The 115343-nt window shown below is 60.1% G+C and carries 101 protein-coding genes (2 of these 101 running past the window's edge); 35 read left to right on the top strand and 66 right to left on the bottom strand.

All coding sequences use genetic code 11. From position 1 onward, the window contains the following. The 4 genes from K328_RS0102085 to K328_RS0102070 form a co-directional block, all read right to left on the bottom strand. Positions 1 to 1554: the 5' portion of a patatin-like phospholipase family protein gene (locus tag K328_RS0102085; protein ID WP_028464543.1), read on the bottom strand. Its footprint begins 906 nt before the window's first position; 1554 of the gene's 2460 nt are visible here — the first part of the coding sequence; it begins with the start codon at positions 1552 to 1554; its stop codon lies off the left edge, out of view. Positions 1555 to 1644: 90 nt separating this feature from the next. Then, positions 1645 to 2649 carry a zinc-dependent alcohol dehydrogenase family protein gene (locus tag K328_RS0102080; RefSeq protein WP_028464542.1) on the bottom strand — a complete coding sequence of 335 codons (1005 nt, stop codon included), beginning with the start codon at positions 2647 to 2649 and terminating at the stop codon, positions 1645 to 1647. A 33-nt stretch (positions 2650 to 2682) separates the two neighbouring features. Beyond that, positions 2683 to 3444, bottom strand: coding sequence for an SDR family NAD(P)-dependent oxidoreductase (locus K328_RS0102075; protein ID WP_028464541.1), 762 nt, complete (start codon positions 3442 to 3444; stop codon positions 2683 to 2685). Between the two features lie 16 nt (positions 3445 to 3460). Continuing rightward, complete coding sequence (locus K328_RS0102070; RefSeq protein WP_028464540.1) at positions 3461 to 4348, bottom strand: beta-keto acid cleavage family enzyme; 888 nt, start codon at positions 4346 to 4348, stop codon at positions 3461 to 3463. Positions 4349 to 4537: 189 nt separating this feature from the next. Between K328_RS0102070 and ggt the strand changes: the two genes are divergently transcribed. Both ggt and K328_RS0102060 read left to right on the top strand, forming a co-directional pair. Beyond that, complete coding sequence (ggt, locus tag K328_RS0102065) at positions 4538 to 6121, top strand: gamma-glutamyltransferase (RefSeq protein WP_028464539.1); 1584 nt, start codon at positions 4538 to 4540, stop codon at positions 6119 to 6121. 36 nt (positions 6122 to 6157) lie between these two features. Next, on the top strand, positions 6158 to 7123 hold the full coding sequence (locus tag K328_RS0102060; protein WP_028464538.1) for a Gfo/Idh/MocA family protein: 966 nt from the start codon (positions 6158 to 6160) through the stop codon (positions 7121 to 7123). Positions 7124 to 7252: 129 nt separating this feature from the next. On the opposite strand, the gene K328_RS0102055 is transcribed toward K328_RS0102060, so the two are convergent. Further along, positions 7253 to 8194, bottom strand: coding sequence for a C45 family autoproteolytic acyltransferase/hydrolase (locus tag K328_RS0102055; RefSeq protein ID WP_028464537.1), 942 nt, complete (start codon positions 8192 to 8194; stop codon positions 7253 to 7255). Positions 8195 to 8198: 4 nt separating this feature from the next. Further along, positions 8199 to 9110 (bottom strand): AraC family transcriptional regulator, encoded by a 912-nt coding sequence (locus tag K328_RS0102050; protein ID WP_028464536.1) that lies wholly within the window; start codon positions 9108 to 9110, stop codon positions 8199 to 8201. Between the two features lie 113 nt (positions 9111 to 9223). Between K328_RS0102050 and K328_RS0102045 the strand changes: the two genes are divergently transcribed. Beyond that, positions 9224 to 10675 (top strand): L-lactate permease, encoded by a 1452-nt coding sequence (locus tag K328_RS0102045; protein ID WP_028464535.1) that lies wholly within the window; start codon positions 9224 to 9226, stop codon positions 10673 to 10675. Here the strand turns inward: K328_RS0102045 and K328_RS0102040 are convergent. From K328_RS0102040 to K328_RS0101995, 10 genes are all read right to left on the bottom strand, one after another. After that, the gene (locus K328_RS0102040; RefSeq protein ID WP_028464534.1) at positions 10670 to 11107 is read right to left on the bottom strand and encodes a DUF1810 domain-containing protein; all 438 of its coding nucleotides are present in this window, start codon (positions 11105 to 11107) and stop codon (positions 10670 to 10672) included. The genes K328_RS0102045 and K328_RS0102040 overlap by 6 nt on opposite strands. A 12-nt stretch (positions 11108 to 11119) precedes the next feature. Next, a complete protein-coding gene (locus K328_RS0102035; protein WP_028464533.1) occupies positions 11120 to 12130 on the bottom strand; it encodes an NAD(P)H-quinone oxidoreductase in 1011 nt (336 codons plus the stop codon). 17 nt (positions 12131 to 12147) lie between these two features. Then, entirely contained in the window at positions 12148 to 13173 is a 1026-nt protein-coding gene (locus K328_RS0102030; RefSeq protein ID WP_028464532.1) for a 2-dehydropantoate 2-reductase, read from the bottom strand. A gap of 90 nt (positions 13174 to 13263) precedes the next feature. Continuing rightward, positions 13264 to 14505, bottom strand: a complete 1242-nt coding sequence (gene frc, locus K328_RS0102025; RefSeq protein ID WP_028464531.1) for a formyl-CoA transferase — start codon at positions 14503 to 14505, stop codon at positions 13264 to 13266. Between the two features lie 70 nt (positions 14506 to 14575). Further along, positions 14576 to 16300, bottom strand: coding sequence for a thiamine pyrophosphate-binding protein (locus tag K328_RS0102020; RefSeq protein WP_036553055.1), 1725 nt, complete (start codon positions 16298 to 16300; stop codon positions 14576 to 14578). 58 nt (positions 16301 to 16358) lie between these two features. Continuing rightward, positions 16359 to 17045 (bottom strand): GntR family transcriptional regulator, encoded by a 687-nt coding sequence (locus K328_RS0102015; protein WP_028464529.1) that lies wholly within the window; start codon positions 17043 to 17045, stop codon positions 16359 to 16361. Positions 17046 to 17257: 212 nt separating this feature from the next. Next, complete coding sequence (locus tag K328_RS0102010) at positions 17258 to 18493, bottom strand: NAD(P)/FAD-dependent oxidoreductase (protein ID WP_028464528.1); 1236 nt, start codon at positions 18491 to 18493, stop codon at positions 17258 to 17260. Positions 18494 to 18536: 43 nt separating this feature from the next. Further along, a complete protein-coding gene (gene choV, locus K328_RS0102005) occupies positions 18537 to 19613 on the bottom strand; it encodes a choline ABC transporter ATP-binding protein (RefSeq protein WP_028464527.1) in 1077 nt (358 codons plus the stop codon). After that, positions 19610 to 20452 carry a choline ABC transporter permease subunit gene (choW, locus tag K328_RS0102000; protein ID WP_028464526.1) on the bottom strand — a complete coding sequence of 281 codons (843 nt, stop codon included), beginning with the start codon at positions 20450 to 20452 and terminating at the stop codon, positions 19610 to 19612. Before choW ends, choV begins: the two co-directional genes overlap by 4 nt. Before the next feature lie 84 nt (positions 20453 to 20536). Further along, positions 20537 to 21478: a choline ABC transporter substrate-binding protein gene (locus K328_RS0101995; protein WP_084608051.1), complete on the bottom strand. Its 942-nt coding sequence runs from the start codon at positions 21476 to 21478 to the stop codon at positions 20537 to 20539. 134 nt (positions 21479 to 21612) lie between these two features. Between K328_RS0101995 and betI the strand changes: the two genes are divergently transcribed. The 6 genes from betI to K328_RS0101965 all read left to right on the top strand — a co-directional run bounded on the left by betI (position 21613) and on the right by K328_RS0101965 (position 29698). Continuing rightward, complete coding sequence (betI, locus tag K328_RS26895; RefSeq protein WP_028464524.1) at positions 21613 to 22203, top strand: choline-binding transcriptional repressor BetI; 591 nt, start codon at positions 21613 to 21615, stop codon at positions 22201 to 22203. Then, positions 22200 to 23717, top strand: coding sequence for a choline-sulfatase (gene betC, locus K328_RS0101985; RefSeq protein WP_028464523.1), 1518 nt, complete (start codon positions 22200 to 22202; stop codon positions 23715 to 23717). Before betI ends, betC begins: the two co-directional genes overlap by 4 nt. 5 nt (positions 23718 to 23722) lie before the next feature. Beyond that, a complete protein-coding gene (gene betA, locus K328_RS0101980) occupies positions 23723 to 25372 on the top strand; it encodes a choline dehydrogenase (protein WP_028464522.1) in 1650 nt (549 codons plus the stop codon). Positions 25373 to 25410: 38 nt separating this feature from the next. Beyond that, on the top strand, positions 25411 to 26874 hold the full coding sequence (gene betB, locus K328_RS0101975; protein WP_028464521.1) for a betaine-aldehyde dehydrogenase: 1464 nt from the start codon (positions 25411 to 25413) through the stop codon (positions 26872 to 26874). Positions 26875 to 26942: 68 nt separating this feature from the next. Further along, positions 26943 to 28091, top strand: coding sequence for an FAD-dependent monooxygenase (locus K328_RS0101970; RefSeq protein WP_028464520.1), 1149 nt, complete (start codon positions 26943 to 26945; stop codon positions 28089 to 28091). Continuing rightward, entirely contained in the window at positions 28088 to 29698 is a 1611-nt protein-coding gene (locus tag K328_RS0101965; RefSeq protein ID WP_036553054.1) for a benzoate-CoA ligase family protein, read from the top strand. Before K328_RS0101970 ends, K328_RS0101965 begins: the two co-directional genes overlap by 4 nt. On the opposite strand, the gene K328_RS0101960 is transcribed toward K328_RS0101965, so the two are convergent. From K328_RS0101960 to K328_RS0101930, 7 genes are all read right to left on the bottom strand, one after another. Continuing rightward, positions 29688 to 30497 (bottom strand): ABC transporter permease subunit, encoded by an 810-nt coding sequence (locus K328_RS0101960; RefSeq protein ID WP_028464518.1) that lies wholly within the window; start codon positions 30495 to 30497, stop codon positions 29688 to 29690. The genes K328_RS0101965 and K328_RS0101960 overlap by 11 nt on opposite strands. Beyond that, positions 30494 to 31420, bottom strand: a complete 927-nt coding sequence (locus tag K328_RS22195) for an ABC transporter permease subunit (protein WP_084608050.1) — start codon at positions 31418 to 31420, stop codon at positions 30494 to 30496. The genes K328_RS0101960 and K328_RS22195 overlap by 4 nt, the downstream gene beginning before the upstream one ends. Next, complete coding sequence (locus tag K328_RS0101950) at positions 31421 to 32575, bottom strand: ABC transporter ATP-binding protein (protein WP_028464517.1); 1155 nt, start codon at positions 32573 to 32575, stop codon at positions 31421 to 31423. A 153-nt stretch (positions 32576 to 32728) separates the two neighbouring features. Further along, positions 32729 to 33766, bottom strand: a complete 1038-nt coding sequence (locus K328_RS0101945) for an NADP-dependent oxidoreductase (protein ID WP_028464516.1) — start codon at positions 33764 to 33766, stop codon at positions 32729 to 32731. 109 nt (positions 33767 to 33875) lie between these two features. Next, positions 33876 to 34511 carry an ATP-binding cassette domain-containing protein gene (locus K328_RS0101940; protein WP_028464515.1) on the bottom strand — a complete coding sequence of 212 codons (636 nt, stop codon included), beginning with the start codon at positions 34509 to 34511 and terminating at the stop codon, positions 33876 to 33878. Further along, positions 34508 to 36193 carry an ABC transporter permease gene (locus K328_RS0101935; RefSeq protein WP_028464514.1) on the bottom strand — a complete coding sequence of 562 codons (1686 nt, stop codon included), beginning with the start codon at positions 36191 to 36193 and terminating at the stop codon, positions 34508 to 34510. The genes K328_RS0101940 and K328_RS0101935 overlap by 4 nt, the downstream gene beginning before the upstream one ends. A gap of 25 nt (positions 36194 to 36218) precedes the next feature. Continuing rightward, positions 36219 to 37439, bottom strand: coding sequence for an ABC transporter substrate-binding protein (locus K328_RS0101930; protein WP_084608049.1), 1221 nt, complete (start codon positions 37437 to 37439; stop codon positions 36219 to 36221). Between the two features lie 276 nt (positions 37440 to 37715). On the opposite strand from K328_RS0101930, the gene K328_RS0101925 reads away from it, so the two are divergent. The 4 genes from K328_RS0101925 (at position 37716) to K328_RS0101905 (ending at position 42079) form a co-directional block, all read left to right on the top strand. After that, positions 37716 to 38531 carry an IclR family transcriptional regulator gene (locus K328_RS0101925; protein ID WP_028464512.1) on the top strand — a complete coding sequence of 272 codons (816 nt, stop codon included), beginning with the start codon at positions 37716 to 37718 and terminating at the stop codon, positions 38529 to 38531. A 47-nt stretch (positions 38532 to 38578) separates the two neighbouring features. Next, positions 38579 to 40132 (top strand): class I adenylate-forming enzyme family protein, encoded by a 1554-nt coding sequence (locus tag K328_RS22190; RefSeq protein ID WP_051284322.1) that lies wholly within the window; start codon positions 38579 to 38581, stop codon positions 40130 to 40132. 253 nt (positions 40133 to 40385) lie between these two features. Continuing rightward, positions 40386 to 41792 carry a DEAD/DEAH box helicase gene (locus K328_RS0101910; RefSeq protein WP_028464511.1) on the top strand — a complete coding sequence of 469 codons (1407 nt, stop codon included), beginning with the start codon at positions 40386 to 40388 and terminating at the stop codon, positions 41790 to 41792. 77 nt (positions 41793 to 41869) lie between these two features. Next, a complete protein-coding gene (locus K328_RS0101905; protein WP_028464510.1) occupies positions 41870 to 42079 on the top strand; it encodes a cold-shock protein in 210 nt (69 codons plus the stop codon). A 61-nt stretch (positions 42080 to 42140) separates the two neighbouring features. Here the strand turns inward: K328_RS0101905 and K328_RS0101900 are convergent, their stop codons facing one another. The 3 genes from K328_RS0101900 to K328_RS0101890 form a co-directional block, all read right to left on the bottom strand. Next, positions 42141 to 43196: a dipeptidase gene (locus K328_RS0101900; RefSeq protein WP_028464509.1), complete on the bottom strand. Its 1056-nt coding sequence runs from the start codon at positions 43194 to 43196 to the stop codon at positions 42141 to 42143. Between the two features lie 393 nt (positions 43197 to 43589). Then, positions 43590 to 45593, bottom strand: coding sequence for a TRAP transporter permease (locus tag K328_RS0101895; protein WP_028464508.1), 2004 nt, complete (start codon positions 45591 to 45593; stop codon positions 43590 to 43592). 94 nt (positions 45594 to 45687) lie between these two features. Next, positions 45688 to 46848, bottom strand: coding sequence for a TAXI family TRAP transporter solute-binding subunit (locus tag K328_RS0101890; protein WP_028464507.1), 1161 nt, complete (start codon positions 46846 to 46848; stop codon positions 45688 to 45690). A gap of 284 nt (positions 46849 to 47132) precedes the next feature. Here K328_RS0101890 and K328_RS0101885 point away from each other — a divergent pair, with 284 nt between their 5' ends. Continuing rightward, a complete protein-coding gene (locus K328_RS0101885; protein WP_028464506.1) occupies positions 47133 to 47915 on the top strand; it encodes a DUF2189 domain-containing protein in 783 nt (260 codons plus the stop codon). Here the strand turns inward: K328_RS0101885 and K328_RS25500 are convergent. Then, positions 47912 to 51124 (bottom strand): response regulator, encoded by a 3213-nt coding sequence (locus K328_RS25500; RefSeq protein WP_051284320.1) that lies wholly within the window; start codon positions 51122 to 51124, stop codon positions 47912 to 47914. The two genes, K328_RS0101885 and K328_RS25500, sit on opposite strands and share 4 nt — an antisense overlap. Positions 51125 to 51392: 268 nt before the next feature. Between K328_RS25500 and K328_RS0101875 the strand changes: the two genes are divergently transcribed. Beyond that, positions 51393 to 51869 (top strand): VOC family protein, encoded by a 477-nt coding sequence (locus K328_RS0101875; RefSeq protein ID WP_028464505.1) that lies wholly within the window; start codon positions 51393 to 51395, stop codon positions 51867 to 51869. A gap of 14 nt (positions 51870 to 51883) precedes the next feature. On the opposite strand, the gene K328_RS0101870 is transcribed toward K328_RS0101875, so the two are convergent. The 6 genes from K328_RS0101870 to K328_RS22180 form a co-directional block, all read right to left on the bottom strand. After that, positions 51884 to 52423 carry a cysteine hydrolase family protein gene (locus K328_RS0101870; protein WP_028464504.1) on the bottom strand — a complete coding sequence of 180 codons (540 nt, stop codon included), beginning with the start codon at positions 52421 to 52423 and terminating at the stop codon, positions 51884 to 51886. A gap of 30 nt (positions 52424 to 52453) precedes the next feature. Further along, on the bottom strand, positions 52454 to 53659 hold the full coding sequence (locus K328_RS0101865; RefSeq protein ID WP_028464503.1) for a CaiB/BaiF CoA transferase family protein: 1206 nt from the start codon (positions 53657 to 53659) through the stop codon (positions 52454 to 52456). Between the two features lie 28 nt (positions 53660 to 53687). After that, positions 53688 to 54323 (bottom strand): uracil phosphoribosyltransferase, encoded by a 636-nt coding sequence (gene upp, locus K328_RS0101860; RefSeq protein ID WP_193170177.1) that lies wholly within the window; start codon positions 54321 to 54323, stop codon positions 53688 to 53690. A 99-nt stretch (positions 54324 to 54422) separates the two neighbouring features. Beyond that, positions 54423 to 55337 (bottom strand): DMT family transporter, encoded by a 915-nt coding sequence (locus K328_RS0101855; protein WP_051284318.1) that lies wholly within the window; start codon positions 55335 to 55337, stop codon positions 54423 to 54425. 99 nt (positions 55338 to 55436) lie between these two features. Continuing rightward, positions 55437 to 56936, bottom strand: coding sequence for a glycerol-3-phosphate dehydrogenase (glpD, locus tag K328_RS0101850; RefSeq protein WP_084608048.1), 1500 nt, complete (start codon positions 56934 to 56936; stop codon positions 55437 to 55439). A 13-nt stretch (positions 56937 to 56949) separates the two neighbouring features. Next, positions 56950 to 57741 (bottom strand): DeoR/GlpR family DNA-binding transcription regulator, encoded by a 792-nt coding sequence (locus K328_RS22180; protein ID WP_051284316.1) that lies wholly within the window; start codon positions 57739 to 57741, stop codon positions 56950 to 56952. Positions 57742 to 58105: 364 nt separating this feature from the next. On the opposite strand from K328_RS22180, the gene K328_RS0101840 reads away from it, so the two are divergent. The 6 genes from K328_RS0101840 (at position 58106) to K328_RS0101815 (ending at position 64132) form a co-directional block, all read left to right on the top strand. Continuing rightward, positions 58106 to 59845 (top strand): ABC transporter substrate-binding protein, encoded by a 1740-nt coding sequence (locus K328_RS0101840; RefSeq protein ID WP_342665262.1) that lies wholly within the window; start codon positions 58106 to 58108, stop codon positions 59843 to 59845. A 138-nt stretch (positions 59846 to 59983) separates the two neighbouring features. After that, on the top strand, positions 59984 to 61066 hold the full coding sequence (locus tag K328_RS0101835) for an ABC transporter ATP-binding protein (protein ID WP_028464498.1): 1083 nt from the start codon (positions 59984 to 59986) through the stop codon (positions 61064 to 61066). Between the two features lie 10 nt (positions 61067 to 61076). After that, a complete protein-coding gene (locus K328_RS0101830; protein ID WP_028464497.1) occupies positions 61077 to 62165 on the top strand; it encodes an ABC transporter ATP-binding protein in 1089 nt (362 codons plus the stop codon). After that, positions 62162 to 63025 (top strand): carbohydrate ABC transporter permease, encoded by an 864-nt coding sequence (locus tag K328_RS0101825; RefSeq protein ID WP_028464496.1) that lies wholly within the window; start codon positions 62162 to 62164, stop codon positions 63023 to 63025. The genes K328_RS0101830 and K328_RS0101825 overlap by 4 nt, the downstream gene beginning before the upstream one ends. 1 nt (position 63026) lies before the next feature. Beyond that, complete coding sequence (locus tag K328_RS0101820; RefSeq protein WP_028464495.1) at positions 63027 to 63836, top strand: carbohydrate ABC transporter permease; 810 nt, start codon at positions 63027 to 63029, stop codon at positions 63834 to 63836. A 14-nt stretch (positions 63837 to 63850) separates the two neighbouring features. Continuing rightward, positions 63851 to 64132 carry a DUF2160 domain-containing protein gene (locus K328_RS0101815; protein WP_028464494.1) on the top strand — a complete coding sequence of 94 codons (282 nt, stop codon included), beginning with the start codon at positions 63851 to 63853 and terminating at the stop codon, positions 64130 to 64132. A 78-nt stretch (positions 64133 to 64210) separates the two neighbouring features. On the opposite strand, the gene K328_RS22175 is transcribed toward K328_RS0101815, so the two are convergent. Further along, complete coding sequence (locus K328_RS22175; RefSeq protein WP_051284314.1) at positions 64211 to 64918, bottom strand: alpha/beta fold hydrolase; 708 nt, start codon at positions 64916 to 64918, stop codon at positions 64211 to 64213. Between the two features lie 144 nt (positions 64919 to 65062). On the opposite strand from K328_RS22175, the gene K328_RS22170 reads away from it, so the two are divergent. After that, entirely contained in the window at positions 65063 to 65650 is a 588-nt protein-coding gene (locus K328_RS22170; RefSeq protein WP_036553051.1) for a carboxymuconolactone decarboxylase family protein, read from the top strand. Positions 65651 to 65763: 113 nt separating this feature from the next. On the opposite strand, the gene K328_RS0101800 is transcribed toward K328_RS22170, so the two are convergent. Continuing rightward, the gene (locus K328_RS0101800) at positions 65764 to 66099 is read right to left on the bottom strand and encodes an HU family DNA-binding protein (RefSeq protein ID WP_169721159.1); all 336 of its coding nucleotides are present in this window, start codon (positions 66097 to 66099) and stop codon (positions 65764 to 65766) included. A 453-nt stretch (positions 66100 to 66552) separates the two neighbouring features. Here K328_RS0101800 and K328_RS0101795 point away from each other — a divergent pair, with 453 nt between their 5' ends. Next, positions 66553 to 66981: a PaaI family thioesterase gene (locus K328_RS0101795; protein WP_028464492.1), complete on the top strand. Its 429-nt coding sequence runs from the start codon at positions 66553 to 66555 to the stop codon at positions 66979 to 66981. Between the two features lie 10 nt (positions 66982 to 66991). Here K328_RS0101795 and K328_RS0101790 read toward each other — a convergent pair whose 3' ends face one another. From K328_RS0101790 to K328_RS22165, 3 genes are all read right to left on the bottom strand, one after another. Next, positions 66992 to 67534: a PAS domain-containing protein gene (locus K328_RS0101790; RefSeq protein WP_169721158.1), complete on the bottom strand. Its 543-nt coding sequence runs from the start codon at positions 67532 to 67534 to the stop codon at positions 66992 to 66994. A 102-nt stretch (positions 67535 to 67636) separates the two neighbouring features. Beyond that, positions 67637 to 68533: an alpha/beta fold hydrolase gene (locus tag K328_RS0101785; protein ID WP_028464490.1), complete on the bottom strand. Its 897-nt coding sequence runs from the start codon at positions 68531 to 68533 to the stop codon at positions 67637 to 67639. After that, positions 68526 to 69359 (bottom strand): alpha/beta fold hydrolase, encoded by an 834-nt coding sequence (locus K328_RS22165; protein WP_051284312.1) that lies wholly within the window; start codon positions 69357 to 69359, stop codon positions 68526 to 68528. The genes K328_RS0101785 and K328_RS22165 overlap by 8 nt, the downstream gene beginning before the upstream one ends. Positions 69360 to 69581: 222 nt before the next feature. On the opposite strand from K328_RS22165, the gene K328_RS0101775 reads away from it, so the two are divergent. The 3 genes from K328_RS0101775 to K328_RS22160 are packed head-to-tail and all read left to right on the top strand — an operon-like array spanning position 69582 to position 72402. Then, on the top strand, positions 69582 to 70676 hold the full coding sequence (locus K328_RS0101775) for an isocitrate/isopropylmalate dehydrogenase family protein (protein ID WP_028464489.1): 1095 nt from the start codon (positions 69582 to 69584) through the stop codon (positions 70674 to 70676). 14 nt (positions 70677 to 70690) lie between these two features. Next, positions 70691 to 71695 (top strand): Gfo/Idh/MocA family protein, encoded by a 1005-nt coding sequence (locus tag K328_RS0101770; RefSeq protein ID WP_205620564.1) that lies wholly within the window; start codon positions 70691 to 70693, stop codon positions 71693 to 71695. Between the two features lie 14 nt (positions 71696 to 71709). Continuing rightward, entirely contained in the window at positions 71710 to 72402 is a 693-nt protein-coding gene (locus K328_RS22160; RefSeq protein ID WP_036553050.1) for a GntR family transcriptional regulator, read from the top strand. 26 nt (positions 72403 to 72428) lie between these two features. Here the strand turns inward: K328_RS22160 and K328_RS25495 are convergent, their stop codons facing one another. The 10 genes from K328_RS25495 to K328_RS22140 form a co-directional block, all read right to left on the bottom strand. Continuing rightward, positions 72429 to 74357 (bottom strand): PAS domain-containing sensor histidine kinase, encoded by a 1929-nt coding sequence (locus K328_RS25495; RefSeq protein ID WP_245577439.1) that lies wholly within the window; start codon positions 74355 to 74357, stop codon positions 72429 to 72431. A gap of 265 nt (positions 74358 to 74622) precedes the next feature. After that, the gene (locus K328_RS22150; RefSeq protein WP_051284308.1) at positions 74623 to 75606 is read right to left on the bottom strand and encodes a glucosaminidase domain-containing protein; all 984 of its coding nucleotides are present in this window, start codon (positions 75604 to 75606) and stop codon (positions 74623 to 74625) included. A 145-nt stretch (positions 75607 to 75751) separates the two neighbouring features. Further along, positions 75752 to 76378 carry an urease accessory protein UreG gene (gene ureG / locus K328_RS0101750; protein ID WP_036553049.1) on the bottom strand — a complete coding sequence of 209 codons (627 nt, stop codon included), beginning with the start codon at positions 76376 to 76378 and terminating at the stop codon, positions 75752 to 75754. Positions 76379 to 76389: 11 nt separating this feature from the next. After that, a complete protein-coding gene (locus K328_RS0101745; RefSeq protein ID WP_169721157.1) occupies positions 76390 to 77115 on the bottom strand; it encodes an urease accessory protein UreF in 726 nt (241 codons plus the stop codon). Continuing rightward, a complete protein-coding gene (gene ureE / locus K328_RS0101740) occupies positions 77063 to 77599 on the bottom strand; it encodes an urease accessory protein UreE (protein WP_051284304.1) in 537 nt (178 codons plus the stop codon). Before ureE ends, K328_RS0101745 begins: the two co-directional genes overlap by 53 nt. Positions 77600 to 77606: 7 nt before the next feature. Next, positions 77607 to 79319, bottom strand: a complete 1713-nt coding sequence (gene ureC, locus K328_RS0101735) for an urease subunit alpha (RefSeq protein WP_028464484.1) — start codon at positions 79317 to 79319, stop codon at positions 77607 to 77609. A 1-nt stretch (position 79320) separates the two neighbouring features. Beyond that, positions 79321 to 79641 carry an urease subunit beta gene (locus K328_RS0101730; protein WP_028464483.1) on the bottom strand — a complete coding sequence of 107 codons (321 nt, stop codon included), beginning with the start codon at positions 79639 to 79641 and terminating at the stop codon, positions 79321 to 79323. 9 nt (positions 79642 to 79650) lie between these two features. After that, the gene (locus K328_RS0101725; protein ID WP_028464482.1) at positions 79651 to 79953 is read right to left on the bottom strand and encodes an urease subunit gamma; all 303 of its coding nucleotides are present in this window, start codon (positions 79951 to 79953) and stop codon (positions 79651 to 79653) included. Between the two features lie 39 nt (positions 79954 to 79992). After that, complete coding sequence (locus tag K328_RS22145; RefSeq protein WP_051284302.1) at positions 79993 to 80856, bottom strand: urease accessory protein UreD; 864 nt, start codon at positions 80854 to 80856, stop codon at positions 79993 to 79995. A 193-nt stretch (positions 80857 to 81049) separates the two neighbouring features. Continuing rightward, on the bottom strand, positions 81050 to 81694 hold the full coding sequence (locus tag K328_RS22140; protein ID WP_036553047.1) for a glutathione S-transferase family protein: 645 nt from the start codon (positions 81692 to 81694) through the stop codon (positions 81050 to 81052). Positions 81695 to 81857: 163 nt separating this feature from the next. Here K328_RS22140 and fabI point away from each other — a divergent pair, with 163 nt between their 5' ends. Then, positions 81858 to 82622 carry an enoyl-ACP reductase FabI gene (fabI, locus tag K328_RS0101710; protein WP_028464481.1) on the top strand — a complete coding sequence of 255 codons (765 nt, stop codon included), beginning with the start codon at positions 81858 to 81860 and terminating at the stop codon, positions 82620 to 82622. A gap of 289 nt (positions 82623 to 82911) precedes the next feature. Beyond that, positions 82912 to 84807, top strand: coding sequence for a sensor histidine kinase (locus K328_RS25490; RefSeq protein WP_084608045.1), 1896 nt, complete (start codon positions 82912 to 82914; stop codon positions 84805 to 84807). An 18-nt stretch (positions 84808 to 84825) separates the two neighbouring features. On the opposite strand, the gene urtE is transcribed toward K328_RS25490, so the two are convergent. The 5 genes from urtE to urtA all read right to left on the bottom strand — a co-directional run bounded on the left by urtE (position 84826) and on the right by urtA (position 90421). Continuing rightward, positions 84826 to 85521, bottom strand: coding sequence for an urea ABC transporter ATP-binding subunit UrtE (urtE, locus tag K328_RS0101700; RefSeq protein WP_028464479.1), 696 nt, complete (start codon positions 85519 to 85521; stop codon positions 84826 to 84828). Position 85522: 1 nt separating this feature from the next. Beyond that, positions 85523 to 86287, bottom strand: coding sequence for an urea ABC transporter ATP-binding protein UrtD (gene urtD / locus K328_RS0101695; RefSeq protein WP_051284300.1), 765 nt, complete (start codon positions 86285 to 86287; stop codon positions 85523 to 85525). Next, a complete protein-coding gene (gene urtC / locus K328_RS22130; protein WP_084608044.1) occupies positions 86284 to 87462 on the bottom strand; it encodes an urea ABC transporter permease subunit UrtC in 1179 nt (392 codons plus the stop codon). Before urtC ends, urtD begins: the two co-directional genes overlap by 4 nt. Positions 87463 to 87465: 3 nt before the next feature. Continuing rightward, positions 87466 to 89127, bottom strand: a complete 1662-nt coding sequence (gene urtB / locus K328_RS0101685; protein ID WP_245577371.1) for an urea ABC transporter permease subunit UrtB — start codon at positions 89125 to 89127, stop codon at positions 87466 to 87468. Between the two features lie 79 nt (positions 89128 to 89206). Further along, a complete protein-coding gene (gene urtA / locus K328_RS0101680) occupies positions 89207 to 90421 on the bottom strand; it encodes an urea ABC transporter substrate-binding protein (protein ID WP_156901227.1) in 1215 nt (404 codons plus the stop codon). A 631-nt stretch (positions 90422 to 91052) separates the two neighbouring features. Between urtA and K328_RS25485 the strand changes: the two genes are divergently transcribed. From K328_RS25485 to K328_RS22120, 3 genes are read left to right on the top strand one after another with little or no spacing between them, the layout of a single operon-like run. After that, a complete protein-coding gene (locus K328_RS25485; RefSeq protein ID WP_084608043.1) occupies positions 91053 to 92744 on the top strand; it encodes a methyl-accepting chemotaxis protein in 1692 nt (563 codons plus the stop codon). Next, entirely contained in the window at positions 92725 to 93567 is an 843-nt protein-coding gene (locus K328_RS0101670) for a CheR family methyltransferase (protein WP_169721156.1), read from the top strand. Before K328_RS25485 ends, K328_RS0101670 begins: the two co-directional genes overlap by 20 nt. Further along, positions 93564 to 94649, top strand: coding sequence for a CheB methylesterase domain-containing protein (locus K328_RS22120; protein WP_051284296.1), 1086 nt, complete (start codon positions 93564 to 93566; stop codon positions 94647 to 94649). The genes K328_RS0101670 and K328_RS22120 overlap by 4 nt, the downstream gene beginning before the upstream one ends. Positions 94650 to 94676: 27 nt before the next feature. Here the strand turns inward: K328_RS22120 and K328_RS0101660 are convergent, their stop codons facing one another. From K328_RS0101660 to K328_RS22115, 3 genes are read right to left on the bottom strand one after another with little or no spacing between them, the layout of a single operon-like run. Beyond that, on the bottom strand, positions 94677 to 97883 hold the full coding sequence (locus K328_RS0101660; RefSeq protein ID WP_028464474.1) for a chemotaxis protein CheA: 3207 nt from the start codon (positions 97881 to 97883) through the stop codon (positions 94677 to 94679). Positions 97884 to 97887: 4 nt separating this feature from the next. Continuing rightward, positions 97888 to 98808: a chemotaxis protein CheW gene (locus K328_RS0101655; RefSeq protein ID WP_028464473.1), complete on the bottom strand. Its 921-nt coding sequence runs from the start codon at positions 98806 to 98808 to the stop codon at positions 97888 to 97890. Continuing rightward, positions 98805 to 99230 (bottom strand): response regulator, encoded by a 426-nt coding sequence (locus K328_RS22115; protein WP_036553042.1) that lies wholly within the window; start codon positions 99228 to 99230, stop codon positions 98805 to 98807. Before K328_RS22115 ends, K328_RS0101655 begins: the two co-directional genes overlap by 4 nt. A 295-nt stretch (positions 99231 to 99525) precedes the next feature. Here K328_RS22115 and K328_RS0101645 point away from each other — a divergent pair, with 295 nt between their 5' ends. Continuing rightward, positions 99526 to 100230: a DUF7666 domain-containing protein gene (locus tag K328_RS0101645; protein WP_028464472.1), complete on the top strand. Its 705-nt coding sequence runs from the start codon at positions 99526 to 99528 to the stop codon at positions 100228 to 100230. A 14-nt stretch (positions 100231 to 100244) separates the two neighbouring features. Here the strand turns inward: K328_RS0101645 and K328_RS0101640 are convergent, their stop codons facing one another. The 9 genes from K328_RS0101640 to K328_RS0101600 form a co-directional block, all read right to left on the bottom strand. Continuing rightward, positions 100245 to 101915: a hypothetical protein gene (locus tag K328_RS0101640; protein WP_028464471.1), complete on the bottom strand. Its 1671-nt coding sequence runs from the start codon at positions 101913 to 101915 to the stop codon at positions 100245 to 100247. 341 nt (positions 101916 to 102256) lie between these two features. Continuing rightward, positions 102257 to 103243, bottom strand: a complete 987-nt coding sequence (locus K328_RS0101635; protein ID WP_036553040.1) for an ABC transporter ATP-binding protein — start codon at positions 103241 to 103243, stop codon at positions 102257 to 102259. Continuing rightward, complete coding sequence (locus K328_RS0101630) at positions 103240 to 104250, bottom strand: ABC transporter ATP-binding protein (RefSeq protein WP_028464469.1); 1011 nt, start codon at positions 104248 to 104250, stop codon at positions 103240 to 103242. The genes K328_RS0101635 and K328_RS0101630 overlap by 4 nt, the downstream gene beginning before the upstream one ends. After that, positions 104247 to 105443: an ABC transporter permease gene (locus K328_RS0101625; protein ID WP_036553036.1), complete on the bottom strand. Its 1197-nt coding sequence runs from the start codon at positions 105441 to 105443 to the stop codon at positions 104247 to 104249. Before K328_RS0101625 ends, K328_RS0101630 begins: the two co-directional genes overlap by 4 nt. A 4-nt stretch (positions 105444 to 105447) precedes the next feature. After that, positions 105448 to 106458 carry an ABC transporter permease gene (locus K328_RS0101620; RefSeq protein ID WP_028464467.1) on the bottom strand — a complete coding sequence of 337 codons (1011 nt, stop codon included), beginning with the start codon at positions 106456 to 106458 and terminating at the stop codon, positions 105448 to 105450. Positions 106459 to 106564: 106 nt separating this feature from the next. Continuing rightward, entirely contained in the window at positions 106565 to 108613 is a 2049-nt protein-coding gene (locus K328_RS0101615) for an ABC transporter substrate-binding protein (RefSeq protein WP_028464466.1), read from the bottom strand. Between the two features lie 448 nt (positions 108614 to 109061). Beyond that, entirely contained in the window at positions 109062 to 111653 is a 2592-nt protein-coding gene (locus K328_RS25480; RefSeq protein ID WP_051284294.1) for a response regulator, read from the bottom strand. Between the two features lie 171 nt (positions 111654 to 111824). After that, a complete protein-coding gene (locus tag K328_RS0101605) occupies positions 111825 to 112310 on the bottom strand; it encodes a bacterioferritin (RefSeq protein WP_028464465.1) in 486 nt (161 codons plus the stop codon). A gap of 123 nt (positions 112311 to 112433) precedes the next feature. Beyond that, positions 112434 to 113045: an HD domain-containing protein gene (locus tag K328_RS0101600; protein WP_028464464.1), complete on the bottom strand. Its 612-nt coding sequence runs from the start codon at positions 113043 to 113045 to the stop codon at positions 112434 to 112436. Between the two features lie 188 nt (positions 113046 to 113233). Here K328_RS0101600 and K328_RS0101595 point away from each other — a divergent pair, with 188 nt between their 5' ends. Then, on the top strand, positions 113234 to 114100 hold the full coding sequence (locus tag K328_RS0101595) for a 5'-nucleotidase, lipoprotein e(P4) family (RefSeq protein WP_028464463.1): 867 nt from the start codon (positions 113234 to 113236) through the stop codon (positions 114098 to 114100). A 22-nt stretch (positions 114101 to 114122) separates the two neighbouring features. On the opposite strand, the gene K328_RS26550 is transcribed toward K328_RS0101595, so the two are convergent. Next, positions 114123 to 114266 carry a hypothetical protein gene (locus K328_RS26550; protein ID WP_156901144.1) on the bottom strand — a complete coding sequence of 48 codons (144 nt, stop codon included), beginning with the start codon at positions 114264 to 114266 and terminating at the stop codon, positions 114123 to 114125. On the opposite strand from K328_RS26550, the gene K328_RS0101585 reads away from it, so the two are divergent. After that, on the top strand, positions 114265 to 114936 hold the full coding sequence (locus tag K328_RS0101585) for a haloacid dehalogenase type II (RefSeq protein WP_028464462.1): 672 nt from the start codon (positions 114265 to 114267) through the stop codon (positions 114934 to 114936). The genes K328_RS26550 and K328_RS0101585 overlap by 2 nt on opposite strands. Before the next feature lie 12 nt (positions 114937 to 114948). Next, a protein-coding gene (locus tag K328_RS22105) for a GntR family transcriptional regulator (protein ID WP_036553033.1) crosses the window boundary here: on the top strand, positions 114949 to 115343 show its 5' portion. Its footprint extends 277 nt past the window's final position; 395 of the gene's 672 nt are visible here — the first part of the coding sequence; it begins with the start codon at positions 114949 to 114951; its stop codon lies off the right edge, out of view.

Genomic DNA, 115343 nt, shown 5'->3' with positions numbered 1-115343 from the left:
CCCACCCGCGTCCCCGCCGCAGTAAATCCGGGACATCACGAAATTGTCCCCACCACGACGACGGAAGAGCGCGTCATCCGAATCCACCAGAATTAGATTTGTATTCACGAGATGGTAATTGGCAAAACTGCCCGGATCGCAGAGATCACACAGTTGCGCCTCGTTCGCTCCGGGTGCGGGCCTGACCTGATTGCCAGAGATCGCCGCCTGCATCGGCATGAAAGCCTCCATCAATCGGTCCCGGTAAAAACGATGAACGGATATGTAGTTCGTGTTGACCACATACCCCGTCAGCAAAGCCAGAACGACAAAGCAGGCAAAGACGAAATCGCCAGGCTGCTCCAAATCTCCTCCCTCACGGACAACGATGGCAATGCCGCACGTCAATATCAGGCCGCCTACGAGAAGCAGAACGGCAATGGCTGGCAGGAGTATGTCCTGAACAATCGGGTTCTCGGATTTCCGGGCCGCTGCAAGCCCCGATGCAATGCCGGTCAGCATCGTCCCGGCCCCCGCACTGCCAAAACTACCGATTGAGCCGAAAAAGAACGCAGCTGCATAAGGCAACACACCAACACCGATGAACAGCAAGCCGCACGGGAGGAAATACTTGCCTTTGACCTCGAACCAGCGTCGGCTCCGGTAGGAAAGGCGCACGAAGGCACCTTCGCCGCCAACGGCCGAAGCAAGCGAAAAGGCAATCGAAAGCACAGCGAAAACAAGCAGCAGCAGAATTCCGCCCATAGTCAGAACTTCATGCAGATTGAGGTATCCCGGATTAAGCAACTCCCGGATACGCGGAGGCCCGCTGTCGCTCGCGTCCAGATTCGTCACCAGGAAGAGAAGGTCCGTCCACCCATCCACATACCAGCCAAGCTGCAAGATAACGAACAGAAGCGTGAAGAGAGGAACCCAGACCAGCAGGTTGAGCAAGATACCCCGAACAACAACCGCAAGACCGGAAAGAATGGAAATATCCTTGTTCGGCGCCAGATATTCGGCGTGCTCCCGGAGATAGCGGAGCATACCTTTCCAGTGCCTTGAATCGGAACGGTCCTTTGGTTTCGCGGTACCGAAGGGAAAATCGTCACGGTCCAGTCCGTAGTGCTCTCCTCCCTTTTCTCTGAATTTGTCACTCAGTAGCCAGGTCAGGGACGAGCCGATGTAGCCGCCTCCGGATACCGTGGAGAGGTAATCGAAATGTTTCAGGAGATTTTTCCGCGCCAGTGCCTGCAGCAGGCCGAGAGCAAAAGTTGCGGAACGCACACCGCCTCCGGAAATACCGAGCCCCGTCCGGCTGCCTTCCAGGCCTGGAATTAAGTCGGCTGCATCATATTCCGGGGGCGTGGGCTCGCCAGGGCCGTCCGGCTGCCCATCGTTCCAGAAGTCTTGCCTGGAAAACTCCTCTGCCCCCGAAACGCCGCCGACCTCTTTGCGCCGCGTGTCGAGGTGATCATTCTCCAGACCGTAGATCTGGCTGTTGCGAAAGTCTTCGCCACGCATCTCGTCCTTCGTGCGCGACAGGATCGGATCGAAGCTTTTCCCTGAACTCATGGCACCCTCCATCAAGCATCGTCATGATGGAGGAGAATAAGTTAATATGCAACTTTTACGAGATTAACAACATACCCCGCCGAACGGTATTTATGTTTTTACGACGAGCTTTCCGAAATGCCCTGCGGCCCGCATGGCGTGGAAGGCATCCCGCGCATCCTCGAACGCAAACGTATCGCTGATCACCGGTTTCAGATCATGCTGTGAAATGGCGGCGTTCATATCCTCAAACACCCGCCGGGAACCAACATAAATGCCCTGCAGGCGGATCGATTTGCGCATGATGTTGACCGGATTGATCTCACCGCCCGTCAGAACACCGATCAGGCCGATGCTGCCGGCAACCCGCGTCGCTGCAATTGACCGCTCCAAAGTGCCCGCACCGCCAACCTCGACCGTATGATCGACACCGCGACCGTCCGTCAGTTCCAGAACCTTCTCCTGCCATTCTGGATGTGTCCGGTAGTTGATCACCTCGTCAGCACCCATCGCTTTCAGGCGTTGGATTTTCTCGTCACTGGAGGAGGTGCATATGGTTTTGACACCCATCAGCTTGCAGAACTGCAAGGCGAAGACCGAAACCCCGCCGGTACCAAGCAACAAAACCGTGTCACCCGCCTTGACGCCGCCGCGATGGACGAGGCTGACCCAGGCCGTCAGCGCAGCACAAGGCAGTGTCGATGCTTCCTCGTAGGAGAGATGTTCCGGCATGGCGACCAGACCGCCCTCGCCCAGCACGCGATACTCGGCCAGCATGCCATCAATGGTGCCGCCAAGTGCCCGCCCCATAATCTCCGGGGTGATGTCGCCATCGATCCAGCCCTGAAAGAAACAGCCGCAGACCTTGTCGCCAGCCTTCCAGCGGGTCACACCCGGGCCGACCTCGACCACGTCGCCAGCCCCGTCCGAGTTTGGAATGCGCGGGTAGGGAATGCCCCGGGGCACCGGTGCCTCGACGGTCGAGAGATCCCGGTAATTGATGGAGGAGGCCCGCACCCGGACCAGAACCTCGCCCGGTCCCGGCTTCGGGTCCGGACGATCATTCAGGGCAAGAGCGTCAACGCCGCCATCAGAGACGATTTCATAGGCTTTCATGGCAACAACCTCCGCTCGATATCAGAATCAGGATCAGGCGCCGAACCGGCCGCAATCGACCAGCAGGGTCTGACCGGTGACAGCACCGTTGGCACAGAAGAACAGCATGGTCTCGGCAACGTCCTCCGGCTCGACCATACGCCCAAGTAGGGAATTGGCGACCGATGTGTTCTTACGCTCTTCAGGCCAGCCATCCGTCCAGGGCGTCCGCACAAGGCCAGGCGCGACCGCGTTCACCCGTACTTCGGGAGACATTGCTTTCGCAAGGTTCTTCGTCAGGTTCATCAACCCGGCCTTCGATGCCGCATAGGCAATAGAGCTGCCAATGCCCCCGAAGGCCGCGATGGAGGCCGTGTTGACGATGCAGCCCCGGCTCTCAGTCAGCGCCGTGCGGGCGGCACGGGCACAACGGAACGGGCCGATCAGGTTGGTGTTGATGATGGTGGACCAGAACTCCTCCGTCATCGCATCCATATCCTCGAACGGGATCGGATCGAGCGAGACCGGCGTTCCGGCATTGTTGATCAGGATATCGAGGCCGCCGAGCGCCTCGATGGCATCCGCCACCATCCGGTCCGCGTCCTTCGGGTCCGCGACATTGCCCGGAATGGCATGCGCCTTGTTCCCGGCCTGATGAAACGCGGCGACGGTTTCCTTGCCGCGCGGATCGTCGGCCAGATGGTTCACGGCAACTTCCGCACCGCATTCCGCCAGCAGTCGGGCAGTGGCCCGCCCGATGCCGGACGCACCGCCGGTGACCAGCGCCTTCTTGCCGCTGAGATCAGCTTTCAACATGTCTTAATTCCAATTCTCAGTCGTTGCGCCGGACAAGGCCAAAGGCCGTGCGGGCCTCGCTCGGGTCCGCAACCTCGCCACCGATGCTTTCGATGATCTGCACCGCGCGCTCGACCAGCTGCGCATTGCTTTTCGCCATCTCGCCCCGCGCCATGTAGAGATTGTCCTCAAGTCCGACACGGGTGTGACCACCGAGCATGGTCGCCTGCGCCACCATCGGGAATTCGCCGCGGGAAATGCCGAATGCGGACCACATCGCATCCTCCGGCAGCAGGCTCTTCATGAAGGCCATGCCTTCCGGCGTTGCCGGCGCGCCCCAGGGAATGCCGAGGCACAGCTGGAACAGGGCGGGCGATTTCAGATGGCCTTCCTTGATCAGCTGCTTCGCCAGCAAAACATGGCCGCTGTCGAACACTTCCAGCTCCGGCGTGACTCCAAGCTCCTTCGCCCGGTCGGCCATGGCGCGTAGATGCTTCGGCACATTGACCATCGCATGCTCGCCGAAGTTCAGCGTCGCTACATCAAGCGTGCAGATATCCGGAAGCAGGTCCGCGATATGCTGCATCCGGACTTCCGGCGTTTTCAGGCTGGTGCCGGCGGCGAAGTCGATCGGCTCGATATCTCCCGGAATGAAGCGGCCACCCGGACCGGTCGTCAGGTTGATGACGATGTCGGAGCCTGTCTCGCGAATCCGGCCCACCGTCTCTCGATACAGTTCCAGATCCATGCTCGCCTTGCCGGTCTCCGGATCGCGGACATGGATATGCACGACGGCGGCGCCCGCCTTGCCCGCATCAAGCGCGGCATCGGCAATCTGTTTCGGCGTCACCGGCACGGCCGGGCTTTTGCCTGTGGTGTCCGCACTGCCGGTCACGGCACAGGTAATTACGGTCTTCTGATTCATTTCACTCCCCAGTATCCTGCACCGTCTGGTTACTCGTTCCGAATTGTGGAAAGATGTTCCACGGCGCTTGTCTCAATTCGCGCCGCATCTTAGGGAAGCCCTCTTTCCGGTGTCCACGCCGGTTCCTGCACAGATTACCGCCTGCCCGCGCATGAATGCGCTTTTTCAGACCTGATAGAGCCAAAAGCCATGAGAAATCTGCAACTCCCCGGACGTTCCCCCGTTTTTGCCCGCCGGGCAGCCATTGCGACCAGCCATCCGCTGGCCAGCCAGGCAGGCCTCACGATCCTGAAATCCGGCGGTAACGCAGTCGACGCTGCCATCGCGGCCTGCGCCGTGATGTGTGTGGTCGAACCCGCCATGACCGGCATCGGCGGCGACTGCTTCGCCCTGTACGCTCCGAAAGGTGCCACCAAGCCAATCGCCATGAACGGCTCCGGCAAGGCCCCGGCCGCCGCCACACTGGCAAAGCTGAACGAGCTGGGCGTCAAGGACGAGATCCCGCTGCACAGCCCTCACGCGGTGACGGTACCGGGCGCGATTGCCGCCTGGGCAAAGCTGATCGAGGATCATGGCTCGTTGAGTTTCGCCGAAATCCTGCAGCCGGCCATCGAGTTCGCCGAACAGGGTTATGTCGTGCATTCACGCGTCGCCTTTGACTGGGTCAGCGAGGAAGAAGCACTGGCCGCTGACCCGGACTCTGCCAAGGTCATGCTGGTCGACGGCAAGGCACCAAAGGCCGGCACCGTGCACAAACAGCCGCAGTTGGCCGAAACCCTGAAGAAGATCGCAGCCGGCGGCCGCGATGCCTTCTATACGGGCGCCGTTGCCGAAGACATGGTCGCCAAGCTGAATTCCCTCGGCGGTCTGCACACCATGGACGATTTCGCCGCGGCCGACGCCGAATATGTTGAGCCGATCCGGACCGACTACAAAGGCTACGATATCTATGAATGCCCGCCGAACGGCCAAGGCATCTGCGCACTGATGATCATGAACATCCTTGCCGGCTTCGACATGAAGTCACTCAGCGAGGCGGACCGGGTACATGTAATCGCCGAAGCCACAAAGATCGGCTACCACCAGCGCAACTGCTATGTCGCCGACCCGAAATTCGCGGACGTACCGGTCGAGTGGATGCTCGGCGAAGAGCACACCGCCCAGATGCGTTCCATGGTCGACATGGACAAGGCCGGTAATTTCGAGGACAGCGACTTCCCGCTGCATCGCGACACGATCTACCTCTCCTGCATCGACGAGCAGGGTAACGCGATCTCCTTCATCAACTCGCTGTTTTCCGGCTTCGGCAGCACCATCATGGCGCCGAAATCCGGTGTCATGCTGCACAGCCGCGGCAACAGCTTCCACCTGAAGGAAGGCCACCCGAACTGCATCGCGCCGCGCAAGCGCCCGATGCACACGATCATCCCGGGTTACGTCTTCAAGAACGGCACTGCCGTCGCTCCGTTCGGCGTCATGGGCGGCCAGTACCAGTCCACCGGTCAGGCCAATTTCATCTCCAACGTGGTAGATCTCGGGTACGACATCCAGGAAGCGATGGACGCCCCGCGCAGCTTCGCCACCGAAGGCATCCTGCAGGTCGAGAGCGAGTTCGCTCCGGAGACCTACACCGCTCTGGAAGCCAAGGGCCACAAGCTCGAAAGGCAGGACAAGCCGATCGGCGGCAGCCAGTGCGTCTGGCGCGATCCGGAAACCGGTGTCCTGCAGGCGGGCTCCGACCCGCGCAAGGACGGCCACGCCACCGGCTACTAAAAGCGCTTACCGAAGAACAGAAAGCCTAGAAGACTAATGAGCAAGAGCCACAATATCGTCGTCATAGGCCTCGGCATCATGGGCCGGCGCATGATCCAATACATGATCCCGCATGACCGCTTCACGGTTATCGGGGCCTGGGACCCGAGCACCGAGTCCGTCGCCACCGCCAAGGCCGAATTCCCGGACATGAAAATCTGGGATAGCGCCGAAGCCATGATCGCGGCACCGGAAGCCGATCTCGTCTACATCGCCAGCCCGCCCGCTTTCCACAAACACTATGCCGATCTCGCCATGGATGCCGGCAAACCGGTCTATTGCGAGAAGCCGCTCGGCATCTCTGTGCCGGAGAGCGAGGAGATGGTTCGCCGCCTGGCGGAGACCAAGACACCGAACGTGGTGAACTTCTCCCAAGCCTCTCTCGAGGGCGTCGAGATGATCGAAGCCGCGATGAAAGACGGCTCAATGGGGGACATCGTCAGCGCCGAGCTGGTGATGCATTTCGCCCAGTGGCCGCGCGACTGGCAGGCGGACGCCGACTGGCTGCGCTTCCGTGATCAGGGCGGCTACACGCGGGAAGTCACTTCGCACTATCTCTATGTGACGGAGCGTTTCCTCGGCCGGGCCAATCTGCTCTGGAGCAAGCCCACCTATCAGGCCGACCCGAAGCTCTGTGAAACCCATGTCCATGCCATGCTGGATTGCAGCGGCGTTCCGGTGAGCTATAGCGCAGCCGTCGGCGGCGTCGGTCCCGACCGGATCGAGGGCACCTTCTACGGCACGAAGAAAAGCATGCGCCTCAGCGGGTTCTACATTCTGGAGCAGACCAGTGGCGGTCCGTGGGAGCTGGCTATGGAATTGCCGGAAGACCCGCGTTCGGTCTCCGTGCCCCGGCAGATCGACAATGTTGCGCGCTGGATGGACGGCGACAAACACACCATGCCGTCCGCCGCCGATGCACTCTCCGTGCAAAAGCTGGTTGAAGGCATTCTGGCTGACTGAGCCGAACACCAATCTAAGACCGTCATCCCGGCCGGAGAGCCGGGACCCAGATGATCGTAAGGTTCAACCCTTCGTTCCCAGGGTCCCGCATCAAGTGCGGGATGACGGTGTGTTTATGAGATCAGTTGTTCAGGCTGGATAAACCACCCAACGCTCGCCCGGTTCGAAATGCGCGAGAGACTGTCTCCAACTTCCGTCCCTCCAACGGAACGTCGCCGCACCCTCGCCCGGCAGGTATTCCGCCGTGTAGAGCGTCCCCAGCCAATCGTCGAAATCCTCCTTGCGAAGATCTCCCTCAACGAAAACCGCCCGTGCTGCTTCGGCGTCGTCCGCCAGCGCACAGGCCGTATCGAACCGCCGGGCGGAATCCGGGAACGGCTCCACATCCGCCTGATGATTTGTCACGGCATTCCCTTCGGTAACGAGCGGCCCCCGATCCGGCGCGAGCTCAGCCCGGACTGACGTCCCAGACCTGTCCTGCACCAGCACATTATGAGCCCATGCACAGGGCATCCGGCGCAACACGTCTGCCGCCTCTTTCACATCGGAGGCCACCTGAAGCAAATACCGAATGATCTGGACGATACTGAACCCCGTCCCGTAAACATGCCGTCCGCCGAAGGTCAGAGCGGCGGCAACACCGGCATCGTTAACTCCGTCCAGCAGGCCGCTGACACCTTCGGACATGCCGAGTACATGACGCCCTGACCATTCCGTCCGCAAGATGACCGCCGAAGTCGCATCCGGATGAAAATCGTAATTGCGGAGCATGCTCGGCCGGGGCCGGGTGAAAGCGCGGACTGTACAACCGGCGGGGATCAACGGCGGAGGATCGATCCCCGCAAGGGCGGCGATCATGGCCGGATCGTCCCCGGCGAACCTCGTCATGCTGTCAAACAGGTCAAGCATTTCCGGCATGTGTTTGCCGACACGGCGGCGGCATTCCTCCGGGTCAGGAATACGGTCCGCTTTCGCGTACCAGTCCGTTACGAAGGCGCGCCCCTCCATGACAGATTGCTGGATGAACCCACCCGGCTGCGGCTCGTTCACGGCGCGGAATAGTTTCTCCATCGCCTCAGCCTTTCAGCGGAATGCAGATCAAGGTACGCAGCTCGGCCTCCGCCACCTCGGATGGGTCATTCAAATACCATTCGAGACATGGACGCTCATCGAGGCTCTCCCCGCTTTCCGGCAGCCAGAGGCCGAGCAGCCGGTGGAAGCAATCCTCCATGCCCATGTAGGAGCCTTCGAGCAACGTGCAGGCATAACGGCCCGCGGGAAGCGCATCGACACGGACATTCGCGGGGAAAGACTTGGTGGGTATCTGTGTATCGGGACGGATCGAGGCACAGGCATCGTAGCGCAGCTCGGCTTCCGGAACGCTTCCCGGATCGTCGTAAGACAGGCCGAAAACGCCGGTAATGCGCTCATGGAGCCCGTGTTTGCTGAGCCAGTCACTCAGCGCTCCAAAGCTCGCCCCGACCTCGTAATATGGCCCGACATGACGCCAGGCGATGATCGGGTCCGGTTTCACGTCCTTGATTTCAACCTGCATGCCATGCTCCTTTCTGTCCACGATCAGGCGAATACTTCCGGTTTCAGGCCGGTAATGAACACGCGTGTTCAGCGGCCTGTATGGTGGTGGGGCTTTTGCTGTCCGATAGGCGCTCGGAGACAGTCCGAAACACTGCCTGAATGCCCGGGCAAAGCCTTCCGGGCTGCCATATCCGGCAGCCAACGCCGTCTCCGTCACGGTTGCCCGCTCAATGCGCAAGGCATGGGCCGCGCGGGACATCCGCACCCGGCGCACCACCTCCTGCACTGTCTCCCCCGTTACGGCACGGAACACCCTATGGAAGTGATAGGCAGAGAAGGCGGCTGTATCCGCCAGCTCACCAAGCTGTAGCGGTGTGTCCGCATCCTTTGCAATCCGGTCCAGGACCCGGCCGATGCGTTCGACATAAGAAGTTTCGGTCTGCTTTCTCATGAGGCAAGCATGCCATCGCTTCGGCCTCGCTGCCCGACCGATCTTGCGGTTATGATCCCGAACCGCCCGCACCAGAACGGGCCGCCGCCAAATGAAACACCGGAAACGTCCGCATGCTCACCGTGACAGCCGCCGCGCCGCTCATCCTTGCGACCCTTGCCATCCTTGTCGCCCGCCAGTCCGCCATGCGGGCGGGCGGTCTCGGGCTCGCCGTCTCGATCCTGATCGCTGCCACTGTTTCCGCATTCCACCTGCAATCCGATGCCATCGCGCACGCCGTCATCGACGGGCTGCTGACCACGGCGACAGTTGCCTATGTGCTGCTCGGCGGGGTCACGCTTTACTGGGTGCTGCGCGCGGGCGGCGCGCTGGAACGACTTGGCAAGGCCGCCGCCGATGCAATCCCGAACCCGGCCCAGCGTGTGCTCGTCCTGGTTCTCGGCGTTTCCGTCTTCTTCGAATCCGCAACCGGTTTCGGCGTCGGCATCATCGTCACCGTGCCGTTGCTGATTGCGCTGGGCTACCCGCCTGCTCGCGCGGCCCTGATCGCCTTGCTCGGGCAATGCGCCGTGCCGTGGGGCGCGCTTGCCATCGGCACCGTGCTCGGCGCCGATCTTTCAGGCCTTCCGGCCGACGAAACGGCAATGACAGCGGTCTGGCTCAGCCTGCCCTTCATCCTGCTCTGTGCCTTCGCCACGCTCCAATTTGCCGGAGAAAGCCTCACCAATATCTCCAACGTCATCTCTGCCCTGGCTTACAGTGCCCTGCTCGCTGCCACACTCTGGGCTTCAAGCGCCTGGATCAGCGTCGAGCTTGGTGGCTGCATCGCCGGTCTTGCTGTGACGATCGCTGGATTGGCGCTGGCCCGGATTCGCGCGAAAGCCCGAACAGATGGGAACGGCCTCCTCGCTGCCGCACTGCCGCTCTTCATGCTGATGGGCACACTCAGCCTCACGCGCCTTGCCCCCGAGGTCGGCGCAATGACTGCGCCCCTGCTCCGCATCGATGCTCCGGCCTATGAATTCACGCTGTCTCCGATCCACCATCCGGGCTTCTGGATGCTGCTGGCCGCCCTTGTCGGGATCGTCAGCCTGCGCATTCCCGCCGCCGAGGTCCGCCTGCTTGTCCCGCAGGCGCTGAAGCAGTGGGGCATCGCCAGCCTCTCGGTTGCCGGGTTTATCTGTTTCGGACATGTCATGCTGCATGCGGGCATGACCGACCGGCTGGCGGAAACCGTCGCCGCCGGGGCGGGTGCCGCCTATCTGTTCGCCGTTCCCGCCGTGGGCGGCATGGGAGGTTTTCTGACAGCCAGCAACGCAGGCTCGAATGCGCTGTTCATGGCGTTCCAGAGCACAGTCGCGGGTCGGCTGGCGCTCGATCCCGTCGTGGTCGCCGCGGCCCAGAATGCCGCAGGCTCGAATATCACAATGGCCTCGCCCGGCCGGATCGTGCTCGCCGCGTCCGTCTCCGGGCTGGCGGGACAAGAGAACCAGCTGATGCGCCCGGCACTGGCCATCGGGATCATTGGATTACTCCTGATGTTGCCGGTGCTGGCGGTCTTATAGATCCGTGTTGAGAAGCGACAGCGTTCGGTCATCCCGCATGCCGTCATAAAAAAGATCGAGCGCCCGACCAAAGAGCGCACTGTCTTCCTCGTTCTCCGCCGCCGCTTCAAACAGCGTCAGGCAGGACCGGAATTTCATGTCGTCGGGCGAGCCGAAAATCTCGAATGCTGTTTTGTCGCTATGCGGCAGAACAGCCTCAACGCAGGCCCGCAACCGTGGCCCAAGCATCGGGTCGCGAAGATAGCGCCGGGCCTGATCCAGATCCGTGATGCCGTACTGGATCGCCCGCTGGGAGCGGCCGAGTTCGACACGCTGGGGCAAGACATACCAGATCCAGTGAGAGGTTTTCCGGCCCGCTGTCAACTCGGCAAGGGCCTGCATATAGACAGGCCCTTGTGCCTCTACGAACTTTTTCAGATCGGCGTCGGTCATTACGCCAAATCCCTATAGGTCCCCGCAGGCCTCCAGCATGATCTTGCCGCTGTGTCCGGCGTTTTCCATCAAGACATGCGCGGCGGCGGCCTCAGCCAGCGGAAAGGTCTTGCTCACAACCGGCTTCAGCTTGCCTTCCTCGAACATCGGCCAGACATTGATCGCGAGGCTATCGCGGATCTCCGCCTTGTTCTCCGGTGTCCGGGACCGCAGCGTGGAGCCGGTATAGGTCAGCCGCTTCAGCATCACCGGCATCAGGTCGACCTCGACCTTGGAGCCTTTGTTGAAGGCGAGCTGCACGATCCGGCCGTCCGGCTTGGAAGCCTTGATGTTCTTGGCGATATTCTCGCCGCCGATGATATCGAGAATGACGTCCGCACCCTTGTATTCGCCACGGATGATCTCGACGAAATCCTGCTCCCGGAAATCCACGGTGAGGTCTGCGCCAAGATCCCGGCAGACCTGGCAGCGCTCCGCCGGGCTGTCGACGGCGACGACCGTCGCACCGATTGCTTTCGCCAACTGGATAGACGTGGTCCCGAGCCCGCCGGCTCCGCCATGCACCAGGAACACCTCGCCCCGAGACAGTTTCGCCCCCATGAAGATGTTCGACCAGATGGTGAAGTAGGTCTCCGGCACAGAGGCCGCTTCAAGCAGATTGAAACCGTGCGGCAGCGGCAGACAGTGCCGTGCATCGACGGCACAGTAATCGGCATAACCGCCGCCGTTGGTCAGGGCACAGACCATATCGCCAACGGCCCAGTTACCCACACTGCCGCCAACCGCGACAACCTTGCCGGAAATCTCCAGGCCGAGCAGGTCCGACGCGCCTTTCGGCGGCGGATAATGCCCCCGGCGTTGCACGAGATCCGGCCCGTTCACCCCGGCATAGGCGACCTTTATCAGCACCTCACCCGGCGCGGCTTCCGGAACCGGACGCCTGCCCGGCACCAGAACCTCAGGAGCACCGGGCTCACTGATTTCGACCACGTTCATGTCGGCCGGAAGCGTCGCGTCCGTCATCAGAAAATTACTCCGGTTCAATCAACAACAAGCGATTCTGGGCTGCCGGAATCTTCCGGGAAAACCGGATAGAGACCTTGCGTCCGCCCCAGCTGTTGTATCAGAGCCAGCACGGAGTCGATATGCGGCGTCTGCAAATCAACCAGCCGTCCCATTTCCTGTACCGCCGTCAGCAGTGCGTCCACTTCAAGCTGCCGGCCTTTTTCAAGATCCTGCAGCATCGAGGTGCGGTGCGCGCCGACTTTGGCCGCTCCATTGATCCGGCGTTCGACGTCGACCCGGAAATGCACGCCGAGACGAGCACCGATACGCTGTGCCTCTTCCATCATTGCCCGCGACAGAGCGCGGGTACCGGGATCGGTTGCCACCACGTCGAGCGTCGCACGGGTCAGCGCGCTGATCGGATTGAAGCAGAGATTGCCCCAGAGCTTCAGCCAGATCTCGTCCCGGATATTTGGCAGAACAGGAGCCTTGAAGCCCGCCTCTTGCAACGCCTGGCTGAGGCGTGTTGCGCGTTCGGACATGCTGCCGTCCGGCTCGCCGAGAGCAAACTTGTTGCCATAGGTGTGCTTGACGACGCCGGGAGCTGCAATCTCGGTTGCCGGGTAGACGACGCAACCGATTGCGCGCTGCGGGCCAATCAAATCCCATTGCCGGTCATCCGGATCGACAGAATTCAGCCGCAGGTTCTGATAGGCACTGTTGACGCCAAAGAAGTACCACCACGGCACACCATTCTGGCAGGTCACAACAGCGGTGTCAGGGCCGAGCAGCGGAACCATCTGGTCGGCCACGTCCCAGGCCTGATGCGTCTTCAGCGCGACGATCACGTAATCCTGCGGGCCGAGCTCCGCCGGATTGTCCGTCGCAGTGACTTTTGCGACGCGCTCCTCCTCACCGATCAGGAGTTTAAGGCCGTTCTCCTTGATCGCCGCCAGATGCGCGCCACGCGCGATCAGCGAAACCTCGACGCCATCCACCTGGGCGAGTTCCGCCCCGAGATAACCCCCGATCGCGCCTGCGCCGTAAATACAAACCTTCATGCCCCTACCCTCATTCCTGTCTTTCTTATGAAAACGGCGCCGGCTTCAACAAGCCGGCGCCGTCCCCGATATCGTTGCGGCCGGATCGGCCTAGACGGCACCTTCTGCCTTGGCTGCTGCCACGTCTTCGGACGACATGCCGAGCACCGCCGTCAGAATTTCGTCGGTATGCTCGCCCAAGAGCGGCGAACGTTCCACCTTTGCCGGCGATGCGGAAAGCTTAATCGGATTGCCGACGGTAAGGTAGGTGCCGCGATGGGGGTGCGGCACTTCGACCACCGTACCGGTCGCACGCAGCGACTGATCTTCGGCCAACTCCTTCATGGAGAGGATCGGGCCGCACGGCACATTGAGCGCGTTCAGCGTTTCCATGACCTCGAACTTGTTCTTGGTCTTGGTCCATTCCTCGATCATTGCGAAGCACTTGTCGAGCTTCGGCAGACGGACTTCCGGCGTAGCCCATTCCGGGTCCTCGATCAGCTCCTCACGGCCGATGGTCTTCATCAGCGGCGCCCAGCCCGGAGGCTGGATGATGACGTAGATATAATCGTTCGGACCGCCGCCCTTGGTCTGCACGGCCCAGCCCGGCTGGCCGCCGCCCGACGCGTTACCGGCCCGCGGCACGGCCTCGCCAAACTCGCCATTCGGATATTGCGGATATTCCTTCAGCGGACCGTGTTCCAGACGCTGCTGGTCGCGCAGCTTGACGCGGCAGAGATTGAGCACGCCGTCCTGCATCGCGCATTCGACCCGCTGGCCCTTGCCGGAATTGGTCCGATGATAGAGCGCGGTCACGATACCCAGCGCCAGATGCAGGCCGGTGCCGCTGTCACCGATCTGGGAGCCGGTAACTGTCGGCGGACCATCCTCGAAACCGGTGGTGGAAGCGGAGCCGCCAGTACACTGGGCAACATTCTCGTAGACCTTGCAGTCTTCGAACGCGCCCGGGCCAAAGCCTTTGATGCTGGCATAGACGATGCGCGGGTTGATCTCCTGGATGCGCTCCCAGGTGAAGCCCATACGGTCGAGCGCGCCGGGCGCAAAGTTCTCCACCATTACATCGCATTCTTCGATGAGGCGGGTCAGGATTTCCTTACCCTTGTCAGTCTTGGTGTTGAGCGTGACGCTGCGCTTGTTGCTGTTCAGCATGGTAAAATACAGGCTGTCGGCATCCGGCAGGTCGCGGAGCTGGCCACGGGTGATGTCACCGACACCCGGGCGCTCGACCTTGATCACATCGGCACCGAACCATGCCAGCAACTGGGTGCAAGTCGGGCCCGACTGCACATGCGTCATGTCCAGAATACGGACACCTTTCAACGCTTCGCTCATTGTCTTTCTCTTCCCTCTTACCGGATTTAACGGAAAAAGGGCGCGCCGGAGACCCGGCACGCCCTTCCGCTTATTTGTACATGGTCTGGTTTTTGGTACCCGGCGCGTACTCGTTCGGATCGACCCAGATGTTGACGACTGCGGACTTGCCGCTGGTTTTCACCGCTTCGCGGGCGCGCAGCAGAGCCGGCTGGATCTGGTTCGCCTCATGCACCTCTTCGCCGTGACCACCCAGCATTTCGGCAAACTTGGAGAACGGCACATCACCGAGCTTGTTGCCGACATTGCCACGCTGATCGCCGTATTTCGCGATCTGGCCGTAGCGGATCTGGTTCATCGAGGAGTTGTTACCGATGACTGCGATATAGGGCACACCGAACCGGTTCGCAGTCTCCATGTCGAAGGCGGTCATGCCGAAGGAGCCGTCGCCGTAATAGCAGAGGATTTCCTTCTCCGGATTGGCCAGGCCCGCCGCGATGGCGAAGCCGGTACCGACACCGAGTGAGCCAAGCGCACCCGGATCCATCCAGTTACCCGGTCCTTTCGGTGCCACGGCCTGCGCGGAGATCGTCACCACGTCGCCACCGTCACCGATATAAACCGTTTTTTCGGTCAGGAACTCGTTCAGCTCCCACGCCACCCGGTAGGGATGGATCGGAGACTGGTCGGACAGGAACAGCGGCATCAGCTTTTCGGTCGCCGCTTCTTCCGCCGCGCGCAGTTCCTTCAGCCAGCTGTCACGGCCCTTGGAGCCATTGTCGACCCGGCCCTTGATGGCCGCATGCACGGCGCTGAGGATCGCGCCCGGATCGCCGGCGATACCGAGATCCACGTCCCGGTTCTTGCCGACAGTGCTGTAAGACTGATCGATCTGCACCAGCGTCAGATCTTCACGGATCCGCTTGCCGTAACCCATGCGGAAATCGAACGGCGTGCCGACGATCAGCAACAGGTCCGCCTTCTGGAAGGCGAGACGACGGGTCCGGTTGTAATAATGGCTGTCCGTCTGCGGGAGCATGCCGCGGGCGCCACCATTCATGTAGCAAGCGATGTTCAGGTCCTTGACCAGATCGATCGCCGCCTGATGGCCGCGGCTCATCCAGACCTGGGAGCCGACGAGAATGGCCGGCCGCTCCGCCTTGACGATCAGGTCGGCCAGACGCTCGATATCAGCCGGGTCGCCAATGGACTTGACCGAGGCGCGGTACTTGCCCGGCTCCGGGATAACAGCGCTCGACAGCGGCACTTCGCGGTCAAGCACGTCGCGCGGGATTTCAAGATATGAGGGGCCATAGGCACCGGCGAAACATTCACGAGCCGCCATCGAGACCATATCGCCCGCCCGTTCCGTGGAGCGGACACCGGCGGAGAACTTGGTGATCGGCGCCATGATGTCGACATGGGGAAGATCCTGCAACGAGCCCATCTTGTGCTGGGTCAGCGCGCCTTGCCCACCAATATGCAGCATCGGGCTTTCGGAGCGGAATGCCGTGGCCACACCTGTCATTGCATTGGTGCAACCGGGACCGGCCGTGGTGACGAGGCAGCCGAGCTTGCCAGTCTGACGGGCGTAACCGTCGGCGGCATGAGCCGCGACCTGCTCGTGCCGGAAGTCGACAATACGGATTCCTTCATCGACGCAGCCGTCATAGATATCGATGATGTGCCCGCCGCAGAGCGTGAAAATGGTGTCCACGCCCTCGTTCTTCAGGGCTTTCGCGACCAAATGGCCACCGGATACGACTTCGCCGGAGCGGTCTTTTTCCTTCAGGGTATCGGTAGCGGTATCGCTCATAGTCAGGCTCCCTTTTTATTGGCGGTCGTTTAAACGCGCACCGCCGCTTGATCTTTGGTTATCCGAGATAGTTCACGTTGTTAGCGACATGCTTGGCGAGCGCGAGCGCATGGTCCTTGACCAGACGCTCCGCCAACTCCCCGTCACGGGCCTCGATTGCCTCGACGATATGCATGTGGTCCTGCATCGACCGGGCAATCCGGTCCTGCTCCCCTATGGTCCGGACGCGGATGGCGCGGACATGCAGGAAGATCTTGTCTGTCATATCCAGAATCAGCGGCGAATGGCCGAGCTTCAGGATTGCCTGATGGAATTCGATATTGCGGCTCGAATACTCGTCGATTTCCAGCCGGCCTTTTTCGGTTTCCTGGAAGATACGGCGCAACTGCTGGATTTCCGCATCGGAAGCCATCTCGGCAGCCTGCCGTGCCGCCATGCCTTCGAGCGCGGCCCAAACCTTGATCATCTCGATGATCTCGGCCTTGGTCTTGCGCACGATGAACACACCGCGCCGGGGCTGGATATCGACCAGCCCTTCCTGCGCCAACCGAGCCAATGCTTCACGCAGAGGCGTCCTGCTGATCCCGAGCTGCTCCGACAATTGCCGCTCGTCGAGCCGCAGATTGGCGTCCGGATCGTAGATGTTCATCGAGACGATGCCGTCTTTCAGGGCCGCGTAGGTCTTGTCCTTGAGACTGACCTCGGCCGCAATCGGCGTCACCATCAACGCTGAAGACTCATTCATGCAGATTTCCCCGGCATGCAGATTTCCCTGCCGTTCGACCAATAGAGAATAACCCCGAAACAGGGTGCGTGGGTTCTGGTATACCACACACTTTATGCCATGGAATACCTAAATTGCTTTCCGGAGGCCCACTATTGCCAAGGGCTGCGTGGTTTCGCGCCGCGGGAAAAGCGCGTTAAGGGTCGGTTTGCCCCCAGGAACGAGCCGGAGCGTCAGGAACGAGCGCGCTTCATCAACCCGCGCAGGTCAAAATCCGGGTCTGCCGCCTGCTCCGGCGTCAGGCCCGCATCCAGCGCCAGGAGCCGACGTCCGAGTGCGTGATCGCCAGCCTTGTTGACCGACTCGACACACCGCAGCTTGCCGTCGGCAAACAGGAAGGCGGAAAAAGAGCCGCTTTCCGGATCGCCGCGCAGCACTGCCGTCTCGGTCCCGTCCGAAAGCCCCGCAATCTGCAACTTCGCCTCGGCTTGATCGGACCAGAACCACGGCACCTCATGATAAGGTTCCGCTTCACCCAGCAAAGCCGCTGCCGCCGTCTTCGCTTGATCGACCGCGTTCTGCACGGATTCGAGGCGGACCCGGCGCCCGACCTGCCAATGCACATAGCTGGCGCAGTCTCCGATGGACGCGACTTCCAGCACTGAGGAAAGCATGGTTGGCCCGACGGCAATGCCGTTCTCGATGGCAAGACCCGCCGCTTCGGCAAGCTCGGTGCAAGGCAGCACGCCGGTTCCGGAAATCACGCAATCGGCGTCAATGGCAATGCCGTCCGCAAGATCGGCACCAGCCGCGGTCCCATTGCCGGACAGCCGAATGCCTGAAACCCGAGCGTTCAGACGGATATCAGCACCAAGAGCAGTCAGGTAGCCGAAGAAATAGGCGGAGACCGCAGGCGAAACCGCACGGGCCATCAGCCGTTCTTCGGCTTCCAGCACGGTCACCCGCTTGCCGAGGACAGCCGCCGTTGCCGCGATTTCAAGACCGATGAAACCGCCGCCAATAACCAGTACGGACTCGGCCGCATTGAACCCGGCCTTGATCGCTTGGCTGTCCTGATAGGTCCGGAGTTCCAGCACGCCCGGCGCATCGATGTTCGGCACCGGGATTCTCCGGGGCCGGGAGCCCACCGCCAGTGCAATCTTGGAACAGGCAATGGCGGAGCCGTCCGCCAGCCGGACTTCGCCACCACTCAGGTCAAGCGCGGTCGCCGTCGTCCCAAGGCGCAGATCGATAGAGCGGTCGGTATAGAACTTCTCCGGCCGCAGCGGCGTCGGCTTTGGATCGGGCTCCTTGATGTAACCCTTGGAGAGCGGCGGCTTCTGATAAGGAAGATCCGGCTCGGAGGTGAGCATGGTCAAAGGGCCATCATAGCCCTTTTCCCTCAGGCTGGCTGCCAACTGAACGCCGCCGTGGCTGGCCCCGACAATCACGATGCCCTTATCCGACACGCGCTTCCTCCTGCACTTTAGTTCATGTTTTGTGAGTCGTACCCTATTCCTTGAGGAGAGAGGAATAGATTTCGGCGTCCCCGATCCTGCCGACAGGTTTTCCCTCAGCCACGACGATGATGGTTTCTCCGGTTTGCAGCCGGCAGCGCAACAGGTCCGCCATTGGCGTGTCCGGCGCTGCAACCGGCACGGTGCCACTCGCAAGCACGCCAGAACCGATATCCACTGCGCCCTCGGGCAATGTTGTGCCGTCCGGAACCGGCACCATCACTGAATCCGCACGCAACACGTTCAGCGGATTCATGTGAGAGACGAATTCGGCCACATAGGCGTTCGCCGGGTTCATCACGATCTCATGCGGCGTTCCGCACTGGACAATGCGCCCGCCCTCCATGATCGCGACCTTCGATCCGAGCTTCAGGGCCTCGTCCAGATCGTGGCTGACGAAGATGATGGTGCGCTGGAGTTGTGATTGCAGTTCCAGCAACTCGTCCTGCAGCTTTGCCCGGATCAATGGATCGAGCGCGGAAAACGGCTCGTCCATCAGAAGCACCGGCGCCTCGGTCGCGAAGGCCCGGGCGAGGCCGACACGCTGCTGCATGCCGCCTGAAAGCTCATGCACCTTGCGGTCCGCCCACTCGGTGAGACCGACCAGGGCAAGCTGCTTTGCCACACGCTCGGCGCGTTCCGTCTTGCCGACACCGGACAGCTCCAACCCAAGTCCAACGTTCTCCGCCACCGTGCGCCAGGGCAGCAGGGCGAAATTCTGGAACACCATAGTGACGTGCTCTGTGCGGAGCCGGCGCAAGGTTGCCTCGTCCGCACTGGCCGCGTCGATTTCCTGCTCACCGTCATTCACCCAAACGGCACCGCGCACCACGGGGTTGAGCCCATTGACAGCCCGCAGCAGGGTCGATTTGCCGGAGCCGGACAGCCCCATGATGACGACGATCTCGCCCGGATCGACCGTCAGGCTGCAATCATGCACACCGAGGATCTGGCCGGTCTCTGTCTCGATCTCGGCACGGTCCATGCCCCGGTCCATCAGAGGCAGCGCCTCCTCGGGCCGCTTGCCAAAGACGATATTGACCTTGTCGAAACGTACTGCGGGCGTGGTCATTTGCCATCCTCCCCCCGTCCGCGGAACATCCGGTCAAGAATGATGGCGATCACCACAATGGCGAGGCCAACCTCGAAACCCTTGGCGATATTCACCTGATTGAGGGCGCGCAATGTCGGCACGCCAAGCCCGTCGGCCCCGACCAGCGCCGCGATCACGACCATGGAGAGCGACAGCATGATGGTCTGCGTCAAACCCGCCATGATCTGCGGCAGGGCATAGGGCAGCTCCACCTTCCAGAGCAACTGCGTGCGCGTCGCCCCGAAGGCCTGCCCAGCCTCGATCAGCATTTTCGGCGTTGAGGAAATGCCGAGATGGGTCAGCCGGATCGGTGCCGGGATGGCGAAGATCACCGTGGCGATCAGCCCCGGCACCATGCCGAGTCCGAACAGGATCAGCGCCGGGATCAGATAAACGAATGTCGGGATGGTCTGCATCAGGTCGAGAACGGGCCGCATGGCGGAGAACAACCAGGGGCGCCGGGCAGCAGCAATACCAAGCGGCACGCCGGCTCCCATACAGACAACAGAAGACGCAAGCACCAAGGCCACCGTCTCCGTGGTTTCTTCCCAATAGCCCTGATTGATGATCAGCAGCAGGCCGACAGCGACGAGCAGCGGAAAGGTGACCGTACGGCGCACCGCATAAGCGATGCCGGCAACGATGACGACGGCCAGCAACGGGTGCGGCGCCTGCAGCACCCAGAGGATCCCGTCGATCATGAATTCAAGACCGGCGGCAAGTCCGTCGAAGAACCAGGCACCATGATCGGTCAGCCAGTCGACGAAGACTCTCGCCGCCTTCCCGACCGGAAGTTTGTTATCGGTCAGCCAATCCACGGAAAGCTCCCCCGCCCTGCCGTCGCTCTATGACGCATGTAAGAAGAGGCGGCACGAATGCCGCCTCTTTCGGAAGATTAAGCCTTAAAGGCCGAGAGACTTGCGCACGGCCGGCAGCGCGGCCTTGCCGTCCACCGTCGTCACGCCGGAAAGCCATGCGTCGAGAATACCGGCATTGGCCTTCAACCAAGCTTTCGCGGCATCCTGCGGCTCTTCGCCATCGTTCAGGATCGCGCCCATGATCTCGTTCTCCATACGGAGCGAGAACATCAGGTTGTCGAGCAGCCGTCCAACATTCGGGCATTCCTTGCCATAGCCGGCACGGATGTTGGTCAGGACCGACGCGCCGCCGAGATCCGGGCCGAAGTAATCGTCGCCACCGGCGAGATAGGCCATCTCGAAATTGGCATTCATCGGGTGCGGCTCCCAGCCCAGGAACACCACCGGCTCCTCTTTTTTCACCGCGCGAGCGACCTGGGCCAGCATGCCCTGCTCGGAAGATTCGACCACGTCGAAGCCTTTCAGGCCGAAGGCATCCTTCTCGATCATGTCCAGGATCAGGCGGTTGCCGTCATTGCCCGGCTCGATACCGTAGATCTTACCGTCCAGCTTGTCCTTGAACTTGGCAATGTCGGCGAAGCTCTTCAGGCCAGCGTCATAAGCATATTGCGGCACGGCGAGGGTGTATTTCGCGCCATAAAGATTAACGCCAACAGTCTCCACAGAGCCCTCGTCGCGGTACTTCGCAATATCGCCTTCCATGGTCGGCATCCAGTTGCCGAGGAAGACATCGATGTCCTTGTTCTTCAGTGACGCATAGGTCACCGGAACGGAAAGTACCTTTACGTCAGTCTCGTAGCCCATCGCTTCGAGTACCGTCGTGGTCGCAGCAGTCGTCGCGGTGATATCGGTCCAGCCGACATCGGAGAAGCGCACGGTCGAGCAGTGATTGTCGGCCATCGCGGCGCCGGATGACATGATTCCGGCCGCCAAGGCGACGGCGAATGCAGTTTTGGATTTCAGCATGATTTATGCTCCCTGTTTGGATTGCCCCCGTTACTTATCAGAGCAGGCAAACATTATAGCAAATCCTGTGCAAGATTTTTATTGATTGAGCAGTCAATCAAAAATACGGTCGGGCCCGAAAGGACCTGCCGCCCATGCCCAAAATCGGAATGGAACCGATCCGCCGCAAAGCCCTGATCAATGCCGCGATCGAGGCTATTCACGCACGCGGATCCTTCGAGGTAACGATGAGCGAGATCGCCCGTCAGGCGGGCGTCTCGGCCGCACTCGCACATCATTATTTCGGCAGCAAGGATCAGCTGATCGTCGCCACCATGCGGCATCTTCTGAGTGAGCTTTCGGTTGAGATCGTCGCGGCACTGCGCGCCTCTAAAACGCCACGGGAACGCCTCTCCGGCATCATCCAGGCGAACTTTGCTTCCGACCAGTTCCGGCCGGCAACCATCTCCGCCTGGCTCAGCTTCTATGTGAAAGCCCAGAGCATGGACGAGGCATGCCGCGTCCTCTCCGTCTATGCAAGGCGTCTGCGCAGCAATCTGCAGCACGCGCTGACACAACTGACGGACCGGGAGCATGCGCAGCATATTGCCGAAGGCACCGCAGCCCTGATCGACGGCCTCTATCTCCGGCACGCGCTGCTGGACAGCGATCCGGACCGCGCCGCCGCGATCCGGCTGACCGAGGATTATATCGACGCGCAACTCATTGCCGGGGCAAATACGTGACGAAGCAGCCAAATATCCTGATTCTGATGGTCGACCAGTTGAACGGAACCCTGTTCCCGGACGGCCCGGCGGATTTCCTGCATGCGCCTGCTTTGAAGGCACTTGCGGCACGATCCGTCCGGTTCAGGAATTCCTATACGGGCAGCCCGCTTTGCGCGCCCGGCCGGGCCGCCTTCATGTCCGGCCGTCTGCCGTCCCGTACAGGCGTCTACGACAATGCGGCCGAGTTCACGTCCGGGATCCCGACCTACGCGCATCACCTGCGCCGGGCCGGGTATTACACCTGCCTGTCCGGCAAGATGCACTTTGTCGGGCCGGACCAGTTGCACGGCTTCGAGGAGAGGCTGACGACGGACATTTATCCCGCCGATTTCGGCTGGACGCCGGACTACCGCAAGCCGGGCGAGCGGATCGACTGGTGGTATCACAATCTCGGCTCGGTCACCGGCGCGGGCGTCGCCGAGATCTCGAACCAGATGGAATATGACGACGAGGTCGCCTTTAACGCGGAACTGAAGCTCTATCAGCTTTCCCGTGGCGGCGACGAACGCCCCTGGTGCCTGACGGTCAGCTTCACCCATCCGCACGACCCCTATGTCGCCCGCCGGAAATTCTGGGATCTCTATGAAGGCTGCCCGGAGCTGGAGCCGCGCGTCGCATCCGTGCCGTTCGAGGATCAGGACGCCCACAGCCAGCGGCTCTATCTTGCCAACGACTACAAGAACTTCGACATCACCACCGAGAATATCCGTCGCTCCCGCCAGGCCTATTTCGCGAATATCTCCTATCTGGACGACAAGATCGCGACGCTGCTGGACACCCTGAAGCGCTGCCGGATGGACGAGGACACGGTGGTGGTATTCTGCTCCGACCACGGCGACATGCTGGGAGAACGCGGGCTCTGGTTCAAGATGAGCTTCTTCGAAGGCTCCGCCCGCGTGCCGATGATGATCGCGGGCCCCGGCATCGAGGGCCGTACTGTTACCGCTCCGGTCTCGACCATCGACATCACACCGACCCTTGCCGATATCGCCGACGTCGACCTGTCCGAGGTCGCGCCCTGGACGGACGGAGAGTCCCTGAAGCCTTTGATCGAAGGCGGTGAACGCACTTCCCCGGTCCTGATCGAATATGCGGCCGAAGGCTCCTATGCCCCGCTGATCTCGATCCGGCGTGGCCGCTTCAAGTTCAATCACTGCGAACTCGACCCGCCGCAGCTTTTTGATCTCGAAGCAGATCCGGACGAGTTGACGAACCTCGCTACAGATCCCGCCCACGCCGAGACCCTCGCCGCCTTCGAGGCTGAGATGCGGGAACGTTGGGACATGGCGCGGTTCGACCGGGAAGTCCGGGACAGCCAGGCGCGACGGTGGGTTGTCTACGAAGCCTTGCGCAACGGTTCCTACTACCCCTGGGACTTCCAGCCGCTGCAGAAAGCATCCGAGCGCTATATGCGTAACCACATGGATCTCAACACCCTTGAGGAGGCCGCGCGTTTCCCGCGCGGTGAATGAAGCCCATGCAAGCAGATTTCGTGATCGTCGGCTCCGGCTCCGCCGGCGCTGTGATGGCCGACCGGCTCTCAGCCGATGGCAAGCACTCGGTCATCGTCGTGGAATATGGCGGCACCGATATCGGCCCCTTCATTCAGATGCCGGCCGCCCTGTCCTATCCAATGAACATGAGCCGTTACGACTGGGGCTACGAAAGCGAGCCGGAACCGCATCTCGGCGGCCGCCGCCTCGCTTGCCCGCGCGGCAAGGTGATCGGCGGCTCCTCCTCGATCAACGGCATGGTCTATGTCCGCGGCCACGCTCGCGATTACGATAATTGGGACGAGCAAGGCGCCAAAGGGTGGGCCTATAAGGACGTGCTGCCGTATTTCGAGCGCATGGAATCCAGCCATGGCGGACAGGACGGCTGGCGCGGCACGGATGGCCCGCTGCATGTCACAAGGGGTCCGCGCAAGAACCCACTCTATCACGCCTTCGTCGAGGCCGGGCAGCAGGCCGGTTTCGAGATGACGGAAGATTATAACGGCGAGAAGCAGGAAGGCTTCGGGCCGATGGAAATGACGGCCTGGAACGGCCGCCGCTGGTCCGCCGCCAATGCCTATCTGAAACCGGCCCTGAAGCGCCCGAACCTGACCATGGTGAATGGCCTGGCCCGCCGTGTCATCTTCGACGGCAAGCGCGCCACCGGGATCGAGATCGCGCGTGGCAGCTCAATCGAGACCATCACCGCGAACCGCGAGGTGATCCTGGCCGCCTCCTCCCTCAACTCGCCGAAGCTGCTGAAACTCTCCGGTATCGGCCCGGCGGACGAGCTCGGCCAGCACGGTATCGAGGTTCTGGCGGACCGCCCCGGCGTCGGCGCCAACCTTCAGGATCATCTGGAACTTTATATTCAGCAGGAATGCACCCAGCCGATCAGCCTCTATTCGAAGCTCAATCTGTTCTCCAAGGGGCTGATCGGGCTTGAATGGCTACTCTTCAAATCCGGTCTCGGCGCGACCAACCATTTCGAAAGCGCCGCCTTCCTGCGCTCCAAGGCAGGCGTCGAATATCCGGACATCCAGTATCACTTCCTGCCGGTCGCGATCCGCTATGACGGGAAGTCACCGGCCAAGAGCCACGGCTTCCAGGCCCATGTCGGGCCGATGCGCTCGAAGTCGCGCGGCACCGTCACCCTGCGCTCCGCCGATCCGAATGACGCGCCGGTGATCCAGTTCAACTATATGAGCCACGAGGAGGATTGGGCCGACTTCCGGCACTGCATCCGGCTGACCCGGGATATCTTCGGGCAGGATGCCTTCACCCCCTATCGCGGCCGGGAGATCGCCCCCGGCGACGACGTGACAAGCGACGAGGCATTGGACAACTTCATCCGTTCCGAGGTGGAGAGCGCCTATCATCCGAGCGGCACCTGCCGGATGGGCGCGGCGGACGATCCGATGGCAGTGGTGGACCCGGAATGCCGGGTGATCGGGGTCGAAGGGCTGCGGCTCGCAGACAGCTCGATCTTCCCCCGCATCCCGAACGGTAACCTGAATGGCCCGTCGACCATGGTCGGCGAGAAGGCTTCAGACCATATCCTTGGCAAGGCGCCGTTGCCGCCGTCGAACAAGCAGCCCTGGATCAATCCGCGCTGGGAAACATCAGACCGCTAAGACCGCCAGCCGCTGATACCGACAGAAGGACAAACCACATGCGCGCGCAACCGACCGCCTCCCACTTCATCGCCGGCAGCCCGATGGAAAGCCCCAAGGGCAAGAGCTTCCCGAGCATCTACCCTGCCACCGGTGAGACCATCGCGGAACTTCACGCCGCCGATGCCGACACCATCGACAAAGCGGTTTCCGCCGCGCGGGAAGGTCAGAAGGTCTGGGCAGCTCTCAGCGGCGCGGAACGAGGCCGGGTCTTGCGGAAGGCTGCGGACCTGATCCGCGAGCGCAACCGGGAGCTTTCGCTGCTGGAGACGCTGGATACCGGCAAACCGCTGCAGGAGACGCTGGTTGCAGATGCCGCTTCCGGGGCGGACTGCCTGGAGTATTTCGGCGGTATCGCGGCGGACATCCACGGCGAATACACCGATCTCGGCGGCTCCTTCGCCTACACACGGCGCGAGCCGCTCGGCGTCTGCGTCGGCATCGGCGCCTGGAACTACCCGATCCAGATCGCTTGCTGGAAATCGGCACCAGCGCTGGCCTGCGGCAATGCGATGATCTTCAAGCCTTCGGAAGCCACCCCGCTCGCGGCCCTGAAGCTCGCCGAGATCTATAAGGAAGCGGGCCTGCCTGACGGCGTCTTCAGCGTGGTCCAAGGCTTCGGCGATGTCGGCGCGGCGCTGGTCAATCATCCGGGCGTGGACAAGGTCTCCGTCACCGGCTCCGTTCCGACGGGTGCGAAGGTCATGGCGGCGGCAGCTGAAGGTTTGAAGCAGGTCACGCTGGAACTCGGCGGCAAGTCCCCGATCATCGTCTTCGAGGATGCGGATATCGAAAACGCAATCTCCGGCGCCATGCTTGGCAACTTCTATTCCAGCGGCCAGATCTGCTCCAACGGCACGCGCGTTTTCGTACAGAAAAGCATCAAGCAGAAATTCCTCGACCGCCTCCGCGAGCGCACCGCGAAGATCCGTCTCGGCGATCCGATGGACGAGGAAACACATCTCGGCCCCCTCGTCTCCAAGCCGCAGTTCGACAAGGTGCTCGGCTATATCCAGACCGGCCGCGATGAAGGCGCCCGCGTGCTGATCGGCGGTGACGCCGCCACGGTTCAAGCTTTCCCCGATGGCTGGTTCGTCGCCCCGACCGTCTTCGCCGATGTAAAGGACAGCATGACCATCGCCCGGGAAGAGATCTTCGGCCCGGTGATGTGCGTGCTCGATTTCGACACCGAAGAGGAAGTTCTCGCCCGCGCAAACGCCACCGATTTCGGTCTCGCCGCCGGTGTCTTCACGAAAGACATCCAGCGCGGCCACCGCGTCGTCGCGGCGCTTGAGGCCGGCACCTGCTGGATCAATGCCTACAACCTGACCCCAATCGAAATGCCTTTCGGCGGCGTCAAGAAATCCGGCATCGGCCGCGAGAACGCCCGCGCCGCCATCGAGCATTACAGCCAGCTCAAGAGCGTCTATGTCGAGATGGGAGACGTCGACAGCCCCTATTGACCGACGTTTGGTTGCGCTCTGCGTGCACTGCCGCAATTATGCTCCCAAGAAATCAGGGGGAAGCGTTAATGCGCATAAAAATTATCGGCGGCGGACCGGCCGGGCTTTATTTCTCGTACCTTGTGAAGCGTCAGAGACCAGACTTCGAGGTCACGCTTGTCGAGCGTAATCCGGAAGGCGCCACGTTCGGCTTCGGCGTAGTGTTTTCGGACCAGGCACTGGCCTTCATGGCGGCGGATGACCCTGAGACTCACGATGCGATTCTGCCTGCCATGGAAACCTGGCGGAACCTGACGCTCGATCTTGAAGGCGAGCGGATCGATATCGACGGGATGGGCTTCGCCGCCATCGGACGGCTTGAGTTGATCCAGATCCTGACGGAACGGGCCCGGAGTGTCGGTATCGAGCCTCGGTTCGAAACCGAGGCCGACGATCTGTCCAGACTGGACGATGCGGATCTGATCGTCGGGGCGGATGGGCTGAACTCTTTCATTCGCGGCGATGGATCAGAATACGGCACGGAGATGCCGCAGCTGGAAAACCGCTTCATCTGGTATGGCACGGACAGACCGTTCGATACTCTCACCCAGTCGTTCCGGCGCTCGGAAGACGGGCCGTTCAACGCCCATCACTATCGCTACACCCCGACACTCAGCACCTTCATCGTTGAGACGGACGAGGACACCTGGCAGGCAGCCGGGTTCGAAGGCATAGGCGAGGCCGAAACCAAAGCCTATTGCGAAAACGTCTTCGCGGATGTGCTGCAGGGCCACAGTCTGATCACGAACAATTCCTACTGGCGCCGCTTTCCCAAGCTCTCCTGCAAAAGCTGGCACAGTGGCAAGCACGTGCTGATCGGGGACGCGGTCCACACGGCGCATTTCAGCATCGGCTCGGGCACCCGTCTCGCGATGGAGGATGCCCTTGCCCTCTCCAAGGCCATGCTCGCCACGCCGGATGATATTCCGGCCGCTCTTGCTGCCTACGAGGCCGCCCGCAAGCCCATTACCGAAAAGATCGTCCGCGCGGCGAATACCAGCGCTGCCTGGTACGAGGATTTCGCCAATCATATGGAACTGGCCCCGGCCGACTTCGCTTATTCCTATATCCAGCGCAGCGGCCGCATGGACGACGAAAGACTGCAGCGCCTGGCACCCGAGTTCTTTGCCACCTACAGCCCGCACTGGAATGCTGATGCGGCGGGAGGCCAGGCATGATACCCGAACAAATTCTGGACCGTGTACCAAGAGAAGCTCCGGAAACCGGCGAAATCAGATTTTCAGTGCCGGACACCTACAACGCTTCCAGCCTGCTTTTCGATAATCTGGAGCGTGGCCGCGCGGACAAGATCGCGGTCTATTCCGACCGGGGAACCCGGACTTATGCGGAGCTGACAGAAGATGCCAGCCGGTTCGGAAACGGTCTGCTTGCCCTGGGACTGGGACGCGGCGACCGGGTGCTGCTGCTCATGGACGACACTCCCGCATATCCGGCCGCCATCTTCGGCGCCATTCGGGCTGGCATGGTTCCGATCCTCGCCAACACTCTGTCGAGCCCCGATCTGATTTCCTTCTATATCGAGGATGCCGGTGCACGCGTTATGATCTTCGACGAGAGCCATGCCGGTACGGTGACGGCACTCGACGCGGCTGCCCTCGCCCCCGTCACCGCGATCTCGATCAACGGTGCTGGCCCTTCTGCCGTGCCGGAAGCCCGCGATGGCGCACGCTGGCTGGCGGAACAAAAAGCTGAACTCAAAGCGGCAAAGACGGGACGGGATGACCCCGCTTTCATGATGTATTCCTCGGGCTCCACCGGGCGCCCGAAGGGTATTCTCCACTTGCAGCACGACGCGCTCTACACGGTCGAGAGCTACGCGCGCCACATTCTGCATATCGGGCCGGACGACATCTGTTTCTCGATCCCAAAGATCTTCTTCGCCTATGGCTTCGGTAACGCAATCGCATTCCCGTTCCATGCCGGGGCCAGCGTGATTCTGTTCTCCGGACGGCCTAAACCGGATGCCGTTTTCGATATGGCCTCCCGGTTCAAGCCGACCCTGCTGTTCGGCCTGCCGACCCTCTATACCGCAATGATCAAGGACCCGTCTGCGGCAAGCGCGGACCTGTCCTCCGTGCGGATGTGCATCTCGGCGGCGGAAATCCTGTCGCAGGAGATTTTCGACGCCTGGAAGGACCGCTTCGGGTTCGAGATCGTGGAAGGACTGGGCTCGACCGAAGTGCTGCACATCTATCTCTCCAATACAGAGACCGAGAAAAAGATCGGCTCCGCCGGAAAGCGCGTGCCCGGCTACGATGTCATACTGACGACACCCGATGGCGTTCCCTCCGCTCCGGGAGAGGACGGCGTGCTGTCAGTGCGCGGCGATTCCAACGCGCCCTGCTACTGGAACCGGCCGGACAAGACCGCCGATACGATGCGCGATGGCTGGATCTACACCGGTGACAGGTTCCGCTGCGACGAGGACGGGTTCTATTTCTTCCTTGGCCGGATCGACGATCTGGTGAAAGTGAGCGGCCAGTGGGTCTATCCGCTGGAAGTGGAACTCTGCCTGAACGAGCATCCGGAGATTGTCGAGTGCGCCGTCGCCGCGATCCAGCTCGCGGACCGCCGAACCGTTCTGCGCGCCTTCGTCTCGGCGACGAAGGGGGCAGAGCCGGGCGACCCTCTGACCGCCAGCCTGAAAACCTATATCCGGGAGACCCTGCTGCCCCACAAGGCGCCGCGCGACTTCGTCTATCTGGACAATCTGCCCAAGACCGGCACCGGAAAGATCGACCGGCAGGCTCTGCTCAGGCTTTAGTAGAACGCCTGATCTGTATCCAGGTCGCGGCCCCTGCGGCGAGTGCGACCGCTCCGATCAGGAGCGTTGCGAGCGCATTGATCTCCGGCGTCACGCCTAGTCGGACCTTGGAGAAGATCACCATCGGCAAGGTGGACGATCCCGGGCCCGAGACAAAGCTCGCGATGACTAGGTCATCCAGCGAGAGTGTAAAGGCGAGCAGCCAGCCGGAGGCCAGCGCCGGGGCCAGCATCGGCAGCGTGATCAGCAGGAAAGCCGTGATCGGGCGAGCCCCCAGATCAAGCGCCGCTTCCTCGATCGAACGATCGAGCCCGCTCGCCCGCGACTGGACAACGATCGCGACGTAAGCAGTCGAAAAGGTGATATGGGCGATCAGGATCGTGTCGATCCCGCGCCCATGCGGCCAGCCGATAAACTGCTCCATGGACACGAAGGTGAGCAGCAGGCTGATGCCGATGATCACATCCGGCATGACCAGCGGCGCCGCGATCAAGCCCGTGAAGAGAGCCCGTCCGCCGAAGCGGCCGAACCTTGCGAGCACCAGCCCAGCCATCGTACCGAGCAGGGTCGCGCCGGTCGCGTTGATCATGGCGATCTTCAGTGAAAGCCAGGCGGCGTTCAGGATCTGCTCGTTACTGAACAGTTCAAGATACCATTTCGTCGACCAGCCGCCCCACACGCTGACCAGCTTCGAGCCATTGAAGCTGAACAGCACAAGCACGACCAGCGGCAGGTAAAGAAAGGCAAAACCGGCCGTCACCAGTCCCAGCAATGCGACCTTGCCCCCACGCCGGCTCATGCCCGCTCCTCCCGCCGTGATTCAGCGATCTGGAACAGCATGATCGGCAACACAAGCAGCAACAGCAGCACCACGGCCAGAGAGGAAGCCAGCGTCCAGTCGCGTTCACTGAAGAAGGTGTCCCAGAGCATCCGGCCGATCATCAGCGTGTCGGACGCACCAAGCATGTTCGGGATAACAAACTCGCCGGTTGCCGGGATGAAGACCAGCATCGCACCGGCGATCATGCCGGGAACCGAGAGCGGCAGCGTGACCAGCAGGAACGCCTTCCAGGGCCGGCAGCCCAGGTCTTCCGCGGCTTCCACCAGCGACCAGTCGAGCCGCTCCAAAGTGGCATAGAGCGGCAGAATCATGAATGGCAGGTAGGTGTAGGAAATGCCGACATAGAGCGCGAAATCAGTCTGCAGCATACGGATCGGCGCATCGATCAAACCAAGATTGAGCAGCACACCGTTCACCAGACCGGTATCGGCCATGATCGTCTTCAGGGCATAGACCCGAAGCAGGAACGAACTCCAGAACGGCAACATCACAGCCATCAGCAGAAGATTGCGGACCAGCGGCCGCGCCCGGGCAATGACATAGGCCATCGGGTAGCCGATCAACAATGTCACCAAGGTCGAGATGCCGGCGACCCAGAGGGAGTTCAGATAGGCCCCGCGAAACAACGCATCGTCGAACAGAAGCTGATAGTTGAAGAACGATCCCTGGTAGCTGCCGTCCGCACCGAACAATGGCGAATAGGGTGGCTGCGCGATCATCGGCTCCGACAGAGAGATCCGGAACACGATGGCGAACGGGACCAAGAAGAACACGAACAGCCACAGATAGGGGATGCCAGCGACCGCCCCTTTGCCGGAGAACCAGAAGGACTTTCCGGCCGCAACGGTGGAGGCCGGGCCGGATGCCGGTGCCTCCGCCATCTAGTCGGCCCCGAGCAGAAGCGCGTTTTCGGGTTCGAACCAGAGATCGACCCGATCGTCCCAGTCAACGTCGCGTTTGGCCGCATTCTCGCTGTTGGCCCGCGTCACCTCGACCAACACCCCATGTTCCGTCCGCACCCGGTAAGAGGTGACGTCCCCCAGATACGCGAGGCCCTCGACCGTTCCGCCGAGCCGGTTGATCTGGCCTTCCGGCGCAGTCCCCTCACGTCCGATCCGGACCTTCTCCGGCCGCAACGCGAGCGCACCGCGGGAGCCGATCGCGACCTGACCGGCGGCAGCGAACAGCGGCGTGTCTAGGCCATCCACCTTCAGTTCAGCGATCCCGTCGCGGATTGCGGCGACTGTGCCATCGAAAAGGGTAATGTTGCCGAGGAAAGCGCCAACAAAGCGTGATCCCGGCCGTTCGTACAGCTCCGTCGGGGTGCCGACCTGCCGGACACTCCCCTTGTCCATAACGGCGGAGCGGGTCGACAGCACCATGGCCTCTTCCTGATCATGCGTGACCACAATCATGGTGATGCCGGTATCGTCCGCGAGTTTGATCAACTGATACTGCGCATTCTCGCGCAGCCGCTTGTCGAGCGCGCCGAGTGGCTCATCGAGCAGCAGAAGCTTCGGGCGCTTCACGATGGCGCGCGCCAAGGCGACCCGCTGGCGCTGCCCACCTGAAAGCTGGTGCGGCCGGCGATTGGCGAAATCGGTCAGTTCCAGCTGCGCCAAAGCTTGCGAGACCCGGTCCTCAAGTTCCTGGCCGCGAATACCGTCGCGTTTGAGCCCGAAGGCGACATTGGCCGACACGCTCATATGCGGGAACAGCGCATAGCTTTGGAACATCATGTTGACCGGCCGCTCATAGGGCGGCAGAGCGGTCACGTCCTCACCATCAATTTCGATGCTACCTGCATTAGGCAGTTCGAGCCCGGCGAGCATGCGCAGCAATGTGGTCTTGCCGCAGCCGGAGCCGCCGAGCAGACAGAAAATCTCACCGCGATAGACGTCGAGATCAACTCCGGCGACCGCTTCTACGCTGCCAAATCTCTTAACGATCCCGCGCAGTCGCACCACCGGCTCATGCCGGTCAGGAGCCTCCCACGGCCGCTCGGAATATGCATCAGTTGTTGCCTGATCGGACATGGCCCGCCCCCGAAGCCGATTGTCTCTGAGCCCCAGAGTTTGGCCCAAAGTGAGCCTTACGGCTCAGCATCCTGCTGTCAATCGCGGCGCAAGGGCAATCCACCAAATTGTGCCTGCACCAGACAGGCGCCACGTACCCCGAAAGACTTTGTTTTAAGCGCTTACTGGGTCTTGGCCGACTTTCACGACCATTTTCCCAAAGTTCTTTCCCTTGAGAAGGCCGATGAAGGCTTCCGGCGCCGTCTCGATCCCCTCAACGATGTCCTCACGATACTTGACCCGGCCATCGGCGATCCAACCGGCCATGTCACGTGCAAAGTCCGAATAGTCCGAGGCGAAATCGTAGACGATGAAGCCCTGGATACGGAGCCGCTTGGTCAACACCGCGCGCATCAGCGCCGGCACCTTTGTGTCCATCTCGGGAAAGCTGGTCGCATTGTAGAAGGCGATGGTGCCGCAGACCGGCATCCGGGCGAACTGGTTGAACAACGGGAAGACCGCGTCGAACACCCTGCCGCTGACATTTTCGAAATAAACGTCGATCCCGTCCGGGCAGGCCTTTGCAAGCTGTTCAGCAAAATCCGCTGCCCGGTGATCCACCGCCGCATCGAAACCGAGCTCGTCCACCAGATAGGCACATTTATCCGCGCCACCGGCGATGCCGACCGCCCGGGCGCCCCTGATTTTCGCGATCTGCCCGACAGCGGAGCCAACAGGACCTGACGCGGCGGCAACCACCACCGTCTCGCCCGCTTTCGGCATGCCGATATTCTTCAGTCCTGCATAGGCCGTCAGTCCCGGCATGCCGAGCACACCGAGCGCTGTCGAAATCGGCGCCGATCCGGCAGCGACCTTGCGCACCCCAGTGCCATCGGAGAGCCCGTAACTCTGCCAGCCAGCCCGGGCGAGTACGATGTCTCCGGGCGCGAAATCCGGATTGTTCGATTCCATCACCTCAGCAACGGTCTCGCCTTCCATCACGCCGTCGATCGGCACCGGCGCCGCATAGGATTTCGCATCGCTCATCCGGCCGCGCATATAGGGGTCCAGTGACAGATAGATCACCCGCAACAGTATCTCGCCAGCGCCGGGAGTCGGGATTTCGGCCTCGTCGAGACGGAAATTCTCCGGAACCGGAGCGCCTTCCGGGCGCGACGCCAGCAACCAGCGGCGATTTATGGCAGTGCTCATGTCGGGACCTCCTGATCTTTAAGACGATCTTGGATACCGTCGCCACGCGCACTGGGTCCAGCGCCGATCCGTGTCCGCTTCATTCGCGATAAGGATCGGCTGCAAGAAATCAGCCGGCTTCGGCAAGCTCCACCACCGGCCCGCCCGCGGCTTCCGCGTCTTCGGGGTCGTGCGTAACCAGGACCGTCGGCAGGCCGGCGTCCCGCAGGCGCTCGAAGGTGAATCGCCTGATATCGCCCCGCAAATGCCGGTCGAGCTTTGAAAATGGCTCATCGAGAAGCGCCGCTTTCGGCTCCGACAAAAGCAACCGGAGAAGGGCGACGCGGGACGCCTGCCCTCCCGAGAGCGTCGCCGGATCGCGATCCGCAAACCCTTCCAGACCGAACCGGTCGAGCGCCTCCCCGGCAGATTCAAGGCGGTCGCGCCCCCCTGGAGGCATGCCGAACAACAGGTTTCCGCCCACACTCAGATGCGGGAACAGCATCGGGTCCTGGAACAGCAAACCGACATGCCGAGCCTCCGGCAGAGCATCGGTGATATCGGCGCCATTCAGCACAATCCGGCCCGCAGCACTGAACGGTGCTGTCAGAAAGCCGGCGACAAAGGACAGCAATGTCGATTTTCCGGAACCGGACGGCCCCATGACGGTCAGCACGGTGCCTGGCTCGATCACACAATCAAGCGACAGCAATGCCTTGCCACCGAGGGTAATCCGAACATCTTTCAAACACAGTCCCGAAGTCACCGTACCCCTCCCAGCATGCCGCGGCGATTGCGCCAGATCAGGCGTGGTGCGGCAAGTGCCAACGCGAACCCGGCCACCGGCAGGATTGCCTGTGTTAGAGCCCAGGCCCCGATCAGGCGGCGGTCCCCGCCCGCCGCAAGCGCGATAGCCTCCGTTGTCACAGTCTCCACACGCCCCGCCCCGAGTAGACGGGTCACCAGATATTGGCCGATACTGATTGCAGTCCCGACGGCAAAGGCCGTGAGCAGCGGTGTCAGCAGCATTGGCAGACGCACGCGCCAGAACGCCCCCGCCGCGCTCTGACCAAGTGTCCGGGCGATTTTCGTCCAGGCCGGGTCCTGCCGACGGTAGGCTTCCGAAAGCGAGAGATAGACATAGGGCAGCACGAAAATGACATGGCCCGCCGCGACCAACCCGCCGCCCGGAGGCGCTCCCGCCAGTTCCGCCAGCAACACCAGACCGAAGATGAAACCGATCTGCGGCACCAGAAGCGGCACATAGATCAGGAATTCCAGAATGCGGCCCGACCGCACGTCACGCTGGCGTTCGTTTTCAAGAACGCAAACCACGAGCACGAGGGACAGCAGCGTCGTCAGCAGCGCGATCCAGAGGGTCGCCGCAACCGGACCGCCCGCCGTTTCCGCGACGCTCTGCCAGTGCGCCAATGTCCAACGCCCCGGCAGCGCATCGGGAAAGCGCCAGACCCGGGCGAAGGCATTCAGGGCAAGTGCGGCTATGCCGAGGACCGAGGCAAGGATGAGCGCCGGAAACAATCCCCGCCCCAGCGTTGCAAGACCTGCATCGCCGGTGCGCCTTTTGCCAGAGACAAGCCAGCCGCGCGCCAGCCATCCGATGCATCGTTCGGCCAGGATCCAGAGAGCGATGGCCCCGGCCGTCACGGCGAATTGCAGAATGGCCCCCGCCGAAGCGATCATTCTGAAATCGAGATCCGGATCGTTCGACCAACGCAGGACCTGCACCGCCAGCGGCGGCGGCGAGACCGGGCCGAGAATCAGCGCGACATCGATATTGGCTGAGGAATAAGCGATCACCGCATAGACCGGCAGGCGGAGCAGCGGATAAAGCGCCGGCACCACGCTTTTGAACCAGGCCGAGATCCGTCCGTACCCGATGGACCGGGCCAGCCGCATCCTCTCGCCCGCATGGATCTGGGCAAGCGGCGCCAGCGCCATCAGCAGCAGGAACGGCACTTCCTTCATCACAAGCCCCGCCATCAGGGAGAGCCCCCATTCGTCCTGTACAATCAGCAGGTCCGGTGGGCGCTGCCACCCAGTCGCCCAGGGTGAAAGCAGCCGGGCGAGGAACCCGGACGGCGCGATCAAAAAGGCTAAAGCAAATGCCGCAGCAGCATGAGGGACCGCCAGCATTGGCGCGATCGCCTGCCGCAACCAGACAAAGGCCCGAGTCTCGAAAAAGACAGCCAGAAACAAGAGCGCGAGGAGAAGAGATATCCCCGCCGTCAAAATCCCGGAGGCGAACGACAAGATGACCGAGCCGCCGATACCCGGCCAGTCGAGCAGAGCGCGCCAAGCATCGAGCCCGAATTCGTCATGACCGAGCGACGGCAGAAACCCGAAAGACGGGATCAACGCGCCGAGCGACCCGGCAAGGACCGGTCCGGTCAGGATAGCGGCAACCAGATAGGGGGCTACTCTCAGCATGCAGTCGGCACCGGCGGTGAAAGTGTCACCGTACTCCGTACCGCCGCACCCATTCGACCTCAAGCGCTTCGGTCCAACTCGGATGTGGTTCGGCCAGCATGGCCCCGAGCTTATCCGCAGGAAGCGCCGCCGGGCCGAGATCAAGGCTGCGGATCGCGTCCGCTTCTTCTTTCTTCAGCTGGCCGAGAGACAGAACCGTGGCGGAGCCCCAATGTGCCGGGTCCTGCTTGCGCATCTGCGCTTCTGGCGAGAGCAGGAAATTCGCGAGGACCATCGCCGCGTCGCTGTGGGCCGCGTTGAACGGAATGGCAACGAAGCTGACATTGCCGATGGTACCCTCGTCAAAGACGTAGTTGCGCACCGTTTCCGGCAGCTCGCCGCTATCGATGCCCGCCGACGCCTCTGACTGGCTGAAGGCGAACGCGATATCAATTTCCCCGTCGCTCATCAGACGGCGCATCCCGCCAGCGTTCTTCGGGAAACTGCGCGCCTGCCGCCAGAGAGCGGGATGAAGCTGATCCAGATAGTCCCAGAGCGGCTGAGACACCGCGGCAAAATCACCCTCCGAAACCAGCTTGTAGAGAGCGGACTTGTCGGCTGCGCGTTCGATCAGGATTTGCTTGAGAAAGGTCGTCCCTAGAAAGCTCGGAGGCAGCGGGTAGGTGAAACGGCCTCTATTCTCCTGCGCCCAGGCGAGCAAAGCGTCTGAAGTGGCGGGCGGCTCCGGCAAAACAGCCGTATCACGATAGAAGACCAGCCGGGCCCGCGCCCACGGCATCTCCAGCCCCTCGACGGGCACCCCGAAATCAAGGCCAAGATCCGGATTGTTCGCCGGGTCGGTCAATGTGTTATTGGGAAGCCTTTCGAGCCACGGCCCAAACAGCAGACCGTTCCTCTTCATCGCGGCAAAGTTCTCGCCATTGATCCAGATCAGATCAATCGCGCCACCTTCAGTGCGTCCGGCGGACTTTTCAGCCAGGACGCGGGCGACCGCTTCCGCCGTGTCCGTCAGCTTCACATGCACGAGCGAGATGCCAAAGCGCTCCTCGACCTGCTCACCGGCCCAATCGATATAAGCGTTGATTCGGGAATCACCGCCCCAGGCATTCCAGTAAACCGTCTGCCCCCGGGCGGCATCAAGCACCTGCTTCCATTCCCTGGACGCATCTTCTGCAGAGGCCGGCGACAATCCACCCAAAAGCCCCAAAACCAGTGTAAGCGCCGCAATGCCGCGTCGATAAAGCACGTGAGAAACTCCATAGCTGACTGCAGATGTTAAGCGACGCAACGCTAATACAGCTCAATTGCAGATCGAAATGACATCGTCGCGAGCACAGAGTAGCTTCTCCCTCGTGCGTTTTCGCGCCGTTTTCGCGACTACAGTTTCGACACGCGGAACTGCGTTCCGCAAATTGACCTTGGCGCACCGGGCGTGGCATATTTGAAATGAACCTGCCCACGAACGAGAGGCAGGGCCGGAGCCTCAAGGCTCTGGCGGTGAGATAGGAAACGGCCAGGCAAGATGCCCAACAACACTGATAATAATGATGACGACAAGGATCGCCAGTTCGTCACCGCCCTCGCACGCGGTCTTGAGATCCTACGCGCCTTCAAGCCTGGTGACGGCGGTCTCGGGAACCAGGAGCTCGCGGAGCGCACTAAGCTGCCGAAGCCGACGATCTCGCGCCTGACACATACACTGACAAAGCTCGACTATCTGACCCTGGATGATAGCACCGGCCTCTATCAGCTCGGCCCGAGCGTGCTGTCTCTCGGCTATTCCTTCCTCTCCAATCTCGACATCCGCGCCCGGGCCCGCCCGCTGATGCAGCAGATGGCGAATGATGTGGACGCGGCGATCTCGCTCGGCACGCGTGACCGGCTCGAGATGCTGTATCTCGAAACCTGCCGTGGCGATGGCGCATTGACGCTACGCCTCGATGTCGGCTCCCGCCTTCCAATCGCGGAAACCGCCATGGGCAGGGCTTTTCTCGCGGCTTTGCCCGCAGACGAGCGCGAATATCTGATGGACCACATCAAGCGCAAGGATCCGGAACGCTACGCCAAGGTAAAAGACGGTGTAGATCAGGCGGTAGAAGACATCGCCAAATACGGCTTCACCTTCTCGCTCGCCGACTGGCACAAGGATGTGCATGCCGTAGGCGTCCCCGTCATCATGCCGGATCGCTCTGCCGTGTTCGCCCTCAATTGCGGCGGCCCGAGCTTCCTGCTGTCCCGCGAGAAGCTTGAGACCGACCTTGGACCGCGTCTTGTCCGGCTGGCGGAAACCCTGACCATGGGAAGTCAGAGTATTCGTGTCGTCGCCTCGAACACCTGAACCAGTTCACCTGCCTCCAGCTTACCTGCCGACCGGACGGACCTGAAATGACCGAGAGTTTCGAACGCAGCTTTTCCAAAGGCTCGTACCTTCACGCGATCATCGACCGCAGAGCGGAAGACGCTGCGGATCGCATTCTCTTGAGCGATGCCGAAATCGCGCTCGACGGACGTGGTCTTAAAGAGGCTGTCGACAAGGCCGCCGACGCGCTGAAGCTCTATGGCGTGCGTGGCGGTGACCGGGTCGTGCTGGTGAACGAAAACGCCGCTGCCCTGCTGGCGCTGATCTTCGCACTGTCCCGGATCGGTGCCTGGACCGTGCTGGTCAACGCCCGTCTGACTGGCAACGAGATCCGCAAGATCACGGAGCATGCGGGTGCCCGCACCACGCTCTTCACCACCGGCGTTTCGCCGGACGCGGCGGCCCACGCGGCCGTAGCCGGTGCCGTACCGTTCGATATGGCGCCCCTCACCGGCGTTCAGATCGCCCCGCTGAATGACGCTGTCGTTGCCGAGCCGCTCGGCCGGGACGGGGCCGACCAGGTCGCTGCTCTGATCTATACATCAGGCACGACCGGACAACCCAAGGGCGTCATGCTGACCCATGACAACCTGCTGTTCATCGCCGAGGTCTCCGGCAGCCTCCGCGCCATCGGCCCGAAAGATCTCGCCTACGGGGTCCTGCCGACATCCCATGTGTTCGGGCTGGCCTCGGTCTTCCTCGGCACCCTGGCACATGGCGGACATCTGCACACAGTCTCCAGGTTCGCGCCGAAAGATGCAGCCCGGGCTCTCGCCGAGGACGGCGTCACCATCTTCCAGGGCGTTCCGGCCATGTATGCCCATCTACTGGAACTCGCGGCCAAGAATGGCGCGCCCGTGCCCGCCCCCATGCTGCGCTATCTCTCCGCCGGCGGTGCCCCGCTCGACCTTACGGTCAAGGCCAAAGTCGAAGCGATGTGGAAGCAACCTCTGCATAACGGCTACGGGCTGACCGAAACGTCGCCGACCGTTACCACCACACGCATGGATGATCCGGCGAAAGACGAAACCGTCGGCCCGGCTATTCCCGGCGTTGAATTCAGGATCGCAGACAGGGATACCGGCCTGCCGAAGCAGACCGGCGATGTCGGCGAAATCTGGATCCGTGGCCCCAATGTGATGAAGGGGTATTATCGCGATACTGAACAGACCGCTCAGGTCATCACATCTGATGGCTGGTTCAGGTCCGGCGATCTCGGGCGTGTGGATGCCGCCGGCAATCTCTATGTCGTCGGCCGCCTGAAGGAACTGATCATCCGATCTGGCTTCAACGTCTACCCGGCCGAGGTCGAAGGCGTTCTCGCCCAGCATTCAGACATCGCCCTGTCAGCCGTGGTTGGCAGGGTGTCAGAAGATAACGAGGAAGTGGTCGCGTTTATCCAGCCCATAGCCGGCCGTACAATCAAAAAGGACGCACTGGAAGCCCATATGCGGGCCAATCTCGCGCCCTATAAATGCCCCAGCCACTACGTTTTCCTGAAAGCTCTTCCGGCAACCGCTACGGGCAAAATCCTGAAGGCGGAGCTGAAAAAACAGGCGGACATCATCAGCTCCGGATAATCAATCGAGGCCGTCCCGGACACGCCGCGCAATGCTGCATTGCGCAATCAATTCCTTGACTTCCTTCACTTTAACCATCACTTCTACTGCCAAGCGGGGTAATCGCGCGACGGTCTCAAGCGGACTTTCTGTTACCCTGCAATTGGATAAATCTCCGTTTGCTCCAGGTGCGCGTGGAAGACGGGCTAAGACGATGCCCTATCTATCGTCTCCGGACTAGATAGCGCTACGTTGCAATGGACCAAATGACTCTGTGACTAGTAAGACTTTTTCAGAACTCGCCTTGTGCGAGCCCATCCTGCGTTCCCTGACGGAAGCCGGATACGAAACCCCCACTCCAATCCAACAGCAATCGATCCCCCTGCTTCTGGACCGCCGCGACCTGCTCGCGATCGCCCAGACCGGAACGGGTAAGACGGCCGCATTCTCGCTGCCGATATTGCATCAGCTTGCTGAAGCCGACAAAGCCGGACGCCGCAAGACAGCCCCGAAAACCGTTCGGGTTCTGATTCTCGCCCCGACCCGCGAGCTCGCGGTTCAGATCGGCGAAAGCATCTCGACCTACACCCGGCACCTTCGCCTGAAGAAGGTCGTTGTGGTTGGCGGCGTTGCCTTTGGCCCGCAGAAGGCTTCCCTCGGCAGCGGAGCGGATATTCTTATTGCGACCCCGGGCCGTCTGCTCGATCTCGTGAACCGCAACTGCCTTATCCTCGATCAGGTCTCGCACCTCGTGCTCGACGAAGCCGACCGTATGCTCGACATGGGCTTTATTCATGACGTGCGTAAGATCGCAAAACTGATCCCAGCCTCCAGGCAGAGCCTGTTGTTCTCCGCCACCATGCCACCGAAGGTCGAGCAGCTGGCTCAGTTCCTGCTGAAAGAGCCGGCTCGTGTGGAAGTGACACCGGAACAGCTGACCGTCGAGCGTATTCACCAGACGGTGCACCATGTGCCGTCCTCCTCCAAGCAAGGCCTCTTGCTTGAGATTCTGTCGAACCCCGACTTCAACAAGGTCATCATCTTCACCCGGACCAAACATAAAGCGGACCGGGTTTCGAAGATGCTCACTGCCTCCGGGATCGAATCCGAAGCCTTGCATGGAAACAAGACCCAGAGCGCGCGTCAGCGGGCTCTGCAACGGTTCCGTAACGGCGCTTGCCGGGCACTTGTTGCCACGGATATTGCCGCACGCGGGATTGATGTCAGCGACGTCACCCACGTGATCAACTTCGAATTGCCGAACGAACCCGAAAGCTATGTGCACCGTATCGGACGCACGGCGCGGGCTGGCACCGAAGGTTCGGCTCTGTCGCTCTGCGATCCGGAAGAGTTCGCTTACCTGCTCGATATCGAACGTCTTACGGGACAACGGATCGAAGTGATCGGCGGATCGGCTCCCGAGCGGCATCACGCGAACGACGGTGGAAAGCGTCGTGGCCAGCGCCCGAACGGACCGGGCAAAGGCCGTGGCCAGAACCGGCGTGGCGGTCAGTCTTTCGCGAAGAAAGACGGCAATGGCGGCGGTAACGGTTCAGGCGAAAAGTCGGATCGCCGTCCGCAGAAGCCTGGCAACAAGCCGAAGGCTCCGCACGGGAAACCGAATAGCGGCGGGGGTGAAACCCTCCGGCGCAAACAATCGAAACGCCGCGAGGCAGCTTAAGCTGGCGTTCGAATCATAACCGGTCCGGGCCATCGGGCCGGTTATGAAACTGGCATTGATTTAGTAAGGAGATGAAAATGGCGACAGGGACAGTTAAGTGGTTCAACACCACCAAAGGCTACGGGTTCATTAAGCCGGACGACGGCGGCGCCGATGTGTTCGTTCACATCACGGCACTTCAGACCGCTGGTCTGGACGAGCTGCCTGACGGCACCAAGATCACCTTCGATCTTGAAGAAGATTCCCGCCGTGGCCGGTCTTTCGCCGCAAATCTGAAAGTCGACTAATCAACATTCATGTCCCGGACCCTATTTGGGGTCCGGGACGACCTTCTCCCGATAGCGTGACTTAGAGACCGGTCCGTTCCAGAAGGGAAAGCCAATTCTCCGCAGCAATCTTGCGGATCAGCGTCTCTCCGTATCCCGCCTGCCGATATCTCTCTATCAGCCGGGGCATGCCAGCAGCATCTCCGAGCGCCGCCGGCACGGTACAGCCATCGAAATCAGAGCCGAACGCGACACCGTCCTCGCCGAGCTTTTCCAGCAGGTGGTCCGTGTGCGCGACGACCTGATCCAGGTCTGTCCGCTCGTCTTTGGCGCCATCAGGCCGCAGGAAGCCGACATGGAAGTTGATACCGACGAGTCCTCCACTCTCCCGTACAGCTTCCAGCTGTCGGTCAGTCAGATTGCGTGGCGATTGACAGATCGCATGCGCGTTAGAGTGCGAAGCCACCAGCGGCTTGGTCGAAAGCCGCGCGATATCCCAGAAGCCTTTCTCGGTAATATGCGAGAGATCCACCATGACCCCCATCGTATTGCAGGCGCGGATCAGGTCCCTGCCCGCTTCCGTCAGCCCGCTTCCGGTATCGGGCGAACCCGGGAAATCCATCGGCACCCCATCCGCGAACGCATTTTTCCGGCTCCAGACCGGCCCGAGTGACCGTAGTCCCGCCTGATAGAGAGCGTGCAGGTTGGAGAGATCGGGGCTGAGGCATTCCACACCCTCGATATGAAGGACGATCGCCAGTTTGCCATCCGCCATTGCATGCCGGGCTTCGCTGACCGAACGGGCGATAACAACATCGCCGCCGGACAGGCGTTCGATCGAGAGCGCCATATCGATCATCTTGCGGGTAAAGGGCTCCGCGTTTTCCTGCGACACCGGAGCGAAATTCGCGGGATCGTCCGGCGACAGGTCCAGAGATTCGTCATCGCGCAGGCGGGATGGTGTGAACATGGCAAAGAGACCGCCGCAGAAGCCACCCTTACGGGCACGCGGAAGGTCTAGATGACCGCTCTCTCCCTCTTCGAAAAAGCTCTTCGCGTCCCGACCGCCTCCAGCCAGAACAAGTCGCAGGAGCGTGTCGTTATGGCCGTCAAAAACGGGGACAAGGTCGGCAGACATGGCGCTTCCTTCGAGGCAGGCGTTTTTGGCAACAGGGGCAGCAGGATTTTGCGGGCTACTTGTCCAAGGATTGGACGGCCGGTCCCCTCACGAAACTCTGGACAGCATATTCGCGTCCGGAAGGCATTTTTTCCAGTCGATTTCGGTCAGCCACATTTCCAGTCTTGGGCTGACCTCTGTAATTCCCGGGAAATTCTTTCGATTTCAAAACTAAGCGACATCAGAAAGTCACTTAAAAGCAATCACTTCGTTACGCGACTCACCTAGAGAGAACGGGCGGCGCGGCAGGCGGCGGATGGCAACGAAGGCGCAGGGTAAACCAGCACAAGCGATGTCTTTCGTCGCAGGACGGCTCCGATTGAGAGCCGTCCCCCGCCGCACCAATTCCCCGTGCTATCCGATAGCTGCTTCAGCTCTGCGCCGATTCATCCGGGCAAAGAGAAGGACAGGCACACTGAGCGTTCCGCCGATGAGCGTCATGTGCAGATGCGACAGTCCCGGAATAACGTCCCCCGGAGCGGCGAAGAACAATCCACCCACCAGAAGAAGGCCCCGTGCAGCCATCGGCAGCATCCCGGACCCGATTGTACCAAAGCCCGCTATATAGCCCTGTAGCGCACTGCCGATGAGATAAACACCGAGCAGCGCGGTTGCCAGCACAACGATCACCTCCGCCGTATCACCTTCACCGATCAGCGCCGGATTGAGCACGAAGAAGAACGGCACGAAATAGATGATGCTGCCAAGGCGCATGGCTTCAACACCGGCGGCAAGCGCATTGGTCCTGGCCATGGTCGCCGCGGCAAAGGCACCGAGGGCCACCGGCGGTGTGATGTAGGACACCATGCCCCAATAGAGGATGAAGAGATGCACGGCGAGCTCGTTCAGGCCAGCCTTCACCAGAGCCGGTGCAAGCACCACGGCGAGGAAGATGTAGCAGGCAGTGACCGTCATCCCCATGCCGAAGATGAAGCTGGTGATTGCCCCCATGACCAACAGCATGAAGACAGAGCCACCCGCGAGGAAGATCAGGTCATTGACCAGGGTCCCGGCAAGTCCGGTCGCCGAGAATGCGCCCACAATCAGGCCAATACCAAGCAGTACCGCGACCAGTTCGGTCAAACCGCGTCCGATGCTGTAGATCAGATTAAAGAAGCCCTTCACGTCGAACCTGTGCTTCTTCGAGATCTGGTTGATTATCAGCAGCAGCGCTGTCGCATAGAACGGCGCCCAGGTTTCCTGACGCAGGAACATCATCAGGAAGATCAGCAGGGCAAAGACAAAGAGATAGTACCAGCCCTCTTTCATGGTCTCCCAGATTGACGGCAACTGTTCGCGCGGGATGCCTTTCAGATTATGACGGGCTGCATAGGCATCGATCTGGATGAAGAGACCGAAATAATAGAGCAGCGACGGAATGGCCGCGGCCGCCGCGATTTCCAGATAGGGCCGCCCCAGAAAGGACGCCATGACGAAGGCCGTGGTGCCCATGACCGGCGGCATAAGCACGCCGCCAGTGGAGGCACAGGCTTCCGTACCGGCTGCATAGCGCGCGGGGAAGCCTGTCTTCTTCATCGCCGGGATGGAAATCGCACCGGTCGTCAGCACATTTGAGATGACACTGCCCGAGAGCGAGCCCATGAAGCCGGAGGCAAAGATCGCCACCTTCGCCGCACCGCCGCGCAGGTTGCCGACAAGCGCCAGCGCCAGATTGTTAAAGAACGCGCCGCCGCCGGTATATTGCAGGGCCGCGCCGAAGATGATGAAGCCAATCACCAGATTGCCGAAGGCCCGCATCGGAATGCCGAAGGAACTCTCGGACGAAATGATGTGATACGGGATCACGTCAACGAAAGGCTGCGCAAAGCCCGATATCGGGCCCGGCATGACGTCTGCAAAAGTCGGGTAGAGCGAGAAGACAAAGACGATCAGAAAAATCACCAGACCGCCAGCACGCCGGGTCGCCTCCATGATGAGCGCCCAGAACAGGAAGGAAATCCAGCGGGCCGTTTCCGGCGGCGCATATTCCCATCCTTCTTCAAGGCTGATCTCAGCCGTGTAGGCAAAGTAACCGGAAACCCCCACGGCCAACACAGCCAGAACCCAGTCATACCAGGCAACCGAGGCGCCAGGCGTACCGCGCAGCGGGAACGAAAGGAATGTGAGAGACAGGAACAGTCCCGCGAGCAGAAAGAGATAGCGTCCTTCCAGGATCACGATCCCGGCGAAGAACTGCAAGTTGAAGAGCTGATTGACGGACAGCAAGACAGCCGCCGCGGTGAACAGGATGAAAATCCATTTAGCAACGCCGCTCAGCACGCGGGTGCGCTGCTTTTCTTCGACTTCGCCACCATTATCGTTGTCCGTGCCGGACGACGGGGAAACTTGCTCACTCATGGGGAGCGCCTCAACTCACAAATGCTGCATCTGAAATGGTCGGAGGACGACGCATGGTGCGCCGTCCCCTGACGTTGAAGAAAGGTTGTTGGACTTAGAATACCGCGTCGAGACCAGCGGCGTTCAGAGCCGCATGACGAGCAGTGCGCCATTCTGCAGCCCAAGCGTCTTCGGCAACGTTCTTGGCGAGGAAGTCAGCCCAAGCCTTCTGCAGAACGTCCTGACGCTTCAGAAGACCGTTGTTGTGCGCCTCTTCGGCGTCACCCCATTTGCCAACCTCTTTGTAGAATTTGACGGCGCCAGCGTGATATGGCACGACCCATTTCAGGTTCTGCTTGTCCAGCGCCCAGCCATTGATCCCCGGAGCCTTGCCAGCATAGTCGTCAAAGAGTTCAACCATCGCCTTGGTCATGTTGTAGACGAGGTCTTCGTCCTGCTCCGGATAGGTGACCAGAACCGGATACGGATAGGCACCGGTCGCAACCGGCTTTTCTTTCGTGATCGTGGCGCCAACGGTGGCGTTGGTCGGCTGGAAGAACGGCGCGATCTTGTTCATACGCGCCCAGCCATCCTTGTCACTCGCTGGAAGCGGCGGCCAGAGTAGGCCACGCGGGCTGGCTTCCATTTCGTAGACCTTGCCGGAGCTGGTAGAAGCGAAGGCCGCGTCGACCTGGCCATTCACCATGCCAGCCCAGGAAGCTCCGAAACCACCGAACTCAACCTTTTCGACGTCATCCCAGGTCAGGCCGCCAAAGGCGAGATAGGCCTCGGTGTTGACGTTCAGGGAGGGCGAGCCCTTGACCCAGGCAACGCGCTTGCCCTTCAGATCCTTGTATTCCTTGACACCGATGTCATTGGCAACGCCAACGGCAAGGCCGATAGCGCCATTGTTCATCATCAGCGTGCGGATCGGCTGCGGACCCCAGCGCTTGGAGCCGAAGTCAAATGCACCTTCCTGCGCCATGAAGCTGGCGCCGACGCCAGTCGCGGAGAACTGAACCTTCTTCTGGCGCAGCGGCTCGGTCCGGGAAACGTCGTTCTTGCCCGGCAGGACACGCAGGTTAACGCCAAGCTTGGTTTTCAGCGCGCCACCGATAGCAACAGACTGATTGTAACCGGCTGTACCGGTGCCGTAAGCCGTCCAGGCCAACTGGCTCGGCAGCTTGGCATCGGCCATGACTGTACCGGCAAAAGCGACGGTGAAAGCAGCTCCGGCGAGCGCAGCACGCCGGAATGAATGCAGAGTAATGCCCATGAAAATCCTCCTTTAGGCTCCCTGGTGGCCCGGTTTCACGATGACTTGTGGTCCGGACCCCTTTGCAAAGTGCGACTTATTGATGGCGCCGCACTTTTGCGAAATTGCGTTTCGCAAACAAAATATCCGCAATTGACAAGCGGTCAAGCGATTGCGTTCGCGGAGCAACAACATTCAGGAACGAGACTAATCCGGACGCTGCACAAGCGGTATCTCCCGGCCCCTTCCTCTATGCCTCGGGAAAGCCTAGAATCACGAGAAAAAGCATAATGGGAGGATTGAGCATGACATCCGAAACGACGCACCCTCCGAAAATAGTCATTCGGGCCGGCACGGTTGCCGACCTCAGAGCCGCGTTGAGTGATGGCTGGCAGGATTTTCTGAAAGCTCCGGGATTCGGATTGTTCTTCGGAGGCTTTTTCGCTCTCGGCGGCATAGCCATCCTGGCCATGACCTGGGCGCTGGGGCTGTCCTATCTTGCTTACCCGACCGCAGTGGGCTTTTCCCTGATTGGGCCGTTTGCCGCCGTCGGACTGTACGAGGTCAGCAGGCGGCTCTCCGCGGGTCAGGATCTTGTATGGAGAGACGTTCTTGACGTCATTTTCGCTCAACGGCGACGCGAGATCGGCTGGATGGCCTTCGTGACCATGTTCATGCTGATCATGTGGATGTATCAGGTCCGCGTTCTTCTCGCTATTTTTCTCGGTTTTCAATCATTTACAAGTTTTGACGGTTTCCTGACCGTGATCCTGACCACCTATGACGGCCTCGCGTTTCTTATTCTCGGTCACGCTTTCGGAGCTGTGCTCGCGCTGATCCTGTTTTCAGCCACCGTCATTTCTTTCCCGCTCCTGCTCGAACAGGAACATGATTTCATCACCGCTATGATCACCAGCTTCAAGACCGTCACGATGAGTCCGCTCGTCATGATCGGCTGGGCCGCAATTATCGGACTGACCCTCTATCTGTCGATGCTGCCGGCATTCCTTGGCCTGCTGGTCACCCTTCCCGTTCTCGGGCATGCGACCTGGCATCTGTACAAGAGGTTGATTTCTTTCGAAACTTAAGCGTTTTCGATCAAATGCCGGTCGATCAGGAGCATCTCGGCATCAATCAGACTCAGCAACTCTTCCAACACGTCGGCACACGCCGTCGTGGATGAACCAGCATCTCTGAAGCAGCCTTCAACCAGTTTCGACTGCTCGAAGATGTCATTCAGCCGCAAATTGCCCGCAACCCCCTTGATCTGGTGTGCATAGCGATGTGCGCTCTCATTATCGCCCGCGTCGACATGCCCGGAAAAAACGGTGCGCGCATCCGCAAAACTTTCCCGGAACTGACCGAGGAAGCGGCCCACCATGGAGGCGTCGCCAATCATCTCGGCAAGCGGCTCATAGCGCTTTGCAAGATCGTCTGACGTCAGTGCGGTTTCGTTGTTCTCTTTGATCACGGCACCCTCTTCCGAACCCGACTGTTCGCCAAAATGACCCGCTCCACCGTCAGGAGCGCGCATCAAATCTGCGCCATCAATGTTGCACCACTTCCAGAGAGCGGCGAACAATTTCTTGTTCTCGATTGGCTTCGTGACGTGGTCCTGCATGCCGACGGAGAAACATTTCTCCCTCTCGTTCGCCATCGCATTGGCAGTCATCGCAATGATTGGCAAATCATCAAATTCCGGTTCTTCCCGAATGATTTCCGTCGCCGCATACCCGTCCATGACTGGCATCTGAATATCCATCAGCACGGCGTCAAAGGCCCCGCGCCCCTCTGCCCTCAGAAGGTTCAGCGCTATCAACCCGTTCACCGCCGGCGTGACAATGATACCGGCCTTGCCAAGCACCGCGTCCGCCACCTCACGATTGATCGCGTTGTCCTCAACCAATAACACCCGCAGCCCCCTCAATCCGTCGGGGGGAACAGATTGACCTTTCTTCCCTGCCACGAAATCCATTTTATCGAACAGAAGAGCGGCGCCATCGAACAGAACCGATGCATTGATCGGTTTCGTCAAAACGCCCATGGCTCCGGCCTCAAGCGCTGCTTCTTTCAGAGTGTCGGTCTCATCGGCCGAAACGATAAGAATGCGGGGCTTATCGTCACCTTTGGCTGCGGCAGTCTCGCATATGCTTCGGCACGCCATCAGGCCATCGACATCCGGCATCATGTAATCAATCAGAAAGGCATCGAACAGCCCACTGTCAGCAGCGGCGGCTATCGCTTCGGCGCCGCCCTCGACGACATGCGCCTCGATCCCCATCCGGGACAGCATCTCGTGCATCAGGATCCGGGCCGTTTCACTATTGTCGGCCACAAGGACACGTTTTCCCTTGAGACACTCAAACGCCTTGACCTGGTACGGGGTGGTAGCGGTACCAATCGCGGCCTGTAATCTGAGGTGAAACGTGCTGCCTTTACCCGGAATGCTCTCGACCCAAATCTCACCACCCAGCAGATCGGCGAGCGACCGGCTGATTGAAAGGCCGAGCCCGGTGCCGCCAAAGCGCCGCGTGGTCGAAGGATCCGCCTGAGTAAAGGATTTGAAAACATTCGCGGCCTGCTGGTCGGTCATTCCCACGCCGGTATCCCGGACAGCGAAATGCAAGGTAGCAGTGCCATCCGCGATGGCCTCTGTTTCAATGGTGAGGACAACCTCGCCCCGTTCGGTAAACTTCACGGCGTTGCTGAGGAAGTTCAGAAGGATCTGGCCTATGCGGACCGGATCTCCCTTGAGATTCATCGGTGTGTCAGGATCGACATCGATCCGGAAGTCCAAGCCCTTTTCTGCGGCCCGCAACGCCATCACGTCACTGATTCTCCGGAGCTCGACATCCAGGCCAAAATCGACGACCTCAAGGGTCATTTCACCGGCCTCGATCTTGGAGAAATCCAGAACATCCTTGACGATGGACAGCAGACTTTGCGACGACGCCTCGATCTTCTCCATATAATCGCGCTGCTTTTCATCAAGCTGCGTTTCGGCGAGCAATCGGCTGAGTCCGATAACCCCGTTGAGGGGCGTTCGAAGCTCGTGGCTCATGTTAGCCAGGAACATCGACTTCGCGCTGGTCGCGATCTCGGCCACCTCGCGAGCGTGCCGCAGTTCCGCCTCCTGCTCCTTCAACTCGGTAATATCGATCCGAAGCCCGACCCTGCTGCCGTCGCTCGTCGTGCTCTCGATTGCCCGCGCCCAGCCATTTTTGAATGATCGATCGAACCGCACGACATCTGGCGAACGATGCAGCGCCAGCCGTTTCTCTATCCATTCTTCCTGCGCACCCTCCGCGATATTGAACAACCCGGAAGCGGCAGCCTTGCGTAGTCCATCCTCGTAGCTCAGCCCGACTTCGGCTTTCACACCGAAAGCCTCCATGAAGGTCGCGTAATGAGAATTGAACAGAGCAAGTCGGTCGTCGGAATCGTAAAGGCAGAAACCGTCCGGCAGCGCCTCAATTGCGTCGGTCAATTGCCTGTGTGCCTCTTCCGCCCGGCGCTCGGCTTGCTTCAGTTGTGTAATATCCAGACCGAACCACGCGACGGCGCCATTGGAGAGTTTCTGTTGGTGAATCATCATGTGCCGGTCGCCTGACAACTCCAGATAGTGAGAGTGCTCAGGTAGCCTATGTGTCTCAAGCCGTTCGACGATCCACTCTTCTTCACGCCCGATCGCAGCCGTTACGTGGCCTTCATTAGCAACCGCGCGAAGAACATCTTCGAAAGCAATTCCCGGAACCAGAATGGATGCAAAATTCTGATTCAGCTTGATATAAGCGTCGTTACAGACAACCAGACAATCGTCAGGACCCCACAGGACAAATGGCTCGGTAACCTGCTGAAATGCCTCTTTCAGCAGCCCTGCTTCCCGGCGGACCATTATTTCGGCAGTGATATTCGACGCGAAACCACGATAGCCAAGGAATCCTCCCTTGGCATCAAATTGCGGCGCTCCACTCGTCCGCACCCAGAGCTCGGCATGCGACGTCTGTCTACGATAAATAAAGCTGTCGAATGGACGCCTGGCTGCCAGATCTTCCATATGCGCCTGCCAGACCTCGGGCCGCACGTTGCGGCCGCCGACATCCTCGCGCGATTTACCGTAGTGCCATTCCGGGGTTCTTCCGGCCAGTCGCTCCACAGAATTGGAGACATAGATGAAGTGATGGTTCTCGTCTGTCTCCCAGAACCATCCGTTTGAGACATCGGCGAAAGCTTCTAGCCGGTCCCGCTCTTCATCAAAACCAACACCAGCCAAGGCTGAGTCCTTCTCGCGTTTCATCGCCTGCTCCGAGAAGCCAAAAGGTTCTCAGAACATTGGTATCCTCGATACCAATGGTCAGGAACAAAGCACTCTCCAACTTTACCCGACAAGAATAAAACCATGTTCCTTAGCGTGGGGTTAAATTCCGCTATTTAGAAAAGATCTCGGCTATTGTTTTGCTGAGAGAACGGTCTGTTCTGGCACAACCCGTCGAAAAACATCTATCGATGGCTGATATTAAGGTCCGGGCAATCAATTGCCATGCTGTAAAGGTCGGGAGGACGCAATGATCAAAGGACTTCACCACAACGCGTATCGCTGCCGTGATTCCGAGGAAACGCGGGCTTTCTACGAGGATTTCCTGGGGTTGCCACTGGTCCATGCCTTCGAGATCAAGGAAACCAAGAGCGGACGAGCGACCGGGACACTGCACTCCTTCTATCAAATGGACGACGGCTCGGCCCTTGCCTTCTTCGAAGCACCCGACCGGCCGTTCGAGTTCAAGGAGCAGCATGATTTCGATCTTCACATTGCGCTTGAGGTCACACCCGACGATCTGAAAACCATGCACCAGAAGGGCAAGGACGCGGGAATCGAAACCCGTGGCGTCGCCGATCACGGTTTCATCGACTCGATCTATTTCCGTGATCCGAATGGGTATGTGATTGAATTGACAGCCAAACGCGAAGGGCATGACGAAGCAATGGCGAGCAAGGAACACGCCCACGCGACGTTGAAAGACTGGCAGGCTAGCAAGTCTTGAGCTGAGTTGGTTCTCTAGCCCAGATCAATGGCATCAGTGGGCAAGACCGTCGCGGGCCCGACCGGAGACAGGAAGTCCGACCAGATCGCGTTGTGATGCTCGATGATCTTCCCGGCAGAAAGATAAGGCCGGTCCGCAGTTGTATGCCCGTCGGACGGAACGAGTGTCGCATAGCGACGTGCCAGCGCTGACCGGACCGTCGTATCGATACAAAAGTCCGATGCGCATCCCGTCACGATGACTTGCTCGATTTGCTCGCGCTCCAGCAGAGCTTCAAGACCTGTGTTAAGAAACGCATCACAGGACGTCTTATGGACGACCATATCGGCCGGAACCTGTTCCAGCTCCGGCAGAAGATGCCAGCCGGGCGCATCCGGATGATGCGGATCCCCCTCAGGGCCATCATGCTGCACAAAGATGACAGGCATCCCACGCGCGCGGACCTTTGCCGCCAGCAGGTTGATGCGCTCAACAGTTCCCAGCGAATCGTAGCGGGCGGAATAGGGCGTGAAGGATCCGAGCTGCATGTCGATGACGATCAGTGCGGTTTTCATGCATGCTCCCCGACAGCGATACGCGTCGCGTCAGACCGCGCCGCTATCCTTCAGTCTTGCAACCTCGCCGGAAGAATAACCCAGTTCAGCGAGGATCTCATCGGTCTGGGCACCAAGCTCCGGCGGCGGCGCATCCACGCGCGGTGCCTCGCCATCGATTTTGACGCCCGGCACGACAATACTGACATCCCGTCCCACGCCCGAAACCTTCTCGAAGGTCTCGACCAGCCCCCGGCCGGCAACCTGCGGCACAGCAAGGACTTCTGGAACGCTCAGCACGCGGCCGGCTGGCACACCGGCTTCGTTCAACCTGGCCTCCCATGACACCGCATCGTCCTGCATGAACGCTTCTGTCATCAGGGCTGCCAGGGCGACCCGGTTTTCCAGCCGGGCCGACCGGGTGGCGAAACGCGGATCGGAAATCAGCGCCTCACGGTCGAGGATCCGGCAGGCAGCCTCGAACTGCTCCTGCTTGTTAGCCGCGATATTCAGCAGTCCGTTGCGCGTCTCGAACGTTCCCGATGGGCTTGCAGTGACATTATCATTGCCGAGAGGCTGAGGCGGTCGCCCGGCGATCAAGAAATTGGAGACCGCCCATCCCATGGTCGCAAGAACAGATTCGAGCATCGCCACATCGATGAAACGGGGCTCCGTCCGGTCCTGCTCTGCCAGCGCCGCCGAGATCGCCATCGCCGCAGTCAATCCGCCGATGGTGTCCGCAACCGGGAAGCCGACGCGATACGGCGCGGTATCCGGCGCGCCGGTAATGCTCATGACACCGGACATGCCCTGGATGATCTGGTCGTAGGCAGGCAGATCACGCATCGGCCCGTCCTGACCGAAGCCGGAAATCGCACAGTAGACCAGGTCCGGACGAGACTGTTTCAAAACCTCGAAGCCGAGCCCGAGGCGCTGCATCACACCGGGCCGAAAATTCTCGACCAGCACATCCGCCCCCGCAACGAGCCGGCGGAACACAGCCTTTCCGTCCTCGGATTTCAGATTGAGGGTGATGGAGCGCTTGCCCGCATTCTGGGCCAGAAACGAGACTCCCATGAGAGCTTCATTCAGGTCCTTGTCGGCACCAAGCTGGCGGGCAAGATCGCCGGTTCCCGGTACTTCGACCTTGATCACCTCAGCGCCGAGATGGGCGAGCTGATGACAACAGAACGGTCCCGCCAGCACATTGGTCAGGTCAAGAACCCGCCTGCCAGCCAAAGGCTTCGGTGATGTCATGCTCTCCGCCCCAATCGGATCGCTTCAGTTACTTGGTGCCGTACATCCTGTCCCCGGCATCGCCGAGACCGGGCATGATATAGCCCTTCTCGTTCAGCTGACGGTCGATGGACGCGGTGAACACCGGCACGTCCGGCAATGCTTTCTGGAAGGTCTCGATGCCCTCCGGCGCCGCCAGCAGGCAGACGAACTTGATATTCGTGGCACCCGCGGCTTTAAGGCGGTTAATTGCCGCGACGGCGGAGTTGCCAGTCGCCAGCATCGGATCGACAACGATGAAGAGGCGCTCGTCCCGGTGTTCCGGCAGCTTCATGTAATACTCGACCGGCTCCAGCGTCTTCGGATCGCGATAAAGACCGATATGTCCAACGCGCGCCGACGGCACCAGCTCAAGCATACCGTCCAGCAACCCGTTCCCGGCGCGCAGGATCGAGACAAAGCAGAGCTTCTTCCCCTCAAGGCGCGGCGCCATCATGGTTTCCAGCGGAGTTTCGATCTCGACGGTCTCGACATCCAGATCCCGCAGCACCTCATAGGCCAGAAGATGCGCGATTTCCTTCAGCAGATGCCGGAACTTGGAGGTGGTTGTGTCAGCCTTCCGCATGATGGTCAGCTTGTGCTGGACGAGCGGATGATCGACGACGGTGACGGGATGTGCGCTCAAGGGTCTCTCTCCTCGCATTCCGGTTCCTGACCGGGAAATGTCATATTTCGCCCAGTCATACGCCGTCATCTGAAAAGGGCAAGCCCGCTGGCGCCGATTTCAGCTCTTCGTCCGGTTTGCCAGCGCAATACCGCCCAGCACGAGGACGAGTGCCGCAGCATGATACCAGGCGAAGACCTCACCCAAAATCACCACGGCGAGCCCGGACGCGAAGACCGGCACCAGGTTGACGAACACTCCTGCCCGGCCCGGACCGATCAGATCGACCCCGCGCAGGAAGAAGATCTGCGCCAGAAAAGACGGGAACAGGGTGACGAACAGAACGATTCCCCAGCCCTTCAGCGTCGGCCACTGGAAATCGCCTGCATACGCCTCGATCGCAGCCAGTGGCAGCGCAGTAATAAAGGCCGCGGCGGCCATGATGGTGAACATGGCGATGCCCGAAACATTTGGCCGCTTCCGGAGCGCTACCGTGTATCCGGCATAGAGAGCGCAGGCCATCACCATCAGCAGGTCACCGTGGTTGAAAGCGAGCGCCGCAAGTCGCTCCAGCTCTCCATGAGAGGCAATCAGAACGATACCGACCATGGTGAGCAGCACGCCACCGCCCTGCACCAGGGAAACCCGCGTGCCATAGGCGAGCAGTGCACCGATCAGCACGAAGACCGGAATGGAACCCTGCAGGATGCCCATATTGATCGCCACCGTGGAATGGGCGGCAACGTAGAACAGCCCGTTGAACATGGTGAAACCGAGAGTACCGAGAGCGAACAGAAACCAGAATCGCTCCCGCAATACCGGCCATTCAGCCAACACCTTTTTCCGAGAAACGATGCCCATCAGAATCACGACGCCGGCCCAGCGCAGCAGAACCAGAGCCATCGGCGAAACTTCATCGATTGCAAGCCGGCCAGCAACGGCATTCCCGCCCCACATCAATGTGGTGAGGGCGAGCAAAATATAGGCGTTCCCGTAGAAGGCGCCGGTAAGGCCGCCCGCTTTCGGACCCAACATGAGTAGGCTCCCGGATGAGTGGTCCGGACAGAACGCCGGATTGCGGTCACACTGATAAGAAACCGTCTCTTTTGCAACCCGATTATGAAATAAAATTACTCACGCGGCGCGAGAGGATACTTCCGCCATATAGGACTCCAGAGCATCCACCTGGGCCTTTGAAAGCCGGAGCCCCAGCTTGCTGCGCCGCCAAAGAATGTCCTCTGCCGTCACCGCCCATTCCCGGCTCATCAGATAGCGAACTTCCGCTTCCGTCAGACCGGCGCCAAAATCCCGTCCGAGATCCGAAAGCGCCTTCGCATTTCCGAGAATCGTCTCGGCCAATGTCCCGAACTGGCGTTCGATCCGGAGAGCGGTGCCATCGTCAAGGAACGGGTATTTCTGCTTCAGAGCCTGAAGCCTGCCCGCAAATTCCAGAACCGGAAAGTCGCCGCCGGGCAGCGGCTCGGACCCGCTCCATTCCGGCCCTTTGGAGCCGAGAGCAGCCTCGATCTTTTTCATGACGGAATTTGCGAGCCGCCGATAGGTGGTCAGCTTGCCGCCGAAGATATTCACCAGCACACCGCTCTCTGGATCGCCCTCCTCGCGCAGCACATAATCCCGGGTCGCTTCCTGTGCCTTCGATGCACCGTCGTCAAACAGGGGACGCACGCCGGAATAGGTCCAGACAATGTCGTCGACCGCGACCTGCCGCTTGAAATACTCGCCAGCGGCGGCACAGAGGTAAGCCGATTCTTCCGGCGTGATCGCAACTTTTGCGGGGTCGCCCTGATAATCCCTGTCCGTGGTCCCGATCAGGGTGAAATCGCGCTCATAGGGAATGGCGAAGAAAATCCGGCCATCGGAATTCTGAAAGATGTAACTCCGGTCATGGTCGTAGAGCTTCGGTACGACGATATGACTGCCCTGTACCAGCCGGACATTCCGCGCGCCGTTGCGTCCGAAAGTTTCGCCCAACACCCGGTCGACCCACGGCCCCGCCGCATTGACGAGCAACCGCGCTTCAATGTCCCGCTCGGCTCCGGTCCGGAGATCGCGCAAGGTCACCCGCCAGTGCCCGTCCTCTCGAACAGCCTTCACGACTTGTGTGCGGGTATGAATGTCGGCACCGCGGTTTGCCGCATCTCGGGCGTTCAGCACCACCAAACGGGCATCGTCCACCCAGCAATCGGAATACTCGAAGCCTTTCCGGAACACCGCTTTCAGCGGCGCGCCCGCCTCATCCGACGTCAGGTTCAGCACTCGTGTCGGCGGCAGCAACTTCCGCCCGCCAAGGTGGTCGTAAAGAAACAGGCCAAGCCGGAGCAGCCAGGCCGGGCGCAATCCGGAATGGTGCGGCAGGACGAACCGCATCGGGCGCACGATATGCGGCGCCATGGCCCAAAGCACCTCGCGCTCCTCCAGGGATTCGCGCACCAGCCGGAACTCGTAATGCTCCAGATAGCGCAGGCCGCCATGGATCAGTTTGGTCGACCAGGAAGAGGTTCCGCTGGCCAGATCCGACATTTCGGCAAGGCAAACTGAATAGCCGCGCCCGACCGCATCCCGGGCAATACCGCATCCATTGATACCGCCACCGATTACGGCGATGTCATACATTGGAGCATCCTTCTCAGCTTGGATCATTTTCGCCCGGCGCCCCGGGCGCGCTGGCAATAGTCACGCCGTGGAGCGTGCAAAGTTCCTGAACGCTTTCCGGTACATCGGCATCGGTCACAAGGACGTCGATGTCGCTGAGGTGCCCGATGCGAACCGGCGCGTTCCGGTCGAATTTCATATGATCGGCGACAAGAATCGTACGCCGTGCGTGCCGGATGATTTCCTGTGCAACGCGGACTTCGCGGTAATCGTAATCGAGGATGGCGCCATCCTCATCGATCGCGGACGCACCGATTACGGCGTGATCGACCTTGAACTGGCGGATGAAATCGACGGTCGCTTCACCGACGATACCCCCGTCCGTCCGCCGCACCAGACCGCCTGCGATAATGACTTCCGTGGACGGCGATGCCCGCAGGATGTTCGCGACGTTGATGTTGTTCGTGATCACCATCAGACCCTCGCGCTCACGCAAAGCGAAGGCGACCTGCTCCGTGGTGGTCCCGATATTCAGGATGACTGAACTGTTGTCCGGGATCAGCGCCGCCGCAACCGCGCCAATCCTCCGCTTTTCCTCGGCCGCGAGCGAGCGCCGCGCATCGTAGGCGTAATTGATCGCACCGGACGGATAAACCGCTCCGCCATGCACCCGCTGCAGCAGGCCGGCGTCACAGATTTCGTTCAGATCCTTGCGAATGGTCTGAGGCGTCACGTCGAACTGAAGCGCGAGATCATCAACCCCAACACGCCCGGACTGCCGGGCCATTCTCAGGATATCGGTCTGCCGCGGCGAAACCGCATCCATCTCGCGTCCTTTCGTTTACCTTCAATCGAAAAATTCAGCCGCTGGAATCACTGCCTGAATGCTCATATGAAAACACACCAAGGCAGCTTTCGCGCCCAAAATCATCCTACATTCGTTTTCTTTCGATTTCCAGAGAAGCTTTGCATACAAAACTCACCACATCATTATACCGATCACGCTGACCAAGACAGCCATTTGAAAATCTAATTATCTATTTTTATTGATATTTCTGTATACCGCCCGACCCTGAAAGACATCACTTTGCCCTCAAAGTTGGCGACATTTTACGGGCATTCAATCAGCATCACTTGACCTTCACTTTTTTTCGTTTGATAGTCATAAAAGCTTTCAAGCTGGGAGGAAAATGATGAAGAAGACACTGATGGCCGCGGTTGCGGTCACGGCTCTTCTCGCTGTGCCAAACGTCGCCAAGGCGGGCATGGCAGAAGCCGAAAAATGGATCAATAGCGAGTTCCAGCCTTCCACTCTCTCCAAGGACGCCCAGAAGTCCGAGATGGAGTGGTTCATCAAGGCCGCCGAGCCGTTCAAGGGCATGGAAATCAATGTCTTGTCGGAGACCATTCCGACTCACGAATACGAATCCAAAACCCTGACCAAGGCGTTCGAGGAAATCACCGGCATCAAGGTGAACCATCAGCTGCTTGGCGAGGGCGAAGTCGTTCAGGCCGTTCAGACGCAGATGCAGACGAACCGGAACCTATACGACGCCTATATCAACGATTCCGATCTGATCGGCACCCATGCGCGCCTGCAGCTCGCGGTCAACCTGACGGACTGGATGGCCGGCGACGGCAAGAACGTCACCCTGCCGACGCTCGACATTGACGATTTCATCGGCAAATCCTTCACCACAGGCCCGGACGGCAAGCTCTACCAGCTGCCAGACCAGCAATTCGCGAACCTCTACTGGTTCCGCTACGACTGGTTCAGCAAGCCGGAGCTTAAAGCCCAATTCAAGAAAATGTACGGCTACGAGCTGGGCGTTCCGGTGAACTGGTCCGCCTATGAGGACATCGCCGAATTCTTCACCGAGCATGTGAAGGAAATCGACGGCGTTCGCGTCTACGGTCACATGGATTACGGCAAGCGCGCTCCGGATCTCGGCTGGCGCATGACCGATGCCTGGCTCTCCATGGCCGGTGCCGGCTCGAAAGGTCTGCCGAACGGCCGTCCGATCGACGAGTGGGGCATCCGGATGGAAGCGGATTCCTGCAACCCGGCCGGCGCGTCCGTATCCCGCGGCGGCGGAACCAACGGTCCGGCGGCTGTCTATGCCATCCGCAAATGGGATGAGTGGCTGCGGAAATACGCACCTCCGGGTGCGGCCGACTACGACTTCTATCAGTCGTTGCCCGCCCTGAGCCAAGGCAATGTCGCCCAGCAGATCTTCTGGTACACCGCCTTCACCGCCTCCATGGTCGCGTCCAAGGCGGACGGCAACAACACCGTCGACGACAATGGTGTGCCCCTCTGGCGCATGGCTCCGTCCCCGCACGGTCCGTACTGGGAAGAAGGCCAGAAGCTCGGTTATCAGGATGCCGGTTCCTGGACCCTGTTCAAGTCGACCCCGGTCGATCGTCGCAAAGCCGCCTGGCTTTATGCCCAGTTCGTGGTCTCGAAGTCCGTGTCTCTTAAAAAGAGCCATGTCGGCCTGACCATCATCCGGGACAGCGACATCAACGACAAATCCTTCACCGAACGGGCTCCGAAGCTCGGCGGTCTGGTCGAGTTCTACCGCTCGCCCGACCGGGTGAACTGGTCGCCTACCGGCGTGAACGTGCCCGACTATCCGAAGCTGGCCCAGCTCTGGTGGCAGCAGATCGGTGACGTCAATTCCGGCGCCTTCACCCCGCAGGAAGCCATGGACCGTCTCGCCAGCGAGATGGACCAGGTGATGGGGCGCATGGAACGTGCGGACAAGGCCAACAACACCTATGGCGGTTGTGGTCCGCGTCTGAACGAAGAGAAAGATCCGTCCGCTTGGCTCGGCAAGGGTGGCGCGAAAGCGGCGCTCGCGAACGAGAAGCCGAAGGGCGAAACCGTTTCCTACGATGAGCTTGTGAAACGCTGGTCTCAGAACTAGGACCGCTCTCCCTAACTCGGAGACTTCACTCCTCCGGGGCCGTATCCCTCGATCCGGCCCCGGATTTTTTCTAAATTCCAGACATTGCGGATTCGTCGGGACGGCCCGCGCGATCATCCGCCGACCTCTCGAGAGGCCATGACACTCACACTCAAAGGCGTAACCAAGCGTGTCGGAAACGTGGTGCATATCCACCCGACCGATCTGACGTTCGAGCCCGGCAGCTTCAACATCCTGCTCGGTTCCACGCTCGCAGGCAAAACCACACTGATGCAACTGATGGCAGGACTAGAACGTCCGCTGGAAGGCGAGATCTGGTTCGACGGCCGGGACGTGACCGGCATGCCCGTGCAGCAGCGCAACGTCTCGATGGTCTATCAGCAGTTCATCAATTATCCGAACTACACGGTCTATGAGAACATCGCCTCCCCGCTCCGGGTGGCGCGCGCGCCGGAAGACCTGATCCGCCAGCGGGTCGGAGACATGGCCGAGCTGCTGCGCCTGACCCCGATGCTGGACCGCCTGCCCGGTGCCCTCTCCGGCGGTCAGCAGCAGCGCACGGCGATTGCCCGTGCCCTGGTGAAGGATGCCGATCTGGTATTGCTCGACGAGCCGCTGGCGAACCTCGACTTCAAACTCCGCGAGGAGCTGCGGGACGAGCTGCCGCGCCTGTTCGCCGACCGCAATTGCATTGTCGTTTACGCAACGACGGAACCGACCGAGGCCCTGCTGTTCGGCGGCAATACCGCGACGTTGTTCGAGGGGGCGGTCACCCAGTTCGGCCCGACCAGGGAAATCTACCGCAAGCCCAACAGCCTGCTTAGCGCCCAGGTCTTCTCCGATCCGCCGATCAACGTGCTGGCTTGCGAGAAACAGGGCGATCATTTTGTCGATGCCGAGGGTGCCCGCTGGGCCGCCAATGGCCCCGCTTCTTCTCTTTCGGACGGTCCCTACACGCTCGGTATCCGGCCACATTTCGTGACGACTGCCGCGTCAGGCGCGGACCCGGTGCCGGTTTCCGGCCGGGTCATGGTGACCGAACTCAGCGGCTCGGAAAGCATCATCCATTTCGCCAAGGGCGGGAAAACCTGGGTTTCCCAGTCTCACGGCATTCATGCCTTCGAAGTCGGCGCCGAAGCCCACCTGCAAGCCGATTTCGCGCAGGCCATGTATTTTGCTCCAGACGGCGCGCTGGCTGCCGCCGCCTCGGCGCGAGCTTAGGAGAGAGACGATGGCGAAGATCACCCTCGACGATCTCCGGCACGCTTATGGGCCGAACCCGGAGCGACCTGAAGACTATGCGCTGCAACAGCTCGACTTCACGTTCGAGGATGGCGGCGCCTATGCCCTGCTCGGCCCGTCCGGCTGCGGCAAGACCACGCTGCTGAACATAATCTCCGGCCTGCTGACACCAAGTCACGGCAAGGTTCTGTTCGACGAAGAGGATGTCACGGGGCTTGCTCCGGATCAGCGTCATATCGCGCAGGTGTTCCAGTTCCCGGTCGTCTACGACACCATGAGCGTCTACGACAATTTGGCCTTCCCGCTGCGCAACCGCGGCGTTCCGGAAGCCGAGGTCGATGCCAAGGTGCGAGAAATCGCGGCCATGATCGATCTTGAAGACACCCTGATGAACCGCGCATCTGGCCTCACCGCCGATGGAAAGCAGAAGATATCCCTCGGCCGCGGGCTGGTCCGCTCCGACGTGAACGTGATCATGTTCGACGAGCCGCTGACAGTGATTGACCCGCACCTGAAATGGCAGCTCCGCTCCAAGCTGAAGGAGCTGCACCAACGGGTGAAGCGGACCATGGTCTACGTTACACATGACCAGACCGAAGCCCTCACCTTCGCCGACAAGGTGGTGGTGATGAATGTCGGCGAGGTCGTGCAGATCGGCACGCCGGTCGAGCTGTTCGAGACCCCGGGCCACGAATTCGTCGGCCATTTCATCGGCTCGCCAGGCATGAACATCCTCGATTGCGAGGTAAAGGGTGGACAAGCCTTTCTGCACGGCCAGCCCGTCGCGACGAGCAATGCCAGTGCGGTAAAGGATGGGGCAGAAGGCCCACTCCGTCTCGGTGTCCGGCCTGAATTCGTCAGCCTCTCCGAGACTGACGGTATCGCGGCTGACGTGGTCAAGGTCAGCGACAGCGGGCGTTACCAGATCGTGGAGACACGGGTTGGCGACGCGCCGGTGAAGCTGCTGGTCAATGAGGGCATCGAGATCCCGGCCGGGAAAACAGCGCTGTCTTTCCGGGCTGACCGGACGCGGGTCTATCGCGACGGCTGGCTAGTGGCCGGAGGAGCGGAAGCATGAACAAACTACAGAACAACAAGGCCTGGCTCTTCGTCCTTCCGGTTTTCGCGCTGGTTGCCTTCAACGCGATCATCCCGCTGATGACCGTGGTCAATTACTCAATGCAGGAGACCTTCGGGAACAACGAGTTCTTCTGGGCGGGCGTGATCTGGTTCCAGGACATCCTGCAATCCGAGCGTTTCCATGCCAGCCTTGGCAGGCAGGCGATCTTTACCGCCAGCATCCTTGCCATCGAGATGCCGCTTGGGATTGCCATCGCGCTCTGCATGCCGCGCAAGGGTCCGTGGGTTTCCGTCTGCCTGGTGCTGATGGCCCTGCCGCTCCTGATCCCCTGGAACGTGGTCGGCGCCATGTGGAACATCTTCGCGTTGCCGGATATCGGCTTCCTCGGCCACATGCTGAACGCCATCGGATTCGATTTCAACTTCACCCGCCAGCCGGGCGATGCATGGTTCACGCTGATCCTGATGGATGTCTGGCACTGGACCTCACTTGTCGTACTGCTCGCCTATGCCGGTCTCAGCTCGATTCCGGATGCCTATTATCAGGCCGCCAAGATCGACGGTGCAGGAGGATGGGCGATCTTCCGCTTTATCCAACTTCCCAAGCTGAAGCGGGTGCTGACCATCGCCTTCCTCCTCCGCTTCATGGACAGCTTCATGATCTATACCGAGCCCTTCGTGCTGACCGGCGGCGGGCCGGGGAATTCGACCACCCTGCTCTCAATCGATCTGGTGAAGATCGCGCTCGGCCAGTTCGATCTCGGCCCGGCGGCTGCGATGTCGCTGGTCTACTTCCTGATTATCCTGGCGCTGAGCTGGGTCTTCTACACCGTGATGATGCGGAACGAGGAACAGTGACATGAACGTCAAGAAAACCGCCGGCTGGCTGGTGCCGACCCTCTACATCCTGTTCCTGATGCTGCCGATCTACTGGCTGATCAATATGTCGTTCAAGACCACGAACGAGATCCTCGGCAGTTTCACGCTCTATCCGCAGGAATTCACGCTCGACAATTACATCACCATCTTCACGGACCCGACCTGGTACATGGGCTATGTGAATTCCATCTCCTATGTGACCCTGAACACGGCGATCTCGGTCGCGGTTGCTCTTCCTGCCGCCTACGCATTTTCTCGCTACCGCTTCATCGGCGACAAGCACCTGTTCTTCTGGCTTCTCACCAACCGCATGGCGCCCCCGGCGGTCTTCGCCCTACCCTTCTTCCAGCTCTATTCGGCGGTCGGCCTGTTCGACACCCACATTGCCGTGGCGCTGGCACATACATTGTTCAACATCCCTCTGGCGGTCTGGATCCTGGAAGGCTTCATGTCTGGCGTGCCGCGTGAGCTGGATGAGACGGCCTATGTGGACGGGCATTCCTTCTGGAGCTTCTTCGGGAAGATCTTCATTCCAACCATCGCCGCCGGGATCGGCGTCGCCTGCTTCTTCTGCTTCATGTTCTCCTGGGTCGAACTGCTGCTGGCCAAGACCCTGACAGCGGTCGAGGCGAAACCCATCGCGGCGACCATGACCAAGACAGCGAGTTCGTCCGGATATGAGCTCGGGCTATTGGCGGCGGCAGGCACACTGACCATCATCCCCGGCGCCTTCGTGATCTATTTCGTGCGCAACTACATCGCCAAGGGCTTCGCCCTCGGGCGGGTCTAGGAAGGAGACAGATCATGGGATTGAGCTGGATGGCCTGGACCTGGCCGACCGCCGCCTTCTTCATCTTCATCGCCTGCTGCCTCGGCACCATGACGATGCTGGAGCTGCGCAATCCCGGCGGCGCCCCGCGCGACGGCGTGCTTGGGTTGACGACAACCCGCGGCGACCGTCTGTTCATTTGGCTGCTCGGGAGCGCGTTTATCTTCCTGGCTTGGCTCGGGCTTGTCGGAACGGTGCTTTGGGCGCCGCTTGGCATCGCGATTATCTACGGAGTGCTGGTTTTCAAGTACGTCTGAGCATCGCGCCAAGCGCTGGACCTAGTCCTATATCGTCATCCCGTGCAAAAGGGGGACCCAGGGAAGACGGATAGCGCTTTACGGCCCCTGGGTTCCCGCGTGCGCGGGAATGACAAGTGGATGGCCGGCGATGAAAACTATAACCAGTTCACTGATCCGCTCCGGCTCATCTTCCATGGCAAAGTGGCCGCATTCCGGAAGCACATGGAGGTGCGAGCCCGGAATGGCCGCGTGCAGTTTGTGCGCCCAGTCGACGACCTGCCAGGCGTCATCCGCTCCCCAGAGTATCTGTACCGGAATTTTACCAAGCTCCGCGAGCCGGTCCGTGATCCCGGAGGTATGCTTGTGATTGTAATAGGCAACCTGATGCTGGAAAAGACTGGCCTGCCCGACCGGACCGGTGATCAGGTCGAGATAGATGTCGAGCGCCCCTACCGCGAACCTGTCCCTATGCACGACGGTGCTTAGCAGCCATTCCCGGAAGTGCGCCCGGTGCTCGGCATCCGGTTTCTTGATCAAGGCATCGATCCCCGCCTTCATCTGCTCGTTGGTGCGGCGTGATGGCCAGCTGTCGAAACTGACCGTGTCGATCAGGGTCAGCGTCCGTGCCCGCTCCGGATGAAAGATGCAGAAACGCTGCGCCACGGCGCCGCCAATATCGTGGGCGACAATATGCGCGCTCTCGAAGCCCCAATGCTCCATGAGCGTCTCCAGGACCGGGACCTGCCCTGAAACTGACGTATCGGCATCCCGGTCGAAGGGCCTTGAACCGTCCCCGATGATCAATATCCGGTTCTCCGGCAGGAAGCGCTCTTGATTCCGCTTTCGGCACGAAAGTCATGACAAGCGGTCCCCTTCCCATCCGGCGGGATTATCGTCCATCGTCCGGACTGGCCCACGTCTAGCCCCATTCGCCGGAGACACTTTCCCATGGACCGTCTGCCCAAGCTCAACCCAGACAATCTCGCTCCGAAACAAGCCGAACTTTATGAAGCGATCACCGGCGGCGTCCGCTTCAAGTCCGGTCCCGGCATCGACATGATGGAGAAGAGCGGGGCGCTTCGCGGTCCGTTCAATGCCTGGCTGCACACGCCGGAGACCGGAGAAGCCGCACAGGCGCTCGGCGTGAAGCTGCGGTTCGAATCCTCACTCTCCGGCGCAATGCGGGAAGCTGCGATCCTTACCGTCGCGAAACACTGGCGCTCGCAATACGAATGGTGGGCGCATGAGCAGATCGCCCTGAAGGAAGGCATGACACCGGATGAGATTGCCGCCATCAAGCGTGGTGAGGCACCGGCGGACAATCCCGACCTCGGCTCAATTCAGAAATTTGTCGCTGAGCTGATGCAGGCGGGCGATGTCTCGGACGAAACCTATGCCGACACCCATGCGCGTATCGGCGACCGGGGCATGGCGGATCTCGTCACGCTTGCGGGTTATTACGCAATGATCTCGGCAAACCTGAATGTCTTCCGCGTCTCTGTTCCTGACGGAGAAGAAGAACCGTTCAAGGACTGACAGAAACGGCCGTCCAAAACGCAGGTATGAAAAAACCGCCTCGCGGGCGGTTGGGATACTTAATCCGAAACGATCCGGGCGCGGCTAACGCCGCGCCCGGATCGAAGGAAGAATCAGCCGCCGTTAACAGCGGTTTTCAGAGCCTGACCAGCTTTGAACTTCGCCTGCTTGGACGCGGCAATATTGATGGTTTCGCCGGTCCGCGGGTTACGGCCAGTGGTCGCGGCCCGCTCGGAAACGGAGAAGGTGCCGAAGCCGACAAGACGGACATCGCCACCGCTCTTCAGCGTATCGGTTACCGCGTCGATCACACCATTGACCGCTGCTTCGGCCTGAGACTGGGTGAGGCCGGTTTTGGTAGCAACCGCTGCGCTGAGTTCGGATTTATTCATGAACTGATCTCCCGTTGATGATGGCCGAAGTCTCTGGGATTCTCGTTCCCGCTGCAAGCCCCGGAATTGCTCAAAAATATGAGTTTTCTCACGAGATTCGCCGCTAATTTTCGACACTTGCCCGAACCAAATTAAATATCCCTTTAAATCAAAGCCTTACGGAAACCCGCGTTAAATCTGAAGTGAGCAACACAGCCAATAAGCGAGGCCAAAAAGTGGCAAAAAACCGCACTGGAGCGGCACTTTCGGCCCATCTGAACGACCAAAACACAGCGACTCAGGTAGAATCAATTGCAAAGCGGATTGGCGTTAACCCTATTCAACTTGAAAGTCCTGGCGCTCGGTCGGGAGTCCGAGCGAGACCGAAGTGCTTGAAACACGTGTCCGGCCTGTTGCCGCGAGTTCATCGATAGAGACTGTATCGGGTTCCTCATCGCTGGTATGGATCACCGCAAACTGGATATCGCCAGTGCCTGCCTGAAGATTGCTACTCAAAAGGATACACTTGATATGAACGAAGAGCGCGCACGCGCGCGGTTCGAGACCGCGCTTGCAACCTACCGTCAGGAGTTCGAGACCTTCTTTCTGGCGCGGTTGCTGGATCTCGGTTTCGAATATGAAGAAGAGCTCTGCCGCGTCCGCTTTCCCGTCGAGGAATTCCTGTTCAATCCCCAGGGCAGCCTGCATGGCGGTGCCATCGCCACGGTCATGGATATCTCCATGGGCCATCTGCTGAAACATATAACGGGTACCGGCGGCGCTACGCTTGAGATGAAAGTGCAGTATATGCGGCCGCTGACCGGCGGCACGGCTACCTGCGAAGGCCGGGTTTTGCGGCGCGGACGTTCGCTCTGCTTTCTTGAATCGCGGCTGTTCGGCGAAGACGGCAAGCTCGCCGCCATGGCAACCTCGACCTGGAAACTGCCGTCACCGAAATAACCGCAGTGCGTCAGGGTAACTTCGAGGCCGGAATCATGATCATATCGGAGTTGCGGCGCCCCTCTGGGCCAGGGGTATCCATCCATCTCGACACCGTCACCCCAAGCAGCCCGGTAAGCGGACCATCAGGATCGTCGGCAAGCGGCAGCAACAGCCGCTCTCCGAACGCATAGCGGTTCACCGTGTTGTAGACTGGGCCCTTCATGCAGACGACCGCAGCATCCCGGATCACCGGCATCCAGCGCCTGGTCACGAAATCCTTTACGTCCGGTTTCAGGATATCGCCCAGGGTCTTCCCCTTGAGATTGCCGTGCCCAAAGTTCTCCGCAATCTCGGTACCGGCCACGCGATAACGGAACACATCCGGTTCTTCAAAATCGACAAGATAGATGCAGGACAGCAAGGCGCCTATTTCACTGGGGTCGATATCCTGACGGGAAGGTGCAAGCCGACCGGCGCGCTTTCCGCTCCAGTATTTCAGCAGGTCCAGAAGACGCGGCTCCTCGATATAATCCGTCACGTCTTCCAAAGAAGACACCCACTTGTTCGTCACTCCGGCTTCCATACAGTTCATACCCTATAGGAGGCATCATTCCATATTAGAGTCAGGCGCCTCGCCGACGCCCGATCTGAGCAAGCGGCGTGCATTGCATTCTCAGTCCGCTTTCAGCAAGAACGGAAGCAGTTGATCCAGAACAATCTCCGGCGCTTCTTCCGGCAGGAAGTGGCCGCACGGGGCCGGGCCGCCCTCCACCGTACTGCTGCTCCATTCCCGCCAGGTATCCAGCGGATCGGCCGGGCCGCCGGGGCCGCCGAAGCCCCTCACCGCACCGAACATAAACAGCAGCGGGCAGGAAAGCGTCCGCCCTTCCTGCCGGTCGGCCCTGTCATGCGCCACATCAATGGTGGCTCCGGCGCGGTAATCCTCGCATGTGCCCTCGATAACGGCCGGGTCCCGCATGGCTTTCAGGTAGGACGCCATTGCGTCCTTCTGAAAAGTGAAGTCCGGGGCCGCCCACTTGCGCATCAGGTAGCTATAGAAGAAGTCCGGGTCGTTACCGATCATGGTCTCCGGCACCGGCGCGGGCTGGGCCAAGTAAGACCAGTGAAAGCCGCCAACCGCACCGGCGAGGTCCAGTTTTTCCCACATGTTGAGGGTGGGAATGACGTCAAGTGAGCAGAACCGTGTGGCCCGATCCGGGTGATCCATGCAAAGCCGGAAGCCGACCCGCGCGCCCCGGTCATGCCCTACGACGGCGAAACGCTCATAACCGAGCGCCGCCATCACCTCGACAAGATCTCGCGCCATTTCCCGCTTGCTGTGCGCCGAATGATCAGACGACGGCGCGGGTTTTCCGCTCGCGCCGTAGCCGCGCAAGTCAGGCACGATCACCGTGAACTTCTCAGCCAATGCCGGAGCGATTTTGTGCCAGCAATCGCCGGTCTGCGGAAATCCGTGGATCAGCAGCACCGGATCACCTTTGCCTGCAGACCTGACAAAAATCTCGGTTCCGCCGGTCGCTACTCTCTCCGTCTTGAAGCCATCAAGCATCACTTTCTCCTGCTTCGAGGCGCACGGTCTCTCTGAAGAACGTGGCGATTTCTGTTGTCACTGTTTCAGCAGCTTCCAGGTGAGGCGAATGCCGGCAATCCGGGATCATATGGATTGTCACCGGACCCCCGACCCGTTCCGCCACCACATCGACCTGGGCCCTGGTGCCGTACTGGTCCTGCTCCCCCTGAAGGCACAGGACAGGGACCGGGACAGTATCCAGGAAGTGCCGGATATCCCATGCTCTGAAACCCGGATCGAGCCAGGCATCGTTCCAGCCCCGGAATGCCGCATCGACATGTCGGTGATATTTGCCAAGACGGGAGCGCAGGTCTCCGTCTGAATACGCCGTCCTTGCTTCCGCGATGGCATCAAGGCCCATTGCTTCGGTGAAGAAATGCGGCGCCATCAGAACCACGCCCCGGACCCGCCGATCACGCTGCGCCCCGGCATGTATAGCCGCAATGGATGCGCCGTCACTGTGGCCGATCAGGATACCGTCTCTGAAGCCGATGGCATCCAGAACTTCCGGAAGGACGGAAACTGCCTCACGGGTCATATAGTCAAGCGGGCGCGGCAACGGACAGGCATCGGAGCGTCCATACCCCGCGCGGGAATACGCAAACACGCCACATCCCGTTTCAGCGAAGAGCTTCTCTGGAAAATCGCGCCAGAGATCGACACAGCCGAGGCCTTCATGAAGCAACACAAGCGTCGGCGCCTGTCCAGGCGGCGGGCCGACAGTATAGGCCTCCAACATCGCGCCACCGGCCTGCACATTGCCTGCAGCGCCTGCTTCATCCCAGGAATATGCCTGACCGGCCATTACGTCCTCATCTGGATTTGTATCGCATTGCCCCGGTTAAACCCGCAACGTAAAGAGGGGAACACGCAACGGAATCTCGTTCAACCTCCGGAGTGGCATCATTGATTAAGTCCAAATGCACGAACGCTGTGCTGCGCTTTTGGAGGTTGCGTTCACGCCGCCGATCGCAGACAACGTACACATCAATGCATACGTTATTTCCATTTGTGAGATCTGTTCGAGATGAGTAGCAACCGCGTCTATCGCATCGCCCTGTTCGACGGGGACGGTATCGGGCCTGAAATCATGGCCCCGACGAGGACCGTTCTGGATATTGTCTCGAAACGGGTTGGCCGCAAGCTGGAATTCGAGACCCTTCCGGCCGGTGCGCAGCATTACGCGGAAACAGGCGAGGCGCTGCCTGCTTCTTCGATCGATGCCGCCCGGGATGCGGATGCCATTTTGCTTTCTGCCATGGGTCTGCCGAACATCCGCAAGCAAGACGGCACGGAAATCACCCCGCAAATCGATCTTCGCTTCGCTCTCGGCCTCTATGCCGGCGTCCGCCCGGTGAAACTCTATAAAGGCCAGCCAACGCCCCTCGCCGACCCACGCGCCTTCGAAACCGATTTCGTGCTGATCCGGGAGTCGACCGAAGGGCTGTTCGCCCACATGCATGAGGGCAAGGTTGTCGATAACAACTACGCGACCGAAACCCTGAGGATCACCCGCGCGACCAGTGAAAAGCTGTTCGACTTCGCCTTCCGTCTCGCCGGACAACGCGCCGCGAAACGTGGCACTCCAGGACGCGTCACCTGCGTCGACAAAGCAAACGTCTTCCGGTCCTTCTGGTTCTTCCGCTCGATCTTCGAGGAGCGGGCGAAAGCCTTCCCGGACATTGCCGCCGACAGCGCTTATGTCGATGCCTTTGCCATGTGGATGGTACAAAAGCCTTGGGAATTCGATGTGGTCGTCACCGAGAACATGTTCGGCGACATCCTGTCCGATCTCGGCGCCGGCATCATGGGGTCTCTCGGGCTCGCCCCTTCGGCCGATATCGGGAACGAACATGCGGTCTTCCAGCCCTGCCACGGCAGCGCTCCGGATATCGCTGGAAAAGGCCTGGCAAACCCGCTCGCCATGTTCCTTTCCGCCGGCATGATGCTGGAATGGCTCGCCGGAGAACATGAGGATAGCGCGCTCTCCGAAGGCGCCCGGATGATAGAAGGCGCTGTCTCCGAAATACTCAACGGCGGTGCGCCGCTCACCCGCGATCTTGGCGGCAACGCCGGAACCGGGCAAATGTCGGACGCTGTGATGAGCAGGGTGAGCGCATGAGTCTAAAGGTTTGCATGGTAGGCGGCGGCTATTTCGGCCGATTTCACATAAATGCCTGGCGTCGGATAGAAGATGTCGATCTGGTTGGCGTCGCTGATTTATCGGAAACCTGCCGCAGCGAACTCGCGACGCTCTACCCGGAACTTGTCCTGCAACCTGATATTGGCTCTCTTCTCACGGCGGGATCCCCCGACATACTGGATGTCGCGGTTCCTCCAGCGCATCAGGCAGATCTCATTCGTCCCCTGCTGGGCAAAATTCCAACCATCATCTGTCAAAAACCGTTCTGTCGAACGCTGGCGGAAGCGGAAGATCTGGTCAATGCCGCAGATCAGGCCGGCACAACGCTGATCGTGCATGAGAATTTCCGGTTCATGCCCTGGTACCGAGCAATCCGGGACGAGATCGACAACGGCCGCTCGGGAGCTGTCCGCCAGGCGTGTTTCAGGTTAAGGCCCGGAGATGGTCGCGGGGTCGAAGCATATCTGTTGCGGCAACCCTATTTCCACAAAATGGAGCGTTTCCTTGTCCACGAGACCGGAATTCACTGGATAGACGTTTTCCGCTACCTTTTTGGTGAGCCACAAACCATCTATGCCGACCTCTGGCGCGCTAACCCCACCATCAAGGGAGAGGATGCCGGCCTGCTGATCCTGACCTGGCCGAACGGCCTGCGGGCGACGCTCGATGCAAACCGGACCCTCGATCACGCCGCGGAAAACCATCGCCTCACCATGGGCGAGTTTATCCTCGAAGGTGATGATGCAACGATCACCCTCGATGGCTATGGAAACCTTGCATATCGCCTGCCTGGCACGACCAACTCTGTTAAAATTCCTTATCATCTGGAGGATCGTGATTTCGGCGGCGACTGTGTTTTCGGCTTCCAGCAACATGTCATCTCGCATTTATTGAATGGCACGCCGCTCGAAACCCATGCAAAAGACTATCTGCAGAATATCCGCATCGAAGAAGCCGCCTACCGCTCTGCCGAAGAGCGGCATAAAATCGATCTGTAGAAACAGCGCCCACGATGACAGACGAGAAAAACCCAAGTGCCGGCGAGAAAAATCCAGGTGCCGGTGCGAAGGCCTATGATGCGATCAAGGCCATGATCCTTGACGGCCGGCTGAAGCCCTCCGCGTCTTATCTCGAAGCGGAACTCGCAGAATGGATCGGTGTGAGCCGAACCCCTGTGCGCGAGGCAGGTCTTCGCCTTGAGCGGGAAGGCCTGGTGAAAGTGCGGCCTCGACGCGGGCTCCTTATTCTACCGGTCTCCGCCGAGGACATGACCGAAATCTACCAGTTGCTGACTGCACTCGAACCGTTGGCCGCGGAGCTCGCGGCAGAGCGCGGCCTCAGTGCGGAACAGGCAAAGGCCATGGATAATGCAACGACGCGCATGGAGCGGGCTTTAGCCGAAGACAATCTCGTCGCCTGGGCGGAGGGTGACGATGAATTCCACGCTCTGCTCGTCGAGGCGGCCGGAAACAAGCGCCTTATCGAAGCGACCGCGCGTTACAGGACCCAGGTTCACCGGGCCCGCATGGCGACCCTCAGCCTGCGTCCCCGGCCAGAGCAATCGACCGTCGATCATCGGGTGCTGCTCGACTGCCTGTTGAAGGGAGATGCGAAGGGCGCGAGAGACGTCCACGTCGCCCACCGGCAGGCGGCCGGACAGATGCTCACAGAACTGCTCGCGCAGCACCGTCTCGACAATCTCTAGACCGCCTTGAACAGCCAGCGTCCGGGTCAGATGGCAACCTTGGGGAATCTGAGTTCGATGGTGGTGCCTTCGCCGGGCTTTGACTGGCACACGACACGGCCTCCGAGCCGTTGCGTGACCAGGTTATAGAGAATGTGCATTCCCAGACCGGTTCCCCCTCGGCCCTGCCGCGTGGTGAAAAACGGCTCAAAAATCCTGCGGGCCGTCTCTTCCTCCATTCCCTTTCCGAAATCCCTGAACGTCATCAAAATTTCGCCAGAGGTTTCCTGATTGCAGATGATTTCGGTTTTGCCGCCGACGCCGTCTTCATATGCATGTATTGCAGCATTCATCGCGAGGTTGGTCACAATCTGACCGATCGCACCGGGATACCCACTCAGTACGAGCTCGCGGTCTCCCTTGAGTTCATTTGTGATATTCCTCCGGGTAAGTTCCGGGCCCAGACTAACGAGCACTTCTTCGATGTAGTCGATAAGGGCAAAGTTGCGCCGTTCGCCACTGGTCTGGTCGACGGCAACCTGTTTGAAGCTTGAAATCAATTCGCCTGCCCGCTTGGCGTTACGCACCACCAGATCCGCCGCACCGTCGATCGTTTCAAGCCTCGAGATGAATTTCCCGCGTGTAAGCTGCCCACTTTCAACAGCCGCTTTAAGCTCGTCGATCTTTTCTGTCATGGCCGAGGCCGAGGTCAGGCAAATTCCGATCGGGGTATTGATCTCGTGCGCGACACCGGCAACGAGACCTCCGAGCGACGCCATTTTCTCCGCTTCGACAAGTTCCTCCTGCGTTTGCCGCAGGACATCGACGGTTTTCCGCAGCTCGTTCTCGATCTGCTTCTGCTCGCTGATGTCATAGTGCCAGGTAATGACAGCAGGCTTGCCGTCGAACTCGATCCGCTTGGCGTCGATCACAGCCCACCAGGTCGAGCCATCGATCCGACGACGCATCTCAGAGCGACGGCCCATTAAGTCACCGTTCCGGAGCTGCGTGGTGACTGCTTCTGCAATCGCATGACTTTCGAATGTGTCCCGAAAGTCCACCGCATTGATCTGGTCAATCGTCTCCGCGCCGAACATCCTGAGGAAGACGCTGTTCACGTAGCGGCGGTCGAAGGTATCCACATCGAAGATCGATATCCCGGCCTCACTGCTGTCGAGAATTTCCCGGAAGCGCCGCGCTCCGGCCTCGAGTTCCTCTTGGGCCCGCTTCTGCTCCGTAATGTCGTAGTGCCAGACGATCGTCGCCATCTCACCGTCGAATTCGATCGGCTTGGTCTCGATCTGGGCCCACCATTTCGAGCCATCGACCCGCCGCCTTTCCATTGCAAATCGCTGCTGGCCTGCACCGGACTGAAGATGCTCGACGACCCAGTCCGCATCCGCCGAATTCGCAAAGGTTGCCCGAAGATTCATCCCGTTGAGTTCTTCATGAGAGGCAAGTCCAAAACGGCGCAAAAATCCCTGGTTCGCATAAACCCGCTCAAGGGTGCCGCGACGAAACACGGAGACCCCGGCCTCGCTTGTCTCGAGCATATCGCGGAGCTGGTTTGCGTGCTGCGCCGTCCTGTTTTCGGCGTCAATACGGTCTGAAATGTCAGTGATCCAGGCGATGGTGGCAGGCTGACCTTCGAACTCAATCTCCGACGCCGTACCCATGCCCCAGAAGTGGCCGCCGTCAAGGCGGACACGCTCATAGACCGCGTCCCTTTTGTATTGGCCCTGATTGTGACGGTCGCGCATTTCGGCGGCTTCATTCGGGTCGGCAAACGTGTTGATAAACCCGAAAGCGTTTAGTTCCCCGACATCCTTTGCCCCGAACATCTCCAGCATGCGATTGCTCGCATAAAGATATTCGCGTTCTTCCGATCCGCGGAGAAACACGCAAACCGCCGTGGTACAGGTTTCAAGAATGGCCCGAAGCTGGAGCGCGCTATGAGCAAGTTGTTCTTCCCGCATTTTCACGCCCGCACACCGTGAACAATCGTCAGTATCGCGACTCTCATCGCGAAAAACGCAAGTCCATAGAAAAAGTATAGGTTAGCCTGACCCAAGCGTGCTGCTCCCGCAGTTCAGCAACACGCTATTAAGCGAAGTTTAAAATTGAATGAATCAGTCGATGTCCTGGCTCGGGGGACTCTATGATTTCCGCTGATTCTCCGCGCAATTTTCCAGATTCGCCCTGAAACTCGCGTTCACCCAGCGGGGAGACTGACGGGAAGCCTCAACTATCCGACCGCCAGACCGGCAGCAGCTCGTAGACCGTACCTTCAACCAGTTTGCTCCGGTCCAGGGCCGAGAGTCGGTTCACGCCGATGATCTGCCGGATCTCCTTGATGTAGTGCGCGCCGCGCTCGGAATAGCGCGACAGGGCCGAGACGAGCGATTTTCCGGAGATCGGTTTGCCCGCAGCGCGCGCAGCAGCGCGGTGTTTGCGGAATTCACGATACGCCCGGTTCGTGTTCAGGTTCCGCAGATAACTGCGAACAGAATGTAGGGGCGTGCGAAACGCTGCGACCTTGTGATCGCCTTTCTCCGCCCTTTGTTCTTCGGGCACCATACCCTTCCGGCCAAAGGTCCATTGTCCGAACAGGGCATTGCCTTCGACCGCAAAGCGCGACGTGCCCCAGGCGCTTTCCGTCGCCGCCTGGGCGAGCGCCAGCGACGGCGGCACAATATCGATTCGGCGCTCCAGCCTTGCCAGGAGTTTGTTTACCGAAACCACGTCATCGTCCACTGACAGACGGTACTTCTTGGCGAAAGACCGTAGCTCATCCAGATCATCCGCGTGCGGGACGCGCGTCTCCGCGAACCTGAGCTTCAACCGCATCAACTTTTCGCGGTCGGACATAACCTCCTCGTTTGCTATCAGGATCAACGGCAGGACCATGCGGAAAAAGATCCTCTTTTTCTGGGCGACAGTCACCTCGTTGACTGTCACCTCTCCGAACCGTTCCGGAACCCGCAGCAGAACCAGCCGCGGGACATCGGTCTGCCCAGCTTTCCAGGTTTCTGTGGTGTAATTGAGCTCCGAGGTCAGCGGGGCCAGATCTTCAAAGGCAACAAACTCAACCCGCTCGACCGGACGGCCGTCATAAGTGACCCCCCAATCATTGATCGGCTCGATCATTGGCGCGGTTTGATTGAACGCAGCGCAAGCCACCAGCACCAGAAGAGCGGCGAACAGCGCCGACCCGAAACGACCCATTGCGATATCCCTTGTTCGACGTTCGGCTCAAGAACACCAGGTCCGATCTCATTCGGCGGCACTCTTTATCCTCAAGCCAAGAGCGTCAGGAAAGTGGGGAATACATTAAAACCAAGGCGAATTCGAGGCTCCTGAATATTGCAGCTCAAGCCGCGCTTGATTTCCTCGCCAGACCGCCTTTTTCCCGGATGAAAGCCGCGATCTCGGCAATGCCCTCGCCGTTCTTCAGCTGGGTGAAGACGAATGGCCTGTCTCCGCGCTGGCGCTTGGTATCCTCCGCCATTACACCGAGATCGGCGCCGACCAGTGGTGCGAGGTCGGTCTTGTTGATGACCAGCATATCCGAGCGGGTAATGCCCGGCCCGCCCTTGCGCGGAATTTTCTCCCCGGCGGCAACGTCGATCACATAGATCGTCAGGTCCGCCAGCTCCGGGCTGAAGGTCGCCGCCAGGTTGTCCCCGCCGGACTCGATCAATGCCAGCTCCGCATCGGGATAGGATGCGACCATCGTATCGATGGCGGCAAGATTGATGGATGCGTCCTCGCGGATGGCCGTATGCGGGCAGCCGCCGGTCTCCACCCCCATGATCCGTTCCGCCGCAATCGCGCCGGTGCGGGTCAGGATCTTCTGGTCTTCCTTGGTGTAGATGTCGTTGGTGATCACGAACATGTCCGTGTCCGCGCTCATCTCCCGGCACAGCATCTCGCAGAGTGCCGTTTTGCCTGAGCCGACCGGCCCGCCGATGCCAACCCGAAGCGGTCCCGTTGCCATTTCTTTCTCCCTCACGATCTGAACAGCCGGCCATCCATGGCCTCATGCTGCATCGAACTCCATTCCGCCATCAGCGCTGCCGTACCGATATCGTCGGTGCCGCATCCCTCCGACGTACGCCAGACTTCATCGACGCATGCTTCCAGCGCCGCGATCACCCGCTGACCGTCGGTCTGACCGAGTGGCACGGCCCGGACAGCAGCTGAAACAATATTATGAACGAAGGCCTGCAAATAAAGTGGCCCGGCGAGATCCAGCGCAATACCGGCAGAAGCGGTGACGGCGCCATAGGCCACCGGCAGCGGCGGTGCGGGCGGCAAGGCAACCTGCTCGATCTCGCCCCAGGCAGCCGAGACTGTCTTCACGAAGGCAGTGCCCTGGGACGTCGCCTCCAGCCGCAATTCGGCAGTCGGGATCAGGGCTGTCGCGAATTCCGTAAGCGTGCCAAGAGCCTCGCTGTCGCCAGCCGAGGCATGCCGCCATGCCTCGGACAGCAGAATCGCATCGCTGGCGCCGGAGCCGAACTTCAACAGACCTTCGATCCAGTCGCGCAGCGTCTCCGCATCCGTGACAAGCCCGCCCTCGATCGCCGCTTCGACCCCATGGCTATAGCTGTAGGCCCCGACCGGAAAAGACGGGGAAAGCCAGGATTGCAGGCGCAGCGCCGCCCGGGTTGCCGAAACGTCAGTCATGGTGGTGGTGATGGTGGGAATGAGCAGCATCGTCACTGTGCTCATGACTGTGGTCATGGCCGTGACCGTGATCGTAGGCCCCGCCTTCCGGTTGAAACGGCCGCTCCGCCTCCGTCACCGTGGCGCCGAGGCCGCGCAGCATGTCCGCGATCACATGGTCCGGCCGTAGCAGGATCGCATCTTCCAGGATCTGGGCAGGCAGGTGCCGGTTGCCTATATGCCAGGCAAGCCGCAGCAGATGGTGCCGGTCAGCCGCCCGCACTTCCATCACCGCCTCCGGCGCCGCCACGACACGTATCCAGCCGCCTCCTTCCAGCGACAGACCGTCACCGTCGGAGAGTGCAACAGCCCGGGGCAGGTTGAGCAACAGTGTCGCCCCGCCATCCGTATCCAGCCGGATGCGCCTCCGGTGACGGTCGTCAAAGGCGAGCGTCACCCGGTCGAGTTCACTGCCTACGTCCCAGTGTCCGGACGGTGCATGCGCAACCGCCCGGCCGAGATCTTTCTCCACAGAAGCCGCGTTTGCCATCAGGACCTCAATACATGAAGTAGCGTTGAGCCATTGGCAGCTCCGTCGCCGGCTCACAGGTCAGCAGCTCGCCATCGGCCCGGACTTCGTAGGTTTCCGGATCGACTGAGATATCCGGCAGCACATCGTTGAGGACCATCGACTTTTTCGAGATCCCCGACCGGGTATTGCGCACCGGCAGGGTCTCTTTCTGCAGTCCAAAACGGCTCCCTATATTAGCCTCGAAGGCAGCCTCACTGACAAAGGTTACGGAACTCTTCGTCAGGGAACGTCCGAAGCTGCCGAACATCGGCCGGTAATGCTGCGGCTGCGGCGTCGGGATGGACGCGTTCGGGTCCCCCATGATGGCGGTGGCGATGGTGCCGCATTTCAGCACCATGTCAGGCTTCACCCCGAAAAAGGCCGGCGACCAGATCACCAGATCGGCCAGCTTGCCGACTTCGATGGAGCCAACATGCATGTCGATGCCCTGCGCGATGGCCGGATTGATGGTGTATTTCGCGATATAGCGCCGGGCCCGGAAATTGTCGTTGTTGCCCTTCTCCTCAGGCAGCGCGCCGAATTGCTTCTTCATCTTGTCGGCGGTCTGCCAGGTCCGGATCAGTACCTCACCGACCCGGCCCATGGCCTGACTGTCGGAAGAGATGATCGAGAAAGCGCCCCGGTCATGCAGGATATCCTCGGCGGCGATCGTCTCCCGCCGGATCCGGCTTTCCGCGAAGGCGACATCTTCCGGAATGCTTTTCGACAGGTGATGGCAAACCATCAGCATGTCGAGATGCTCGTCGATAGTGTTCACCGTGAAAGGCCGGGTCGGGTTGGTTGAGGACGGGATCACGTTGGAGAGCCCGCAGATCTTGATGATGTCCGGCGCATGACCGCCGCCCGCACCCTCGGTATGGAAAGCGTGGATGGTGCGGCCCTTGAAAGCATCCACCGTGTTCTCGACAAAACCGGACTCGTTCAGGGTATCCGTGTGGATCAGCACCTGAACGTCCATTTCGTCCGCGACGGAGAGGCAATTGTCGATGGCAGCCGGTGTTGTGCCCCAGTCCTCGTGCAGTTTCAGGCCGCAGACCCCGGCCAACACCTGCTCGCGCAGGCCTTCAGGCTGGCTGGAATTGCCCTTGCCGAAGAAACCGAGATTCATCGGGAAGGATTCAGCAGCCTGCAGCATGCGTTCGATGTGCCACGGCCCCGGTGTGCAGGTAGTGGCGTTCGTACCCGTTGCCGGGCCGGTGCCACCGCCCATCATGGTGGTGACACCGGAATTCAGCGCCTCGTCGATCTGCTGCGGGCAGATGAAGTGGATGTGCGGGTCGATCCCGCCCGCGGTGATGATCTTGCCCTCGCCCGCAATGGCTTCGGTGCCGGGACCGACGATGATGTTCACGCCGTTCTGCACATCCGGATTACCGGCCTTGCCGATGGCAAAGATGCGGCCATCCTTAATCCCGATATCGGCTTTCACCACTCCCCAGTGATCGAGGATCAGCGCGTTGGTGATCACCGTATCGACAGCACCGTCCGCGCGCGTCGTCTGGGACTGCCCCATGCCGTCGCGGATGACCTTGCCGCCGCCGAATTTTACTTCCTCGCCGTAGAAGGTGCGATCCTCCTCGACTTCGATGAACAGGTCGGTATCGGCAAGCCGGACCTTGTCGCCGACGGTCGGCCCGAACATGCCCGCATAGTCCTGTCTTGAGATTCTGTAAGGCATGTCAGGCTCCTCCCCCACCGAGCGGCCCCATCACCGCCTGATTGAAACCGTAGACTTTCCGGTCTCCCTTGAAAGGCACGAGATCGACCGTCCTTGTCTGGCCCGGCTCGAACCGCACCGCAGTGCCGGACGGGATATCCAGCCGCATGCCGCGCGCCGCGTCCCTGTCGAAGGAAAGGCCCGGATTGGTTTCCGCGAAATGATAGTGCGAGCCGACCTGCACCGGCCTATCGCCCGTGTTCGCGACCTCGACGGTGATGGCCTCGGCGCCCTCGTTCAGAACGATCTCGCCGTCGGCCGCAATGATTTCTCCCGGGATCATGGCACCCTCCTAGCGGATCGGATCGTGGACGGTGACCAACTTTGTCCCGTCCGGAAAAGTGGCTTCGACCTGGACTTCGTGGATCATCTCGGCGATCCCCTCCATCACGTCGGAGCGTTTGACGACACTGGCACCCGCTGCCATCAGGTCGGCAACGGACCGGCCGTCCCGCGCACCCTCGACCACATAATCGGTGATCAAGGCGATCGATTCCGGGTAGTTCAGCTTCACACCCCGCTCCAGCCGGCCACGTGCGACCATGGCCGCGACCGAAACCATCAGCTTGTCTTTTTCCCTCGGTGTCAGATTCACCCCGGCCTCCCCTCAGACATCCACATCAAATTTGCCACATCAAATACGCCAGATCACCGGCATCCGGGCCGGCAGTCCGAGCCAGCGCACCCGCGCCGCGCTCCAGAAAGCGCCGACCGCGTTGCGCAGCCGCATGGCATCCGGCCCAAGCCAGCGCATCACCAGAAGATTGTTATCGATCGCGGTCACCCCGCAACGGATATCTCCCGCCGCACCGGTCTGAACTTCACGGGCCCAGTCGAGATCGTCGGCCGCATCCGGCCGGGCAAACAGCGCCGTGGCGAAACTGCTCACATCACGAAGGCCGGACGCAACGGCGGCGGCACCGGCCGGGTCCGCCAGCTCGAACCGGTCGGCCCAGACCAGCCGCCCGTCCCGTTTCAGATCCCAATGCTCACGGTAGCGCCCGGAGGAAAAGGTCTCCCCCATGGCGCTCCGGCCAAGAACCGAAATGGCACCGGCGAAGAGTGTGCTGTCAGCGGCAAGGTCGAACCGGACGCGCTGACGGAACAGCGCGCGGTCAAACAGGATGGTGCCCTGCGGCAGCCACTCGAGCACGCCCCCTTCGGCAACCCGCATGGTCAGATGGTTTCCCGCCTCGGCGCCGGAAGACTTGTAGATCTTCTCAGCCGCCTGGGCGGTCAGGGTCAGGCTGGCGCCTGAGCCAACGCTGATATCCGTCTCGTAAAGGTCACCGCTGACGATCCCACCGGAGAGGTTCGCCAGAACGGCGGTCAACAGCTCGCCGACACCCGGTCGCGGCATCAATATGCGCAAGGGCTGGGCGAAATAGAGGTCCGACATGACGGAGCGCCCGTCCCGGCTTTCAACGGAAAGGCGTGCCGCTCCGGTCGCACGGTTCAGCTGAACGGTTTCATCGGTATGAGCGAGCGCTAAACTCAATACAGCTCCCCTTTTTTGCGAGAACAATCGCAATCGCCGTGCCAAAGGCTACTCTGTTCTCTCGGAGAATTTTAGATGTTTGTTTTCAAATAGTTAGAAAACCCAATCGCACGGGTCTCGTTAGCAGGTTACAGATAACCGCTCACACCACGGGCAACACGCTCAATCCTGCTCAATTGTTGGGCAAAGAGCCCTACTCCGCCGCCCACAGCTTCATCTCCGCCGTGAGTTTCGGACGGTAATCCGCCATCTCCTCGGCAACTGCCTTATGTCCATAAAGGCCGTCACAATAATCGAGCACCGGCGCCGGAATATCGACCGGAAGACCAAGCAGCGGTATCAACAGATCAAGCCAACAGAGTGTCACCGGAAAACCGCAATCCGCTAAAGTAAGCTGCGCGGATGGAGGCGCCTTCTCGAGCAGCCGGCCGAGGCCATCCAGCCGATCCGTCAGCGTGTCCGTGTGACGCCCCGCCTCGAAGCCACCTCGCTTGCGCTCGGGCATATACGGAAACAGAGCCCGGACCGCCGGCTCGAGCCGGGTATCATGGTAGCGGGAGCGCTCCCGAACGAGTGCCCGGCCCGCCGGTGTATCCGGCAGCATCGGGGGCTCGGAGTGTATTTCGTTGAGGTATTCAGCGCAGGCCTCTGAGTCAGCCAGCAACAAGTTCCCGTCCCGCAGCGCAGGCAGATTTCCAGCGGGAACGATCTGCCTGTATTCCATCGATCCGTATCCGCCCGGCGGCGGAATTTCTTCCCAGACCAGATCCTTGTGCCGCAACAGAATACGAAGTTTCGCGGAATAGAGACTGACCGGAATGGTGTAAATCTGGAGCATGACCGCCCCCCAACTGAAATCGGGCCGTCAGATACAGTTCGCTGCAGCCCGCTGTCTCCGACCTGATCGCATCATACTTCCAGAGCCGATAATGAGAACGTCACTTTACTTTATTGTGCAGCGCAGCATAATTGCGCAATCGCAATAGACCAAGGCCGCCCAGATGTTCTCGCTCGAAGGCACAACCGCATTGATCGTCGGTATCGCGAACGATCAATCCATCGCCTGGGGATGCGCAAAGGCACTGAAAGACCGCGGTGCGAAACTCGCCATCACATACCTGAACGACAAGGCTGAATCACATGTGCGGCCGCTGGCGGAACAACTCGGCGCCGATATCGTCATGCCGCTGGATGTCCGTAACGAAGATCAGGCCGAGGCGCTGTTCGGAGAGATCAAGGCGCAGTGGGGCCGCCTCGATACGCTGCTTCACTCCATTGCCTTTTGCCCGAAGGACGATCTGCATGGCAGGGTGATCGATTGCTCGGCCGAGGGCTTCGCAGCGGCTATGGATATTTCGGTGCATTCCTTCCTGCGCCTGATCCGGCGTTCCGAGCCGCTGATGCACGAAGGCGGAACCTGCATGACCGTCTCGTTCTACGGTGCGGAGCGCGTGGTCGATCACTACAACATCATGGGCCCCGTCAAAGCAGCCCTCGAATCCGTGACCCGGTATGCAGCAGCCGAACTCGGCCCGAAGGGCATATCCGTGCACGCATTGTCTCCCGGGCCTCTCAAGACCCGAGCCGCCTCCGGGATCGACTATTTCGACGACCTGATGAACGAGGCGGCGGCCCGCGCGCCGATCCACAAACTTGCGACCATCGAGGATGTCGGCGCATTCGCAACCTTCCTCGCCAGTCGTGAAGCCGCAAATGTCACCGGCGGCATCCATTATATCGATGGTGGCTACAGCGTCGTAGCATGAGGTGACAATTCAGGCTGCTAGCTTTAACGTTCGAGAACGTTACTCTTCGTCTCGACGGTCCGGCCTGGATCGAGTTTTGCCATCACCCCGTCTCTATCAATCTTGAGTTTTCAATCCATTACGTAGAGACTTCCAGATCCTCAGCAGGTCTCTGACCATCAGCGAAGAAGGAGCGCGGTCTGTTCCGAAGTTTGAATAAAAACATGAAGCAACGACGTTCTCCCGATTCCGGTAATTACCTTTCATCGCGATTTCGGCCATGCGTCTCTGTCTCATGCAAGGTTAGGCCATGAGCACGAGCCCGACACGTTCCTCAACGGTGAAAAGCGTCAGTGGTCATCAGGCCCGGCTGGTTATCATCGTTGCCACACTGCTTGGCCTGACCATTGGCATCGGCGAGTCTGTCCTTGAGTATTTCGGACTACGGTCGGACTTGTTCGAAACCACGGAAAAGGCGGCACAGGCGTTTGAACAGACCGCCTCTGTTGCCGTCGTTAGCCGCGACCCTGAGCTGGCCGCGCAAATTGCCACCGGCCTGCTCCATTTCGAAGCAATCATTTCCGTCGAACTGACGGACCAAACCGGCGCCACTATAATCAGCGAACAGCGCACTTTTCCGCCCTTGGAAGACCACTGGTATCCGGAGCTTTTTCCGCCCGTCACACATGCGCTAGAGCTAGAACTCAGCGACCCGGCGACACCGGGCATCACGGTGGGATCTCTTCGAATTACAGCCTCCTCCTGGCAGATATCCGAGGAGTGGCCGAACCGTCTGGCCGTGGCTCTTCTTGCCATGGCGGCAGGCATCGCAGCGCTCGCCGCTATCCTGTTCTACATCTCCGAGAGGTTTGTAACCCGGCCTCTGCTTCAGCTCGCCGCCGCCTATCGCCATCTGAATGCGGACGACCCGAAGCAAAGCCCACTGCCCGAGCCCGACGATTTCGATTTCCTGGAATACAGGGAAATCGCAGCCAGCGGGGCCCGCCTGATGCGCGACATCACCCGTAATTCAGAAGTCAGAGACCTCACAGCCAGCGAGCTGTTCCGCAGTCAGAAGCGTTTTCAGGATTTCGCCGAAATCTCTTCGGACTGGTTCTGGGAAACTGATCGTGACGGCGGTATCAGCTACATCTCCGCCAGCTTCACCAAGACCCTCAACAAGCGGAGCGGAGAGATCTACGGCCGCACATTGGCGGAAACCTCCTCGGAGGACACTCAGACGCCAAAATGGCGCGGCTTGAACGACGTTATCGAACAGCGCCGTCAATTCCGCGATTTCCGCTATGATATCGAGTCCCAGCCGGGCGTCCGCAAAACTGTCAGCATCAACGGCAGGCCGTTCTACGATGAAGCCGGAACCTTCATCGGCTATCGCGGTACCGGCGCCGACGTCACCAATGAACGGCTTATTGCCGAAGCCCGGAACGAAGCCCTGCAACGCGCGGAACATGCCAACCGGACGAAATCGGAATTTCTGGCAACGATGAGCCACGAATTCCGCACACCTTTAAATGCCATCATCGGTTTCAGCTCCCTGCTCGCAATGCCGAACACCAGAGACATGGCAGTGGAACGCCTCGCCGACTATTCCGGGGCTATTCAGCAAAGCGGCCAGCATATGCTGGAACTGGTGAACGATATTCTGGACATTTCCGCCATCGAGGCGGGCAAGCGAATCTTGACGCTTGAAGAAGTCGGCATCGGTGCGATCTTCACGCACTGCATCTCGCAGGTCGATGGTCAGGCCAGGAACAAGGCCATCACCATCTCTACCTCGGTCGAGATGGCATCGGACCTTATGATCACGGATGAACGCTCGATCCGGCAGATCCTCCTGAACCTGTTGTCGAACGCCGTAAAATTCACACCTGACGGCGGGGCGATCCGCTGTCTGGCGGAAGCCGACGGAAGCGAGATTGTCTTCCGTATCGAGGACAGCGGCGTCGGAATTTCAAAGGATCGGCTGCCGACAATCGCCGAGCCGTTCTCTCACTCCTCCATCCACCCCCATGTTGCCAAGGAAGGCACCGGCCTCGGACTGTCCATCGTCCGCTCTCTCGCGCAGTTTCTCGGCGGCAGTTTCATGATCGAGAGCGAACCCGGCGCGGGTACCAGTGTCACGGTAATCTTGCCCAGGGTCGGGCAGGACACCTCGTTGGCGCAGGATATAGACGCCGCCGACTGAGCTGCTCCGGAAAGGCGATCACACAGTCAGATGACCGCGGACATCTTCTTCCGCGAGCGCGGTCTTCGCCCCGGCAAGCACGATCTCCCCACGGTCCATCACTGCAATTTCATCCGCCAGATCGCGGGCGAATTCGAAATATTGCTCAACCAGGATCACGGCCATATCTCCACGTGCTGCCAGCAGGGCGATGATCCGTTCGATATCCTTGATGATCGATGGCTGAATTCCCTCGGTCGGCTCGTCCAGCACGAGCAGGCTCGGGCGCAGCACCAGAGCACGGGCGATGGCTAGCTGTTGCTGCTGACCGCCGGAAAGATCTCCGCCGCGCCGCTTCAGCATCTGTTTCAGCACGGGGAACAGATCGAAAATCTCGTCCGGGATCGTACGCTTGGCGCGCGGCAGGGCAGCGAACCCGGTCTTCAGATTTTCCTCGACTGTCAACAGCGGGAAGATTTCCCGTCCCTGAGGCACGAAAGCGACACCGGCCGACGCTCTGCGGTGAACCGGCAGCGCCAGCAGATCGATATCGTCCCAGAGGATGCTGCCCGCGCTCGGGCTCTCCAGACCGGTCACGGCCCGCATCAGACTGGTCTTGCCAACCCCGTTACGTCCGAGCACGCAGGTAACCTTGCCGCGCTCGGCCACCAGATCGATGCCGCGCAGCGCGTGGCTGGCGCCATAGTGCAGATGAAGTCCCGAAACTTTCAGCATCTCAGCGTCCCAGATAGACTTCGATGACGTGCGGATCGTTCTGCACCTGATCCATGGACCCTTCGGCCAGCACCGATCCCTCATGCAGCACGGTGACCTTCACGCCGAGAGCGTGGACGAAGGCCATGTCATGTTCGACGACCACGATGGAGCGTTCCCCGCGCAGATCACGCAGCAGCTCAACCGTCGCCTCGGTCTCGGCGTCGGTCATGCCGGCCACCGGTTCGTCCAGAAACAGCAGTTCCGGGTCCTGCACCAGCAGCATGCCGATCTCCAGCCATTGCTTCTGCCCGTGCGATAATTTCCCGGCCATCTGATCGCGCTCACCGGCCAGGCCGATCCGCTCCAGCGTGCTTTCGATCTTCGATTTGCGGTCCGCATCCAACCGGTCGAACAGGCAGGCGAAGGTGCTCCGGTCCGACTTGATGGCGAGTTCCAGATTGTCGAACACCGAATGGTTCTCGAATACGCTCGGCCGCTGGAACTTCCGGCCGATACCGAGGGCGACGACTGCCGCCTCGTCCCGTTTGCCGAGATCGATATCGCCTTTGAAGATGACCCGTCCCTCGTCCGGCTTGGTCTTGCCGGTGATGACATCCATCATAGTCGTCTTGCCGGCGCCGTTCGGCCCGATGATGGCCCGCATCTCGCCCGGCTCGACCACGAAGCTCAGATTGTTCAGCGCCTTGAAACCGTCAAAGCTGACCGTGACCCCGTCGACATAAAGCTGGGATTCTGAATAAGAAGCTCTTCCGGTCACGTTCATTGGCCCGGCTCCTCGGCAAGGGATGAGGATGCAGGCGGGTTCCGTTTACCAATCCGCCGCTTCACCCAGTCGACCGCGGCAGGCAGGCTGCCGACCAGGCCTTTCGGGAAGAACAAGGTGACGGCGATGAACATACCGCCGAGCGCGAACAGCCAGATTTCCGGGATAACCCCGGTCAGCACGGTCTTCGCGTAATTGACCAGCACGCCGCCGGCAATCGCGCCGTAGAGCGTGCCGCGACCGCCGATGGCAACCCAGATCACAGCCTCGATTGAGTTGGCCGGAGCGAATTCACCCGGATTGATGATGCCGACCTGCGGCACATAGAGTGCGCCTGCCAACCCGGCGATCATGGCCGAGAGCACGAAGACGAAGAGCTTGAAATTCTCCACCCGGTAGCCGAGGAAGCGGACCCGCGCCTCGTCGTCCCGGATTGCCGTAATCAGGCGTCCCAGCTTCGAGGCGACGATGCTGCGGCACATCAGATAACACCCGGCCAGCGCAACACAGGTCGCCGCCAGCAACACGGCCCGCGTGTTGTCCGATTGCAAATCGAAGCCCAGCAGATCCTTGAAATCCGTCAGGCCGTTATTGCCGCCGAAGCCCATGTCGTTGCGGAAGAACGCCAGCATCAGCGCATAGGTCATGGCCTGGGTGATGATCGAGAGATAGACCCCGCTGACCCGAGACCGGAAGGTCAGCCAGCCAAACACGAAAGCCAGCAGCCCCGGCACGAACAACGCCATCACCACAGCGAAGGGGAAGAAGTCGAAGCCGTACCAGTACCATGGCAACTCCTTCCAGTTCAGGAACACCATGAAGTCCGGCAGCTCTGCGTTGCCGTAGACGCCCCGGTCGCCGATCTGCCGCATCATGTACATGCCCATGGCATAGCCGCCGAGAGCGAAAAAGGCGCCGTGCCCGAGGCTGAGAATGCCGCAGAAGCCCCAGATCAGATCGATCGAGAGCGCCAGCATGGCAAAACAAAGATATTTGCCGAGCAGACTGACCAGATAGGTCGGCACATGAAAGGCTGAGTCGGCCGGGACCGTCAGATTGAGGAGCGGCACGAGGACCGCGATCGCGGCCAGGACCGAGAGCAGGACGGCGCTTGCCAATCGTCCCTTACCGGGTTCCTGGGCCTGCGGCGCGTATAGGCGTTGCAACAGCGACATGACTCAGGACTCCACGGCACGACCGCGGAGCGCGAACAATCCGCGGGGCCGTTTCTGGATGAAGAGGATGATCGCCACCAGCACCAGGATCTTGCCCAGCACCGCGCCGGCCCAGGGCTCCAGCAGCTTGTTCACGACGCCGAGCGACATCGCGCCGGCAAAGGCGCCCCAGAGATTGCCGACACCGCCGAACACCACGACCATGAAGCTGTCCACGATGTACGCCTGTCCGAGATTTGGGCTGACATTGTCGATCTGGCTGAGAGCGACCCCCGCGATACCGGCAATGCCGGAGCCTAGACCGAAGGTCATGGCATCAACCCGCCCGGTCGGAATGCCCATGGCACGCGCCATCTCGCGGTTCTGCGTCACCGCCCGCATCTGCAGACCGAAAGCGGTCTTCTTAAGAACAAGGAGGACGGCGCCGAGCACACAGAACGAGAACAGGATGATCCAGAGCCGGTTATAGGTCAGGGTGATACCAGCGACGGACTCCATCGCGCCCTGCATCCATTCCGGCGCCCCGACTTCCCGGTTGGTCGGCCCGAAGATCGAGCGCACGGTCTGTTGCAGGACGAGGCTGATGCCCCAGGTGGCAAGCAGGGTTTCAAGCGGGCGGCCATAGAGGAAGCGGATACACCCCCGTTCCATGGCAATTCCGACCAGCGCCGACATCAGGAACGCCGCAGGCAAGGCCACCGCGAGTGACCAGTCAAACAATCCCGGCGCCACGGAACGGAACACTTCCTGTACGACAAAGGTTGTGTAGGCGCCGAGCATGACCATCTCGCCATGCGCCATATTTATGACTCCCATCACGCCGAAGGTGATGGCCAATCCCATGGCGGCAAGCAGCAGGACCGAGCCGAGACTGATCCCCTGATAGAGATGTTCGACAGTGCGCCACATCTCCAGCCTGCTCTCCATCGAGGCGAGCGTTTTCCCTGCGGTCGCGCGGACCATCTCGTCAGGTTCGCGCCAGACATCGCCATCCTTCAGCAGCAGACGGGAGAGCATGACCCGGCTTTCCGGATCTGTTCTGTCCGCGAGGGACTGCACCGCCGCCAAACGCTCTTCCGCGCTGTCGGATTGCAATTTGATAGAGGCCTTGGCCAGTTGCAGCGCGTTTTTCACCGCCGCATCCGCTTCCTTGGCCAGCGCCGTCTCGATCAATGGCAGCATTGCCTGATCGCTCGACTTCAGCAGACCGTCCGCCGCTTCCAGTCTGCGCTGCGGGTCCGGGCTCATCAGTGTCAGTGTACCCATGACAGCTTTGACAGATGAACGGAGCCGGTTGTTCGTTTTGATCCGCTTCACCTCACGCGATCCGACCGTTCCAACCTCGGAACCTGTCAGGGGATCGGTCAGGAGAAGCTTCCCTCCACTGGTCTTTTGGCCAATGACCACCACGCCGTCGCTCTTGCGCGTGTAGAGATCCCGTCCGACCAGCGCTTCCAGGATAGGCACCACCTCGGGCGCGCCTGTCGCGACCATGCGATCGACAACAGCCTGCTTCTTGGAAAGGCTCGCCGCACCGAGCTCGGTAACGAGTGTTCCGAGATCTTCAGCAGCCGATGCACCGGAATGCGGCACCAAAACCGCGAGTGCCCAGAAAACCATTAAGAACCGGAGTGCGCCCCCGCGCATCCATTGCCTTAAGGACATTAAATTTCCTTCCATCCCTGCGCGCTATTCAAGCGGTTCCGGAGCGCGGGACATCCCGCGCTCCGGTCCGGAAGTTTTTTTAGAAGCGCGGCTTTTCGCAGTTGCCGCAGACCCACGGATAGGTCCAGTCGGCGGTCAGCTTGGCGCTTTCCGGGATGAAGTCGGACCAGGCATCGCCGACCACCACATCGTCGGTGGCGGAAACGATTTCGAACTGGCCGTCCTCGAGGATTTCACCGATCAGCACCGGCTTGGAGAGGTGATGGTTCGTATTCATCACCGCCACACCGCCGGTCAGGTTCTTGACGGTCTGGCCGTACATTGCCTGACGCACCGCATCGACATCGGTGGTACCGGCCTGCTCAACCGCCTGCACCCACATCTTGAAGCCAATGTAATGCGCTTCCATCGGATCGTTGGTCACGCGCTTCTCGTCCTTGATGAAGGCGTGCCAGGCTTTGATGAAGGCGTCGTTCTCCGGGGTGTCGACCGACATGAAATAGTTCCATGCGGCAAGGTGACCGACGAGCGGTCCGGCATCGAGACCGGCAAGCTCTTCTTCACCGACGGAGAAGGCAACGACCGGAATGTCTTCCGCCTTGATGCCCTGGTTCGCCAGTTCCTTATAGAACGGCACGTTGGCATCACCGTTGATGGTGGAGACAACCGCGGTCTTCTTGCCCTGGCTGGCGAATTCCTTCACCTGGGCAACGATGGTCTGCCAGTCGGAGTGACCGAACGGCGTGTAGTTTTCCATGATGTCGGCATCGGCGATGCCCTTGGCATTCAGGTAGGAGCGCAGGATCTTGTTGGTCGTGCGCGGATAAACGTAGTCGGTACCGAGCAGCACGATGCGTTTCGCTTCGCCGCCCTCTTCGCCGAGCAGATAGTCGACCGCCGGGACCGCCTGCTGGTTCGGCGCCGCACCGGTATAGAAGACGTTCCGGGAAGATTCCTCGCCCTCATACTGCACCGGATAGAAAAGCATACCGTTCAGCTCTTCGAAGACCGGAAGCACGGATTTGCGGGACACTGAGGTCCAGCAGCCGAAAGTTACGGAGACGCCGTCTTTCGAAATGAGTTCGCGGGCCTTTTCCGCGAAAAGCGGCCAGTCGGATGCCGGATCGACAACGACGGGCTCGAGCTTCATGCCGAGAAGACCGCCTTTTTTATTCTGCTCGTCAATGAGCATCAGCATGGCGTCCTTCAGTGTGGTCTCACTGATTGCCATGGTTCCGGATAGCGAGTGGAGGATGCCGACTTTGATCGTGTCCGCCGCCTGCGCTGCCCCCATCCCGGCCGTTGCAGCCAGCCCGAAGGCTGTTGCCGCAAGGGCGCTTTTCCACTTTGTGAGCTTCCCCATTTTTTAGTCTCCCAGGTCCAGGGTTGTTGTTGCACCGCACCCCAAACAGCAAACGCTGTGCCACAGTTCCCGCACCCGGGTTAATTTCCTAAAACATATTATTTATCAGATATTTAAAATGAAAAACGACACTCAAATAGAAAACCAGAAAGAGAACCGGCCATTTAATTTTGCACCAATATTGGGCATTGCCTGTTTTTTAACCTAACTGTAACCGAATACCACACGTTGACCTTTTGCCGATGAAGTCGCATGTCGGGTGTGGGGAACACTACTCCCCCGACGGGGTTGTTGTTGCACCACACGGCCCTGGCCCGTGCGTCTTCACAGACGCACGGGTAGGAGGGGATACGAAAAATCCCCCGAAAACATTGCTAATTTCAGTGCATCCGGCCGACAAAAAACCGGAATCCGACAATTTCTCAATAAATATCAACGAATAATCAACAATGTGGCTGCACAGGCGGAATCACAAAGATATACTGATCCCCGCACATGGATTTGCCCGACAGAACGCCAGGGCTGCGCGGGGCCATTCGAAGAACATCAGGGGGCCGCTTAAATGTCTTTGAATATGTCTACGAAACTCATGGCGCTGGTCGTATTTATGGCCACCGCCCTTTGCGCATTCGCGGGTTTTTCCATCTGGACGATGACCGCCGTGAAAGGTCAGGTCGACCAGATCATTTTGACCGACACACCGGTTTCCGTTCTGGTTGGCTCGATCGTCGAAAGCCAGCTCGAACAGGAAATGGCCCTGCATATCGCCATATCGATTGCCGCACAGGGACGCGGCGATGCCGCAGACGACTATATTGCGAAGTTCGCAGCACACGGCACCGCTGTCGACGAACATCTCTCCTCGGTAAACCTGCTGCTTTCCCCGATTGTTGAAGCTGGCGGCGACCGCGGCATCCGCTATGCAGAAATCCAGAAGCTGCTGGCCGAAATCGAAGAAGCGCACGACCACATAACGAAGACCGGCAACACTGTTATTGTTCAGCTCAAGTCCTTGATCAAAGCGGCGGGCGGACGCATTCCCCGACTGTCACACCTCAGCTCTCATATGAACAAGATCGAAGAGACCCAGGTCATCGTCGGTTCACGCGTTCATGAACTGCTGGAAAAGGTCAACGGCATGTCCAAGGGATCGATCGAGACGATCCAGGCAGCCGAAAATTTGGCGATCAGCAGCCTCAGCATCGCCGCAATCATCGCCGTCACCCTCTCATTGATTATCGGCATCCCGCTCGCCATCAGTATTCGCCGCCGCCTGAATGCCGCGGTCCAGACCGTAGACAGGTTCGCTGCAGGTGACCTCTCCGTTCCTGTCCCCGTAACCAATTCGAACGACGAAATCGGCCGAGTGCTGAAAGCGATCGACGCCATGCAGAAAAACCTGCAGGGGATGCTCGGCACCATCAAAACGGCATCTGGCGGTGTCACCTCGGGCAGCAGCGAGCTTCGTCAGACTGCGCAACAGGTGTCTGACGGTGTGAACGACCAGGCCTCCAGCGTCCAGGAAACTTCCGCTGCCATGGAAGAAATGACTGCCGGTATCCGTCAGAATGCGAAGAACGCTGAAGAGACAGAAAAAGCGTCGGAGCGTATGGCCGGTGAAGCCGGGCGTTGTGCTGAAGCAATGACCCAGACCGCCGCTGCCATGAAGGATATTTCCGACAAGATCCTCGTCGTCGAGGAAATCACCCGGAAGATCGAACTGCTGGCCCTCAACGCCTCCGTCGAGGCCGCGCGTGCCGGTGAACACGGACGCGGGTTCGCGGTTGTTGCCTCCGAAGTCTCCCGCCTGGCCGAAATCAGCAAGCAGGCCGCAAGCGAGATCCAGGATGCCTCCGCCGACGGCCGGGAAGCCGCCGAAAATACCAACCGCCTGCTGAATGACCTGCTGCCGGAAATCACCCGGACCAAGGATCTAGTTCAGGGCATCACCGCCGCCAGTGAGGAGCAGTCTGTCGGCGCGGACGAGATCAATGTCGCCATCCACCGGCTTAACACTGTAATTCAGCAGAACGCGGCGGCAGCGCAGCAAATGGCGGCAACCTCGGGCGCCCTTGCCGGCCGAGGCCGTGAGCTGCAGGAATCCGTCTCCCGCTTCAAATTGAACGAAGGCGATGCACCAGCCAAGAAGAAGCCGGCAGGCAACGCTTCAGCCCAATCCGAAGAGAACACTGACGAAGAGCGCAGCTCTGCGCAGGAAGACAAGATTACGTCCGGTGACTTTGGAAAGTACTAATCCGGTCACGGCGGAGTTCGACGAACTCCGCCGTCTGGCGCATCACAAATTCGGGATTATCGTTCCAGCGAATGCGGAAAGTTTCCTGGATTCGCGCCTGCGCGCCTTCATGAGCCAGACCGGTCATGAATCCATTCCGGAACTCTTGCGCGAAGCACGAAGCGACGGGCGCGAGGACCTGCTGATCAATCTGGTCGAGCATCTTTCGACCAATCACAGTTACTTTTACCGGGAGCCGGCGCACTTCGAATTCATGGCGTCGACCTTGCTTCCGGAGCTCGAAGAACGGCTGCGCCGGGACCGGACAAAAGACATCCGGATCTGGAGCTCGGCCGCGGCTGCGGGCGAGGAAGCCTACTCAATCATCATGGCAATGCGGGAGTATTTCGGAACGCATTATCAGGATCTGGATGCCGGTGTCCTGGCGACGGACATTGCCAAAGCGACCCTGCGACGGGGAGCCATCGGCGAGTACAGAGCCGAGGCATTCCGCCATATGCCAATGGCCTGGCAGCAGAAATATCTGGAATATCTCGGCGATAACACCTATCGCGTGGTAAAGCAGGTACGCGACGATGTGATGTTTCGGTGGCTTAACCTGACCGAACCACTGGAAATGTTGCGTGGCCGCTTTCATTTGATCTTGTGCCGAAACGTGATGATCTATTTCGATGACACGACCCGAGAGAACCTCGTCCGTAACCTGAGCACGATGCTCGCGCCGGGTGGATATCTCTTTATCGGCCACACCGACAATCCGGATCACGCACGGATTTATCTGGATCAGATCCGTCCCGCGATCTTTAGAAAGAAGGCCTCTTGAACGGACAAGACGGTATTCTCGTTGTCGCTTCAGACCCCCTGCTCCGCAAGGTCGTGACGGAAACGATAACGCCCCTTATCGGTGATACGGAAGTCATCGCGGTATCACAGACACGCGCCACCCCTGACCGCCTCGCCGGCGCCGAGGTCGTGGTGCTTGCGGCCCGCGACAATGACTTCAGCAGCCTCAAGAATGTGTTCGAGCTGACCAAGACCTGCGGCCGCCCTCTTCTCCTGATCACCGCCGGAGAGAGTACCGAAGGCCGGACAGTCGCGGCACAGCTGAAAATACCCTCAGGGCAACTGATTTCCATTCCCGAGCTCGATATTCGCTCGGAACTGAAAGCAGCATCTTCCCGTATTGAATCCGCCCTGCGGCAGGCCCGCGTGGATCGCCCGCGGTCCACATCGGCGCCAGCCGCACCGCGCCCGGCTCCTGTGCGAACGCAGACTTCCGTCGAAACAGCGAAACCACGGCCACCGGAAGACCTCGGCGCGCCCTATCTCGGCACCGTGATCTGCATTGGCGCCTCTACCGGTGGCACGGATGCCCTGATGACGGTGCTTTCAGGTCTCGACAAGAATTGCCCGCCGGTTGTTATTGTTCAGCACATGCCGAAAGACTATGTCGAGGATTTCGCCAAACGACTGGATCAGTCCTGCGCGATTGACGTAATGCTGGCCTATGACAGCCAGCCCCTTCGCCCCGGCCTCGCTGTGGTGGCGCCGGGCGACCAGCAATTCCGGTTGCGTAAGGGAAACAAGGGAATCTGGACCGCTCTCGGCGAAAATGAGCGCATTGGTGGTCATTGTCCGGCGGTCGATGTGATGATGAAATCGGCAGCGCAGGAACTGGGCAAGAGATCCGTCGGTGTGATCCTCACCGGTATGGGCCGGGACGGCGCGGCAGGCTTGCTCGAAATGCGCCGTGTGGGTGCACGCACCCTTGCCCAGGACGAAGCCAGTTCCGTCGTTTACGGCATGCCGAAAGTTGCCTTCGAAGAAAAGGCGGCGGACACCGTCCTGCCGCTGCAAAAGATCGCCGGATGGATTTCCGGCGTCACACTCAACCTGCCTAAATAGATTGGCCTGAATAAAGTCAGGCTGCGCCTAGGCCCCCGCTATCGCAATCAGGGTTTCCGGATCGAGCACCAGCAACGGCTGGCCCTCGCCCATAACCGTGGCGCCTGCCAGAACATCCACCGCGTTCAAAGCCGGATGCAGTTCCTTCATGAAGACTTCCTGACGCCGCTTGACCCGGGCAACCGCGACACCGACACGGCGCTGCGGCGTACCAATGATCACCACCGGGAATGCGGTCTGGTTTGCCGCAGCTTCGGGTGTTTCCCAGCCCAGCATGGTTTCGATCGCGCGCACCGGCAGGAAACCATCGCGGTGCTGAATGCCGGCAAACTCGCCAACCTCCTGGATCTGGCTGCGGGCGACCTCGATGACTTCGACGATTGAGCGCTCTGGCAAACCGAGATCCCGCTCGCCATCGGTCACCACAACAATCCGCTGCAGAGCGGCCGAGACCGGGAAGCTCAGATAGAATTTGGTGCCCTCGCCCTCGACGCTGTCGATATCGATTGAACCACCAAGCCGCCGGATCGTGGTCAGCACCACATCCATGCCAACCCCGCGGCCCGATGTTTCCGTGATGGCCGACGCTGTCGAGAAACCGGGCGCGAAGATCAGGCGCTGGATTTCCCGCTCGGACATCCGTGCGGCATCCTGATCCGAGAGCAGATTGCGCTCCATGGCCTTCGACTTGATCCGGGACGTGTTCAGGCCACGTCCGTCATCGGCAATCATGATCTGCGCGACATTGCCGTTCTGTGTCGCCCGCAGCGTCAGGATCGCTTTCTCGGGCTTTCCTAGGTTCTGCCTTTCTTCCGGAGTCTCAATCCCGTGATCCATCGCATTGCGGATCATGTGGACCAGCGGCTCCATCAAGGCATCCACCATCGATTTGTCGATCTGGATGTCACCATCCTCGATATCGAGGTCGACTTGTTTTCCGAGGCTGCGCGCAAGATCCCGCACCAGACGCGGCATGCGTCCGAGCACGATGCTGATCGGCACCACGCGCAGCTGCAGTGTTACGGAATGCAGCATCCGGAGCGTGGTTTCCGCCTTCGCGATCTGGCTGGCGAGAATTTTACCCGCGTCATCGATGTGACTGGCTGCGAAGCGCAACCGCTCCGCCTTGCGTGCGCCGGTCTGTTTTGCCAGGGAACGCAGCTCCGCGATCGTGCTGGCAAAACCGGCTTCCGATGCGCCCTGCTCGATCCGGGAAATGCAGAGCCGCAGCTCGGCGACTGTATCGAGATAATTGTCCACCAGTTCAGACGACACCCGGAGCGAACTACCGCCCCCACCACGGTTGGGCGCAGCGGCGTCCGACCGCTCGGCCGGAACCTTCGTGTCGGATGCAACCGGCTCCAGGGCCGAGGATGACGGTGGCGGCGGAACCGGCGCTGCCTGCGGCGGCGTCATCGGTGCAGCAGGCCGGGGCGGCGCTGCTTGCTGTACGGCGGCAGGTTTCGGCGCACTGTCGCCGTCAACCGTCCAGTCGTCCCCGATATGCATGACGCCTGATTGTGCATCAGCAGACGGAGCAGCGGGAGCAGGTTGTGCCTGCGCGGGTTGGGCCGGAGCCGGCTGTTGGGGTGTTGCCACTGCGCTCTGCACATCATTGCTTGCCAGAATTTGCCACGACTGCAATGCGGCGCGCGCGCCGTCGATCGCCTGCACGGCGGCCATCATCGGATCGGCAGGCCCGATAACGCCGACAAGGAACTGGTAGAGGTCCGGATGGGTATCCACCAGGACCCGGTTCGACATCACCTTTTCCTGATAAATCCGCCCCATGATCTGCTGTGTGGAGGCCGGACCGTCCGGCAGCATGGCCTGGATCTCGACCAGGTTGGCATTCGGCTGCTTCAGGAAGTCCGCAATCTGCTGGCGCGCATCCGGCGACAGGCTGTTGAAGACCTCGTCACCGAGAGATGTCCGCAGCTCCGCCACTGCCGCTTCGGCATTGGTCAGCAACAGGGCCATCTGGTCCCGGAGCCGGTCGTAGGTGCCACGCAACATATCGAGCGAGGCAACATTCAGCCCTTCGATCCCGATTACCTGGCTCTCGCGGCGGATCTCCTCGACCACCGCCAGGGCGCCTGAACGGTCGCGCCAGTCCGGCTCCGCGGTCAACTCGCTGGACAACCTAGCCAAAGCCGAAATCCGCTGCACGCCGAGAGCACGGGCGAGAATGCCGACCAGCTCCCAGTCCTTCGATGTTCCGCCACCCGCCGATAGCCGATCGACCACTTCGCGCGCCTCACGGGAGATATGAGGCGACATTGAATCGTCCACATCCTCCATCGAGAGACCGGAGTTGGCGAGTTCCGACAACAGCCGCAACCGATGCACAAAGATACAAAGCCCGCGGGTCAGCTCCGTCTTGTCGAGCGGATCTGAATCCCGGAGCAGGTCCACGATATCGCTCAGGACATCCGAAATGCCGAGATAGCCGACTTCGTTTGCCACTTCACGGATCGCAAGCACCGAACCGGATATGGCCTGTGTGTCGAGCGATTCCAGTGTCGGATTTTCCAACGCCTCGGCAAGCTGTCCGAGTTCGCTCCTCACCACCTCGTCAAACGGCCCTACCGTTTCCGGCTGAAACTCAGGCTCGGACGGATCTGCCGGTGCCTGGGAGACCTGCATCGACATCTGCCGCGCGGCACCAGTGTCGCTGGTCTCGGCTGGCGCGTGCTGGACCGGAGGAGGAGGCGGTGGAGGCGCAGGGGCAGCCTGAGGCGGAGGAGCGGGTGCTGTTGGGGCGGCTGGAGCCGGGGCCGGTTGTTGCGGAGCGGCCTGCGGCGCAGGCGCGGCAACCGCGCCGCCACTTTTCAGTTGTGCCTTGGCTGCGGTCAGTTGCGCCACCAGTTGCATGTCGGCCGGCGCATCGCTGGTGTTCGCTATACTCTGTTCACGCAAGGCAACAAGCGTATCGGCGGTCTGCAACAGAAGTTCGCGCGTCGCCTCGTCCGGCCGGGCTTCCCCGTTCCGGAACATGTCGAGCAGATCCTCGGCGTGATGCGCGACAAGCTCGATGCCGGTAAGGCCGAGCGAAGCGGAAACACCCTTGAGGGAGTGCATGGCGCGGAACAGCGCGCTCATGGTCTCCCCGTTCTCGAGATCGGCCGCACTGCCGGAAAGGATATCCTCGATCTGACCGAGATAGTCCTCGCTCTCCTGTTCGAAGAGTTCCCACATCGCGCCGCCGGCGCCGTCGTCGTCAAAACCGCTCATGCGCCTATCCCCTGCCGTCGCCGGAGCGGACAAAGTCCGGCACCATCGAGGCAATCAGTGCCGGCACGTCGATCACCTCGTGGAACGCACCCTTGTGGGATATGACCCGTGCCTGAGTGTCGTCATCGGACGGCCGCACAGGGCTCTCGTCAACAACGATACCCAGTACCGTCTCCGTAGCGATCGACCATTTTTGACCGTAATAATTCACGATAATATGGATGGTCTGCTCCTCGAATCCACCGCGAGACAGACGTAGAACAGGCATCACCGTGCCGCTGACCTCAATGACGGAATCGAGTTTCACACCGGGCCGCTTGGGCAGCGGCGTTGTCTCCACCTCATCAAGCGCCCTCTCAACCAGACTGGAATCGACAGCATAGAGATGGTCACGGATCGTCAGCGCCATGTAACGCTGGCGCGGCCGTTCGACGACCTTTTCCTGCTCGTCGGCAAGCTTCATGGCGCGCTGATCCGAGATCAGCGGCAGGGCACTTTGCGCGTTGAACCAGCGGTCAGGATCGACGGCCTGGACCAGATTTCCGTCATCGTCGAGATAGGCATGCTGCGGCTGGTCGCTCGCCACCAGCCCCTTGGTTGGATGAGCCGGATCGAAATTCCGGATCCCGATGATCTTCTGGACCGCGAGTCCGATCACTGCATGGCCGCGTTGCAGCACAATACACATCGGCAGCTCGGTCTCGGGCTCCTTCGAGCCGGCACGAACGACCACCAACGGTATAGGCTCCTTCCGGAGCACCATGACGCCGATATACTCGTCCGGCTCGCCCTCGATCGGTTCCATATTCTCGATCTCGACGACTTCACGGACACCCGAGAGCCTTACGCCATAGCGGCGGCCGTCAGACTGAAACAGCAGAACAGGGATCTTGTGGGTCTCGAGGACACTTTCCACGGCACTCATGCCAACGCCTCCCCGGCCGCAGCGTCAGGAAGCATCAGCCGGTTGATCGTATCGATCAGCAGGCTTCCCCCGCTCGCGTCAACGTCACGGCTGACGGAGCCGGAGGGTTTGCCGATTACAGCGTCGGCACCGACCAGTCTGGCCTCCACAGCCTTTGGCGATGCCGGGTGGGTAAGCGACGACAGGACAATGACTTTTGCAGGAGAAAGAATCCGCAGGCGACGCAAGCATTCGATCCCGTTCATCACCGGCATTTCGATATCAAGGGTGACCACGTCCGGGTTCAACTCCCTGGCGAGGTCGACACCCTCTCGGCCGTTTTCGGCTTCCCCGACGACTTCGAATCCCTCTGCCCGATCAAGAATGGTCTTGATCGTCAGGCGGACCAGACGTGAGTCATCGACAATCAGAACCTTAGGCATGCGGAAACCATTTGCCAGGGGTGGAAACTATCTTCGAATCAAGGGGTTCATGGTTCCATATCAGCATGGCTTTGCCTACCGGCAAATTACCGGAAAACCAACTGCGAGGACGAATATTTCGCATCCCGCGACGGCCGGACATGCTGCGTCGGCGGCGCGGTTCCATTCCCTTGTCTCCCATAATGCGCGAGCACTTTGGATTTGTTGAAAGCAACGCGGCATCAAGCGCTTGCCCTGCGCCGAAGGCTATAGGACGATAGGCACGAACCATGACACGCAGCGCGATGGACATGACATGACGGAACAGAATGTTACCCCGAGCGGAACCCAGAACGGTTCTGGTGAACTGCTGGCCTGGCACTTTGTGGACGAAGCGCTGCGCGACGGCCGCCCCGTGCCGGCGGACGGCGAGAAACTGGCGCACGATGCGGCGCCCTCTCTTTGCGTTTCCGGCCTGCACGCCTCGGAACGCATCCTCGATGCCCTGAAATACGCCCCCGGAAACACGATCTGCCGGGTCGAGTGCGAGGATCTCGCGACGCGGCAGGACGACAAGCTGGTCTGCGCGACGCGCACCGTGCTGTGGCGCGTCGACGGAGAGGACCTGCTCAGGGAATTCGCCCGTAAGGTCGCACTCGACGTTGCCGATCTCTGGGATATCCCGAACGGTGTCCGCAAATATCTTGAAACCGGAAACGAAAACTTCCGTGTCGCCGCCAGGGCCGAAGCCCGGGATCTGTCCCGCGCTTATGCCCGGGATGACAATGTTCCCGCCGCGGCTGCGGCCGAAGCCGCGCGTGCTGCCGCTGCCCGCACGCATGCCGCCCGGGCGACCGGACTTGCCGCGGCCTGGGCCGCGAACCGGGCGCGTGATGATGCCGAAACCTGGGAGCGTTACAATGCGCTTCTGGAAAGTCTCGTCGAGACGGCCCGAACTGCCGAGGACAGCGACGACGAGTGGGGCGATTTCGCCGACGAACTCGAAATGGATATGGGCTGACACGTGGCGATCAATCACCCGAAGAAGCCGCATCGATGCAGTTGCTCGTGGAACTTCCGCAGGGTGTTCGCCTGATCCTTGGGATCGGGAATTTGAGAGACCAGATCCGCCTCGAAATTCGGCCGTTTCAGATGATTGACGATGATTTCCCGGGCAAGATTTGACGCCTTTCCCTTCGGCAGCATTTCCGGCTGCACCATGCTCACCAGCATGAATGCGCGGACATGGAGCGGCCGGTCAGACTTGTCGATCTTGTCGAGAATTTTACCGTCCACGATATAGGTCGCGAGCAATTCGTCGATACGCGAGGTGAGCTGCTCTTTTCGATTATCCGGCAAAGCGGACTTGTTGATCTGGTTAAAGATCGACGTGATCTTCGCCATTTTCTTGTTCGGTGGCAGTTTTTCCCGCACAAGATGATTGACCGAGGGCGAACCGACAAGCAGTGCGTCGAGATGATTATCAATCTCCGCACCGAGCACTTCCGCCCCGAGCTTGCTTTCCAGCAACGATAACAGATATCCGGCTTTGCGCCCCGGATCAGCCAGTGTCGGCAAGACGGACGCCGCCGCCTCTTTCATGCCTTTCTGACCGCCCTTGTTGATGATCGTCGACTGGCGGGCGGTTACCGCCTCCGCCATGTCCGGGCCGCCGACGATGTTGATGTCAGGGATCAGCTTGTCCAGCAAACCGTGGAACACCTCGCGTTCCTCTTCCCGGTCCCCCTTGGAGAGAGGACTCAACCCCTCGAGCTGGCGCCGGACACGGTCCACCAGAACAGCCTTGCTCTCGGGAAGTTTGCCTGAGCCGATCAGCCTGTTGAGCTGGATGTTCGTATAGCCGGGATGCTCGATTGTCAGATCTTCCGGCTCTTCGCCGATCGGCTCGCCATTCGCGAAACAGATCATCGTGATCAGCGCGCTGGCAAGATCGCGCTGATGCCCCAGCATGTCGCGCAACACATCGGCATTGTGAAGGATATCGGAAATGTAGATATCCAGCGCCGCTATCGTCGCCGGATCCTCGGCGATCACAGCCCAATCGACAGCCTGCCCCAGCTTGCCGACAAAACTGCGGTTCTCGACGAGCTCCGTCGCCAGCGCCGACCTGATCAGGTAGTCGAGTTCTTCCGGCGCGGCAGAGGCTTTCAGCTCGGCAACGCCCTCATTGAGCCCGACATCCCGGATACGCGGCATCGGACGCTGCAGGGTCTTTTGTGCCAGGTGATTGATCTGGTCGACATAGGCAAACAAGGTATCGCGGCGTTCGTTCGCGTTCGTGTCTTCCAGCTTCGCAGCCTGGAACGTCGCAACTTTCGCCACGGCCGAGAAAAGCAGTGTGCCATCATCCAGCAGGCGCTTCATCTCACGCGCCGAATGCATGGCTTCGGTTGCCGTCAGATTATGTTTGTCGAGATATGCCCGGAACAAGCGGTTGATCGTCGTCCGGCCGTCCGTCGCATAGAAGTCCTCAAGCGTGTAGCAGACCGGCGCATCGTCGATATTCTGGATGAAGACCTTTTCATCCCCCTTCGGCTTGATTCTCTCGAAGAGGATGTCTTCAGGGTTCAGACTGTTGACAGGTTTGCCAGTATCGGAAACGACGCGAACGCCCTCAATCCCGGCCTGGGAGAGGATCTTCATCGCTTCGGCCTGAGCACCATCCTTGGATGTCTCGGTGGCCATAATCGACCACGATCCATCACGGAGCGTCAGTATCTCGAATACTTTATTTGAACTGCCAAACACGTGTGTACCCGCACTTACTTTCTGTCTTCAGCCGGCCATTGAAGCGATTTTCTTTCGCAAGATTGGCCGATATTAGCGCGAATTTATTGCTAATAGAATTTTAACAGTCTTGTGCTTCAACTCAAGTGCGAATGCGACCGAACTGAAGTAACGGAATAAAATGCAATTCCTGTGCCTGTTCGCACAACATTCAAAATTTCGATAAATCTCAGTCGATAACGGCCGTACTCAGCCTTTTTGCCTCATACCCTCGTATTCTTGAGAGCCTGACGGCGGGGCTATTCCGCGAAGTGACAGGCAACTTTATGCCCGGTCGAAAGTTCACGCCAAGCCGGTATCTCAGCCGCACAACGCTCGACTGCGATCGGGCACCGCGTGTGGAAACGGCATCCGGAAGGCTTGTTCAGCGGGGAAGGAATTTCCCCCTCCAGCTTCTGCGCCGTGCCCCGATCGTCCGGGTCGAGTGACGGGATCGCAGAGAGCAGGGCTTTCGTATAGGGATGCTTCGGCACGGTGAACAGCTCACGGCTCGGCGCCATTTCGACAATCGCCCCCAGATACATCACCGCCACATAGTCGCAAGTGTGGGCCACAACACTGAGATCGTGGCTGATGAAGAGAAAGGTGATGTCCATATCCTTCTGCAGTGACTTCAGAAGGTTAAGGATATCCGCCTGAATGGACACGTCGAGCGCCGCAACACTCTCGTCGGCGACGAGGAACTTAGGCTCGCAGACAAGCGCCCGTGCGATCGAAATCCGCTGACGCTGACCGCCCGAGAAGGCATGCGGGAAACGCCGCAGATGCTCCAGGTTCAGTCTGCATTTCGCGGCGATTTCGCGGACACGCTCATCCGTTTCCGCCCGCGACTTGGTGAGCTTCATTACTTCCAGCGGCTCGGCAATAATGTCGCGCACCGTCATGCGCGGGCTGAGCGCCGCATAAGGGTCCTGGAAAATAAGCTGGGCGCGGCGGCGGTATTCCTTCAGCTCGGCCTTGCTCATCATCCCGATGTCGAAATCGACATCCTCGTCACGATAACGCACCTCGCCAGCCGATATCGGCGCCGCCTTCAAAATCGCCCGCCCGAGCGTGGTCTTGCCGGAGCCGCTTTCACCAACCAGGCCGAAGAAAGAGCCGCGGGGAATCTCTAGCGACACCTCGTCCACAGCCTTCAGCACACTACCGCCACCAAGCAGGCCTTTTCCTACCCCGAAATGAACGGAGAGATGATTCACCCAGACATGGCTGTCCTGACCACTCACGATACGGCCTCCAAGACGGGCTCTACAGCGACGCAGGCAGCCCGGTGGCTCGCCGATACACTCACCTCCCCGGGCCGGGCCGTATCGCAGGTCCCCGGGATGAATTTCGGGCATCTAGTGTGAAACACACAGCCGCCCGGACGCTCGAGCGGACTCGGAATATCGCCGGGTACAGGTGTCAGCGGCTCATCCAGATGATCCAGCTTGGGCAGAGCGTTGAGCAGGCCCTGTGTATAGGGGTGGGCCGGCGTGCGGATCACTTCCCGCACACTGCCGGTTTCCATCACCCGGCCGAGATACATCACCGCCACCCGGTCCGCCGTTTGCGCGATCACACCCAGATCATGGGTGATGAAGAGGATGGCCATGCCGAACTCTCCAATCAGGTCCTTCATCAGATCGATAACCTGGGCCTGGATGGTCACGTCCAGCGCCGTGGTCGGCTCGTCCGCGATCAGCAGCTTCGGTTTGGTCGAGAGCGCCATGGCGATCATCGCCCGCTGCCGCATGCCGCCGGAAAACTCGAACGCGTATTGATCGATCCGCTTGGAGGCATCGGAAATTCCGACCCGGTCCAGCATCTCGATCGAAAGCTCACGCGCTTCCTTCTTGTTCATCGAACTGTGCAGCAACAGTTGCTCGACCATCTGATCGCCGATGGAAATGGCTGGCGCAAAGCTCGCCATCGGCTCCTGGAAAATCATGGAGATCGCACCGCCGCGCACAATCTTCAGATCCTTTGCCTTCTGCAGAGACAGGATATCGATCGGGCCGTCATCCAGGTTGAGCGTGATACTGCTCTCCGGGCCATAGACCGTGTTGCCGGCATTCAGCTTCATCAGCGCCTTCGCGGTCACGGACTTGCCGGAGCCGCTCTCGCCAACCAGACCAAGGACTTCACCGGCGGCAATATCGAAGGAGACATTGTCGACCGTGGTGATCAGACCTTCATCGGTCTTGAACTGCACCGTCAGATTGCGGACGGAAAGAAGGGGTGCCGCCATCATTTATGATCCGAATAAGGGTCGGCCGCATCGCGCAGCCCGTCGCCGACAAAGACGAAGGCCAGCACCATGCCGACGAAGAAAATAACCGGGATGAAGTACCACTGGTAATTCAGCAGCACATCCGCGCTGGTAACGCTCTGCAGCAGCACGCCGAGTGAATTGACCGGCTCCTTCAGGCCGAGCCCGATGAAGCTGAGCGCTGTCTCGGACAGCACCATGTAGGGGAACGAAATCACCAGATCGACGATGATGTAGCTGGTGAAGCTGGGCAGCAGATGGCGCCGGATAACATGGGTGGGGGAGGCGCCGCACATCTTCGCGGCCAGCACATATTCCTGGTTCCGCTCGGTCAACAGATGCGTCCGCACACGCCGCGCCAGCGTCGGCCAGCCGATGAAGCCGAGAATGATGGAGATGAAGAAGAACCGCGCTTCCGAGCTCCATTCGTCCGGAACGAACGCGGCCAATGCCATGAAAAGCGGGATAGCCGGCACAGTCCGGATCGCGTCCGTGAACATCTGCAGCACGCCGTCGACCCAGCCGCCGAAATAGCCGGACGCTCCACCGATCACCAACGCCAGCACGAAACTGATGAAGACGCCGATGGTGCCAACGGCAAGCGAGGTATAGATCGCGTGCAGGGTGCGGGAAAAGATGTCCTTGCCGGCATGGTCCGTACCGAAGAGATGGATGCCGCCCTTGTCCACACCGAACAGGTGCGTGGTCATGCGGAACCCCGGGATCGCGATATCCAGCGCCTCGCCCGGCAGGTTCAGCTCGAAGCTGAACAGACGGTATTCCCAGCCGGTCGGAAACAGCTCGACATAGCGACGTTGTTCCGTGTTGATTTCCGTCACCCAGCGGAAGTTCGTCTTGATTGACCGGGTACGTTCCAGCGTGTGCAGGAAGGGCCGCGCGGAGCAGCCGTTGTGATCGCAGAACATCGGGATCTGCGGCGCGCCGTTCTGATATTCCTTGTCCCGGCCCGCGATGGTTGGGTCATAGGGGGACAGGAACGGCGCGAAGAAGCCCATGAGGATTATGCCGATCAGCACCGTGCCGGCGATCATGGCCGCCTTGTTCTTCTTGAAACGCGCCCAGACGAGTTGCATCTGGCTGGCCGTGAAATAGGCTTCCTTGGATTTCTGGTCCGCGCTTTTGATCGGCGCGCCCATGGCTGTTTGATCGACCATCGCCCTAGCCTCCCATCACGCTTTTGCGGACCCGCGGATCAATCAGCGAGAGCAGGATATCGGTCATGAAATTGAGCGATACGATGGCGGCGGTCAGCATGAAGATAATCGCTCCCGCGAGCTGCTGATCGTTCGACCGGGCCAACCCCTCCAGCAGCAGGGATCCCGCCTCGGACAGGGTCAGGATTACCGCCACGATCGGCAGCTCATTGAAGACCCGGTTCAAATCGAAACCGAGAGAATTGATAATCGGGCCCAATGCATGGCGGGCCGGATAGCGCCAGAGAAGCTTGCCGCCGGTGACCCCGCGCGCCCGCGCCGCCGTGACATAGAGCTTGCCGTATTCGTCAGACATCAGCGCTCGCACCGTCTGCAGAGCGAAGGCCGTGGCGGACCAGCCGAGAATGAAGATCGGCAGCCAGGCGTGCGACAGAAAATCGATCACCCGGTCATAGGACCAGGGCGCATCGCGGAATTCCTTTGAGAACATCCCAGTCAGGGTGTCGCCGAAGACCATCGTGGAAAACAGCATGATCATCAGTGCCAGCAGGAAATTCGGCAGCGCGAGGCCAAGATAGGAGACCAGACGCAAGCTGTTGTTCAGCCCCGGGCTCGACACCGTTGCCGATATGATACCGACGGGCAATGCGATCAGGTAGGCGACCAGAAGGGCTGTGAAGCAGATTCCGAGAGAGATCCAGATCTTATCGCCCAGAAGCTGGTTGATATTGACGCGCAGAATGCAGCTGTCACCGAAGTCGCCGCGCAGGAACACATTGCCGACCCAACCGGCCCAACGCTGAATATAGGGCTTGTCGAGGCCGAGACGCTGCTCTTCAGCCCGGATATTCTCGATGCTGATCTGCTCGCCCTGGGTGTTCTTGAAAGCGAGATACCGTTCCGCACAGTTCCCCGGCACCATCTCCATCAGTGTGAAGACAATAAAAGAAACCAGCAGCAGCGTGAACACGGCCATGGCCGCGCGCGTGCAGGCAAATTGTATGAATCGCAGCATATCCCGCCCCCGTCGGTCTTAGATCGACCGATCTATTCAGGTCATCGATCTAAAACCGACGCGGCGGGACCAGAGCAAATGCCCCGGCCCCGCCGCGCGGCGATCATCAGCCTTCGTCAGCAAGGAACCATTGCTGCGGACGATAGGGATAGGTCCGGTAATACTCGTAGGACCAGGTCTTGAACTCCGGGAAGTTCTTCAGCGCATTCCGATGGTAGATCGGGTTCGGCGCCTGCACCGTGCCAAGGAAGAGCAGGTTCTCGGTCATGTTCTTCACAAGACGCTGTCCGATCTCGGCAGATTCTTTCGTTCCCACCGGAGCGGACTGGAAGGCATCAATGTCAGCCAGCATCTGATCAACATATGCCGGCGGCTTGACACCCTTCGTGCCCTTGCTGTCGACATATTCGGCCCAGAGCATGCCTGTGCGGCCACCGAAATAATTCTCGAACGGCGGCTGGAACAGCTCGGAATTGCCGAGCACGATGGCAAGCGGCTGGCCTTTCTGCCACATCAGCACATCAAGCTGGTTGGAGGACTGGGCCGAACGATATTCGTCCGGGGTCACTTCCTTCACCGTCGCCTTGACGCCGACATTGGTCCACTGCTGCGCGACCAGCTCAGCGAGCTGAGCCGGCATGCCCTGCGTTGCAAACTGCAGGTTCAGCACCAGCGGAGCGCCATTCGGCAGATCGCGGGTACCGTCACCGTCCTTGTCCACTACGCCGATCTCATCCAGCAGCTTATTGGCCAGAGCGGGATCAAACTGGGCGTAATGTTTTTCCCATTTCGGATCGACAAAATCCGGGGTCGGCGAAAAGGCGACATACTGTTTCGGCTGACCGAGATCGAAGAAGGCGACTTCGTTGATCTCTGCCCGGTTCATCGCTACCGACATGGCCTGGCGGAATTTCAGGTTGCCGAAAACCTTGCGCTTCTCTTCATCCGCCGAGGTGACGTTGAAGGCGAAGACCGGCATGGCGATGGTCGGCTTCAAGTCGACCGTGTAGCCGCCCTTTTCCTGATTCTCCAGCATGAGCGGCGCCGACGGAAGCTGCATGGACTGCGACTTGTAGTCGATCTCGCCGTTCACAGCTTTCAGGATGCGCACTTCGTTCTCGTTGATGTGCACTTCGTCGATTTCGTTGATGTAGGGGAGCTGGTTGCCCGCCGTGTCGACCATATGGAAATACGGGTTCGCCACCAGGTGACGGCCCTCGGTCGTTTCAGCCACAACGATGTGGGATTCCAGCGTCGGGTAGACGCCCTTCGGCATTTTCGGCGCTTTCGCCGGGTCCGACAGCATGATCGACGGCGTGTCGGTCCAGTCGGAGTTACCGTAATAGGCGGAAATTACCGCGTAGCCGTTCTCGAAGCCCAGTTCCTTCGCCTTCTTGTCCGCATCCGGGTTGTATTTCGGGTGGAACGTCCCGAAGAAATGCTTCGGCATGAAGGGCTGGGAATAGTGCGTCGCGAAGTGAGCAAGCAGGCCCGGCTTCGGCGCCGGCAGGTTGAACACCACGGTCTGCGGGTCCGGCGTTTCCACCGTCATCCGCTCACCGGCGACCAACACGTAGTCCTTCGGCTTTTTGATGATGTTCTCGTCGAACACCATGTCGTCGTACCAGAACTTGATGTCTTCGGACGTAAACGGCGCACCGTCGGACCATTTGTGGCCTTTGCGCAGTGTCATGGTCAGCTTCGTGAAGTCGCTGTTCCATGCCCAGCTCTTGGCCACATTCGGCACGATCGTCGCAAGATCGTCGCTGTAGCGCACGAGGCTGACGTGGCGGACGGAAAGCAGATCGGACGTACCTGCTTCCGGCGCGTTCGACAGGCCGTCGAGAACGCCTCCATAGGTGCCAATCTCGGCGTAGGGCACGACCACCAGCGGCTCTGCCGGGAGGCGTTCCGCGAGTGGCGGCAATGCACCGTTGCCCTGGATCTTGCCGTTCAGGTCCGCCGATTTCGGGTTTCCGGTAAAGGACAGCGTGCAGCCAGCCGCAGCCTGAAACTCAGCCAGTTCATACTGTTGCGGAAAGGCTCCCGCCTTCACGCCTTTCATGTCGGCCATGGTCATCGGCGGGCAATCGGCCAGTGCCGACCCCGCGAAGGCACAGGCTGCCACGCCAGCTAGAAGAAGTGTTTTACGCATGAAGTCCCCCAATGAGTTTGCATGCCGGGTTTCTCCACCCATCACCCGGACTGACCGACGCTATTCCGCGCCTGTTAATATTGCAATGCAGTACGATGACGTTTTTATGACAGTCGCGCCAGCATGAATTGTTGTCAATCTGAGTGCCTCGCACGCTCATAGGTAATTCTTTGACACGATTTGGCTGAATTTCAGTGTGCAGCGCAGCATTCACTTTCAAGCGAGAAACAGCCGCAGAGGCGAATATCGCAAGGTGAGGAACTGCCCGCGAGCGTCATCCGCTCAACGTGCTCGTATTGGATGGTGCCGTAGATGTTCGAGAAATCAGATATCAAACGCAATGAACTCTCAGGCGAATGCGAGAGTGCGAGAGAACTCCTGTCCGCACTGGATCAGCAGAGAGAGGCACCGGATATCTCAGCATCGAATTTGGGCTGGCTGTTTTTTTTCAGGAGCGGACTTTTGACGCGGCGGCCACGAAGCGGTTGATCGTGGAGATCAATTCCGCCGCCTCGAACGGTTTGCCTATATGGGCGTTCATTCCGGCATCAAGGCAGCGCTCGCGTTCCTCGGCCAGCGCGTGGGCCGTCATGGCGATGACAGGCAGATCCGCAAATCCCAGTTCCTCGCGGATCTTCCGGGTGGCCGTCAGTCCGTCCATTTCCGGCATCTCGATATCCATGAGCACAGCCGTGTAGCGGTCTGCACCCTCCCGCGTCAGGATCTCGAGAACCTGCACGCCGTTCTCGGCCACATCCACCGTCATGCCGGCATTCTCCAGCACACCTACGGCAACCATCCGGTTTAGCTCGACATCTTCGGCTAACAGCAGATGAATGTTCTCAGCAGCAGCAGTCGGATCCTGGTTTGCGGCCCGACGGCGGGGGGCTACAGAGCGATGACCGGAACCTGCCTCGAAGAAGGCCATCATCGTGTCGATCAAAAAGGAGGTGTTGATCGGCTTGCACACACAATGCTCGATCCCGAGTGCTCCGAGTTCACCGGCAATCCCCTGCATATCTTCGGCGGATACCATGACGATGACCGGCATCGACGTCTCGCCACTCTCCGCCTGAATTTGTCTGATGGATTCGAGCCCGTCAGTGTCCGGCATCCGCCAATCCATGAGGACAACCGCGTAAGGTGACCGAATCCGGGCCTTGTGATACAGCGCGGCCGCTTCGTGCCCGGACGCCGCCACATCGACCTTGAAACGGAGACTTGTAAGCGCCTCGCTCAGAGTCTCGCGGACGGTCTCGTTGTCATCGACGACAAGAACCCGGGTCGCTCGCGGGTCGATCCCTTCAAAGGTCCGTCGCGGCGAGGCACCAGCGACGGGTTCAAAGGGCACTCGGAAATGGAAACGACTGCCTTCTCCAAGCGTGCTTTCCAAGCCTATACTTCCCCTCATGGCATCGACCAACTGGCGCGAAATTGTAAGACCGAGACCCGTTCCGCCGTGGGTCCGGGTGGTCGACTGATCCGCCTGGGTAAACGGCTTGAAAAGACGTTCCATCTGATCTTCGTTCATGCCGATCCCAGTGTCGCGTACGGAGAAGACCAGCCATTCCTGCCCATCTTCGGTCACGCGTGCGACATCCACGATAATCTCGCCATTCTCGGTGAATTTGGCAGCATTTCCAGCAAGATTGATCAGGATCTGTCCAAGCCGCAACGGGTCCCCGCGCAGCGCGGACGGGATATTACGGTCGACAGTTACAATGAGTTCGTTCGCATTTTCCTCGATCTTGGTGCTCACAACCGTCACCAGATTTTCAAGTACGTCGTCAATGTCGAACTCTATGGATTCGATTTGCAGCTTTCCTGCCTCAATCTTGGAGAAATCCAAAACATCGTTGATCAGACCAAGCAAGGAACGTCCGGCCGTAGCGATCCGAGAAAGATGGCCGCGCTGATGCTCTGAAAGATCGGTCTTGAGGACGAGGTCTGTCAGACCAATGACGGCATTCAGCGGCGTACGGATCTCATGACTCATCGAGGCGAGGAATTGGGCTTTCGTCTTCTCACCGGCCTCGGCCGCTGCGCGAAGGGCCGTCTGTTCCTCGGCGAGATTGGCCAGCTCTGCATTCGAGTCCCGCAGGCGGTCAAGGACCCGCGCCTGTTCACGATCAAGGGCAAGAATTTTCCATAGGCTCAGTGCACCAGCGATCAGGACAAAAAGCAGGACAAAACCAGCGCTCCACCAGTTTTCCCTGTTCTCTGCATCCACCAGACCGGGCTCGACATATCCGACCAGCCGCCAAACCGATCCCGGAATGTTGACGCTGGCCCGTACTTCTTTGATCTCGGCCTCGCTCAACGTGATCTCGCGGTGCCCTGCGAGATCGTCCCGCGCCCCATCCGCGTTAATTTCAATCAGATTGTCCCGCTCGCGATGCACAAGCGCCAGATAGTGCCCGGGGCTTTGGTATGACCGGATCAGGGACTGCAGGACATGGGGATAGAAGCTGACAAAGAAAACGCCGTTCAACCGCTCGCCGCTTCGCCACGGCGCCATGATGTCGAAATGGTAATTGTTGGCCTGGGGATGGATGACAGCTTCATAACCTGCCTTGTGCGTATCGGCGGCAAGCGAGGCAACATATGACTGGATGTTTTCCTGGCACTGCCGGCCGACAAACCCTTCCAGATCGTCGATTAAATCGACGCCGTCACTGTCTGCAAGCGTAAACGTGAAATAGCTCGGGAACCAGCGCTGCAGGCTATCGTCGATCCGGGTCCGCAGCTCCTCGTCAGCAACATCCTCCGCGTAGGCGGCCAGCAGCGCCTGATTATCGAAAGCGTAGGCCTCTACAAGACGTTGACGCCCTGTGATGAACTGCTCAACGGCATTCGAAGCTTCCCGGACTTCGGACGTTATTATCTCGGTATGTCGATTTTCGTTCTCTGCATTCTGTAGAATGGCGAAATATATCGACGCGCCAGCGACAAGCAGTACCGCCCCCACGACAAGAGCAATCGTTGCCCGCGTTCCGCCTCTCCCACCGATGGCAAACGATTTACTCTCATTGTCTGCCATTTAATGCGGTTCCAGCCCAGAGTTTGATCATCCGCAACAGCACGGCTGCTGAGCAAGGCGTTGACGTCTGGTCAAACGCTCTACTCAGCAGATTTAAATGCAAGCGCAGAACTGTTCGAAATTCTAGAGAATTACTGCTAACCGATTATTAATAGCTGGCAAGACGGGAGGTTAGTCGTCCTCACCACCCGGAACGGACATATGCTTTGCGATGTAAGCGGGCTCGCCCATGCGGGCAATCAGGTTCAGCTGCAGGTCGAGCCAAGACATGTGGCCCTCTTCGTCCAGAGCAATTTTTTCGAACAGCACGCGGGAGCCTATATCGCCTTCTTCCGCCGCTTCACGAGCCGCTTCTGTGTAGAACTTGATCGCACCCTTTTCATCATCCAGATCGGCCTGGAACATGTCGTTCAGGGACTGAGCCCTTGACGGCGCCTTCTCGAACTTCAGTTCCGGATTGCCGTTCAGGAACAAAATCCGTTCGATAAACGCGTCCGAATGCCCGAGTTCCTCCTGCATTTCCTCACGCATCTGGGCGGCAAGCCGGTCGATGCCCCAATCTTCGAGGACATGCGCGTGAAGCTGATACTGGTGCGCAGCCGTCAGCTCCATGCCGAGCGCGGTTTGCAGGTTTTTCAGGGTTTTCTTGCTTGCCATGACGGCATATCCCTCCGGTTATGGGTGTGTTTCTGAAGGATGAATGCGCTACCTTGGAAATGGTTCCATCAGCACCTCACCCCGCGCACTGCAAATGGAGTGCGGCTGACATCTTGCCATAGGTCAGATTGTCGCTGGCAGCCCGATGACCTCACCTGCCCGCGTGACAGCCGGATCGTAAGCTTTACGCGCGAATACCGTCCTGACTTCGTCGGCAAAGGACTCAAGTGGATCGCTCTCATAGTCAGGGTCGAAACTCACCTGGTCCCAACGCTCACAGAAATCCGCGCAGGACTGGAAACACGGATTGTCTGCGAAACGGTCCCGCGCATTGCGGTCCCAGCCGTAATGGTGACCGAAATAGTAACTCTGGAAGATGCCGTGATGCTTGACCACCCAGGACACCTCCTCGCGCACGAAGGGACGTAGAATCTCGGCCGCCATCCGGTCATGGTTCTGCGGCGCCAGCCGGTCTCCGATATCGTGCAGCAGGGCAGCAACCACCCAGTCTATATCGGCACCGTCGCGACGGGCACGGGTGGCGGATTGCAGGCCATGTTCAAGCCGGGTGATCTTGTAGCCGGACAGCGTATCGTCCGCCTGCGCCGCAAGTTCGGCCAGCAACCGGTCGGCGGTACCGGCCCGGTAAGGCTCCTCCAGTCGTTCCAGAAGCACATAATCTTCTTTCGTGCCGTCCTTCATCTGGCTGAAGGAAACCGTGGCTCCATCCGTCATGGTCATCACCTCTCATGCCCTACGTGTTGCGAGTCTCTCGCCAATCCCATGCGTTGGCAAGCCACCACGCGAGGCCAAAACAGCCGCTCAAACGCACTAGCAAATTGTTACAAATTCGTGACAGCATATGCGCCATGCCGGGCTGGACCTACCCTTGCTCCGGCGACGGATAGCGAAAGGGTCAAACCATGCAACGCATTCTCAGAACCACCGCACTCGCCGGCTTCACCGCCGCCGCCCTATCTTTCGGCGCAGCCGGCGCCGCGAACGCGGAAGACATCAAGGGCCATGACGGCCTGAACGCCACCTACTGGGTGCAGAATTCCGTCGAATACAAAGCCAATGCCTATGCGCTTTATCAGCTCGCCATGCTGCGCCTTGATCAGGCACTTGCCGACAAGAGTTGGACCGCTGCTCTGGAGCAGACGGGCGATTACCAGTCCAAGCCGCCTGCCGTCATTCTCGATATTGACGAGACCGTACTCGACAATTCGCCCTATCAGGCCTGGATCGTCGAGAAAGACAAATATTACAGCTCCAAAACCTGGGCGCCGTTCGTCGAGAGCCAGACATCCCGCGTCATTCCGGGGTCCTTGGAATTCACCAAATACGCCAAGTCGAAAGGCGTGAAGGTAATCTACGTTTCAAACCGCAAGGCCCCTGGCGAGGACGCCACCCGCGCGAACCTGAAGAAGTTCGGCTATCCGGTCGACAAGGACACGGATGTGGTTCTGCTGCGCGGCGAGAAGGATGAGTGGAAATCCTCCAACAAGACCCCGCGCCGGGAGCATGTGGCCGCCAGCTACCGCGTGCTCCTGCAGCTCGGCGACAATCTCGGCGACTTCACCGATGAGAATGTAAAAGGCTCGCCGTCCGAACGTCTGGGTACCTATGAGAAACACCAGGCGATGTGGGGCAAGCAGTGGATCATGTTCGCAAACCCGACCTACGGGTCCTGGGAAGGCGCAGCAATCAACAACAACTGGAAAGCCTCCAGCTCCGAAAAGCGCGCCATGAAGCACGCCATCATGGATGAGTGGGAAGGTCCGAAGTAATCCACCGGATCACCTTCGAACGTTACGTCAGCAGCCCGGCTTCGCCCGGGCTGCTTTTGTTTTGAGGCTCGGCATTCTGTGAAAAAACAGGATTATAGGATTGTTGACAATCCAACGACACAGCATGACTATCCGGCACGACATCCGACACAACTGGACCGATCATGCCCTCCTCCGAGATCCGATTTATCTCCTTCGATTGCTACGGAACCCTGACCAACTTTCGTGTTGGCGAACTGACAAAGAATCGGCTGTCCGATATCGTTTCTCCGGCTTCCATGACCGGGTTCCTGGAAGATTTTACAGCCTACCGGTTCGACGAGGTACTCGGGGACTGGAAGCCTTACGCGGACGTTCTGCACCGGGCGCTGGAGCGCACCTGTCGCCGTTGGAACATCGCCTTCAGACCGGAAGATGCAGACGCCATCGTCGAGGCGGTCCCGACCTGGGGACCGCATGCCGACGTGCCGGCGCCGCTTGCCCGCGTCGCAAAGGAGATCCCGCTGGTGATCCTGTCCAACGCCGCCGATAGCCAGATCCAGTCCAATGTCGACCTGCTCGGCGCGCCGTTTCACGCGGTCCTGACCGCCGAGCAGGCCCGGGCCTACAAGCCCCGCCTGCGCGCGTTCGAATACATGTTCGACACACTTGGCTGCGGGCCGGAGCACATGATGCATGTCTCTTCCAGCCTGCGGTATGACCTGATGTCAGCCAACGATCTGCGGATTGGTCAGAGGGTCTTCGTCGAACGCGGCCACGGGCCGGGCAATCCGGCATATGGCTATCAGGCGATCCCGGATATCGGAGGCCTGCCCGGCCTCCTCGGTATCGCATAAGGACGTCCGCAGATGGCCACTCCGAACCCCATAGAAAGGGTCACTCTTCCCGTCCAGATCGCCAACCGGCTGCGCACCGATATTCTGGCGGGCCTCTATCCGGGTGGCGCCCAACTGCTGGAAGCCGAACTCGCCCTCACCTTCGGCGTAAGCCGAGGGCCGCTGCGGGAAGCCATGCAGCGGCTTGTGCAGGAAGGCTTGCTCCGCAGCGCCCCACACCGCGGGGTATTCGTCACAGAAGTCGACGAAGAGGACCTGCTCGATGTGTATTTCGTTCGGGAGGCTCTGGAAACAGCGGCGATCCGAAAAATCTGTTCGGAAGGCCGGCAAGCTGCGGTTGCCGATGCCCTGACGGCGATTGCGGAACGCATGGATCAAGCCCTCAGGAACGGAGACACGACGGCCGG

This window comes from Nisaea denitrificans DSM 18348 (genome assembly GCF_000426505.1).
Taxonomy (GTDB): Bacteria; Pseudomonadota; Alphaproteobacteria; order Thalassobaculales; family Thalassobaculaceae; genus Nisaea; species Nisaea denitrificans.
Note: the sequence above shows the minus strand (reverse complement) of the source record. Positions and strands in the feature narration are given on the sequence as shown.

Coding starts and splice junctions, on each gene's coding strand:
- K328_RS0101820 (WP_028464495.1), top strand. CDS start 63,027: ATGAACGTCAAGAAAACCGCCGGCTGGCTGGTGCCGACCCTCTACATC.
- K328_RS0101905 (WP_028464510.1), top strand. CDS start 41,870: ATGGCGACAGGGACAGTTAAGTGGTTCAACACCACCAAAGGCTACGGG.
- ggt (WP_028464539.1), top strand. CDS start 4,538: ATGAGAAATCTGCAACTCCCCGGACGTTCCCCCGTTTTTGCCCGCCGG.
- K328_RS0102050 (WP_028464536.1), bottom strand. CDS start 9,110: ATGAGAAAGCAGACCGAAACTTCTTATGTCGAACGCATCGGCCGGGTC.
- K328_RS0101625 (WP_036553036.1), bottom strand. CDS start 105,443: ATGGTCGATCAAACAGCCATGGGCGCGCCGATCAAAAGCGCGGACCAG.
- frc (WP_028464531.1), bottom strand. CDS start 14,505: ATGAGCGAAGCGTTGAAAGGTGTCCGTATTCTGGACATGACGCATGTG.
- K328_RS0101730 (WP_028464483.1), bottom strand. CDS start 79,641: ATGATCCCGGGAGAAATCATTGCGGCCGACGGCGAGATCGTTCTGAAC.
- betI (WP_028464524.1), top strand. CDS start 21,613: ATGCCCAAAATCGGAATGGAACCGATCCGCCGCAAAGCCCTGATCAAT.
- K328_RS25485 (WP_084608043.1), top strand. CDS start 91,053: ATGTCTTTGAATATGTCTACGAAACTCATGGCGCTGGTCGTATTTATG.
- K328_RS0101835 (WP_028464498.1), top strand. CDS start 59,984: ATGACACTCACACTCAAAGGCGTAACCAAGCGTGTCGGAAACGTGGTG.
- K328_RS0101775 (WP_028464489.1), top strand. CDS start 69,582: ATGAGTAGCAACCGCGTCTATCGCATCGCCCTGTTCGACGGGGACGGT.
- K328_RS22180 (WP_051284316.1), bottom strand. CDS start 57,741: ATGGATGCGGTTTCGCCGCGGCAGACCGATATCCTGAGAATGGCCCGG.
- K328_RS0102080 (WP_028464542.1), bottom strand. CDS start 2,649: ATGAAAGCCTATGAAATCGTCTCTGATGGCGGCGTTGACGCTCTTGCC.
- ureC (WP_028464484.1), bottom strand. CDS start 79,319: ATGCCTTACAGAATCTCAAGACAGGACTATGCGGGCATGTTCGGGCCG.
- K328_RS0101795 (WP_028464492.1), top strand. CDS start 66,553: ATGAACGAAGAGCGCGCACGCGCGCGGTTCGAGACCGCGCTTGCAACC.
- K328_RS0101925 (WP_028464512.1), top strand. CDS start 37,716: ATGCCCAACAACACTGATAATAATGATGACGACAAGGATCGCCAGTTC.
- choV (WP_028464527.1), bottom strand. CDS start 19,613: ATGACCACGCCCGCAGTACGTTTCGACAAGGTCAATATCGTCTTTGGC.
- ureG (WP_036553049.1), bottom strand. CDS start 76,378: ATGGCAACGGGACCGCTTCGGGTTGGCATCGGCGGGCCGGTCGGCTCA.
- K328_RS0102055 (WP_028464537.1), bottom strand. CDS start 8,194: ATGGAGAAACTATTCCGCGCCGTGAACGAGCCGCAGCCGGGTGGGTTC.
- K328_RS22140 (WP_036553047.1), bottom strand. CDS start 81,694: ATGCTCCAGATTTACACCATTCCGGTCAGTCTCTATTCCGCGAAACTT.
- K328_RS22150 (WP_051284308.1), bottom strand. CDS start 75,606: ATGGGTCGTTTCGGGTCGGCGCTGTTCGCCGCTCTTCTGGTGCTGGTG.
- glpD (WP_084608048.1), bottom strand. CDS start 56,936: ATGTATGACATCGCCGTAATCGGTGGCGGTATCAATGGATGCGGTATT.
- K328_RS25495 (WP_245577439.1), bottom strand. CDS start 74,357: ATGCGGGAAGAACAACTTGCTCATAGCGCGCTCCAGCTTCGGGCCATT.
- K328_RS0101630 (WP_028464469.1), bottom strand. CDS start 104,250: ATGATGGCGGCACCCCTTCTTTCCGTCCGCAATCTGACGGTGCAGTTC.
- K328_RS0101960 (WP_028464518.1), bottom strand. CDS start 30,497: ATGAGCCGGCGTGGGGGCAAGGTCGCATTGCTGGGACTGGTGACGGCC.
- K328_RS0101900 (WP_028464509.1), bottom strand. CDS start 43,196: ATGTCTGCCGACCTTGTCCCCGTTTTTGACGGCCATAACGACACGCTC.
- K328_RS0101995 (WP_084608051.1), bottom strand. CDS start 21,478: ATGCTGAAATCCAAAACTGCATTCGCCGTCGCCTTGGCGGCCGGAATC.
- K328_RS0101745 (WP_169721157.1), bottom strand. CDS start 77,115: ATGAGCACAGTGACGATGCTGCTCATTCCCACCATCACCACCACCATG.
- K328_RS0101785 (WP_028464490.1), bottom strand. CDS start 68,533: ATGCTTGATGGCTTCAAGACGGAGAGAGTAGCGACCGGCGGAACCGAG.
- K328_RS0101640 (WP_028464471.1), bottom strand. CDS start 101,915: ATGGCCACCGAGACATCCAAGGATGGTGCTCAGGCCGAAGCGATGAAG.
- K328_RS0101945 (WP_028464516.1), bottom strand. CDS start 33,766: ATGAGCACTGCCATAAATCGCCGCTGGTTGCTGGCGTCGCGCCCGGAA.
- K328_RS0102040 (WP_028464534.1), bottom strand. CDS start 11,107: ATGACCGACGCCGATCTGAAAAAGTTCGTAGAGGCACAAGGGCCTGTC.
- betB (WP_028464521.1), top strand. CDS start 25,411: ATGCGCGCGCAACCGACCGCCTCCCACTTCATCGCCGGCAGCCCGATG.
- K328_RS0102045 (WP_028464535.1), top strand. CDS start 9,224: ATGCTCACCGTGACAGCCGCCGCGCCGCTCATCCTTGCGACCCTTGCC.
- K328_RS0101885 (WP_028464506.1), top strand. CDS start 47,133: ATGACATCCGAAACGACGCACCCTCCGAAAATAGTCATTCGGGCCGGC.
- K328_RS0102030 (WP_028464532.1), bottom strand. CDS start 13,173: ATGAAGGTTTGTATTTACGGCGCAGGCGCGATCGGGGGTTATCTCGGG.
- ureE (WP_051284304.1), bottom strand. CDS start 77,599: ATGGCAAACGCGGCTTCTGTGGAGAAAGATCTCGGCCGGGCGGTTGCG.
- K328_RS0102015 (WP_028464529.1), bottom strand. CDS start 17,045: ATGAATGAGTCTTCAGCGTTGATGGTGACGCCGATTGCGGCCGAGGTC.
- K328_RS0101950 (WP_028464517.1), bottom strand. CDS start 32,575: ATGTCCGATCAGGCAACAACTGATGCATATTCCGAGCGGCCGTGGGAG.
- K328_RS22165 (WP_051284312.1), bottom strand. CDS start 69,359: ATGGCCGGTCAGGCATATTCCTGGGATGAAGCAGGCGCTGCAGGCAAT.
- urtC (WP_084608044.1), bottom strand. CDS start 87,462: ATGTCGCTGTTGCAACGCCTATACGCGCCGCAGGCCCAGGAACCCGGT.
- K328_RS0101770 (WP_205620564.1), top strand. CDS start 70,691: ATGGTAGGCGGCGGCTATTTCGGCCGATTTCACATAAATGCCTGGCGT.
- K328_RS0101965 (WP_036553054.1), top strand. CDS start 28,088: ATGATACCCGAACAAATTCTGGACCGTGTACCAAGAGAAGCTCCGGAA.
- K328_RS22170 (WP_036553051.1), top strand. CDS start 65,063: ATGGACCGTCTGCCCAAGCTCAACCCAGACAATCTCGCTCCGAAACAA.
- K328_RS25480 (WP_051284294.1), bottom strand. CDS start 111,653: ATGGCAGACAATGAGAGTAAATCGTTTGCCATCGGTGGGAGAGGCGGA.
- K328_RS26550 (WP_156901144.1), bottom strand. CDS start 114,266: ATGATCGGTCCAGTTGTGTCGGATGTCGTGCCGGATAGTCATGCTGTG.
- fabI (WP_028464481.1), top strand. CDS start 81,858: ATGTTCTCGCTCGAAGGCACAACCGCATTGATCGTCGGTATCGCGAAC.
- K328_RS0101935 (WP_028464514.1), bottom strand. CDS start 36,193: ATGCTGAGAGTAGCCCCCTATCTGGTTGCCGCTATCCTGACCGGACCG.
- K328_RS0101890 (WP_028464507.1), bottom strand. CDS start 46,848: ATGGGCATTACTCTGCATTCATTCCGGCGTGCTGCGCTCGCCGGAGCT.
- K328_RS0101655 (WP_028464473.1), bottom strand. CDS start 98,808: ATGAGTGCCGTGGAAAGTGTCCTCGAGACCCACAAGATCCCTGTTCTG.
- K328_RS0102075 (WP_028464541.1), bottom strand. CDS start 3,444: ATGTTGAAAGCTGATCTCAGCGGCAAGAAGGCGCTGGTCACCGGCGGT.
- K328_RS0101875 (WP_028464505.1), top strand. CDS start 51,393: ATGATCAAAGGACTTCACCACAACGCGTATCGCTGCCGTGATTCCGAG.
- K328_RS0101855 (WP_051284318.1), bottom strand. CDS start 55,337: ATGTTGGGTCCGAAAGCGGGCGGCCTTACCGGCGCCTTCTACGGGAAC.
- K328_RS0101870 (WP_028464504.1), bottom strand. CDS start 52,423: ATGAAAACCGCACTGATCGTCATCGACATGCAGCTCGGATCCTTCACG.
- K328_RS0101865 (WP_028464503.1), bottom strand. CDS start 53,659: ATGACATCACCGAAGCCTTTGGCTGGCAGGCGGGTTCTTGACCTGACC.
- urtE (WP_028464479.1), bottom strand. CDS start 85,521: ATGCTGAAAGTTTCGGGACTTCATCTGCACTATGGCGCCAGCCACGCG.
- K328_RS0101830 (WP_028464497.1), top strand. CDS start 61,077: ATGGCGAAGATCACCCTCGACGATCTCCGGCACGCTTATGGGCCGAAC.
- K328_RS22160 (WP_036553050.1), top strand. CDS start 71,710: ATGACAGACGAGAAAAACCCAAGTGCCGGCGAGAAAAATCCAGGTGCC.
- K328_RS0102060 (WP_028464538.1), top strand. CDS start 6,158: ATGAGCAAGAGCCACAATATCGTCGTCATAGGCCTCGGCATCATGGGC.
- K328_RS0101605 (WP_028464465.1), bottom strand. CDS start 112,310: ATGGCAAGCAAGAAAACCCTGAAAAACCTGCAAACCGCGCTCGGCATG.
- K328_RS0101645 (WP_028464472.1), top strand. CDS start 99,526: ATGACGGAACAGAATGTTACCCCGAGCGGAACCCAGAACGGTTCTGGT.
- K328_RS22190 (WP_051284322.1), top strand. CDS start 38,579: ATGACCGAGAGTTTCGAACGCAGCTTTTCCAAAGGCTCGTACCTTCAC.
- K328_RS0101615 (WP_028464466.1), bottom strand. CDS start 108,613: ATGCGTAAAACACTTCTTCTAGCTGGCGTGGCAGCCTGTGCCTTCGCG.
- K328_RS0101970 (WP_028464520.1), top strand. CDS start 26,943: ATGCGCATAAAAATTATCGGCGGCGGACCGGCCGGGCTTTATTTCTCG.
- betA (WP_028464522.1), top strand. CDS start 23,723: ATGCAAGCAGATTTCGTGATCGTCGGCTCCGGCTCCGCCGGCGCTGTG.
- K328_RS22115 (WP_036553042.1), bottom strand. CDS start 99,230: ATGCCTAAGGTTCTGATTGTCGATGACTCACGTCTGGTCCGCCTGACG.
- K328_RS0101815 (WP_028464494.1), top strand. CDS start 63,851: ATGGGATTGAGCTGGATGGCCTGGACCTGGCCGACCGCCGCCTTCTTC.
- K328_RS0101600 (WP_028464464.1), bottom strand. CDS start 113,045: ATGACGGATGGAGCCACGGTTTCCTTCAGCCAGATGAAGGACGGCACG.
- K328_RS0101660 (WP_028464474.1), bottom strand. CDS start 97,883: ATGAGCGGTTTTGACGACGACGGCGCCGGCGGCGCGATGTGGGAACTC.
- K328_RS0101595 (WP_028464463.1), top strand. CDS start 113,234: ATGCAACGCATTCTCAGAACCACCGCACTCGCCGGCTTCACCGCCGCC.
- K328_RS0102070 (WP_028464540.1), bottom strand. CDS start 4,348: ATGAATCAGAAGACCGTAATTACCTGTGCCGTGACCGGCAGTGCGGAC.
- K328_RS22195 (WP_084608050.1), bottom strand. CDS start 31,420: ATGGCGGAGGCACCGGCATCCGGCCCGGCCTCCACCGTTGCGGCCGGA.
- urtD (WP_051284300.1), bottom strand. CDS start 86,287: ATGAACGTGACCGGAAGAGCTTCTTATTCAGAATCCCAGCTTTATGTC.
- K328_RS0101895 (WP_028464508.1), bottom strand. CDS start 45,593: ATGAGTGAGCAAGTTTCCCCGTCGTCCGGCACGGACAACGATAATGGT.
- K328_RS0101620 (WP_028464467.1), bottom strand. CDS start 106,458: ATGCTGCGATTCATACAATTTGCCTGCACGCGCGCGGCCATGGCCGTG.
- urtA (WP_156901227.1), bottom strand. CDS start 90,421: ATGGGGGCAGCGCAGGCGGCGGACACGATCAAAGTCGGCATCCTCCAC.
- urtB (WP_245577371.1), bottom strand. CDS start 89,127: ATGTCCTTAAGGCAATGGATGCGCGGGGGCGCACTCCGGTTCTTAATG.
- K328_RS0102035 (WP_028464533.1), bottom strand. CDS start 12,130: ATGACGGACGCGACGCTTCCGGCCGACATGAACGTGGTCGAAATCAGT.
- K328_RS0102020 (WP_036553055.1), bottom strand. CDS start 16,300: ATGAGCGATACCGCTACCGATACCCTGAAGGAAAAAGACCGCTCCGGC.
- K328_RS25490 (WP_084608045.1), top strand. CDS start 82,912: ATGAGCACGAGCCCGACACGTTCCTCAACGGTGAAAAGCGTCAGTGGT.
- K328_RS0101825 (WP_028464496.1), top strand. CDS start 62,162: ATGAACAAACTACAGAACAACAAGGCCTGGCTCTTCGTCCTTCCGGTT.
- K328_RS25500 (WP_051284320.1), bottom strand. CDS start 51,124: ATGAAACGCGAGAAGGACTCAGCCTTGGCTGGTGTTGGTTTTGATGAA.
- K328_RS0101585 (WP_028464462.1), top strand. CDS start 114,265: ATGCCCTCCTCCGAGATCCGATTTATCTCCTTCGATTGCTACGGAACC.
- K328_RS0101840 (WP_342665262.1), top strand. CDS start 58,106: ATGATGAAGAAGACACTGATGGCCGCGGTTGCGGTCACGGCTCTTCTC.